Origin of the sequence: Streptomyces sp. NPDC001980 (assembly GCF_040296885.1) — a bacterium.
Lineage (GTDB): Bacteria > Actinomycetota > Actinomycetes > Streptomycetales > Streptomycetaceae > Streptomyces.
Genome location: NZ_JBEOYD010000015.1, coordinates 57,432 through 168,572 on the forward strand (window position 1 = coordinate 57,432; position 111,141 = coordinate 168,572).

Genomic DNA, 111,141 nt, shown 5'->3' on the forward strand with positions numbered 1-111,141 from the left:
ACGGCGATCGGGACGTCGAGTCCCAGGGCCTCGCAGAGGGTGCCGACGGCGAGGGTGTCGGCGAGCCCGGCGGCCCACTTGTTGACGGTGTTGAACGTGGCGGGGGCGACGACGACGGCGTCCGGCGCGGGGAAGGGGCGCGGATCGGAGGGGCGGCGCCAGGCCGACCGGATCGGGCGGCCGGTGCGCGCCTCCGCCTCGGTGGTGTCGAAGAAGCCGTTCATGGCCACGGGTGTGGCGATGACCCCGACCTCCCAGCCGCGTTCCTGGGCCGCGGTGATGAGCCTGCCGACGCCCGCGGCGATGCCGGCGGCGCAGACGACCAGGTAGAGGAAGGGCTTGCGGGGCTCGTCGGTCATCCGGGAACCCTATGCGGGGAGCTACCGGAGCGGGAAGGACAGGCCTCGCTCGGACTCCGGGCGCGGACCGTGGATCCGGCGCTCGCGCTCCTCGATCCGGACGTCGTTGATGCTGGCCTCGCGCCGGGTCATGAGTCCGTGCTCGTCGAACTCCCACAGCTCGTTGCCGTACGAGCGCCACCACCGGCCGTCCGCGTCGCGGCACTCGTACTGGAAGCGGACCGCGATGCGGTCGCCGTCGAAGGCCCACAGGTCCTTGCGGAGCGCGTAGTCGAGCTCGCGGGCCCATTTGCCGGTGAGGAACGCGACGATCGCGGCGCGGCCGGTGACGAAGGTGTCGCGGTTGCGCCAGACCGAGTCCTCGGAGTAGGCGAGCGCGACCCGCTCGGGGTCGCGGGTGTTCCAGGCGTCCTCGGCGGCCTGGACCTTCTGGACGGCGGTCTCCCGGGTGAAGGGCGGCAGGGGCGGGCGGTCGGCCATGGTCTCCTCCTCGACGAAGGGAGAACGTGCGTTCTCCGGGTCGCTGCTACCGTAGGAGAACGCACGTTCTCTCGTCAAGGAGTGGCCCATGGACAGCGCGGTCGCGCGTGAGCAGGCTCTGGACGCCGCCGAACGGCTGTTCTACGGGCGCGGGGTGCAGTCCGTCGGCATGGACGACATACGCGGCGTCTCCGGCGTCTCCCTCAAACGGCTCTACCAGCTCTTCCCCGCGAAGGAACAGCTCGTGGAGGCCTATCTGGAGCGGCGGGACGTGCGCTGGCGGCAGCGGCTCGCCGAGCACGTGCGGCGAAGCGATGACCCTCGGGAGCGGCTGCTCGCGGTCTTCGACTGGCTGGAGGGGTGGTTCGGCGAGGCGGACTTCCGGGGGTGCGCCTGGATCAACGCGTACGGCGAGCTCGGCGCCACCTCCCCCCGCGTGGTCGCCCAGGTGCGGGGCCACAAGCAGGCGTTCCGGGACTACCTCGCGGAGCTGGTGGCCGACGCCGGGCTGGACGCCGCGCTCACCGGGCCGCTGTTCCTGCTCGCCGAGGGCGCGATGGTCACCGCGGGCGTCACCGGGAGCACGGAGGCCGCGGCGGAGGCCCGCGCGGCGGCCCGGGTGCTGCTGCGCGCCGGGTGAGGTCAGGCCACGGCGGCGAGCCGGGAGAGCGTGGCGCGGGCCTCGGCGAGGGAGGCGGCGGCTGCTTCCTCCTGGCCGGCCAGGAAGGGCAGCACGTCGACGCGGGTCAGCTCGGCGGCCACCGGGTGGAGGTGCTCGGGCCGGACGCCGAGCCGGGCCGTCCAGGCTTTCAGGTACGGGGTCTGGAAGTCGAAGGCCGCCCGGCCGGTGTCCGGCGTTCGTGCTGCACGACCTGTTCGGGGTGCCGTTCGAGCGGATCGCGGCGATCACCGACCGTTCGCTGCCGGCCGCGAAGAAGCTCGCCAGCCGGGCCCGGCACAAGGTGCGCGGCACGCCCGCGCTGCCGGACGCCGAGCAGGACCGGCACCGCGGGGTCGTGGAGGCGTTCCTGGCCGCGGCCCGGGGCGGTGACCTGGGCGCGCTGCTCGGCCTGCTCGCCCCGGACGTGGTCCGGCACGCCGACCCCGCAACCCTGTCGCCGGGAGTGGCGGCGGAGCTGAGGGGCGCGCGGGCGGTCGCGGAGGGCACGGTGCTGCTGCGCGAGCGCGCCCGGTTCGCCGTACCGGCCCTGGTGGACGGCCGGGTCGGCCTCGTCGTCGCCCCGCGCGGACGGCTGCGGTACGTCCTGCGGGTCACCGTCGAGGGCGACCGGGTGGCGGCGTACGAGGTGGTCGCCGACCCGGTGCGGCTGCGCGGGCTGGAGGTGGCGGTGCTCGATGTGCCGGCGGCCGCCTAGCCCGTCGGTTCCTTGACCGTGATGGCGTGCACCGGGCAGGCCCGGGCCGCTTCCTTGACCAGCGGGTCGCCGCCGCCGTCTTCCATGCCGGGGAGCAGAGTGCTGAAGCCGTCGTCGTCCTGGGTGAAGACGTTCGGGGCGGTCAGGGCACACTGCCCCGCGCCGATGCAGACGTCCCGGTCGATCTCGATGTGCATGGCAGGAGCCTCTTACCAGGTCACGGGGAGTTCCAGCATCCCCTGGATCGTGTCGCCGGGTTTGAAGGGAATCTCCTCCGGCGGTGCGGCGAGCCGCAGGTCAGGGAGCCGCTCCCACAGGGTGCTCAGGGCGATCTCCAGCTCGGTGCGGGCCAGGTTCTGGCCCAGGCACTGGTGGATGCCGAAGCCGAACGCCACGTGGTGGCGGGCCGGGCGGTGCCAGTCGAGGGTGTCGGGGTCGTCGTACACGGACTCGTCGCGGTTGATGACGGAGGTCGCGAAGAGCACGCCGTCGCCTTTGCGGATGGTGGAGCCGTCCAGCTCGATGTCCTCCAGGGCGACGCGCAGCAGCCCGTCGGCGATGGACAGCATCCGCATCAGTTCCTCGACGGCGGCGGGCACCAGCGCGGGGTCGGCGCGCAGCTCTGCGAGCCGCTCGGGCTGCTGGAGCAGGGTGAAGGTGCCGAGCGAGATCATGTTGGCGGTGGTCTCGTGCCCGGCGACCAGCAGGATGAGGGCCAGTGCGACGACCTCGGCGCGGTCCAGGGCGCCCTCGCGCAGCCGCTCGTGGACGAGGTCGTCGAGGACCCCGTCGCCGGGCGCCTCGTCCCGGCTCTTGCGGTCGGCCAGGTCGCCCAGATAGGCCTCCAGTCGGTCGCGCGCGTCCAGGGAGTCGGCGGGCGCCGGACCGCGCAGCAGCCGCCGGGACTGCGCCTCGAAGAACTCGTGGTCGGCGTAGGGCACACCGAGCAGGTCGCAGATGACCATGGACGGCACGGGCAGTGCGAAGGAGCTCACCAGGTCGGCGGGCGGTCCCGCGGCGATCATCTTGTCGAGCAGCTCGTCGACGATCCGCTGGATGGCCGGCCGCATCCCGGTCGCCCGTTTGAGGGTGAAGTCCGGGATGAGCATCCGGCGCTGGGTCTGGTGCTCGGGATCGTCGAGGCCGAGCAGCGCGACCTGGCGGCGCTCCCGGGCCACCGCGAACCGGGCGTTCGGCATCGGAAAGTCCTCCCGCCGGCGGTCGCTGGAGAGCCGGGGGTCGGAGAGCAGCGCCCGGGCCGCGCCGTGGCCGGTGACCGCCCAGGCGGTGCGGCCGTCGTAGAGACGGATACGGGACAGCGGTGTTCCGTCCCGCAGCGGGTCGTAGCCGGTGGGCGGGTGGTAGGGGCACGTGCGGTCCTGCGGCCAGGCCACGGGGTCGGCCTGGCCGCCGGGAGAAGTGGGTTCCGTCAGGTCCGTCAGTTCTTTCATGGAAGACCTCGCAGACGAGTGTCGTACGTCGTGCCGATCTTCATTAGATGCTCGGGGCACCTATGGGGCGACCGGAAGTTCGGCCAGATCGCTGCATCGGGTGATCTGGCCGAAGCACGTTCGGTCGGGGGACGATTCCGCGCCGAAATTCGCTTGCCGGTGCGGCGACGCCGGCCCCAGGATCTGCGCATGAACTCTCCTGACGCCATCGTGCCGCTGACCACCGCGACCCTCCGTCGGGTGCGGGTCCAGCAGCAGCCGGGGCGTCCCCGGAGGCCCGAGCCCGCACGCGCGTGACGGCCGCGCTCGTCGCCGGCCTGCTCGCCGGGTACGGGATCGCCGTCCCGGTCGGTGCGGTCGGCACATATCTAGTGTCCCTCACGGCTCGCACGTCACTGCGGACCGGCGCCTGCGCCGCGCTCGGCGTGGCGAGCGCCGACGGCCTGTACGCCCTGCTGGCGACCGTCGGCGGTGCCGCGCTGGCGGCTGCGCTGGTACCGGTGCTCGGACCGCTGCGGCTGGTGTCGGCCCTGGTGCTGGTGGGGCTTGCCGTGCGCGGTGCGGCGGTCGCGCTGCGCCAGTACCGCGAGCGGCGGCTCGCGACGCGGGAGGGGCGGCCGGTACCCGGCCCCGGACGGGCGTATCTCGGCCTCCTCGGGATCACGCTGCTCAACCCCACGACGGTGATCTACTTCGCCGCCCTGGTGGTCGGCACGCGTACGGCCGAGGCGGTACGGCCGCTGGAGCAGGGTGTCTTCGTCCTCGCCGCCTTCGCCGCGTCCGCGAGCTGGCAACTCCTGCTGGCGGGCGGCGGGGCGCTCCTCGGCCGCGGCCTGACCGGCCACCGGGGCCGCCTCCTCACGGCGCTGCTGTCGAGCTGCGTGATGCTGGGACTGGCGGCCCGGATGGTGCTGTCGCCGGGCTGACGTCCGTGCACCGGAGGCGTGGGCGAGATCCCGTCACGGGAGCGGTGTCGTACGGATGATCCGGGGCACTTCGCGTGTTGAATCGTGCTGTCAGTCTTGGAACCGACGAGGGGACGGACCTCATGCCTCTTGAGGGCGAGTACGAGCCCAGCCCGACCGCCTGGGTGCGCGAGCAGGTCGAGTTGTACGAGAGCTCGGGCGGGAAGGAGGGCACGACCCTGATGGACACCGGGATGCCCGTCATCCTGCTCACCACCCTGGGGGTGAAGAGCGGGAAGATCCGCAAGACGCCGCTGATGCGGGTGGAGCACGACGGGGCCTACGCCGTGGTCGCCTCGCAGGGCGGCGCGCCCAAGCACCCGGTCTGGTACTTCAACGTCACGTCCCACCCGGCCGTCGAGCTCCAGGACGGGCCGGTCAAGCAGGACATGACCGCCCGCGAGGTCACCGGCGCGGAGAAGGCCGAGTGGTGGGAGCGGGCCGTCGCGGCGTACCCGCCGTACGCCGACTACCAGAAGAAGACCAGCCGGGAGATCCCGGTGTTCGTGCTGGAACCGAAGTAGCTGGAACCGAAGTAGCTGGAACCGAAGTAGCCGGAACCGAAGCCGGGGAATTGACGGTTCCGGGAATTCATTCCGGCCGGGGACCGTCGGAATTTAGAAAAATCTGTTTCGGGGAGGCATGAACCGGCTTCGTGCCGGGCAGCCGAATATCAGGCCCCGCCGCGTTCCCCCGTCGCGGCGGGGCTTTCGTCTGCCTCCTGCGCGGATCGGTCGGTCACGTCCAGGAAGATCTGGTCGGTCTCGTGGAACGTCTCGGTGAGCGCCCCCTTGATGCGCACCAGGACCTCCTCCACCTCCTCGCTGTCGAGGCCGGGCACCAGGTCGACCCGGGCCGCGACCAGGGTCGATTCGAGGCCCATCTGCATCGTGAAGAGCGCCTCCACACTGTCGATCCCGGTCTCCGCCTCCAACTGCTCCCGGATCCTGCCGCTGAGCGCCGGATCCGCGGCCTCGCCGATCAGCCGACCACGGGCGTCGGCGCCCAGCCGGTAGGCGACGAACATCAGCAGGGCGCCGATCGCCAGTGAGGCCGACGCCTCCCAGGCGACCTGGCCGGTCACCATGTGCAGGACCATGCCGACGATCGCGAGGCAGACGCCGAGCACCGCGGTGCCGTCCTCGGCGATCACCGTGCGCAGCGCCGGATCCCGCAGCCCCTGCTCCTCCCGGCGGGCCTGGTGCAGCGCCCGGAGCAGGGACGCGCCCTCGGCGAGCAGGGCGACGCCCAGCACGATCAGGCCCGCCACATAGCCGCTGAGCTTCTCGTCCGCGCCGTTGCGCAACGCCTCGATCCCCTGGAAGAGGGAGAAGCAGCCGCCCCGACGAAGATCCCGACAGCCGCGAGCAAGGCCCAGAAGAAACGCTCCTTGCCGTAGCCGAAGGGGTGCCGGGCGTCGGGCGGGCGGCGGCTGCGGCGCAGGGCGGCCAGCAGGAACACCTCGTTCAGGCTGTCGGCGACGGAGTGCGCGGCCTCCGACAGCAGCGCGGGCGAGCCGGCGACGACACCGCCGACGGCCTTCGCGGCCGCGATCACCAGATTGGCGGCGAGCGCCACGAACACGGTCACGCGGGTCCGGCGGTCGGCCTCCGGCTGCTCCGACTGCTTCTGCTCCGACTGCTTCTGTTTCAGATGCATCTGCTGCACCTGCTGCATCTGCGACGGTGTCCTGCTCACGACCGCCGACTGCCCCGACGCGGGGTGATCACTCCGTGCGAGAGGCGGAAACAGGGAACTCATTCCCTCAGGGCTCCCGGTCGACCGTAGGGCGGCCCCCTGACAAGGAGGACGCATGAGCGGCGGCGACGGCAACAGCGCGCTGGGACACAAGGCATTCGACCGGTCCCCCAGCCACTTCACGGACCGGATCACCGCGGACGGACGGGACGGCTGGCCGGTGGCGGCAGGTCGCTACCGGCTGGTGGTCAGCCGAGCCTGTCCGTGGGCGAGCCGGGCGGTGATCTCCCGGCGGCTGCTCGGCCTGGAGGACGCCCTGTCACTCGCCGTCACCGACCCGATCCAGGACGACCGCAGCTGGCGCTTCACCCTCGACCCCGGCGGCCGGGACCCGGTGCTCGGCATCCGGTACCTCAGCGAGGCGTACGACCGCCGGGAGACCTACTACCCGGGCGGGGTGAGCGTGCCCGCGGTCGTGGACGTGCCGAGCGGGCGGCTGGTCACCAACGACTACCAGCGGCTGACCCTGGACCTGGCCACCGAGTGGACGGCACTGCACCGGGACGGGGCGCCGGACCTCTATCCGGCAAGGCACCGGGACGAGATCGACGCGGTGATGGCGGGGGTGTACGAGGACGTCAACAACGGGGTCTACCGGGCCGGGTTCGCGCACGAGCAGAAGGAGTACGAGGAGGCGTGCGCCGGCGTGTTCCGGCGGCTGGAGCTGCTCGCCGAGCGGCTCGCCGGGCAGCGCTACCTGGTCGGGGACACGATCACGGAGGCCGACATCCGGCTGTTCACCACGCTGGTGCGGTTCGACGCCGTCTACCACGGTCACTTCAAGTGCAACCGCTTCAAGCTCGCGGAGAGCCCGGTGCTGTGGGCGTACGCCAGGGACCTCTACCAGACGCCGGGATTCGGTGACACCGTCGACTTCGACCACATCAAGCGGCACTACTACCAGGTCCACACCGGGATCAACCCGACCCGTATCGTGCCCCTCGGCCCGGATCTCGCCGGGTGGCTGACGCCCCATCACCGGGAGGAGCTCGGCGGCCGGGCCTTCGGGGACGGGACGCCACCCGGCCCGGTGCGGGCGGCCGAGGAGGTCGCGGTCGCGGGGCGGCCCTGACAACGCGGAGGCAGGCATGGCCAAGAGCAGGAAGAAGCTGAAGCTCCCCCTCGTCTACGCGCCCCTCGGTTTCGCGCTGAGCTGGGCCGGCGGGGCGTTGGGCGCGCTGGCCTTCCGCCGCACCTGGAAGGCGCTGCGCGGCGAGGACGACGCGCCGGACGCCCTGGACCGGGACCGCGGCTGGGGCGAGGTGCTGCTGGCCGCGGCGGTCCAGGGCGCGGTCTTCGCGGTGGTGCGCAGCGCGGTGGACCGTACCGGCGCGACGGCCATAGAGCGCTCCACCGGGGTGTGGCCGACGGCCGGCAAGGGTGGCCGGGACTGAGCGGTGCCGGGTCGGCGTAGCTCCGCTCCTCGTACGGCCCGGCGGGGTCCTGTGTCTCGACGAGCAGACACGAAGCGTCAACGATCCGCTACAGTGGGTACGTCTCGGGCGAGAACCAAGTCCGATGCAGTGCCGCACCTTTGCCTTTCGGGCCCCGGGCAGGTTCCGTCCCGGCTGGCGTTGATCGCGTCAGACTCTCCCGCCCGCCAAGCGAGAGAGCAGCGTGAGTCAGGAATCTCCCCTCGCCTGCGGCGGGAGAGGGTTCAACAGTGCCGTGCTTCCTCCGTACGTAAGCCGTTGGAGCGACAGGGGAGGACCGACCCAGGTCCTCCCCGCGGTCTGTCCCCGATCACCGGAATCAGCCGACCGCCGGCCACTTCCCCTCGCGGCCGTCAGGCACCTTGGGCCGCCCGGATCTCCGCCAGCCGGGCCTCGGCCGCCGTCAGCAGCAGGTCGAGGGCGGCCGGATAGGAGCTGCCCCGCATCGAGGCCACGAGATGGCCGGCGGTGGCCGCGATGTTCGGGTGGCTGGTGGCGGGCAGCCGGGCGTAGGTCGCCCGCCACACGTCCGCCTCGGCATCCCGGGCGGGCCTGGGCAGGGCGGTGTTGGCGGAGTCGAGGGCGCCGTACGCGAGGGCCTGGTCGACGAAGGCGTGGTAGACGCGGACCGCCTCGGCGTCCGGGAAACCGGCGGCCCGGAGTATCCCGAGGATGGTCTCGACGGCCTGGATCTCGTACGTCCGCCCGGTCACCCGGTGGGCGCTGAGCACCGCCGCCCGGGGGTGGGCGAGGGCGCCGGCGTGCATCCGCAGGCCGAGGTCGCGCAGGTCGGCGCGCCAGTCGCCGGTGGGCCGCCAGACCCGCAGGGTACGGCCGATCAGTTCGTCCGCGACGGCGAGCATCAGGTCGTCGGTGTGCCGGAAGTAGCGGTAGAGGGAGCTGGGATCGGCGCCCAGGGCACGGCCGAGGCGGCGCACCGACAGGGCGTCCGCGCCGTGCTCCTCGATCAGCCGCATCGCGGTCTCGACGATCAGCTCCTCGGAGAGGACCACGCCCTGTTTGGTGGGGCGCCGGCGCTGCCGGGCGGCGGCCGGGACGACACGTTCGCTCAACGGACCTCCTCATGACGTGCGGGCACCTTATGACAACACCGTTGACCTGTGAAGGGCACCGGCAGTTTCATGTCCCGTCACCGGGGCCGACCAGTCCGGCCCCCAGGTGCGAGCGGAGTGTGCCGGCCATGACCGACCAGCCCTACACAGCGGACCCCCCTGAGTTGCGCAGATCCCTCGGCGTCCTCGACGGCGTCGCGGTCGCCGCGTCCAGTACGGCAGCCACGACCAGCATCGGCATCGGTCTGGGGGTGACGGCCGGGGTGGTCGGGCTGCATCTCCCGGCCGTCATGCTGCTGGCGTTCCTGCCGGTCCTCGGCATCGCGGGCGCCTACTCCCGGCTGAACCGGGTGGAGCCGAACGCGGGCAACGGCTACGTGTGGGTGGGCCGTTCACTCAATCCGTGGCTCGGCTTCATGGTCGGCTGGGTGAACATCGTGGCGACGGTGGCCTTCCTCGCGTACACCACGGCGGTCACGGGATCCGCGGTGCTGCAACTGGCGGGAGAGGCCGGGGTACACCGCATCGGCTCGCTCGCCCTCGACCCCGGTTCGACGGCGCAGACCACGGCCCTCGGCATCGTCGCCCTCGTCGCCGTCACCCTCACCGCCGTGACCGGCATCCGCACCGCCGCCCGCCTGCAGACCGGGCTGCTGGTCTTCGAGTACGTGGTCCTGCTCGGGTTCTGCGGCTACGGCATCGTCAAAGGACCGCACCCCTTCAGCCTGAGCTGGTTCGACCCGTTCGCGATCCCGTCGGCCACCGCACTCGCCCAGGGCCTGCTCCTTTCGGTGTTCTGCTACTGGGGTTTCGAGGCCGCGTTCAGCGTCAACGAGGAGGTCCGCGACCCCCGGGACGCCTCCCGGGCCGGGTTGATCACCCTGGTGACCATGCTGGGACTGTTCCTGCTCGGCTCGGTGGCCTTCCAGCGGGTGCTGTCGGAGCAGGAGCTGGCCGGGCACGGGGCCGAGGGGCTGGCGTTCTTCGGCGACCGGCTGGCCGCGCAGCCGTGGGCCGCGCTGCCGCTGGTGGCGCTGATGTTCTCGGCGGTGGCCTCCCTCCAGGCCGGGGTGATCCCGACGGCCCGGGGCATGTTCGCGATGAGCCGGGACCGTACCCTCGGGCCGGTGTGGTCCAGGGTCAGCGCCCGGTACGGGACCCCGGCGGCCGGCACGCTGCTGATCGGCGCGCTGGCCACGGCGGTCGCCGGGCTGGCCCTGGTGATCCCGCGGCTCGCCGACATGATCATGGCGACGGTGAACGCGGTCGGCATCGTCGTCGCCCTGTCGTACGCGCTCACCGCGCTCGCCGCCGCCGCGCGCTTCCGCTCCCTGCTGCGCGAGGATTGGTGGCAGGGGGTACGGGCCGTGCTGCTGCCGGCGCTGAGCGCCCTCGCCCTGCTCGGTCTCGGCGGCTACCTCGGCTGGTCCTTCTACACCTCCACCGACCACTTCGAGGTCAGCGCGGACAACGGGTGGTTCCTGCTGGCCACCCCGCTGGCGATGATCGCGTCCGGGTTCGTCGCGGCCGGCTGGGCGAAGTACGTGCGCCGCTCGCCGTACTTCCGCACCGGCCGGGGCACCGACGCCGACGCACCCCAGCTGCTCACGACCCCCAACTGAGGAACAGGAAACATGCACGCAGATCTGCTCTTCACCGGCGGCCCCGTCCTCACCCCCGAGGGCGCCACGGCGACCGCCGTCGCCGTCACCGGTGAGCGCATCACCGCCGTCGGCTCCGCCGGGGAGCTGCGGGAGCTCGCCGGGCCGCGCACCGAGGTGGTCGACCTCGCCGGGCGGCTGCTGCTGCCCGGATTCCAGGACGCGCACGTCCATCCGGTCCCGGCGGGCCTCGAACTGACCCAGTGCGACCTGACCGGGCTGCGGACCGCCGAGGAGACCGTGGCCGCCGTACGCGCCTACGCCGCGGCGCATCCCGAGCGGGCATGGATCCTGGGCGGCGGCTGGTCCATGGAGGCGTTCGAGGGCGGCACTCCGACGAAGGAGTTGCTGGACGCCGTCGTACCGGACCGGCCGGTGTACCTGCCCAACCGGGACCATCACGGGGCGTGGGTCAACAGCCGGGCGCTGGAGCTGGCCGGGGTCGGCCGCGACACGCCCGACCCGGCCGACGGGCGGATCGAGCGGGATGCCTCCGGCGCGCCGAGCGGCACGCTTCAGGAAGGTGCGATGCAGCTGGTCGGCCGGCTCGCCCCGCCGGCCGGCCCGGCGGACCGGCTGGCGGCACTGCTGCACGCCCAGCGCCATCTGCACGCACTGGGCATCACGGCCTGGCAGGACGCGCTGATCGGGGACTTCCTCGGCATGGACGACCCGTCGTCGGCGTATCTGACGGCGGCCCGGGACGGTTCGCTGACCGCGCGGGTGGTCGGGGCGCTGTGGTGGGACCGGGAGCGCGGGGCCGAGCAGATCCCCGAACTCGTCGAGAAGCGGACCGCGTTGAGCCATGGCAGGTTCCGGGCGGGCACGGTGAAACTGATGCTGGACGGGGTCGCCGAGAACGGCACGGCCGCGCTGCTCGACCCCTACCTGGACAAGTGCGGCTGCGCGACGCGCAATCGCGGGAAGAGTTTCATCGACCCGGGGCAACTACCGGAGTATGTGACCGAGTTGGATGCCCTCGGCTTCCAGTGTCACTTCCACGCGCTGGGCGACCGGGCGGTGCGGGACGCGCTGGACGCCGTCGCGGCGGCGCGGGCCGCCAACGGGATGAGCGACACGCGGCCCCACCTGGCACATCTCCAGGTCGTGCACCCCACCGACGTACCGCGCTTCGCGCGGCTCGGCGCCACCGCGAACATCCAGGCGCTGTGGGCCGCGCACGAGCCGCAGATGGACGAGCTGACGATCCCCTTCCTGGGCCCGGAACGGGCCGGATGGCAGTACCCGTTCGGATCGCTGCTGCACTCCGGGGCCCGGCTCGCGGGCGGCAGCGACTGGCCGGTGAGCAGCCCGGACCCCCTCCAGGGCATCCATGTCGCGGTGAACCGTGTCGAGCCGGGCGGCGACGCGCCGGTGTTCCTGCCGGAGGAGCGACTGGGACTCGCGGCGGCGATCAGCGCGTACACGGCCGGCTCGGCCTACGTGAACCACCTCGACGACACCGGGCGGGTGGCGGTCGGCGCGCTCGCGGATCTGGTGGTCCTGGACCGCGACCCGTTCGCCGGGCCCCCGGAGCGCATCGCGGACACACGCGTCGCGCACACATACGTGGGGGGCGCGCGAGTGTACTCATCTCACGAGGCGTGAGCAGTAACACACATCACGGCCAGGTCACGCGTAGATCATTTACGCTCTGGGCAGCCTCGTAGCGCTTCACGGCTCAACTTTCGAGCCACGAAGGCCAGTTCGAGTGCACGGGTGGCCGACAGGCCACCCGTTCGCAGGGACGGGGGGACTCTGCGCACTGTCGCCCGAAAGGAAACACATGCCTCAGGACGTCACCTTCGACCTGCCCTTCGACTCCCCCGTCAGTGAGCATCCGGAGTTCGCGCGCCCGTCATTCGCGCCGAATCCGGGACATGGACCTGGTGCGCGGCCTCATCGACACGGCTGAGGCAGCGCCCCAGGTCCTCGTCGTGCGGCAAGAACGCTTCGGCGAGGGCGGGCCGTGCACGGAAGGCCGGCGGTGCCGAGGACGCGTCCGCCGTGGACCAGCGCCCCGCTGAGCCCCCCACTTCCCCGGCCGTCGACGCAGCAGTCGCACCCCTCTCCGTCGTTCGCGGCAGGAGCCGGAGCCGGTCGCGTGCGTCCGGCTGTCCGGCGAGGCCGTCGCGGAAGGGGTCGACCTCTCTCGGACACGACCGCCGACGGCCGCGGTCGACCGATTCCATTGTCATGGCCACAACTTGAAGGAGACCGGTGTGAATTCCCGAGGCGTAGATGCTGTTCCGAAGGCGTCCGCCGACAGCCTGCTTCCGGCGCGGCCAAGCGCCCAGTCCCGGCCCACGGAGGCGGGGAACACCCTGGCCGGCCTCTTCGTGAAACGCATGAACGGGAGCACGGAACAGTACCTGAGCTTCCAGAACGCCGCTCAGCAGCGACTGGACGCGCTCGGCTCCCCCCACTCCGGCACCACGCTGCATCTGGCGGGAGCCCTCCATCAGGCGCCGCGCGAGTTCCTCCCGCCCGACGAGGAGGGCTACGCCAGGTTGAGGCACCTCGACACCAGCCTGCGCATGATCGAGTCGGCCTTCCCCGAAGTCAGCACCGATATCGAGCTCTGCCGGCTGACCTGCACGATGCTGGAAGGGGCCTGGCGGAGCCGGGCACTCACCCCGCCGCGCGCGGAGGAACTGACGACCGCCTGCGCCTGCCCGCTGTGCCGTCACCTGCCCACGCCCCCCGCCCGCACGCTGGACGACTACCGCTGGCGGCAGAGCGCCGGTCGCCCCCTCACCGTCAAGACCTGGCCGTACCGCCGGGAACTCGACAGCGTCCTGACCGGCGGATGGTCCTGGACCCGCCAGATGAACGACCTCGAACGAGACCTCGGCCACCGCCACCGCTTCGAGGACGACATCCTCGTCTTCCACGAGTACAAGCGCGTGATCGACACCATCGACACCACGCGCCTCACCCAACACGTCGAAGGCCGCCTGGCCGAGAGCTTCAGCACCAACAGCGCACGAGCCCTGGTCTCCGGACTCTTCGCAGCCCACAAGCGATCCGTCGACGAGTACTGGCTCCAGCAGCACGCCGCGGGAAGCGTCACGCTCCCCCAGACCAACCCACTCGGCCACAACTCGTACTCGGTCCTGCAGATGCTGGACTGCCTGTTCTGGCACGTCGCGCCCGACACCGAACTCTGGCAGGAGGAAAACCTCGCCTCGCTGCTGCTGTGCCGCGTCATCGACGACATGGCCGACGTCCGGGCCGACGCCCTCACCGGCGAGATCAGCAACTTCTGGCTCGCCGAGATGCCCACCCACACCAAGGCCTTCTACGCCGCCTGCGCGATAGCCCTCGTCAAGTACGGCTGCATGCCCGAGGCGCATCGCCCGATGTGGAACACCTGGCTGCTGACCACCACCATCGTCTGGATGGGGCTCACGGGACGGCACGCCCTGTGGTTCGACGGCATCACCGAGGGCCTCCCTCCGGCCGAGGGGTGCCCGTTGTGCGACCTGCGGCCCAACGCATGCACCGGCATCCTCACCCACGGCACGACCCTCACCATCGCCCCGCGGCCCACCGTTCCGGCGCTGAGCGCCCGGACCGCCGAGCTGTCCGCACGCTGCCGGGCCCAGCACCCCGGGGCATGGCCCCTGTTCGACGCCGAACTCCATGCCTTCGAGGCGGTGCACGGCCCTTGGCACGGCGACACCGACAGCACCTGGGAGATCCTGCGCCGCACCTACATCGCCGCCGTGGAGGCGTCCGGCGCCGATCCGTCCCGGGACCGCGCTCGTCAGGTCCAGCAGGACGCCGGTGTGGTCGGATCCGAACGGTTTCACGCCCTGCACGACCCGCTGACCGGGCGGGAGGACACCACACTGCTCGCCTACATGTTCGGCTGCGCCCACCCGCATTTCCTCTGGAACGCCACGGGCTACCGTCCCACGGGCGTCGCGGGCGACTGGCTCGACGGCTGACGCCGCAACTCCCGTTGCCCGGTCGGGTGACCCGACCGGGCAACGGCGTGTCCGGGCCTATACCGCGAACTCGACCGGCAGGCTGTCCAGCAGGGACATCCATGTGGACGCGGTCGAGGTGAGCTCCTCGGGCGGCACGGCCAGGCGCAGGCCCGGCAGCCGGTGCAGCAGGACGTCCACCGCGATCTGGATGATGGACATCCCGATGCTCTGCCCGGGGCACTCGTGCGGGCCGGCGCTGAAGGCCAGGTGCGACTCGTTGCCCTGCACCGAGACGTCCGGGTCGGGCCGGACCTCGGGGTCGAGGTTGCCCGGTGCGAGACCGAGGACCAGCAGGTCGCCCTCCTCGATGCGGTGCCCGCCCAGCTCGACGTCGCTGACGGCGAAGCGCCCCGGCAGGACGGACAGCGGCGGGGAGTTCCACATGACCTCCTCCACCAGCGCCGTGATCGTCAGCTGACCACTGGTCAGGCCGGCGAGCCGCGAGGCGTCCGTGAGGACGAGCTGCAGCACCCGGGCCAGCAGATTGCTGGTCGTGCTGTGCCCGGCCATCAGCACCAGGCGCAGATGACTCACGACCTCGTCGTGGTCGAGGGCCGCGTGATGCTCCAGCAGGCCGGTGGTGAAGTCGGAGCCGGGCTCGGCCCGCTTGCGCTCGGCGAGTTCACCGAGGATCTCGTGGATGATGCCGTTGTGCAGGATCGCGTCCTCGCCGCCCTGGAACACCATGGCGTTGGACTCGACGAGCCGGCGGCCCTCCGCCTCGGTGAGGCCCAGCATGCGGGCGAGGATCAGCATCGGCAGGTAGCCGGCGTAGTCCGCCACCAGGTCGGCGCGGCCCTTGTCCGCGAACGCGTCGATCTGCTTGTTGGCGAAGTACGTGGCATGGCGCCGGACACCGCGGCCCACGGCGGCCTGGAGCCCGTCGTTGACGGCACCGCGCAGCCGACGGTGCGCCTCGCCGTCCTGGGACACGCAGTCGGGGCGCCAGGCGACCATCGGAACCAGCGGATGGTTCTCCGCGACCCGGCCCTCCCGCCAGTCCCGCCAGATGCGCGCGTCCCGGGCGAACTGGCGGGGATTGTCGAGCACCCGCCGACCGTCCCGGTAGCCCAGCACCAGCCAGGCGTGGATGTCGCCCTCCAGCAGCACCGGCGCGACGGAGCCGTGCTCCTTGCGCAGCCGCTCGTAGATGCCCAGCGGGTCGGTCGCCGCCTCGGGTCCGTACAACCGGGTCAGTTCGGCCGAACCGTGCGCGACCGGGCAGCCGCGCGGGGTGTCGGGGGTGTCGGCGTTCTGATCGTTCATCGGGGCTCCAGTGCGACGGCGGAGCGTTCCTTCAAATGACGTATCAGGGCGATCAGCACGTCTCGGCTGGAGGCCCGGTCGCGGGCGTCACAGGCCACGATCGGGGTGTGCGGGGAGATGTCGAGGGCGTCCCGGATCTCCTCGATGGGGTGTTCCTTGCAGTCCGGGAAGACGTTCAGGGCGATGACGAAGGGCACGTTCTGCCGCTCCATCTCCTCGATCGCCCGGAAGCTGGAGGCCAGCCGGCGCGTGTCCACCAGGACGATCGCACCGAGCGCGCCCTTGAACAGGCCGTTCCACAGGAACCAGAACCGTTCCTGTCCGGGGGTGCCGAACAGGTACAGCATCAGGCCCTCGTTGAGGCTGATCTTGCCGAAGTCGAGGCTGACCGTGGTCTCGGCCTTGTCCGCGACGCCGATCAGGTTGTCGACGCCGACGGTCGCCTGGGTGAGGGTCTCCTCGGTGGTGAGCGGCTTGATGTCGCTGACGGAGCGGACCATGGTGGTCTTCCCGGTGCCGAACCCCCCGGCGATCATCACCTTGACCGAGCGGGTCCCCCCGGCACCGGGGTCGCCGGGATGGTCAAAGCCTTTCAAGTCCACTGAGTACCTCCTGGAGGAGCGCGAGGTCAGGCCCGCGTCCGGCGTGGTGCGCCGGAATGGGATCACGGGCTTCAATACGGCCTGCGTCCAGCAGATCCGCCAACAGCACCGCGAGAATGTTGAAGGGCAATCCGAGATGGGCGGTGAGTTCGGCCACCGAAAGCGGATCACGGCAGCGCCGGACTATCTCCTCGTACTCGTGCTGCATCCCCGGGACGGGGGCGGTGCGGGAGACGACGAGGGTGGCCACGTCGAGGCTCGACGCCGACCCGCCCGGTCCGCTGCGCCCCCCGGTGAGGACGTAATAACGCTCGAGACCGGACGGATCCGTGGGCCGGCGGGGAGCACTCATCCAGAGTGCTCCTCCAGGCGCGGAGAGGTGCCGAGCAGCTCGCCCATCCGCCGTGACAGGTCCCTCATCTGGTGACCGAGCAGCCCCTGGTCGAGTCCTTCGCGGGCGAGGACCCCGAGATACGTCTCCACACCGGCCCGTACGACGAAGAGGTGACCGCCGTCGACCTCGATCATCGCCAGCCGCAGCTGCCCCGCGTACTTGGGGAACTGCTCGGCGACCGGCTGGGCCAGGGCCTGCAGCCCCGCCACCACGGCCGCGAAGCGGTCCACGTCGTCGGGGTCCTCGGCGCCAAAGGAGGTGATGGCCTTGCCGTCGCTGGAGGCCACGAGGGCGAAACGGATCTCCGGGATGCTCTCCACCAGATCACGGAGCGCCCAGCTCACGTCGGTTCCCTGTTGCGTCATGTGGACTAGTCGCTCTCTTCAGTGCGGTGCTCGGCGGACTCGCGTCCGGCGGCGGCGTCATCGGCGCCGGCCGGGGTCGCGGGTGCCGCGTCGTCTTCGTCTCCGGTCAACTCGGCCTCGCTGTCCGCCGCTTCGCCTGCGGCGGGCATGCGGCCCGCGGTGGCGAAGGCGGCCAGGCCGGCGAAGGACTCCTCGGGCGGGACCGCGGGGAACGCGGCGCCCTCCGAGCGTTCCGTGCGAACGGTGCGCTCCTCGGGCTGCTCCTCCTCGCGGCGCCGGCTGCGCCGCCGGGGCAGTCCGCCCGGGGTGGTGTCCAGGGCCTCGCCGGACTCCGGCTGAGTGACGGTTTCGACGGCGACCGGGCCGTGCGCCTGCACCGGGGACGCGGCGGCGGGGGCGGCCGCCACGGGGGCCGGAGCGGCGGGGGCCGCGGGCAGCGGGCTGAAGTACTTGTGCGGGACCACGACGACCACCGAGGTGCCGAGCCAGGGCGAGTCCGCGAAGGTGACCCGGATGCCGTAGCGGCGGGCGAGGATGCCGACGACCCGCAGGCCGATGCTGGCGTCCTCGGAGATGCCCCCGATACCGGGTCCGGCGTCGGTGCCCGCCAGGGAGTGCTCGGCCTCGCGCTTCTTCTCCTCGCTCAGGCCCTTGCCGGAGTCCTGGATCTCGATGCCGACGCCGTTGGGCACCTCCTTGCCGGAGACGACGACCGGCTCGGTGGGCGGCGAGTAGCGGGCCGCGTTGTCCAGCAGGTGGGCGAAGATCAGCGTGAGGTGGTCCACCAGACCGCCGTCGACGCCGAGTTCGGGCAGGTGCCGGAGCTCGACGCGGTGGAAGTCCTTGATCCTGCCGATGCCGCCGCGCACCACGCTGAGCAGGCGCTGGGGCTCCTGCCACTGGCGGCCGGGGCGGTCCGAGCCGCCCAGCACGCCGATGCTGCCGGCGAGCGAGTCGGCGGGGCCGAGTTCCTGGTCGAGCTCCATGAGACCGCGGGCCACGGCGGGCAGCCGGCCGTGCTCACCCTGCATCTCGTGCAGCCGGCCGCGCAGCTTGCTGGTCAGGACGTGGATGCGGTTGCCGATGCTGATCACGGCCTGCTCGGCGGAGGTGGAGCGGTTGAACTCCTCCTCCACACCGATCAGCGACGTGCGCAGGATGCGGCGCAGGTCGGCCCGGACGTCCTTGTCGACCTTGGCGCACTGCTCGGTGACGGGCAGCAGGTCGTCGATGGCGTCGCCCTCACGCAGCCGCTTCAGCGCGTCGGGCAGCTGCTCGTCGGCGAGCCGGGAGATCGCGGCCCGCTGGTGCGTGACCTGCTCCTGCCAGACCTCGGCCTGGTCGGCGAGCTGTGCATCGGAGGACTTCAGCTGGTCGGCGAGCCGCTCCTCGTACGCCCGTGCCTGCTCGGCCAGTTGGGCGTCGTAGTGGGCGGTCCGGTCGGCCAGCCGGCTCTCGAAGGCGGACGCCTGCTCAGTGAGCTGGGCGTCGAACGCGGCCGACTGCTCGTCGAGCCGGCCCTCCAGCGTGGCGCGCTCGGCGGAGAACTTGCGCTCCAGACCCGAGACATGCTGCTGCCACTGCTGGGAGTGCTCGGCCTGCGAGCTGCGGAACGACCCTTCGGCGCTGCGCAGTTGGCGCTGCGTGCGGATCAGCAGGCGCACGCACACCGAGCTCGCGACGGTGGCCGCGGCACCGGCGACGGCCGCGGTTATTCGCTCCGAGCTCATGAACGTGGCGGCGACCGTCCCTCCCCCTAAGGCCAGCGGCATCAGCCACCAGCTGTACCAGGCGACAGGGGCCCGCGCCGCCGGCGGCGGAGTGGCGAGTTCCATCTGCATCCCTCGAAGCAACACAATCGAACAACAGCGAACAGGGGCGGTGTGCGAAGGCCGCACTCATGAGTGCGCACGACGGGACGGACCCACCCTGGGGTACGTCAACTCGCCGTGACGGAAGGGAGCTTATCGGGTTTGAACCCGAAAGGATCAACCTCGGCGAGCAGAGGAAGTGAGGGTTCCGTCACGCTCCGCCAGGTAGCGGCAAATCAACAAATAACCATTCCCGTCGGTGACTTCCGGACATGCACCCCCACGCTCCGACCGGAAGGCACCGAGACTTCATGGACACCCGTCCAGCTATAGTGGACACCTGTTCAAGAGATGGGGAGGATCCACCGATCATGGAAACCCTGGCGAACGTGCTGGTCGGGCTGGTGGCCGCGCTGCACGCATACATCCTGGTGATGGAGATGTTCCTGTGGCAGAAGGGCCCCGGGATGCGCTTCCACGGCTTCGACGCGGAACTGGCCCGGCGAACCGCGCCGCTCGCCGCCAACCAGGGCCTCTACAACGGTTTCCTGGCGGCCGGCCTGGTGTGGGGACTCGTGGCCGCCGACCCGACCGGCTTCCGGGCCCAGGTGTTCTTCCTGTCGTGCGTGGTGGTGGCGGGGGTGTACGGCGCGGTCACGGCCAACCGGCGGATCCTGTTCGCGCAGGCGCTGCCCGGCGCGCTCGCCCTGGCCGCCGTCCTCGCCGCCCGATGACCGGCCGCCCGGCCGTGGAGGACCCGCGGGCCGCCCGCACCCGGGCGCGGCTGCGGGCGGCCCTCCTGGAGGAGTGCGCCGAACGACCGCTCGCCGAGGCCGGGGTGGCCGCGGTCGCACGCCGGGCCGGGGTGGGCCGTGCCACGTTCTACGTCCACTACGACGGCCTGGAGGCGCTGGCGGTCGACGCCTGCGCGGACGTCGTACGGGAGGCCGTCGACGCGCTGCACGCCTGGCGCGGCCGGCCGGACCCGGTGCACGCGCCGCCGGCGCTGCGGGAGTTCTTCGCCGGGCTGGTCCCGCACGCGGCCCTGTACCGGGAGTTGCTCGCACCCGGCGGCGGGGGTCCGCTGGGCCGGGTGCTGCACCGGGACCTGCGGGCACGCAGCCTGGCCGAGCGGGAGCTGGTGGGCGCGGCGGACGCCCCGCTGGTGGCCTCGGCGGTGGCCGCCACCTTCGCCGGGGTGCTGGCCGACTGGCTGCACGGCCTGCTGGACGCGGGCCCCGACGAAGTCGCGGACCAGGTCTGGCAGTTGCTGGTCGCCCTGCACATGAGCCGCTGAGCGGTCAGGCGCAGGCGAAACCGCGCCGCTCCTTCGGCCAGGCCTCCACGCCGTGCGAGGTGCGGACGTACGCCGTGTCGCCGTCCTTCGTCAGCCACAGCCGCCAGGCACGGAAGCGGTATCCGGTGTCGTGCGCCTCGGCGGGCATCGTGGTGTCACCGTCGTAGCGTCCGGCGAGTACGGAGTCGTGGGCGAACACGCCGTAGGGATCGCGGACGTAGGTCTTGCCGCCGACCGTCAGGAAGTGCGCGGACTGCCAGCCGCAGTGCTCGGCGCCGGCGGAGCTGGTGATCTTCGAGACCGGCACCCGGCGGCCGCGGGCGTCGGTCCAGATCTCGTGCCATCCCGGGCCCGACGTCACGCTCGCCGGGAGTTCGGAGGGATCGCAGGAGGCGTTGGTCTCCGGCCCCCAACCGGGCCTGTCCCGCTGGTCCTTGGCGACCACGACGGCCACCTTCGTGCGCCCGCCGACGTCGTAGGAGTAGAGCACCCGGCCCGCTTCCCGGCGCTCCACACGGTAGCCGTCGCGCGGCACCTCCGGGTCGAACATGTCGAAGAAGAGCCGCAGACCGTCCTCGGGCGAGTCGCCGCCGTCACTGTCGCTCCAGCCGTCGGGCCCGCTGCCCCAGTAGATCTCCCCGTCGCACTCCAGCGCGCGGCCGGCCGCGCCCGAGGCGGTGCGCAGTGCCTGCGCCGTGTTCGCGTCGACCTCCTTCGTGAGGATGTCCAGCGGCCCGCGGTACGGCGTCGCCGGCGGCGTCCCCTCGACCACGACGTCCGGCCCGCCGGCGCCGTCACAGCCCACCGCCGCGGCCGCCACCAGTACCGTCGCCGCCAGACCTCTGCGCATGCCCACCCCTGCCGCTCGTCACCGTTGCCGTCCTTGGACGGCGGAGCGAGCCGGAACGTTCATGCTCGTCGGGAGCGAGGGCTGGCACGATTCCATCGAAGGTTGGCCATCGTGCCATTTTCTCGCCGGGCGTGTCCCGGCAGGCTGGATGACCATGAACGATGTGAACACGATGCGCGCGATCAGCCAGGACGTCCTCGGCGGCCCCGAGGTGCTGAAGGTGATCGAGACGGCGCGGCCGACGCCGCGCCCCAACGAGGTACTGGTCCGGGTGCGGGCCGCCGGCCTCAACCCGACCGACTGGAAGCACCGGGAACACGGCGGCTTCCTGGGCAAGCCGCCCTTCGTCCTCGGCTGGGACGTCTCCGGCACCGTCGAGGAGACCGGGATCGGCGTCGCCGCCTTCAAGGCCGGTGACGAGGTCTTCGGAATGGTGTCCTACCCGTTCGGGCACGGCACGCACGCCGAGTACGTGACCGTCCCGGCCCGTGCCCTGGTGCCGAAGCCGTCAGGGATCGACCACGTCCAGGCGGGTGCGCTGCCGCTGGTGTCGCTGACCGCCTGGCAGGCGCTGGTGGAGTACGCCGACGTCCAGCCGGGGCAGCGGGTGCTGGTCCACGCGGCGGCCGGCGGGGTCGGGCATGTGGCGGTGCAGATCGCCAAGGCGCGCGGCGCGTACGTGATCGGCACGGCAAGCGCCGGCAAGCACGACTTCCTGCGCGAGATCGGCGTGGACGAGTCGGTGGACTACCGGTCCGTGGACGTCACGGAGGCGGTTCGGGACGTCGACGTCGTGCTCGACACGATCGGCGGGGACACCTCGGTCGGTTCGCTGCGGGTGCTGCGGCCGGGCGGGATCATGGTGTCCATCCTGCCGGTGGGCTCGCCGGCGCTGTACGAGGAGGCCGAGCGGCTGGGTGTGCGGGCGGTGCGGATGCTGGTGGACGCCGACCGGGCGGGGATGCGCGCGATCGCGGAGCTGGTGGAGGCGGGGAAGCTGCGGGTGACGGTCGCGGGGACCTTCCCGCTGGCCGATGCCGCCAAGGCGCACGAGCTGGGCGGCACCGGCCGGACCACCGGGAAGCTGGTCCTGGTCGTGGACTGACCCGCGCGGTCAGTAGGTGAGCACGGGCTTGATCGCCTTGCCCGTGCTCATGTCCTGCACGGCCCGGTCGATCTCGGCGAACGGGTAGGTGCTGATCAGCCGGTGCAGCGGCAGCCGTCCCTCGCGGACCAGCCGGACCAGGGCCGGGATGAAGGCCTGGGTCTCGCTGTCGCCGAGGGTCAGGCCGACGATCCGCTTGCCGGCCAGCAACCCGTTGACGTCCAGGGGGACTTCGGTGCCGAAGGGCGGGGCGCCGACGACGACCAGGGTGCCGCGGGCGGCCAGCGCGTCGACGCCCTGGCGGAGGACGCCGACGTTTCCGGTGGTCTCCACGATGCCGTCGGCACCGGCTCCTTCCGAGAGGCGCCGGAGGGCCTCGGGCACGTCCTCCCGGGTCGCGTCGACGGTGTGGGTGGCGCCCACCTCCCGTGCCAGCTCCAGGCGTTCGGCCACCCGGTCGACGGCGACGATCGTGGTGGCGGGGGTGAGCGCGGCGGCCATGACGGCCGACAGGCCGACCGCTCCGGCGCCGAGGACGACGACCGTGCTGCCGGAGGCCGGTGCCAGGACGTTCCACACGGCGCCGACCCCGGTCTGCACCCCGCAGCCGAGCGGGGCGATCGACTCCAGCGGCACGTCCGGGTCCACCTTGACCAGGCTGCGCTCGTCCACCAACGCCCGTTCGGCGAAGGAGGACTGGCCGAAGAAGTGCCCGCCGAGCGGCTCGCCGTCCCGGCTGACGGTGGCGGTGCCGTCGGCGCGTCGGCCGCCGATCAGGTTGAGCGGCAGCCAGGTGGTGCAGTAGGCGGGGTGACCGCCGTGGCAGTTGCGGCAGCCGCCGCACGAGGTGAAGGACAGCACGACGTGGTCGCCGGGGGCCACGCCGGTGACGGCGGAGCCGACGGCCTCGACGACGCCGGCGCCCTCGTGGCCCAGAACTCCGGGCAGCGGAAAGGGAAGTCCGCCGCTCGCCACGCTGAGGTCGGTGTGACACAGGCCGGTGGCGACCATGCGGACGAGCGCCTCGTACGGCCCCGGCGCGTCGAGTTGGACGTCGCCGAGGGTGAAGGGGGCGCCGCCGGACTCGACCACGGCGGCACGGGTGGTGAGGGACATCGTGGGAACTCCTGCTCTGCGGGGCTCAGTCGAGCGAGACGACGACGGACTTGACCTTGGTGTAGGCGGCGAGCGCCTCGGGGCCGTACTCGCGGCCGAAACCGGAGTCCTTGACGCCGCCGAAGGGGACGGCGGGGTCGAGCATCGCCCAGTCGTTGACCCAGACGATCCCGGCCTGGAGGCGGGCGGCGACCCGGTGGGCGCGGGCCAGGTTGCCGGTCTGGATGCCCGAGGCGAGGCCGTACGGCGTGGAGTTGGCGAGGGCGACGGCCTCGTCCTCGGAGTCGAAGGGCTGCACGGTGAGGACCGGGCCGAAGATCTCGTCCTGGATCACCCGGGAGTCGTTCGGCAGGTCGGCGACGACGGTCGGCCGGTAGTAGAAGCCGCCGTTCAGTTCCAGGCGTTCGCCGCCGCAGACGATACGGCCGCCCTCCTTGCGGGCGAGGTCGACGTACTCCTCGACCTTGCGCAGGTGCTTCTCCCCCGCCATCGGGCCGACCACGGTGGCCGGGTCGCGCGGGTCGCCGACCGGGACGCCGGGGACGGCCTCGGCGAGGATGCCGAGCAGGGTGGCGTAGACCGGGCGGGCGACCAGGAGGCGGGGGCCGCCCATGCAGAACTGGCCGGTGTTGAAGACGAAGGCCTTGATGACCGCGCCGACGGCCTTCTCCAGGTCGGCGTCCTCGAAGACGAGGTGGGCCGCGTTGCCGCCGAGTTCCATGGTGACCTGCTTGAGCGCCTCCCCGGCCGTGCTCGCGACGTGCCGCCCGACGGCGGTGGAGCCGGTGAAGGCGACCTTGTCGACGCCCGGGTGGCGCAGCAGTGCCTCGCCCGCGACCGGTCCGGCGCCGGTGACGACGTTCACCACCCCGTCAGGGACGCCCGCCTCCTTGAACAGGCGGGCCATGTAGAGGGCGCTGAGCGGGGTCTCGTCGGCGGGCTTGTGGACGACCGTGTTGCCCGCGGCGAGGGCCGGGCCGATCTTCGAACCGGCCAGGATGAGCGGGAAGTTGAAGGGGGTGATGGCGGCGACGACGCCGATCGCCTCGCGCCGGGTGTAGGCGAGAGCGTTCATCGGTACGTCGCGGACGGCGCCGTCCAGCGAGTGGGCGAGGGCCGCGAAGTGCTCGTAGTCGTTGGCCGCGTTGGTGACGTCGACGGCTCCGGCGAGTGTGATCGGCTTGCCGACGTCCAGGCTCTCCAGGGCGGCTATCTCCTCGGCGTTCTCGCGGATCAGCTGGGCGACGCGGTGCAGCACGCGGCCCCGCTCCCGGCCGCTGAGCCCCGGCCACTCCCCCGCGTCGAAGGTCTCGCGGGCGGTGCGCACGGCGGCGTCGACGTCGGCGGCTCCGGCCTCCGCGACGGTGGTGATCACCTGGCCGGTGGCCGGGTCGGTCACCTCCGTCCGGGCCCCGTCGGCGGCCTCCCGCCACTGTCCGCCGATGAACAGCTGCCCCGGTCCGGTCTCGAAGGTGGTCGTCATTGCCCACTCCCAGCGTCGATCGCTTAGCCTTCAACAAACAGGATTCCTGTTGGTCTCATCCCTGGACCGCAGTCTGATTACAGACAGGATTCCTGTCAATGGTCTAGGGTGATCGCATGGTCGGTACAAGAACACGCCCCTCGCTGCTGTACATGGTCAAGCAGGTGGAGCTGGTGGTGCGCTCACACCTCGACGAGCTGGTGAAGCCCGCCGGGATCACCGCGCTGCAGTACACGGCCCTGACCGTCCTGGAGCGCCATGACGGCCTGTCGGCGGCCCAGCTGGCCCGGGACTCGTTCGTCACCGCCCAGTCGATGGCCGACCTCGTACGGTCGCTGGAGACGCGTGGGCTGATCCGGCGGGAGCGCAATCCACGCAACCGGCGCGAGCTGTTGATCCTGCTGACCGACGCCGCGCGCGAGCTGCTGGCCGGGGTCGCCGGGCCGGTGCGGGAGCTGGAGGAGCGGATGGTCCGCGAGCTCACCGCGCACCAGGAGGAGCAGTTCCGCCAGGCGCTGAGCAAGGCGTGGCACGCGCTCTCCTAGCCCGCCCCCCGGCCCCCTCTCCCGACTCGCCCGCCCGGCTCCTTCTCCCCACCGAGTGGCACCGCTCCCACGTGCCCGTTCGCCGACTGTCGCGCACGCCACAGAAAATGGCGAGCCGAAGCAGCAGACATATGTCAATCGAACATGCTCAAATTCCCTCCATCGAGGGTAACTTGCAAGGCGGGGAACGGAATTGAACCGGCAGGGGTGGGAGGTGATGTCGTCGTGCGCCAGGAACCCCGGCAGGATCCCGCGCCGCTCTCCCGGCACCTGCGCATCCACGAGGACCGCGGCCACACGGTGCTGGAGCTGCGGGGCGAGATCGACATCGCGGCGGCGACGGAGATCGCGCCCCACCTGGACCGGGTGACCGCCCAGGAGAACGCCCGGGTGGTGATCGACCTGCTGCCCGTCGAGTTCTTCGACTGCTCGGGACTGCGGCTGCTGTACCGGGCGCGCAGCCGGGTGCTGGAGCGCGGCGGACAGCTCCAGCTGGTCTGCACGCACCCGCTGACCCTGCGGGTGCTGAAGGTGACCGGGCTGGCGCGGCTGCTGCCGCCGAGGGCGACGCTGGACGCGGCCCTGGGCCAGCCCGAGGCCACGTCCGGCACCTTATGACACCGTTGCCACCGCCGCCACGGTGGTCACTTGAGGATCCTGATCACCTGACCGGCGCCGACGGTCCGCCCGCCCTCGCGGATCGCGAACTTCAGGCCCTCCTCCATCGCGATCGGCTGGATCAGCTGGACGTGCACGGTGGTGTTGTCGCCCGGCATCACCATCTCGGTGCCCGGGGGCAGGGTGACGACTCCGGTCACGTCGGTGGTGCGGAAGTAGAACTGGGGGCGGTAGTTCTCGAAGAACGGGGTGTGCCGGCCGCCCTCGTCCTTGGAGAGGATGTACGCGCGCGCCTCGAACTCCACGTGCGGGGTGACCGATCCGGGCCTGATGACGACCTGGCCGCGCTCCACGTCGTCCCGCTTGACCCCGCGCAGCAGCAGCCCGACGTTCTCCCCGGCCCGGCCCTCGTCGAGCAGTTTCCTGAACATCTCGACGCCGGTGACCGTGGTCCGCGTCTTCTGCGGGTGGATGCCGATGATCTCGACCTCGCTGTTGACCCGCAGCACCCCGCGCTCGATCCGGCCGGTGACGACGGTCCCGCGGCCGGTGATGGTGAAGACGTCCTCGATCGGCATCAGGAACGGCCGGTCCACGTCCCGCACCGGCTCGGGCACGAACTCGTCGACGGCGTCGAGGAGTTCGAGCAGGGCCGCGGTCCACTGGGGGTCGCCCTCCAGGGCCCTGAGCGCGGAGACCTTGACCACTGGGACGTCGTCGCCGTGGAACTCGTACTCGGTGAGCAGTTCGCGCACCTCCAGCTCCACCAGTTCCAGGATCTCCTCGTCGTCGACCATGTCGGTCTTGTTGAGCGCGACGACGATGTACGGCACCCCCACCTGGCGGGCCAGCAGCACGTGTTCCTTGGTCTGCGGCATCGGCCCGTCGGTGGCGGCGACCACCAGGATCGCCCCGTCCATCTGAGCGGCCCCGGTGATCATGTTCTTGATGTAGTCGGCGTGGCCGGGGCAGTCGACGTGCGCGTAGTGCCGGCGTTCGGTCTGGTACTCGACGTGCGCGATGGAGATGGTGATGCCGCGCTGCCGTTCCTCGGGCGCCTTGTCGATCTGGTCGAACGGCGTGAAGGGGTTGAGCTGGGGGAACTTGTCGTGCAGCACCTTGGTGATGGCCGCGGTGAGTGTCGTCTTGCCGTGGTCGATGTGCCCGATGGTGCCGATGTTCACATGCGGTTTCGTCCGCTCGAACCTGGCCTTCGCCACTGGGGCCTCCTGATCGCGTCGGTGCCGCCGAGCGCGGTCCAGCGCTGCGACTCCTCCTTCCTGTCTAGAGGTTGCGCGGCTCGTCGAACAGGGCGCTCACGGACTCACCGTTGTGAATACGGCGTACGGCCTCCGCCAGCGCCGGGGCGATGGACAGGATCCGCAGTTTGTCGGTGTGCTCCTCGACGGGCACCGGCACGGTGTTGGTGCAGACGATCTCCAGCACGTCGGGCTGCTCGCTCAGCCGCTTGAGCGCCCCGGCCGCGAACAGCCCGTGGGTACAGGCGATCCGGATCGACCGCGGCGGACCCAACTCCCTGATCCTTTCGAGGAGTTCGACGACCGTGCTGCCCTTGGCGATCTCGTCGTCGAGGACGATGACGTCCCGGTCGGCCACCTCGCCGATCACCGAACTGATGGTGACCCGGTCGTCCGGGTACCGCTGCTTGGCGCCGGCCGCCACCTGGGCACCGATCAGCCGGGCGAAGGCGGCGGCCTCCTTGGCGTTGCCGAGGTCGGGCGAGACGACGGTGGTGCGCGACAGGTCGTACCGTCGGAAGTGCGCCGCCAGCTCGCGCAGCGCGTGCAGGTGGTCGACCGGCACCGAGAAGAAACCGTGCACCTGCGGGGCGTGCAGGGTCATCGCGAGGACCCGGCTCGCGCCGGCGGCCACCAGCAGGTCGGCGACCAGGCGGCCGCCGAGCGAGATGCGCGGGGCGTCCTTCTTGTCGGAGCGGGCGTAGGAGTAGTGCGGCATCACGACGGTGATCCGGCCCGCGGAGGCGCCGCGGGCCGCGTCGCACATCAGCAGCAGTTCCACCAGGTGCTCCTGCACCGGCCGGACCAGCGGCTGGATCAGGAAGACGTCCCGCTCCCGGCAGTTGGCCTGGAGCTGCACCTCCAGACAGTCGTTGGCGAACCGGCTGACCCGCGTCGGGCTGAGCGGCACCCCGAGGTGCGCGCAGACCTCCTCGGCCAGCTCGGGGTGGGCGCTGCCGCTGAAGACGGCGATGTCTCGCACGATCCGCTCCTCGCATGATCAATACGGGCTACGGGCTCATGCTACGGACCGTGCCGCTCTCACCACGGCACGGGTGTGCCGTCCCAGGAGAAGAACCCGCCGGTAGGGCCGTCGTCGGGCAGCAGCGCCAGCCGTACGGCACCCCGCGCGCCCTCGGCCGGATCACCGCCCCCGACGGCCGCACCGGGCACCAGGTCGGTGGCCCGCCGCCCCGGGGCCAGGGCGTTCACCTTGATCCCGGCCTCGGCCAGCTCCTGGGCGTACAGGACCGTCAGCGCGTTCAGCGCGGTCTTGGAGGAGCGGTAGGCGGCGGCGCGGGGGCTGCCGGGGGCGAACTGCGGATTGGGCCGGGTACTCCAGGTGAGGGACGCGGTGCCGCTGGTGACGTTCACGACGCGCGGGTGGACGGAGCGGCGCAGGGCGGGCAGGAAGGCGTTGGTGACGGCCACGACGCCGAAGACGTTGGTCTCGTACGTCTGCCGGAAGCCGTCGACGCCCGTCTCCGCGGGGGTGCCGGTCACCGGCTGGACACCCGCGTTGTTGACCAGGACGTCGAGTCGGTCGACGCCGACGGCGGCCCGCTCGACGCTGCCGGGGTCCGTGACGTCGAGCACCAGGAGCCGCGCGTTCGTCCCGATCTCCGCCACGGCCTGCTCGCCGCGCTCGGCGCTCCGGGACCCGACGTGGACCTGGAAACCCTCCTCGGCCAGCAGCCGGGCGATGTGGAAACCGATGCCTTTGTTGGCACCGGTGACGAGTGCTGTGCGATCGTTCATGTCAGCCACGGTCCCCCGGCCGCGTCCGCCCTGCCAGGGACCGTCTGTACCAGGCGGACCGGGGGGGCGAAGACGGCATGGCGAGGCAGGAACTGGCCCGCTTCCTGCGCGAGCGCCGGGCGGGGCTGCACCCGCAGACGCTGGGGCTGCCGCCGGGCACCGACCGCCGCACCCCCGGGCTGCGCCGCGAGGAGGTCGCCGAGCTTGCTCATATGAGCGTCGACTACTACATCCGTCTGGAGCAGGCCCGCGGCCCCCGCCCCTCCCCGCGCGTCCTGGACGCCCTGGCCGGGGCGCTGCGGCTGGCCCCCGCCGAGCGCAGCCATCTCTTCCGGCTGGCCGGCTCGGCCGCGCCGCCGCCCGGCACCGCGGCGGTACGGCGGGTACGGCCGCACGTGGCCCGCCTGCTGGAGCGGCTTCCCGACACCGCCGCGATCGTCACCGACGCGGCCTACGGCCTGGTGGCCTGGAACCCCCTCGCCCAGCTGCTGCTCGGCGGCGATCTCGGACACGGCACGACCAACCTGGCGCGGCGGCGTTTCCTCGGCGAGGGGCGGATGTACGAGAGCTCCCGTGCCGAGGAGGCCGGGCACATCGTGGTGGCCCGGCTGCGGCGGGCCGCCGAGCGCTATCCGGAGGACACGCAACTCGCCGCGCTGCTGGGCGAGTTGCGTGCGGGAAGCGCGGACTTCCGGCGGATCTGGGCGACCCATCCGGTGCACGCCCCGGGACACCGCACCAAGGTGCTCGACCATCCGGAGCTGGGGCGGCTGCGGCTGAACTGCGACGTCCTGCTGGTGCCCGAGGACGACCAGGAGGTCGTCCTCGTCACCGCGGACCCGGGTTCGGCGTCGGCCCGCCGGATCGCGGAGCTGGCCGGGAGCCGGGCGCTTGGGACCGGTGCCGGCTAGAGACTGCCGCCGAACTCCTCCGCGCCGATGTCGCACCCGTCGGGACGGGAGGCGTGGCACTGCTCCGTCGTCGAGCACTTGGGCACGGCCGCGTTGATGAGCGGGCTGCCTGCCACGGGCAGTGCGTACCAGGTGGTGTTCGGGCCGTCGTTCGTCAGGGTGCCGAGCCGTGCGTTCGTGAGGTTGTACGTGCCGCCGGAGCCATGGATCGCCGCACCGCTCCCGGCGTTGACGGTCCCGGCCGCGCCGGCTGGGGCGCCGTTCAGCGTGATGTCGCTCAGCGTCAGAGTCGGACTGCCGTTGACGACGAAGATGCGCGAGGTGCCGCCTCCGTCGATGGCGGTGTTCTGCGCGACGGTCTTGAAGCCGGTGATCGGCGGTGCCCTGTCGCGCCCTGTTCCGCTCAGCGGGGCGGGACGGTGACGGGTGGCCGTCGGCCACGTTTCGGCACCGCGTGTATCAGTCCTGCCTCAGCTGTCTCAATCGGCCGACAACGCGGTCTGACAAGGCTGTTGGCGGGCATTCGTGTCGTTGGAAAGGAGGACCGTCACATGGCGAGTTCCACCAAGGAGAGCAAGGCGAGCTCCGCTCAGGAGGCTCCCGTCACGGCCCGGCCCCGGCGCATGCCCGGCTGGGCGAAACTGGTCACCGCGCTGGTGCTGGTGCTCGTGGTGCTGTTCGCCGGGATCAAACTGGCGGTGCTGCCCGGGATCAAGGACCTGTTCGGCACGGAGACCCGCGACAACACCGGCCCGGCGCTGCTCAAGTCCATCCAGGACATGAGCCGTTACGACGCGGCCTCCGGCAACTTCCAGGTCGTCGTGGACCTGGAGAAGGACGCCAAGTACCTGCCCAGCGCGATCCGCGGCACCCGCACCCTGTACGTCGGCGCGGGCACCGTCGATTCCTATGTCGACCTCGGCAAGATCGCCCAGAAGGACGTGACGGTCAACGACGACCGGACCGAGGCCACCATCCGGCTGCCGCACGCGCAGCTGGGCAAGGCCACCCTGGACGCCGACCACTCGTACGCCGTCTCCAAGCAGCGCGGTCTGCTGGACCGGATAGGCGACCTGTTCTCGGACAACCCGAACAGCGAACAGGCGGTGCAGAAGCTCGCGGTGAAGCACATCTCGGACGCGGCCAAGGACAGTGGGCTGACCACCCGCGCCGAGACCAACACCACCGGCATGCTGGAGGGCCTGCTGCACTCCCTCGGCTTCACGGAGGTGCACGTGTCCTACGGGACGGTCTGATCGGCGCCGGGTGATCAGCCCGGTCGGCGCCGGGTGATCAGCCGCCCAGCACCCCCGGCGGCGCCGACCAGCAGCCAGGCCACGTAGTCCCCGACGTGCCCGGACTGCAGGCGGCGCACCGGCAGCGCCCGGCCCTTCGCCGCGAGCAGGCCGGGCCGGGTGACCGCGAGGGCGGCCAGGCCGAGGGCCGGCAGGGTGGAGAGACAGCCCAGCAGGACCCCGGGCGCCGCCGTCCAGTGCACGGTGGCGGCCGGGGTACCACCGGAACCGGCCCGGGCGACGGCGTGGGCCACCACCCCGGCGAAGCCCGGGGCGAGGCCGACGGCGAGCGCCCCGGCCGGCAGCACCGCGGGGACGGTGGTCATCGTGTCCGGGATCCGGCCGAGCCTGCCCTCGGTCTCGGGCTCCTCCCCGCACCCGGTGGTCTCGTAGGCGTCACCCCGCGGCGGCCTGGCCCCGAGGCCGAGGAAGACCCGGGCCGCGACACGCAGCACCGCCCCTGCCGTCACCGCCGACACGACGGCGGAGAGCACGGTCAGCTGGCCGCCCACCGCCTCCTCGGCGACGGCCTTGCCGAGGCCGGTGCCGAACGGCGGCAGCCCCGCGAGCGCCGGCTCAGCGGGCCGGTGGCCACGTCCCACAGGGCCGCGCACCCGTCCCCGGCCGGCAGCACGGTCGCCGCGAGGATCCGGCCGTTCACCGCCGGGTCACCGCCCGCCGCCCGGAGCGGCGGCACGCGGGAACACAGCCGGAGTGCCCAGGGAGCGCGGACGGAAACCGGCGGTGCGCTGCGGGGGCGACGGCATCTTGGGGCGCTTCGCGGGTAACAGCGTTACCACGCTGCCAAGTTCACGAGTGGAGGACCGGATGGCCAGTGCCGCCTCGCGTCTGCGCACCGCCAAGGGCGACCCGAAGGAGGAGACGGAGAAGGGCAAGGGCCCCGGCAGGAGCGCCGGGCTGTTCAGCAGGGCCGCACGCCTGGTCGGGGTCCGCCGCACCGCGGCGGGGGCCACCACGGAGAAGGGCGGCACCGCCAAGCCCACGGGCACCGGCAAGAAGGGTGCTGGTGGGAAGCAGGGCACCACCGGGCCGAAGGGTGCCGCCGCCAAGACACGCGGCTTCGGCAGGAAGCCCGCCCCGGGAAAGTCGCCCGGCAAAGCGTCCGCCAAAGCCTCCTCCGCCAAGGCCAATGCCGCCGAGCGGCGTCCGCTCCCCGTCCCCCTGCGGCTGCTTGCCATGACGTGCGCGTTCGCCGCGATGGTGGCGTTCGCGGTGGTGCTGGCCAGGCTGACGCTCGATCCGTCCCCCGCGTCGGTGTCGATCGCGCACACCAACCTGCACCCCGGCGCCACGCTCAGGATCTATCTGGACCAGCCCGCGTTCCGTGACGCCGTGAAGCAGATCGGCGGGAACGTCCTGCTCGGCGTCCCGTTCGGGATCCTCGTGCCGGTCCTCGCGCCCGGCGCCCGGGGCGTCCTGCGGGTACTGCTGCTCACCGCGATCGTGATGCTGCTGGTGGAGATGGCGCAGGGCGCGCTGGTCACCGGCCGGGCCTTCGACGTGGACGACGTCATCCTCAACACCACGGGGGCGCTGGTCGGTTGGCTGCTGCTCGGCCGCCGGCTCGGTCGCGCGGTGCACGCCCGCAAGCGCAAGGCCTGACGGCCGGCCGGACGTTCCGAACCAGCCACCAGATCGTCCTGGACTGGTCCGTACCAAAGTATTGACGCGCCACTTATCTCACTCCTTAAATCAAGAGGCGTCACCCTTACCCCCCACCCCGGCCGGCTGCCTCCCCGCGACCGGCCGCCGTACGGAAGGGAGAGCCATGGCCTCCCCACGACTCCTCCGCAGATGTCTGTTCGCCGCCCTGTCCGCCGCCGCCCTGGTCGGGTCCGTCGCCGTCGGTCCCGCGCACCGGGCCGAGGCCGCCGACGCGAGCGCGGCCGCCGTGACCTTCTCCGACAACTTCGACGGGGCCGCCGGTTCGCCGGTCGACTCCTCGAAGTGGACGCTGGAGACCGGCGACAACGTCAACAACCACGAGCGCGAGTACTACACCTCGGGCACGAACAACGCGGCACTCGACGGCCAGGGACACCTGGTCATCACCGCCAAGAAGGAGAACCCCGCCAACTACCAGTGCTGGTACGGCACCTGCCAGTACACCTCGGCCCGGATGAACACCTCCGGGAAGTTCAGCGCCCAGTACGGGCACGTCGAGGCCCGGATGAAGATCCCGCGCGGCCAGGGCATGTGGCCGGCCTTCTGGATGCTCGGCACCGACATCGGGTCGGTCGGCTGGCCGAACTCCGGTGAGATCGACGTCATGGAGAACGTCGGCTACGAGCCCTCGACCGTGCACGGCACCATCCACGGCCCCGGCTACTCCGGCTCCAACGGCATAGGCGCGGCCTACTCGCTGTCGAACGGGCAGGCGTTCGCGGACGCCTTCCACACGTTCGCCGTCGACTGGGCGCCCAACTCGATCAAGTGGTCGGTCGACGGTGTCGTCTACGAGACCCGCACGCCCGCCGACGTGGGCGGCAACACCTGGGCGTTCAACAAGCCGTTCTTCCTGATCCTGAACCTGGCCGTGGGCGGCTACTGGCCGGGCGACCCGGACAGCTCCACCGCCTTCCCGGCACAGCTGGTCGTGGACTCGGTGTCGGTGACGACCAGTGACAGTGCCACCGGGGTCGCGATCAAGGGCCTGGCCGGCAAGTGCGTGGACGTGGCCGGGGCGAACACCGCCAACGGCACCCCCGTCGACCTCTACGACTGCAACGGCACCGCGGCCCAGCAGTGGACCGTCGGCAGCGACGGCACCATCCGCGCGCTGGGCAAGTGCCTGGACGTCACCAGCGGCGGCACGGCGGACGGCACGACGGTCCAGCTCTACGACTGCAACGGCACCGCCGCCCAGAAGTGGGCGGTCTCCTCGGCGAACGACATCGTGAACCCGCAGGCGAACAAGTGCCTGGACGTCACCGGCAACAACTCGGCCAACGGCACCCGGCTGCAGATCTGGACCTGCTCCGGCGGCGCCAACCAGAAGTGGACGGTCGGCTGAGAGCAGTGCGCGCCCGCTAGCGGCGTGACGGGCGGGGCATCCAGGTGAACTTGTCCCCGCCCACCCAGCAGACCACGTCCGGATCATCCAGGTCGTGGACCTTGATGCCGTAGGACGCGGCGACCTCCAGCACATCCGTGACGGTGCGCGCCTGGCAGACCACCTCACCGTCGATCTCCACGATGCGGAAGGGCGGGGTGCCGGGCTTGCCGGTCATGACCCCGAGCACCAGGATCCGCGGCTGGGAGATGAACGGGCTCGCTATCTCGGTCATGCAATCGAGGGTAGATCTCCCCGGGCGGAAGTGACCGGCCCGAGTCACCCTGACGGCGTAGGCGACCATGGACCCCGTCGACGCGCCGGAACGCACCGCCTTCCTGCCGGAACGGTCAGGTGGGCCCGGCGCGGGCCCACGTGGTCCGCGAGGCGGTGGCCGGAGATTTGCCCGGATATTTGCGCAGGCTTGAGGAAGAAACAGGCAATCCGGCACCCGGCTGCGCCCGGGCCGAGGAGCGCGCGGCGCCGGCCCACCGCGCGGTGACGCGCATCACGTACCGGGGTGGAACACCCGGAGGTGGTTGTCCGTTGAACGAGCCGTGGGTGCGGATGGGACAGTGTCCCCGGGCCTCACCTCTAGCCCACAGGGACGATCGTTCGGCTGAAGCCCTGTGGAGCCTTTCGCCGAGAGGCGACCGCCATCCGTGCCCACCACCTGACCGCCCCGGCCGCGCATCCCCCGTCGCGACCGGGGCTTTTCCCTGTGCGGGACCGTTCGGGACGGACATGACGAGGGCCGGCGGCGCCTGCTTGACTTCGAGAGCACTCGAATTCGTAGCGTTCGAGTCATGAGCACTACGACACCTCAGCACAAGATCGGTTCCGGATTCGGCGCGGACAGCACGGCCGACGAGGTCCTGGCGGGCCTCGACCTCGGCGGCCGGCTCGCGATCGTCACCGGCGGCTACTCCGGGATCGGGCTGGAGACCACCAGGGCCCTCACCAAGGCCGGCGCCCACGTCGTCGTCCCCGCTCGCCGCGCCGAGACCGCCCGCGAGGCGCTGACGGGCCTCGACAGGGTCGAGGTGGACGAGCTGGACCTCGGTGACCTGGACAGCGTGCGCGGCTTCGCGGAGCGGTTCCTGGCCTCCGGACGGACCGTCGACTTCATGATCGACAGCGCGGGGATCATGGCCTGCCCGGAGACCCGGGTCGGGCCCGGCTGGGAGGCCCAGTTCGCCACCAACCACCTCGGGCACTTCGCCCTCGTCAACCGGCTCTGGCCGGCCGTCGAGCCCGGCGGCGCCCGGGTCGTGTCGGTCTCCTCGCGCGCCCACCACTTCTCCGGGATCCGCTGGGACGACGTCCAGTGGCGGCACGGCTACGACAAGTGGGAGGCGTACGGGCAGGCCAAGACCGCGAACGTACTCTTCGCCGTACACCTGGACCGGCTCGGCCGGGACTCCGGCGTGCGGGCCTTCGCCCTGCACCCCGGCGGCATCATGACCCCGCTCCAGCGGCACATCCCCCTTGCGGAGAAGATCGAGCGCGGCTGGACGGACGAGCAGGGCAACCTGCTGGAGGTCGCCGGTATGAAGACACCCGAGCAGGGTGCGGCCACCCAGACCTGGGCGGCCACCTCCGCGCAGCTGGCGGACATGGGCGGGGTGTACCTGGAGGACTGCGACATCGCCGAGCCCGCCGTGGAGGGCGAACCGACCGGTGTGAAGGCCTGGGCGGTCGACCAGGAACAGGCCGCCCGGCTGTGGGACCTGTCGGCGGAGCTGACGGGCGTGAACGCGTTCGCCTGAGGCGCCCGGTATCTCCCGGGTCGCCCTCGATCCCGGTTCCTCCGGCGCTCAGGCCGACGGCTCGTCCGGCACCGGGTTCTCGGGGTGCGCGGACCCCGAGCGGGGCATGTCGCCGGGGCCCGCGCCCGCCTCGTCGGGGTCGGGGAGGCCGGCGGCGCCGCGCTCCTCGGGCCGTCCGCTCTCCGCCGCCTCCCAGGGGTCCCGTCCGGACCCGGCCTGCTGGTCCGGCAGGTCCCGGGGTACCGGCTTGCCGTCCTGCTTCCTGCCCACGGCGTACTCCCCTCGCGTCGTTCCGAGGCCGCGTTCCGAGGCCGCGTACCGAGCGTCAGGCGAGTACCTCGGCGGAGCGGGGCGAAACGCGGGTCGGCGCGGAGACCGGCGGGGCAGCACATGCGCGTGAGTCAGCGCGGGCTGCGTTCCTCCAGGGCCGCGCGCCAGGCGGGGAGCCGGTCCTCGGTCGCCGGTTCCGCGCGGCGTCCGCCGCGGCTGAAGAAGTCGGCGAGGGGCAGGATCGCGGCGCCGACGGTGACCGCGTCCGGGCCGAGCCGGCCGAGGTCGATGGTGACCTGCTCGGCGGGGTGGCGCAGCGCGTACGTGGTCGCGTACCGGCGTACGGCGGGCAGGAAGCGGGCGCCCAGCTCCAGGCCGGCCCAGCCACCGATCAGGATCCGCTCCGGCTGGAAGAGGTTGATCAGGTCGGAGAGGCCGGCGCCCAGGTACTCGGCGGTCTCCTCGAGGACGGCGAGCGCGACCGGGTCGGGCTCGGTGCCCTCGGGCGGGTAGGCGGCGGCGAGCATCGCGGTGAGCGCGGTCTCCTCGTCGACGCCCTCGTCCGGCCGGCCGCCCTCCTCGTGCCAGCGGGCGAGCAGGGACTCGGCACCGGCGTACGCCTCCAGGCAGCCGAGCGCCCCGCAACGGCAGCGGCGGCCCCGCACCCGTACGGTCAGATGTCCCCATTCGACGGCCCGGCCGTTCTCCACGTCGGCGGTGACCAGGCAGGCGCCGACACCGGAGCCGAAGAGCACCACGACCGCGTTGTCCGCGCCACGGCCGGCGCCGAACCACATCTCGGCCTGGCCCAGGGTCTTGGCGCCGTTGTCGATGAAGTACTGCACCGAGTCCGGGAGCCGGCAGCCGGAACGGAGCAGCTCCTCCAGCGGGACGGCGTCCCAGCCGATGGTCTGGCCGTGCACGACGGCGCCCCGGTCCTCGGTGTGCTCGATGATGCCGGGGACGCCGACGCCGACGCCGAGGAGCAGTTCGGGCGAGGCGCCCTCGGTGGCGAGGACCTCGTCGATGCCGTCCCGGATGTGGCCGACGATCACCTCGACGTCGTAGCCCTGCTGCGCCAAGGGACGCTCGACGCGGGCCAGTTCGGTGAGGTTGAGGTCGAACAGCTCGACCCGGACCCGGGTCTCGCCGACGTCCACGCCGATCATGTGACCGCTGTGCGGGGCGACGCGCAGCAGGGTGCGGGGGCGGCCGCCGTCGGAGTCGACGCTGCCGGCCTCCTCGACCAGGCCGTCGGCGACCAGGTCGGCGACCACGTTGCTCACCGAGCCGGAGCTCAGGCCGGTGGCCGGGCCCAGCTCGAAACGGCTGAGGGGGCCGTCGAAGTAGAGCCGCTGCAGTACGGCCGTGCGGTTGGCCCTCCTGAGGTCGCGTACCGTGCGCCCGTTCCGCCCCGCCATGTGGCTCCGCTCCCTTCACGAACCCTGCCCGACCTGCAACATACTCCTTCGGGGGGCCGGAAGCGATATTTTCCCAACCCTTAGTTCACGCTGTGAGCTAAGGAGGGGTTAATGCCGGGGCGCGCCATGGGGGTGGAGATCGCACGCGAGCGGCGGGTTCGTCGTGGTTGCACGCGGCGGAGCCGCACATTAGTACAGCCCCGCGCCCCTTACGGGGCGCTCCAGGCGGGCGCCGATCAGGACGCCGCGTATACATCCTCCACAAAACGGCCTTCCGCCACCAGGGAGTTCAGCCATTCGTCGGGATTTCCCTCGGGCATGCGGTCACGGAACATCGTGCGGAACGCCTCCCGCACCCCCGGTGCCATCCTGCTGCCGTCGCCGCAGACGTACACCCGGGCGCCCGCCTCCAGCAGCCGCCACACCTCGTCGGCCTCGGCCGCGATGCGGTGCTGGACGAAGGTGCCCGCGGTGCTGAAGGCCGGGCGCAGGGAGACGGCGCCGGCGGTCTGCGCGGCGTGGAGTTCCTCGGCGTGCAGGTAGTCGGCGTCGGCGGCGTCGCAGCCGAAGTAGCAGAGGGCGGGCGGGAGTTCGGCGCCTGCCGCGAGGGCTGCGGTGCGGTCGGCGACGGCGCCGCGGAAGGGGGCCAGGCCGGTGCCCGCGGCGATCATGACGACCGGTGTGCTGTCGTCGACGCGGAAGGCCTCCCGGCAGGGCTGGACGCGGGCGTACAGCGTGTCGCCGGGGCGCAGGGCGGTCAGGTGGCCGGAGCCGGTGCCGCGGTAGGTGCCGTTGCCGGACCTGGCGGGGGCTTCGAGGAGGGAGATCATCAGGTCGGCGTGGCGGGGGTCGGTGGCCGGGGACGAGGAGATCGAGTAGTGCCGGGGCTTCAGCGGGGTGAGGAGTTCCAGGAGGCGGGGCCAGTCGAGGGCGCCGCGCAGGGCGGGATGGTCCTCGATGATCTCGACGAGGGTGCGCGGGTCGTCGCCGAGGGAGCCCAGGGCGGCGAGGGCGGCCCGCTCCGGCGGGCAGGGGTTGGCGTCGGCCAGGAGGGACAGCTGGTGGGCGTCGGGCCGCTCCTGCAACTCGACGTGGTGGGTGAGGAGTTGGCGCACCGTCAGCGGGCGGTCGACGGCGAGGCCGTCGCGGCGGGGACGGCCGGCGCGGATGTCGAGCACGGCGTCGGGGTCGACGCCGAGGGCGGTGATCGCGCGGCCGACCAGCGCGGGGGCGTTGGCGGGGAGCACGGTGAGGTGGTCTGCGGTGCGGTAGGTGACGTCCTCGGGCAGGGCGATCCGCAGGAAGCGCTTGGTACGGCTGTAGCCCGGAGCGGTGAGGTCGTACGCCTCGGTGACCGTCATCGGCACGAGTCCGTGGCGCTCGGCGAGGGCGTCGAGGGGGCCGCCGGTCAGGGTGCGGACCTCGTACCCGGCGCTGGGCTCCGGCGTGGAAACGGCATCGGGGTCGCCGTAGTGCTCCAGCAGGGCGGTGCGCAGCCGGGCGGTGAACTCGCGGACCGTGCCGCCGAGGTCGCCGGAGGCGTCGGCGGCGGCCCGGTCAATGAGACGGGTGGCGCCGAGTTCGGCGAGGCGGGCGTCGACCCGGGTCGGGAAGTGCTGGTAGGTGGCGGCCCAGTTGCGGTCGCCGACGCCGAGGACGGCGTAGGTCACGCCGGTGAGGTCGGGGGCGCCGTCGAGCCAGGCCGCGAAGGCGGTGGCGTCGTCGGTGGGGCGGCCGTTGTAGGAGGCGGCGGTGATGACGACGGGCCGGTCGGTGGGCAGGCCGCCGGCGTAGGCGTCCAGGGCCGCGACCTCGGTGGCGCAGCCGATGTCACCCGCCTCGTCGGCGAGTTGGGCGGCGAAGCCGCGGCAGGTGCCGTAGTTGCTGCCGTGCAGGAGCAGGGCACCGGTGCCGGTGCGGACCCGGGCCGGGAGCGCGGCCGTCGCGTGCGGGCCGTGGGCGGCCGTCGGCCGGGCTCCCGGCAGGGGCTGGTGGACGCGGTCGGCAGGGGTGCGCGGGGTGAGGGTCAGGGTGAAGCCCTCGGGCTTGAGGGTGAGGGTCTCCTTGACGGTGAGCGCGTAGTCCGCGTGGTCGTGCGGCCGGTAGCGGTGCACCAGCATGGCCAGCAGCATGGTCGCCTCGTGGAGGGCGAACTGCCTTCCGATGCAGGCGCGTTCGCCGGTGCCGAAGGGCTTGAAGGCGTGCACCGGGCGGGCCGCCTCGGCCTCCGGGGTGAACCGGGAGGGGTCGAACAGCTCGGGGTTGTCGCCCCAGACCGGCTGGCGGTGCAGCATCGGCGCGAGCACGGTGACGGCCTGCCCGGCCTTGAGGGGGATCCGGCCGCCGAGCAGGGTGTCGTCCAGGGCGTGCCGGCCGAACGCGGCCGCGGTCGGCCACAGCCGCAGCGCCTCGTTGAGCACCTGCCGGGTGTAGGCCAGGCGGCCGACCTCGTCGTAGGTCGGCTCCGGGTCGGGCGTGTCGCCCCACAGGGCGTCGGCCTCGCGCTGCACCAGCTGGAGCGCGGTCGGGTGCTTGGCCAGGTAGTAGAGGGCGAAGGACATCGCGCCGGAGGTGGTCTCGTGGCCCGCGATGAGGAAGGTGATGACCTGGTTGCGGATGTTGGCGCGGTCCAGGGTGGTGCCGTCCTGGGGGTGCCGGGCGGAGAGCATCAGGCCGAGAAGGTCCTCGGCCGCGCTCTGGTCGGTGCCGGTGCGGGCGGCGATCACGTCGTCGACGACCTGGGCGAGGTAGTCGGCGTCGTCGCGGAAGGCCGCGTCGGCCGCGGAGTGGTCGGTGCCGGGCCGGCGGGCCAGGCGGGTCATGCTCCACTCCAGGCAGCGGACCATGGACTCGACGAAGGGGTGGGGTTCGGCGCGCTCGAAGGAGCCGAAGTCATAGCCGAAGCCGGCCAGGCCGATGGTGTCGAGGGTCATCCGGGTCATGTCGTCCGGGACGTCGACCGGGCGGCCGTCGCGGGCGGCCCGGTCCCAGGACTCGATGAGCCGGCGGGCGACCTTCACCATCACCGGGTGGTAGGTGCGCATCGAGCCGAGGGCGAAGGCGGGCATGAGGATGTCGTGCGCCTTGGCCCAGTTGGGCTCGTCGTTGTACGCGGTGAACAGCCCGTCGGCGGCGAAGGCGCGGACGTTCTCCAGGGCGGGTCCGACGTGCTTGGCGAACCGTTCCTCGTCGGCGAGGTCGGCGACCAGGTCGGCGTCGGCGACGAACAGGGTGTCCCGCCCGTGCAACCGCCTCACGAGGACCGGCCCGTGCTCCCGCATCAGGTCCATGACCTGCTGGATCGGGGTGCGGCCGGGGCCGGTGGCGGTGATGTCGACGAGGGGGACGCCGGGCAGGGCGGGTGCGGGGTCGGGGTGCGGCGCGGTGGGGGGCATGGCGCGACAACTGCCTTTCGCGGTACGGAAAGTCCTGCGATCCAGCGTGGTCCCGCGCGGGTGGGACACGGTGCCGTCGCACTACATGATCGTGCAGTCGAAAGTGCCCGTCGGCTCTTGCGCCGGGCCGGTGGAGTTGCCTCTGACCTGGGTGCTCGCCTTGGATGAGGGTGAAGGGAGCTGAGGTGGGCATGGAGGCGGGCGGGCTCGACGGCGTGGTGTGGCGCAACCGCGCCCTGACGCTGTTCGACCGGGTGGCGGTGCCGGTCGCGGTGTGCGACGTGTACGGGCTGGTGGTGCTGGCGAACCCGGCGATGGCCGCCGAGTGCGGTACGACACCGGGCCGGCTGCGCGGCCGGGATGTCCTGGAGCTGTTCCGCCCGCAGGAGGAGGCCCAGGTGGAGCGGATCGCCGAGGCGCTGCGGCTGCGGCACCGCTCGCGCTACCAGGTGTCGGTACGGTGGCGGGCGCCCGACGGGGCGGATCGGTACGGGGAGCTGACGGCGGACCCGGTGAGCGAGGCGGTGGGCGAGACGCCGTCGCTGCTGGTGATGTTACGGGTGGACGGCGAGCGCGAGGCACCGCGGGCGGAGCCGGCGCGGGTCACGCCGGTCGAGGGGCGGGTGCTGGCGCTGCTGGCCGGGGGCGCCAGTACCGAGCGGGCCGCCCGGGAGCTGGGCCTGACCAGGGACGGTGTCACCTACCATCTGCGCCGGCTGTCGGCCCGCTGGGACGCGGCCAACCGCACCGAACTGGTCGCCCGCGCCTACGCCTTGGGCGTGCTCAGGCCGGGCGTCTGGCCGCCCGTCCCGGCCGAGTAGGCGGTGCCCGCGCCTTCCGGGGCGCCGAAGCGGGCCAGGGTGTGCCAGACCATTTTCAGGTCCTGGATCTGGTACCGGCCGGTGCGGGCCGCGGCGCCGATGATCCGGGGGTCGACCACGCCCTTCTCCGCGATCGCGGCGCCGAGTTCGGCGTACTCCGGGCCCCGGTAGTCGGCGTGCCGACGCAGGTCGGGCACGGTGAGCCGGTAGCCGGGGTGCCATGCGACCGGGAAGGGCAGCCGGCGGGCGGCCTCCGCGACGGGCGTGTTCCGGTAGCAGGCGTCCAGCACCAGGGCCTCGACGTCCCGGTCGAGCCGTACCCCGCCGTGCACCTGTGCCTCGATGTAGTCGTTGAGGGCGTCCCGTTCGTCGGCCGTGGCCAGGGCGAGCAGGTGGGTGCCGGCGGCCACGCCGAAGTCGGTCGGCTCGGCCGCGCTGTCCGGGTAGCAGAAGGTGGCGCGGTGGAGTGCGGGTCCGGTCAGGCGAAGGTGTGAGGAACCGAACCGGGGGGCCGCGCCGACGGCTTGGCGGCGGAAGTCCAGCGCGCCGTACACCGGCCGCTCGGCCGGGTGGGCGTCGTCGTAGGCCCCGCCGAAGATCCGGCTCTCCCAGCGCCACCGGTCGCCGCCGGGGTGCGCGGTGAGCCCGCCGTTGCTGGTGCCGGTGACGAACTGGGAGTGGTAGGCGCCGTCCCGGGCGAGCGCCTCCAGGATCGGCAGGCCGGCCGAGAGCCGGTCGGGGTGGAAGTTCAGGGTGATGCGCAGGCCGGGGGCGAGGGGCGGTCCCGAGGACAGCGCGGCCACATGGCGCAGCGCCGCCGCGCCCCGTGCCGTCCCGGCGTCCGTGAGTTCCATCGGGTTCCCCCTGTGGCCGGTCCGATGCCGGCCGACCTGTGCCCGGTCCGATGCCGGCCGACCCTAGCCGATCACGGTCGGCCCGGTCGCGGCCTTTTCGCCGTGGGTGTCAGCTCGTCACGGCGATGAGCACCCCGAAACCCAGGAAGACCAGCGCGCCGAACGTCAGGAACACCACCGGCCCCACGACGTGCCGCCACATGCGCACCCGGGCGATCTGCGGGTTCTGCGCCAGATAGACGACCTCCACCTGCCGTCCCGTCGCCAGCCCCATGCCGGTCCCCTGCGCCCGCGGCGAGAACTCCACCCGGTAGCCCAGGCGGTCCGTGAAGGCGATGACCGGCACCCACTTCGGCCCGTCCCTGTCCGTGGTGCGCACGTTGTCCACGACGAGTCCCCAGGTGTGCACCCCGTGCCGCCGCAACCGGTGTACCACCCTGCCCTCGTGCACCGCGGCCACGAGCAGCCCCAGGCCGGCCACCGCGCACAGCACCGCGCCGAAATTCAATGCCTCAACCTTTCCGCCCCACCCGACCGTTCAGCACCTCGGGTGAAGAAGACGCGTCGGCCTGGCGTTCGGTTTCCGAGGCGGGGGTGCCGCACCGGAAACCTTCCGTAATCGGCTCTGGTCAACCGGCCACCAGCACCCGAGGATCTGTCGAGAATACGTTCGCCGTGACACACGAGTGGGAACAGGCCAAGGGATGCACAACGTACGGAAGTGGGCCGAGGGGCTGCCGCGACTCCTGCGGCGGCACCGGGACCCGGTGGTCGTCCAGACGCTGCGGTCGGCCACCGCGGCCACGATCGCCTACGTCGTCGCGCTCCACCTGAGCCCGGAGCCGGCTCCGCTCACCGCCCCGCTGACCGCCCTGCTGGTCGTCCAGGTGACCCTGTACGCCACCCTGACCAACGGCTTTCGCCGGGTCAACGCGGTGGTGGCGGGGGTGCTGGTCGCCATCGCCTTCAGCCAGCTGGTGGGGCTGACCTGGTGGAGCCTGGCCCTGCTGATCGTGGCCTCACTGGCGGTCGGGCATCTGGTGCGCGTCGACGAGTACATCCCCGAGGTGGCGATCAGCGCCATGCTGGTGCTCGGGGTCACCACCATCAGCAGTACCGCGTGGGCGCGGATCGTGGAGACCCTGATCGGTGCGGTCGTCGGCATGGGCTGCAACCTCCTGCTCCCGCCCCCGGTGTGGGTGGACGAGGCCGGGGAGTCGATCGAGGGCCTGGCCCGCCGGCTGCGGCAGCTGATGCTGCGCATGGGCGAGGAGGCGGCGGAGATCATGCCCTGGCAGCAGGCGGCCGCACGGCTGCACGAGGCCCGCCGCCTGGACCACGCCATCGTCGAGGTGGACGCGGCGCTGCGGCAGGCGGAGGACAGCCTGCGGCTCAATCCGCGGGTCAGGGAGGGCCTGCTGCACCGGGTGGTGCTGCGCACCGGCCTGGACACGCTGGAGATCTGCACGGTCGTGCTGCGCGTGCTGGCCCGCACCTTCACCGACCTGGCCAAGGCCCGCGAGCCCGAGCCGCTGTTCGCATCGGACGCGGGTACGGCCGTGGAGCAGCTGCTGTCCCAGATCGCCGACGCCGTGGTCAGCTTCGCGGTGCTGGTGACCACCAGCATCAGCGAGAACGCCGAGTCGGCCGAGGCCCGGCTCTCCGCCGAACTGCACGCGGCGTCCGGCACCCGCGACAAGCTCGCCGACCTGCTCCAGGAGGAGATCCGCCACGACGACCGGAACTGGCAGCTGCTCGGCGCCGTCCTGACCGAGGTCAACCGGCTCCTCGACGAGCTCGACACCGAGCACCGCACCCGCCGCCTGCTGGAGGAGCTGGACCGGGTCTCCGGCGAACAGCGCGCCAAGCGGCCGTGGCTGACCTGGCTGCGGGAGCGGGTGGGCGTACCGGACCGGCTGCGGCGGAACCAGGGCGGTGGTCCGGGGCGTTCTCCGTCACGGACGGGGAAGGGGGCACGCCGATGACGGACACGGCGGTACGGATCGACGGGAACACACTGCGGCTGCCGGGCGGGGTGGCGGTGCGGTTCGTGCGCACGCTGCGGCTGCCGGAGACGGGCACGCATCCGCTGCCGCCGGGGCTGGGTGAGTTCCCGGTCCGGCGAGTGGGCGACTACCCGGACACGGTTCCGGACGAGTGGCGGGCGCGGGGCGGGGTGATGCTGCCGGTGTACCTGCGCGAGGCGATGTGGCTGAGCTTCGCGGGCACGACGGAACCGGCCGCGCTCCAGGTCGGCGTCGGCAAGGTGTGCGCGGTCTCCGGCGAGCCGTGGAGCGACCGGCTGTCCCGGGATCCGCAGAACTACCTGGTACTGCCCCGGCAGCCCTGGCTGGACGGCATCAACTCCGGGAAGGGCACGGTCCGCCAGTTCGTGGCGGTGCCGCTCGGGCTGGGCGCGACGGTGGAGGGGCAGGTCACCGGCGAGGAGGTGTGGGGCGGGGTGCAGCTCCAGTCCTTCACGCTCCGGGACGGGCCGCTCGCCGCGTGGCGGCGCGAGGAGCGACTGCGCCAGGAGCGGCTGCGGCGGGAGCGCATGCGCGGGCCCGGCCCGGCCGGCGGCATCGGCGCGGCCCTGCCGATGATGTCCGCTCTCCCCGCCCCCGCCCCGGGCGCGGCCCCGGCGGCCAGGTCGGCCGGGATGGGCCTCGGCGTCGGCGGCTCGATGCGCCAGGAGGTGTACGAGGACGACCGGCCGCTGGGCGACTGGGCCGGGGCCCCGGCCGGACGCGTCTTCGTGCATCTGGTCACGCCCCCGCAGTGGCACCGCATCACGGGCGAGGCACCCCCGCCCTCGCCGGTGGACCGGGCGGCGTACACCCGCGCGGGGCTGCCCTGGTACGACTACTACGACCAGGACGCCCGGGATCTCGCCGCCACGGACACCCTGGAGTCGGTCAAGCCGGTCGGCGACTGGCTCGGTGACGACCTGGAGCCCTGGCAGCAGCCGTCCCCGGGGCAGGTGGTCCCTCTGAAGGACGCGCAGGGCAAGCCGGTGGAGGACGGCGACTGGTGACGCCATTGCACTTTATGCAACGGCTGTTGCTTTTCTTGCGCTGCCCCCGTGGTCCACGTCAAGGTGTGTCAGGTCCGGGGTGACTCACGACCTGAGGTGCGTGGCATGGGCAGTGGTACGGAAGGGACGCGCGGCGGCTGGAGCAGGCGCCGGTTCGTCGGCGCGCTGGCGGGCGCGGCCGCGGTGGTCGCGGTCCCGGCGCCCGCGGCACCGCCCGCGGAGCGGCCACGCCGGGCGGCGCGCCCGGCGGCCGCCACCCCGGCGAAGACGCCCTCGGCTCCCCGCCCGCTCTACCTCGGCACCTACACCTCCGTGGACGGCGGCGGCACCGGCATCGGCCTCGCCACCTACGATCCGGCGACCGGCGGGATCACCGGCGCCGGCACGCTCACCGGGGTCGCCGACCCGTCGTACCTCGCCGTCCACCCGGACGGTCGCACGCTGTACGCGGTGAACGAGCGCACGGACGGAAGCGTGACCGCCGTACGCCTGGCGGACCGGAGAATCCTGGGCAGCCGGAGCACGGGCGGGGCGGGCCCGTGTCACGTCTCGGTCCATCCGACCGGCCGCTGGCTGCTGAGCGCCAACTACACCTCGGGCAGCGTGGCCGTGCACCCGATCGACGCCTCGGGCGCCCTCGGCGAGCGCACGGCCCTGGTCACGCACTCCAGTCCGGCGCCCGGACCCGGCCAACAGGGGCCGCACGCCCACCAGTTCGTCACCAGCCCGGACGGCGGCCACGTCCTCGCCGTGGACCTCGGCACCGACACGGTCTACAGCTACCGCCTGGATCCCGCACAGGGCACACTCACCGAGGTCGCCCAGGCGCACACGAAGCCGGGGGCGGGCCCGCGCCATCTGACCTTTCACCCGGGCGGGCGGTACGCGTATCTGGCCGACGAGGTGGGCAACACGGTCGCGGTCTGCGGCTACGACCCGGCCACCGGCAGGCTGACGATCGGCGCGCCGCAGTCCACCGGCAGCGCCGCCGGCACCACCAACTACCCGGCCCAGTTCCTGGTCACGGCGGACGGTGCCTACGCCTATCTGGCCAACCGGGGTGACAACACGCTCGCGCGGTACGCGGTCGAGGCCGCCGGGGCCCGGCTGCGGCTGCTGGACACGGTGCCGGTGCACGGGGACTTCCCACGGCAGATCGCCTTCTCCCCCGACGGCCGACTGCTGTTCGCGGCCAACCAGCGGTCCGGCACCGTGAGTGTCTTCACCGTCGACGCGGCCAGCGGTGAACTCCGGCTCGCGGGCGAGCCGTTCGCCTCACCGGTCGCCGTCTGCGCGCTGCCGTTGTAGCGTCCGCGGGCAGGAGGCGGCCGCGCTCGCCTGGGCCAGCAGGACGTGCATGCGCTCGGTGAGCTGGGCGACGTCGTCGGCGGGCGCGTGGAAGGCGAGCCGTACGTCGCCGTGGGCGCGGGTGCGTTCGATGCGCAGGGTCAGTCCGTGCCGGTCCACGGCGAGGGGCTGGACGCGGGTCGCGGCGTGCAGGCTCTCGGGCTCGACGAGCCGGGTGAGCCGCTCGACGGCGTCCGGGTGGGAGTCGGCGAGGTGGGTGAGCAGTCCGGCCTCGGCGCCGGCCAGCGGGTCCGGCCGGGCGGCGGCGAACTCGTCGAGGTCGAGGACCACGGCGCCGGAGGGCCGGCGCAGCACCACGCGGGTGGGGTGGAAGACGAGGTGCTCGTCGACGGGGGCGAACCAGCCGGCCATCCAGAGCCGGGCCCGGATCCGGCTGCGCACCGGGACGGGTGCCACGTCGGCGAACTCCAGCACCGCGGACGGCTCGCCGCGCGGGGCGCAGATCGCCGCCGTGAGCAGGGCGCTGTCCTCGGGCACGTGCAGCAGCACCCGGCCGTCGTCGGCGACGGCGTGCGCACCGACGTACTCCTCGCGTCCGCCGTCCGCGGTCACCATGCACGACCACGCGACGGCCAGCAGGGACCGGGCCTGCTCCGCCGCACCGGGTCCGGCCGCCCAGGCTGCCTGTTCGTCACCCATCTCGAAACCTCCTTAGGTAAGCCTCACCTAACTTATCGAAGATCGGGGAGTACGCCAAGCACGGAGCGCGTCACGCACGTGAAGAACCGGGTGAGGAAAGGAACCGGGACGGTCAGGAGATGACGCCCAGCAGAGCCCGCGCACACAGGTCCCGCACCTGTTCCCGTGTCAGCTCCTCGGTGCGCAGCCACTCCAGGCAGACGTGCGTGGTGAAGGCGAGCCAGCCGCGCACCGCAAGGCGGGTGTCGGGGCGCTGTTCGAGGGCGGGGCCGAACTCGGGGTCGGCGGCGAGGGCGGCGAGGATCTGGCGCTCCTGGGCGGCCTGGGCCTGCCGGTAGACGCGGCGCACGGCCTGGTCGCCGGAGGCCTCCGCGCGGTGGAAGGCGCGGAAGCCGTGCGCGTGGGTGTGGACGTAGTCGAGGTAGACGTCGAGGCCCGCGGTGAGCTGTTCACGGGCGGGTACCCCGGGCTCGGCCGCCGTCATCCGCAGCATCCGCTCGCTCTCGCGCGCCACGACCGCCGCGAAGAAATCACGTTTCGTCGGAAAATAGTGGTACAGCAGACCTCGGGAGACACCTGCTATCTCGGCGACCTGTTCGATCCACACGTCGTCGTACGGGCTCTCCGAGAAGAGCCTGGCCCCGACCGAGAGGAGCTGCTCACGGCGGGCCGCGGTGCTGAGTCTGCGGCGGCTGCGCTCACCCTGGTTCGGGACCATGGCCGCACTTTACTTGACGTGGGTTCAACAACGGGACGAGACTGAAACCGCTTATTGAACCCACGTACAACGAGATCGACGTGCCGCAGCATCGAGGGAGATCGCGTCATGGCGGAGACGGCCACACAGCCGGGTACCGGGACGGACGGCCGGCTGCCGAAGGGGTTCCGGGGCGCCGAGCAGGGCTGGCCCGAGCTGCACCGCATCCCGCACCCGCCACGCCGGCTGCCGCTCCTCGGCGACGTCCTGGGCGTCGACCGGCGCACACCCCTGCAGGACTCGATGCGCCTGGGCGCCCAGCTCGGCCCGATCTTCCGCCGCAAGGCGTTCGGCAACGAGTTCGTGTTCGTGTGGGGTGCCGAACCGGCCGCCGACATGGCCGACGAGTCGCGGTTCGCCAAGCACGTGGGGCTCGGGGTGGCCAATCTCCGTCCGGTCGCCGGGGACGGCCTGTTCACGGCGTACAACCACGAGCCGAACTGGCAGCTGGCACACGACGTGCTGGCCCCGGGGTTCAGCCGGGAGGCCATGGAGGGCTACCACGCGATGATGGTGGCGGTGGCCGGGCGGCTGACCGACCACTGGGACCGGGAGCTGGCGGCCGGCCGCTGGGTGGACGTGCCCGGCGACATGACCAAGCTGACCCTGGAGACGATCGCCCGCACCGGGTTCGGGCACGACTTCGGTTCGTTCGAGCGGCACCGGCCGCACCCCTTCGTGACCGCGATGATCGGCACGCTCACCTACGCGCAGCGCCTGAACAGCGTGCCCGGCCCGCTGGCCCCGCTGATGCTGCGCCAGGCCGCCCGGCGCAACGCCGCCGACATCGACCACCTCAACCGCACCGTCGACGACCTCGTCGCCGAGCGGCGCCGGACCGGCCGCGGGGAGGGCGACCTGCTCGACCGGATGCTGGAGACGGCCCACCCGGAGACCGGTGAGCGGCTGTCCGCCGAGAACGTACGGCGGCAGGTGATCACCTTCCTGGTGGCCGGCCACGAGACCACCTCGGGCGCGCTCTCCTTCGCCCTGCACTACCTCGCCCTGCACCCGGAGATCGCCGCCCGGGCGGCCGCCGAGGTGGACCGCGTCTGGGGCGACGCGCCCGCACCCGGCTACGACCAGGTGGCCAAACTCCGTTACGTGCGACGGGTGTTGGACGAGTCGCTGCGGCTGTGGCCGACGGCCCCCGCCTTCGCCCGCGAGGCCCGCCAGGACACCGTGCTGGCCGGCGGGCACCCGATGCGCCGGGGCGCCTGGGCGCTGGTCCTGACGCCGATGCTGCACCGGGACCCCGAGGTGTGGGGCCCGGACGCCGAGAGCTTCGACCCGGACCGGTTCGACGCGAAGGCGGCACGCGGCCGGGCCCCGCACACCTTCAAGCCCTTCGGCACGGGGGCGCGCGCCTGCATCGGCCGCCAGTTCGCCCTGCACGAGGCCACCCTGGTCCTCGGCCTGCTGCTGCGCCGCTACGGCCTCGGGGCCGACCCGGACTACCGGCTGCGGGTGACCGAGCGGCTGACGCTGATGCCGGACGGCTTGCGGCTGCGGCTGGAGCGGCGCACCCCCGCCCCGGCGCCGGTGACGGTGCCGGAGGCGCCCGCGTCAGAGAGCGGCGGCGGCTGTCCAGTGCACGGGGCGGGTGACTGACGCCGGCAGGCGCGTCCCCGCGTTGCCCCGGGCCGCGTCGAGCTGGGGCTGGGTCAGGAAGAAGGCACCCGTGAGGTCCGCGTCGCGGAGGTCGGCGTCCCGCAGGTCGGCGCCGATCAGGTCCGCGTCCCGCAGATCGGCCCCGGTGAGGTCGGCGGCGATGAGGTAGGCGCCGCGCAGGCTCGCCCCGCGCAGGTCGGCGCCCCTGAGCCGGGCGCCCATCAGGTCGGCGCCCCGCCGGTCCTTCTTCCTGCCGCGCACCCCCGCCCGGGCCAGCTCGCTGGTCCGCAGCAGCAGCACATTGGCCTCCTGCCGATGGGCGGCCACGTCCAGGGCGGCCAGCTCTTCGGGCGTGCCGAGACTCAGTTCCTCGGTCTTCCGCAGCGCGGCACGCAGACCGGCGTGCACGGGGCGGGCGGCGGCCAGCCCCAGGGCCTCCGTCAGATACCAGAGCAGCTCGTGCAGCTGCCGGACGACCGGGAACGCCTCGAACATCCGGCGGGCGTCCTCCTCGGATCCGCCACGCCAGTCCCGGCCGCCGAAGGTGACCTGCGAGACCTGCTGCCCGGCGCCGAAGCAGTCGTAGACCGTGCAGCCGTTGAACCCCTTCTGCCGCAGCTCGGCGTGGATGCCGCAGCGATGGTCGCCGCCGAGGTTGCGGCAGGGCTTTCCCGCGGGCTTGCCGACCGCGAAATCCGCCGACGCGGCGAACGGCAGGGCGACACAGCACAGCCCGAAACAGCGTGCGCAGTCCCCGCTCAGCCGAGCCCGTTCGGATATGTGTTCTGGCATCCGGCCAGCCTACTGACCGGTGAGGACCTCCTCGTCCGCATTTCTCAGCCGGGCCGCGTCCGCCCCCGGCGGCCGGCCGAACTGCCGCCGGTACTCGCGGCTGAACTGGGAGGCGCTGTCGTAGCCGACCGCGTACCCCACCTCGGCCACGTCGTCGGTGCTGCTCATCAGGCGCAGCCGGGCCTCCTGAAGCCGGATGTGCTTCTGGTACTGGATCGGGGTCAGCGCGGTGACCGCGCGGAAGTACCGGTGGAACGGGGAGGCGCTCATCCCGGAGAGCCGGGCCAGGTCCTCGACGCGCAGGGTGTCGGTGTAGTGCTCGCGGATGTGGCGGACGGCGCGCCCGATCTGGGTGAGTCTGCTGTCGGCGAGCCCGACCTGCCGGACCAGCGTGCCCTGCTCGCCGGTGATCAGCCGCCACAGGATCTCCCGCTCGATCATCGGGGCCAGTACCGGGATGTCGGCGGGCCGGTCGAGCAGCCGGACCAACCGGAGGGCGGCGTCGACCAGGTCGGCGGGCGCCTCGCCGACCGCGAGCGCGGGCAGCCCGGTGCGGCGGCGCACCCCGCCCGCGTGCGGGTCGGTGCCGGTCTCCAGGAGCAGTGCGGCGATGCGCGCGGGCCGCAGCCGGAAGCCGAACCCCAGGAACGGCGTCTCGTGGCTGGCCCGGGTGCACTGCCCGCTGACCGGCAGGTCGACCGAGACGACCAGGTACTGGCCCACCTCGTAGTCGTAGATCCGGCCGCCCAGCGTCAGCCGTTTGGCGCCCTGGGCGACCAGGGCGAGGACGGGGTCCGCGATGCCCGAGCGCGGCCCGGTGGGCCGTTCGGCGCGGGTCAGCATGAGGCCGTCGATCGCGGGGACGGCGTCGGCGTCGCGCGGGGCGTGCCGGTCGATCAGGGCACGGAGTTCGTCGAGGGACACGCTCCCGATTCAAACGCCGGCCGGGGACGGCCGCAACGCCCTCCCCCGGAAACCCGGCAGGATCGTGCAAGCCACCGGTGCGATCGCCCTAACGTTCCCGCAGCTCAGCCTGGTTTGCTCGAAGAGTCGGCACCCCCGGCGACTTCCACCGCGAACTCCACGGAGCATTTCATGGCACTCGACTCGTACGTCGGTCTCGGCCGGTCCGGGCTCAAGGTGAGCCCCTTCTGCCTCGGCGCGATGAACTTCGGCGAGGACGGCGGCTTCGGCTGCTCGGTCGAGGAGTCGGAGAAGATCCTCCAGACCTATCTCGACCTCGGCGGCAACTTCGTCGACACCGCCAACTTCTACACCAACGGCCACTCCGAGGCGATCCTCGGCGACTTCCTCGCCGCCCGCCCCGGCCGCCGCGACCGCCTGGTGCTGGCCACCAAGTTCTTCGGCAACCTGCACCTCGGCGACCCCAACGGCGGCGGCGCCGGCCGCAAGGCGATCGTCGGCCAGCTGGAGGACTCGCTGCGCCGGCTGCGCACCGACTACGTCGACCTGTACTGGCTGCACAACCACGACCGGTCCACGCCCGTCGAGGAGACCCTGCGCACCCTGGACGACCTGGTGACGGCCGGCAAGATCCGGTACGTCGGCTTCTCCGACACCCCGGCCTGGTTCACCGCCAAGGCCCACACCACGGCCCTGCTGCGCGGCTGGACGCCGGTGACGGCGCTGCAGATGGAGTACTCGCTGCTGGAGCGCACCATCGAGGGCGAGCTGATCCCGCTCGCGCAGGACGCCGGGATGGGGATGCTGCCCTGGTCCCCGCTCAAGAGCGGTTTTCTGTCCGGGAAGTACCGCCGGGACCGGTCGGCACCGGCCGACGCGAGGCGCGCGGCCGTTCTCGGGCAGCCGGCCGAGGAGCAGTTCACCGTGATCGAGGCGCTCGGCGCGGTCGCCGAGGAGACCGGCGCGAGCCCGGCCGCCGTCGCCCTCTCCTGGGTGCAGAACCGCCCCGGCGTGACCGCCACCCTGATCGGCCCGCGCACCCACGCCCACCTGGAGGCGAACGTCGCGGCCCTCGACGTGCGCCTGACAGCGGAGCAGACGGCCCGGCTCGACGAGGTGTCCGCCCCGGCCCTCAACTTCCCCCACGACCTCAACGACCGCGTCGGCACCATGCTCAAGTACGCGGGCGCCACGGTCGACGGGATGCCGAGCGCGGTGTACCCGCCGCTGCTGGCGAGCACCGCCCGCTACTGATCAGGGGCCTGGCCGGGGTCCGCGCCGTCCGGTCGTAGGTGGGTGAGCTTGGCCGGGTTGGTGACGACGTAGACGCCCGAGACCTGATCGCCGTCCGGGGTGAGGTCCATGACCATCACGGCGTACGGGGAGTCGCCCGAGAACAGCACCGCGGCGTCGTCACCGTTCACGCTGCGGTAGTGGACGTCCAGATCCCCGGCGCGCCGCGAGGCGTAGCCGGCCAGCATGCGGGCGGCCTTCTCCCGGCCCTGGACCGGCCGCAGCCCCGCCCCCTGCCGGGCGCCGCCGCCGTCGATCCAGACCGTCACGTCAGGGGCGAGGATCTCCAGGAGCGCCTGCAGGTCGCCGCCGAGTGCGGCCGCGACGAACCGTTCGGTCGCCTCCCGCCGGACCCGGGGACGGGCGCGGTAGCGGGGGCGGCGGGCGTGCACATGGGCGCGGGCCCGGTGGGCGACCTGACGGACGGCGGCGGGGCTGCGGTCGAGCATGCCGGCGATCTCGGTGTGGGCATAGCCGAACACCTCGTGGAGGACGAACACCGCCCGTTCCAGCGGGGTGAGGGTCTCCAGGACCACCAGCATCGCCAGGGAGACCGAGTCGCTGCGGACCGTGTGGTCGGCGGTGTCCGGGGCGAGGCCGGTGGTGGCCTCGGTGACGAGCGGTTCGGGCAGCCAGGGACCGACGTACGTCTCACGGCGCGAGGCGATGGCGGTCTGCCGGGCAAGGGCGTGGTTCACCGCGATACGGACGAGATACGCGCGCGGGTTGCCGATCTCCGCCAGCGGCGCCCGGCTGTTCTTGCCGGACCAGGAGAGCCAGGTCTCCTGGAGCACGTCCTCGGTGTCGGCGACGCTGCCGAGCATGTTGTAGACGACGGAGAACAGCAGCTCGCGGTGGTCGACGAAGACCCGTGTCGCCGAGTGTGCCGGACCGTCCTGCGGGCTGCCGGTGTCCGGTCGCCGCGGCGCGGACATGTTCATCCCTGATCCTGGTAGGTGATGTGGTGCTTGGCCGCGACGGGATTGATCTTGGCGGGGTCCAGTCGCCCCTCGGTGAGCACAGCGGGGCCCGCCTCGAACAGGTCCTCGACGTACCGCTCCCAGCCGCCGGGCGAGGAGATCTGCAGGACTCGGGGCGGTGGCTCGGAGGCGCTGCGGAGGGCGTGCGGGACGCCGTGCGGGAGCAGCACGAACGTTCCCCTGGGTGCTCGGTGCCTGCGGCCGTCGTACTCGATCTCCAGGACTCCGTCCAGCACGTAGACGCATTCGTCCGCGTGGTGGTGGACATGGCGCGGGATGTCCTGGGCCACGGTCACCTCCAGCAGCGAGAAGCGCCCCTCGGCGTCGTCGGTGGTCGCCTTGACCGCGAACGCGGGCGGCAACGGTATCCGCCCGGGCCTGGCGGCACCCGGCTCCAGCAGGATGAAACGGTCTTCAGCCACGAGCCTGCCCTTTCGTGAGCGGCGCGGTCGGTTCCGGACTCACTTCTTGCCTCCGAAGGCCTCTTTCCGGATGACGTCGAGCATGCTCGGAACGCCTGCCGCGGTGCGGACATCGACGAAGGCACGTACATGAAGATCGCCGACCGCCTCGTTCAGCAGCGCGTTTCCCAGATCCGCGCGCGAGGTGAAGCGGCCGGGCAGGCGCGAGGTGGCGACCTGGTAGTCGCTGACGGTATCCGCGTCGAAGAGACCGGCGGGGCGGACGACGGTCCACCGGTGATCGCCGTCGCGCACGATCTCCTCCATGCGCCGCATGTCCTCGTACACGGTGCGTCCCATGGTGCGGGCGATGAGGGGCTCGAGCACCTTGCGGAAGAAGTAGGTCTCGCCGGGGGCCGGCACGCCGAAGAGCACGGTCGAACTCACACAGACCAGGCGCCGGACGCCGTGCTTCGTCATGGCCTGGGTGATGTGGGTGATGCCCTCGGAGTACACCGTGACGGGATTTCGGCCGTACGGCACTCCGAGCGTCGAGATCACCGCCTCCTGCCCGGCCACGGCGCGTGCCACGGCGCCGGGGTCGAGCACGTCCGCGCCGACCACCCGCAGTCGCGGGTCGCTCAGCGGGAACTCCGCGGGGCGGCGGGTGACGGCGGTGACCGTGTGCCCTTCGGCGATCGCCTGCGCAGTGGCCTGCCGACCGGTCGGCCCGTTCGCCCCGAATACGACGAGTTTCACGCGTTTCCCCTCTCAAGCTGGTCCTGTCATGTGGGAGGGGCCCGACGGCGAGGAATGTGACATCTCGCCGCCGGCTGAGACGCGGACCACATCTTCCGGACGGTCTCGACGCGCCACCAGATGTTGGTCAACCGTCCAAGACGCTGCGATACGATGGGGAGCACACGCATTCCGTTCTCGAAGCAGAAGGCGAGCCTGATGTCTCGTATGGCAGCGAAGGACCGGCGCGAAGAGCTGATCGCGGCGGGGTTTCGGGTGATGATCCGCGACGGCGTCGCGAAGGCGACCACACGCGCGATCGTCAATGAGGCAAAAATGCCGCTGGGTGTCTTCCACTACTGCTTCAACTCGCGCGAGGAACTGCTCCAGGAAGTCCTCACCCGTTTTACCGACAGCACGATGGCCACCGCGCGGAGGACCTTCGAAGGGGAGGGCGACCTCGGAACGCGTATCACCAGAAGCCTGAGCGCCTTCTGGGGCACTGTCGAACTCAGCCCGGGCGAGCACCAGGTCAGCTATGAACTCACCCACTACGCGCTGCGCCAGGCCGGGCTCGAGGACCTGGCCCGACGGCAGTACCAGCACTACCGGGAAGTCCACGAGGAGCTCCTGGAGGAGGTCGCCGAGGACGCGGACATCGAGTGGGCGGTTCCCGTTCCGGTGCTGGCCCGCTATCTCAACGCGGTCCTCGACGGCGTCACCTTGAGCTGGCTGGTCGACCACGACGGTGAGAACAGTCGCGCGGTCCTGCGCCTGACAGGCGAGCATCTGCTGACGCTGGCCCGCGAGCGGACCCGGCCGGCGGCACAGCAGGCCCCGGTGTCGTAGCCGCCGCCGGTCGGGAACCGCGGCCGGCGCCTACTCGAACAGGTCGGGCTCTTCGGTCGTGATCTGGTCCCACAGCGGACGGAACTGGAACCAGCCCGGCAGCGCGCCGGAGATCTGGTCACGGACCGTCCGTGCCGTCTCGGGGTCGATGAGCCGGGGCTCTCCGGCGGCCATCGCCAGCAGCTGGGCCTGGCAGGACCGCTCCATGGTGATGAAGTACCAGGCCGCCTCGGCCACGGACGCCCCGACCGTGAGCAGCCCGTGGTTCTGCAGGACGACGGCCTTGCCGTCTCCCAGGGCCACGCCGATGCGCCGGCCCTCCTCGGTGTCGTTCACCACGCCCCGGTAGTCCGAGTAGATGCCGTGGTCCTCGTAGAAGGCGCAGGCGTCCTGGGTGATCGGCAGGAGCGGGCTGCCGAGGGCGGCGAAGGCCTTGCCGTGCAGGGAGTGGGTGTGCACCGCCGCGACCACGTCCGGCCGGGCCCGGTGCACCTCGGAGTGGATGCAGAACGCGGCGTTGTTGACCGGCCGCCGGCCTTCCAGAAGCGTGCCGTCGTGGTCGACGAGGATCAGGTCGGAGACGCGGATCCGGCCGAACGACATGCCGAAGGGGTTGACCCAGAAGGCCGACGGGTTCTCGGGGTCACGGGCGGTGATGTGGCCGGCCACTCCCTCGGAGAAACCGAAGCGGGCGAACAGCCGGAAGGCGGCGGCGAGTTCCTGCTTGCGCACCTCGCGCTCCTGCTCGACGCCCAGGTTCTGCTGGGGCAACGGCAGGAAGACGCCTTCGGGCAGGGTGCCGACGGAGGCATGCATGGGCGCCTCGGGTGTGGTGGTCATGGTCTGGCCTCTCGCGAACTGCGGTGTCGTGAACAGCGGGTGCGTGAACTGCGGGTGCGCGAAGTGCTACTTGGCGCGGCCGCGCGGGCCGGTGCCGTACATGACGTCCACCAGGCGCAGGATCAACCGGTAGGCGGAGGGCTCGTACGGGATCATGTGCATGTCCCGGCGCATCGGGAACCGGTTCACGCTGACGGCCTGGAGCCTGGTGTATTTGCGGAATCCCTCGGCCCCGTGGCGGACGCCGAGGCCCGACTCCTTCCAGCCGCCCATCGGCAGACCGAGGGCCATGTAGTTGGTCTGGGCGTCGTTGATGGTGACGCAGCCCGCCTCGAACCGTTCGGCGAGGCGACGGGCGCGCTTCGTGTCCGATCCGATGATCGAGGCCTGCAGCCCGTACGTGCTGTCGTTGACCAGCCGGAGGGCTTCCTCGGCGTCGGCGACCTTCATCACGGGCAGGGTGGGGCCGAAGGTCTCCTCGCGCATGCACTTCATGCCGTGGTCGACGTCGACGAGCAACGTGGGCTCGAAGAACCGGCCGGGCCCCTCGGAGGCGTGCCCTCCGACGAGTACGCGGGCGCCCTTGCGCACGGCGTCGTCGACATGGTCCCTGATGAGCGCCAGTTGGGGAGGGAAGGTGACGGCACCCACGTCGACGCTGCCGAGCCCGGCCGGCCTTCCCGAGGTGACCCGCTGGAGCCGTTCACGCAGCAGGGCGACGTACGCGTCGTACACCGGTTCCTCGACATAGACCCGCTCCACCGAGGTGCACATCTGGCCTCCGTTGGACAGGGCCCCCTGGATCGTGACGTTGACGGCCCGCTCCAGGGAGGCGTCGGCGAGGACGACCAGGGCGTCCTTGCCGCCGAGCTCCAGTGAGCAGGGGACGAGGCGCTCGCCCGCCCGGGCCGCGACCAGGCGGCCGGTCCTGGTGGATCCGGTGAACATCACGAAGTCCACGGTGTCCACGACCGCGCCGCCGGTGGCCCCCGCACCGGTGACGACCTGGAAGACGTCCTCGGGCCAGCCGCACTCGCGGGTCATCCGCTCCATGAGCAGCGCGGTCAGCGGCGTCTGTTCGGAAGGCTTCAGCACGACCGCGTTGCCCGCGGCGAGGGCGGGGATGGCGTCGCCGAAGGAATTGAGCAGCGGGTTGTTCCACGGGCCGATGACGCCGACGACACCGCGCGGCACCCTGCGCGTGTACATGCTGCGGCCGAGGACGAACGGCGAGAGGGAGCGGATCCTCGTCGTGGCGAGCAGGCCGCGGGCCCGCTTCGCCCAGTAGGCGAAGGCACTGGCGCAGTAGACGATCTCGACGATCGCGTCCTCCTCCGCCTTGCCGTTCTCCTCGACGATGCGGTCGGCGATCTCCTGCCGGTGGGCCAGGAGCCAGCGCCGGCCACGCGCGAAGAACTCGGCGCGAGCACGGGTGTCCAGCCCGACCCAGCCCCGCTGCGCCCGCCGGGCGCGCTCCACCGCCTGCGCCACCTCTTCCGCGGACATGTCGGACACCTCGTCGACCACCGCTCCGGTGGCCGGATTGTCCACCGCGATCCGCGCACCCGCCGGGGGGCCGTCTGCCCTGAGGGATTGATTCTGCGTCACGAAAACTCCCCACCGGAACGTTGACTTCTCTTCACTCAGAATGAGACGGTCACCCGTACAAGTCAAGCGTCTTGTACAAGCGTCCAAGTTACGGGAGTGGTCGGATGAGAAGGACGGCATCGGTCGCACTGAGCGGCCTGGGCGTTCCCGAGTCCCTGCGCTGGCATCAAGGCGCCCTGTGGTTCTCGGATCTCGCGCACGGCACGGTGCACCGATGGGACGGCACCGCCGAGGCGGAGACGGTGGTCAGGGTCCCCGGCCGGGCCGGCGGGCTCGGCTGGCTTCCCGACGGCCGCCTGCTCGTCGTGTCCATGGACGGGGGGCGCATCTACCGCCTGGAGGCCGAGGGCGAACTGGTCGAACACGCCGATCTGCGCCACGTCGTCGGCGGTCCGGTCAACGACATGCTCGTCGACCCCGAGGGGCGCGCCTATGTCGGCAACTTCGGCTTCGACTACCACGCCTTCTCCCGCGAGCACCCGAACTCGATGCTCTACGCACCGCCCGGTCCGCCGCGTGCCCCGGTCGCCTGCCTGGCACCGGACGGCAGCCTGCTCGGGCTGACGGAGCCCCTGCTCTTCCCGAACGGGACCCTGCTCACGGCCGACGGCAAGACCGTGATCGTGGCCGAGACGCTGGCCATGCGGCTCACCGCCTTCGCCAGGAACCCCGACGGCTCCCTGACCCGGCCCGAACCGTGGGCGCCCCTGATCTCACCGCTCCTGTGGCGCCTCGTGAACCATCCGGGGACGGCCGGCCGCGTCACCCGCAGGATCTCGGCGTTCCTGGATCACCCGGCCATCTCCAAGCGCTCGTCGTCCCCGATCGCACCGGACGGCATCGCATGGGACGCCGACGGTACGTCCATCTGGGTCGCGAACGCCCTGCGAGGTGAATGCGTGCGGATCGCCCCAGGCGGCCGCGTCCTCGAACGGGTCGCCACCAGCCAGCACACCCTGGGCTGCCTGATGGCCGGACCCGACGGACGCACCCTCTTCGCCGCCACCGTCCCGACGGACGACCCCGCCCGCGCCGCCGAACTCAACGGCGGCCGCATCGAGATGGTGCGGCCGTGAGCCGCGGAGCAACGATCCGGGCCGATCCGGACTGGGCAATTGACTTGGACATTCGACCAAGGAGGATCTGTGACCATGCGCCACACATCTGAGAAGGGCCGGGTCATTCTCGTGACCGGCGCGGCCGCTGGCATCGGAGCCGCCATCGCGGAACTGGCGATCGCGCGCGGCCATCGCGTCATGCTGACCGACGTGGACGAGGAGGCCGCCCTGGCCCGGGCCCGCGCCCTGGGTCAGCGGGCCGCCGGACACGCCCTGGACATTCGCAGTCCCGCGGACTGGAGCAAGGCGTTCGACGCGGCCGAGGCGCGCTTCGGGGCCGTGGACGTGCTGATCAACAACGCCGGCATCACCCACACCGGACACGCCCGTGCTCTCCGCCCCGAGCAGCACCGCGACATCGTCGAGATCAACCTGCTCGGCACCGTCACGGGGGTCTGCGCAGCGCTGGAGCGCATGACCGCGCAGGGGCACGGTCACATCATCAACGTCTGCAGCATGACGTCGTTCCTGCCACTGCCCGGATACGCCACCTACTGCGGCACGAAGCACGCACTCCGGGCCTTCCACCACAGCGTCGCGATCGAGGAGCGGGACGGACCGCTGGACTTCACGATCGTCCATCCGCCGTCCACCAGGACCGGCATGCTCGCCCAGGAGATGGCCGATCCTTCCTGCGCCATCTCGTTCGCGGAGAAGTCCTACGCCCCGGAGCAGATCGCCGAGGCCGTCGTCGACGCGGTCGTGACCAAGCCGGTCGAAGTGGTGTTCCCGCCGTTCGCCGGCCGCCTACAGCGGATCGCCGGAGTCTTCCCCGGGCTGATGCGCCGCGTCCTCCCCGTCGCCGAGGCCAGAGGGCGGCGGCAGCGGGACAGGCTGCTCTCCGCTCAGGGGTTCCCGGCATCCGGGAACTGACGAACCTCCAGAAAGGGTGCGGATGTGAGTGCGCACATGACGTCCCGACCGGACTCGAAAAGGACGGACATGAAAGCAGACATGAGGGCGGACGTGAAAAGGCCCGTATCCGCCCTCACCGGGCTGGACGAGGCGCGGATGATCCTGCTGAGCAGGGCGACCGAGCACCTGGACCCGCCGTTCGCAGTGGTGGACCTGGACGCTTTCGACGCCAACACCGCGGATCTGGCCCAGCGGGCCGCGGGCCGGGCGACCATCCGGCTGGCCAGCAAGTCGGTCCGCAGCCGCGATCTGATCAGGCGCGCCGTTCAGCATGAGGGGTATCGGGGAATCCTCGCCTTCACCCTGCCCGAGGCGCTGTGGCTCGCCGAAACCCACCAGGACGTGGTGATCGGGTATCCGACCACCGACCGCGCCGCGCTGCAGCGGCTCGCCTCGGACGAGCGCGCGGCCTCGCGCATCACCCTCATGATCGACTCGATCGGCCAGTTGGACTTCGTGGACGAGGTGGTGGGCGCCGCCCGCCCCGACATCCGTGTCTGCATCGACCTGGACGCCTCGCTGGAGCTGGCCGGAGGCCGCATCCACCTGGGCCCGTACCGCTCGCCGGTGCACTCCCCCCGGCAGGCCGCCGCACTGGCCCGCGCCATCCAGGACCGGTCCGGATTCCGGCTGGCCGGGGTCATGTCCTACGAGGGCCAGATCGCCGGACTGGGCGACAACCAGCCCGGGTCGCTGCTCAGGCGGGCCGCGATCCGTGCCATGCAGCGCGTCTCCGCCGGTGAACTGGCCGAGCGGCGTGCGGCGGCCATCGCCGCCGTCGAGGCGGTGGCGCCGCTGGAGTTCGTCAACGGCGGTGGCACGGGCTCCGTCGAGCAGACCGCGGCCGAACACGTCGTCACCGAGATCGGTGCCGGATCGGGGCTCTACGGGCCCGGACTCTTCGACTTCTACCGGCACTTCCGCCCCCGGCCCGCCGCCTTCTTCGTCATGTCCGTCGTACGCCGCCCGAGCGCCAGGATCGCCACCGTGCTCGGCGGCGGCTGGATCGCCTCCGGCCCGCCCGGCCTCGACCGCCAGCCGACTCTCACCTGGCCGCAGGGGCTGCGCACGAACCCCAGGGAAGGGGCCGGCGAAGTCCAGACCCCCGTCCTGGGCGCCGCCGCACACGTACTGCGGCTCGGCGATCACGTGTGGTTCCGGCACGCCAAGGCCGGCGAACTGTGCGAACGCGTCAACACCCTCCACCTGGTGTCCGGCGCGGAGATCGTCGACGAGGTCGCGACCTACCGGGGCGAGGGACACGCCTTCCTGTGACCCGTTCCTGAACAGGCCCGTTTCCGCTCTCCGGAGGCCGTATTGTCCACCGAGTTCCACCCTCCGGCCCCGATACCGGCGGCCGCTGTCGCGACCGCTGCCGGCCATCCGCCGGCCGAGCCCGTCTCCCGTGGCTGGATCGCCCTGTTCAGCCTGGTCTGGTTCGGGTACTGGACGGCGAATCTCGTCCCCCTCCAACTCCTGCTCCCCCAGCAGCTGGAGATCATCGAGCCGGCGTCCAAGGTCCACGGTCTCGCCGTCGTCAACGCCCTCTCCGGACTGGTCTCCCTGCTCGCCCTTCCGGTGTGCGGGGCACTCTGCGACCGTTCTCGCAGCCGCTTCGGACGCAGAAGGCTCTGGCTCACGGGCGGTGCGCTGTCCTTCGCGGCGGGGCTGGCGATCACCGGGGAGCAGACCACGGTGGCGGGCGTGACCCTCGCGTGGTCGGCGAGCATGCTCGGTCTCAGCGCGGCCACCGCCGGGCTGACCGCCATGATCGCCGACCGGGTCCCCGTCGGCCAGCGCGGCGTGGTGTCCAGCGCGGTCTACGGCCCCCAGGCCCTCGGCGTGGTGGCCGGCATCGCCCTCGTCTCCGCGTTCGCGCTGTCCCCGTCGAGCGGCTACCTCGTCATCGCGGCCCTGCTGATCGTCTGCACCGTGCCGTTCCTCGTCCGGTTCCGCGACACCTCGTACGGCTCCGAGCCCGCGCTGAGCCTGCGCACTCTGCTCACCTCCATGGGCCGCTCGCTCAGGAACCACGAATTCGCCTGGGCGTTCGGTGGCCGGCTCCTGGTCAACCTGGCGAACTCCCTGGGTGTCTGTTACACCCTCTACTTCCTGACCGACGACCTGAAGGTCCCCGACCCGGCCGGCAGCCTGCTCGCCTGTACCGCCCTCTACCTCGTGGCCGGTGTCCTGGCCAGCGCCGTCGCCGGGGTGCTGTCCGACCGCCTCGGCAGACGGCGGATCTTCGTCGCGCTGGCAGCGCTGCTCCAGGCGGCAGCGGGGTTCCTGCTGGCGGGCTTTCCCGACCTCGGCGTCACGCTGGTGGCGTCAGCGGTCATGGGCGGCGGTTTCGGTGCCTACATGGCCGTCGACCAGGCTCTCATCACCCAGGTCCTGCCCGATGCCGACAGCCGGGCCCAGGACCTCGGGATCATGAACATCGGGACGGTCGTCCCGCCCGCGCTGGCCCCTCTGCTCGCCAGCTTCGTCATCACCTCCGACCGCGGCTACCCACTCCTGTTCTCCTGCGTCGGCGTGGCCGCAACCGTGGGGGTGCTGCTCGTGTACCGCGTCCGGTCCGTCCGATAGGGACGCCGAGCCACCCCTCACCCGACACCCCGAGAAGGAAGGAAGGCCGTGGCCACACTCCACTCCGACGCTCTCCGGCAGAGAGTGAACGGTGGGCAGCGGCCACTCCTTCACCGCTGCCGCCGCGACCGAGGGGGTACTGATCCGTCCCGACCGGCTCGGCGGCATCCGTGCGATCGACCCGAAGGCCGGCACCGTCACCGTCGAGGCGGGTACCCGGCTCAGGACGCTGAACATGGCTCTGGCCCAACAGGGTCTGTCGCTCACGAACATGGGCGACATCATGGAACAGACCGCGGCCGGGGCCACCAGCACCGGCACCCACGGCACCGGGCGCGCATCGGGTGCGATCGCGGCGCAGCTCCGTGGCCTGGAGCTGGTGACGGCGGACGGTTCGCTGCTGAGGTGCTCCGCGACGCAGAACCCGGAGGTGTTCGCCGCGGCGCGCGTCGGACTCGGCGCTCTGGGCGTCGTCAGCGCTCTCACGTTCGCGGTCGAGCCGATGTTCCTCCTCGCCGCACACGAGGCACCGATGACGTTCGACAGGGTGACCGCGACCTTCGACGAACTCCACGCGCACAACGAGCACTTCGAGTTCTACTGGTTCCCGCACACGGACCACTGCAACACCCTGCGCAACAACCGGACCGTCGGCCCCCACGCCCCGCTGGGCCGGTTCAGGACGTGGTTCGAGGACGAGTTCCTCTCCAACAACGTCTTCCAGGCACTCAGTTCCGTGTGCCGGGCAGTGCCCGCCGCCGTCCCGGCGATCGCGCGGATCACCAGCCAGGGTCTCTCGGCCAGGACGTACACGGACATCCCCTACAAGGTCTTCACCAGCCCGCGCCGCGTCCGGATGATCGAGATGGAGTACGCCGTCCCGCGTGAGGCCGTCCTCGACACCCTCCGCGAACTCAAGGCCATGATCGAGCACTCCGACCTGCGCATCAGCTTCCCGGTCGAGGTCCGCACCACGCCCGCCGACGACATCGCTCTCTCCACGGCATCCGGACGCGACAGCGCGTATGTCGCCGTCCACGTGTACCGGGGCATGCCCCATCAGCGGTACTTCGCAGAAGCGGAGCGCATCTTCGTCGCGCACGAGGGGCGCCCGCACTGGGGAAAGCTCCACACCCAGGATGCCGCCTACTTCGCAGACGCCTACCCCCGCTTCGGCGAGTTCACGGCGCTGCGCGACCGGCTGGACCCCGACCGCCGCTTCACCAACGCCTATCTGCGCACAGTACTGGGCGACTGACCGGCCGGAGGCGAGGACCGCCGCCGACCGGAAACTCACCGCGGAGCTTCCGGCCCTGTGGGGGTCCTCTTCATCCGGCGGAAAACAAACTCGGCTACCACAGAGACAGGAACCACCCGCAGGACAGGAGACCGACCATGCGCAGGCATCAGCCCCCGTGCCCCGGCGCCGCCGACCACCCCGACGACCACCCGGCCGTCATCGTCTCGGCCCATCCCGAACAGGGCTGGAGCCTGCTGTGCGACGGCACGATCGTCTTCGACGACACCGGTGAACTCCTGCCCGACGGACAGACCGTGAGCCCCCATCGGCCCCCGGCCGCCACCGTCTGAACGGCTGTCAGTCGTCCCCGGCGGTGAAGTCCAGGCGGTCCAGCCGCTCGGGGTCGGCCAGGATGTACATCTCGGTGATCCGGCCGTCGGCGACGGTGACCGCCATGACGGAGACCGGGCGCCCCCCGGGCGCGGTGACCATGCCGACGGTCCCGTTGACCAGCGCGAGTTGCGCCGCGTCCGCGAACTGCCGGAAGGTGAGGGCCTGTTCGGCCACCGTCCGCGCCCCGCGCACCACCTTGGACGCGGCGGCGCCACGCACCAGCGCGCCCGAGTCGACGCGCAGCACCACGTCCGGGTGGAGCAGCGCGACGAGCGCCTCGAAGTCGCCGCCCCGGGAGGCGGCCAGGAAGGCGTCGAGGACCTGGCGCTGCCTGCCCAGGTCCGGGTCGGCCGACGGGGCGGCCCCCTGGACCCGGCGGCGGGCCCGGCTGGCCAGCTGGCGGGTGGCCGCCGCACTGCGTTCCACGATCGGCGCGATGTCGTCGAAGGGGACCGCGAACAGGTCGTGCAGGACGAACGCCAGCCGCTCGGCGGGCTCCAGCGTCTCCAGGACGATGAGGAGTGCGAGCCCGACGGAGTCCGCCTCCAGCACCTCCTGTTCGGGGTCGATGCCCGACAGCGGCCTGATCAGCGGGTCCGGGACGAAGGTCTCGTCGATCGGCTGCTCGCGGCGGGCCGTACGGGAGCGCAGCATGTCGAGGCAGACCCGGCCGACCACCGTGGTCAGCCAGCCGCCCAGGTTCCTGATCTCGTTCACGTCGGTGCGCCCGAGCCTGAGCCAGGCCTCCTGGACGGCGTCGTCGGCCTCGGCCAGCGAGCCGAGCATCCGGTAGGCCACCGCGCGCAGCTGGCCGCGGTGTTCCTGGAAGCGGCCGGCCAGCAGTTCCGTGTCCATGTTCATGACGTTCGTGTCCCCCGTTCGTCCACGGCCGCAGACTATGCGGACCCGCGGCACCCGCAACCTCTTTTACCGGCGGAGGTCACACCTCGTCTTACCGGCGGAGGTCACACCTCGTCTTACCGGCGGAGGTCACACCTCGTCGCGGGCGAGCGCGAGGAGCCGGTCCAGGACCCGGGGGGCACCGGCGCGCAGTCCGTCGTGCTCGAACTCGTCGGTGACCCAGGTGCGCAGGCCCCGGACGGCCCGGGCGGTCGCCAGCGAGTGCCCGGCGTCGACGTACATGTCGTCGTGGTACACGGCGGCGGCGACCGGGACCTCGTTGGCGGCCAGGCGGGCCGGGTCGTAGAGCGGCTGCCAGTCGGTGCGGGCGGCGAGCAGGTCGGCCGCCGCCTTCAGGGGCCGCAGGGCCGGGTCGGTCTCGAACATCCACGGGTGCACGGTCTCCCCGGTGAACAGCACCGGCGCGTCGCCCGCGAGCGCCTTGGCCGCGTCGAACTGCGGGAACTCGGCGCGGACCCGCTCGGCCGCCCAGGCGGTGGGGCGGGCGTCCTGGCCGTAGACGGGCTCGTGGACCAGGGCGTACAGCGGATTGCTCGCGTACGACAGCAGGCCCTGGACCTGTTCCTGGAAGGCGTCGGAGAGCTCCAGGCCGGACGGGGTACGGACGAAGGCGTCCTCCAGGAGGTAGTGCAGACGGTGGCTGCCGTCGCTGGTGCCCAGCATCAGGCCGAGGGACTGGAAGGCCTCGACGGTGAGCCGGTAGCCGTTCGGCAGCAGGGTCTCGCGCTCCAGGAGGTGCTCGGCGATCCGGCGGACCCGCTCGACGTCCTGCGGGTAGCGGTCGTAGTGCCCGGTGACCTTGCGCTCGACGCGCGGGTAGGCGGCGCGGTAGACGTCGTCGGCGTGCGCGTCCAGGGAGGGCAGGCCGCCGGTGATCACGGAGGTCTTGAGGCCCTCGGGGAAGAACGACAGGTACGTGACCGTGCAGAAGCCGCCGAAGCTCTGGCCCAGGGTCGTCCACGGGGCGCCGCCGGTGACCTGCGGGCGGATCGCCTCGCAGTCCCGGACGATCGAGTCGGCACGGAAGCGGGCCAGGTGGTCGGCCTGGGCGGCCGGACCGCCGCGCAGCGGGAGGGTCTGCCGGTTGACCGGGGTGGAACGGCCGGTGCCGCGCTGGTCGAGGAGCAGGACCCGGTAGTCCGCCAGCGCCCGGTCGAGCCAGGACTGCCGCCCGACGAAACGATTCGCTCCGAAGCCCGGGCCACCCTGGAGGTACAGCAGCCAGGGCAGCTCCTGGTCCGCCTTGTCGCTCGCGACCGCCTCCCGGGCGTAGACCTCGATCGTCTCACCGCCCGGGTCCGCGTGGTCGAGGGGGACGGTGAAGCGGCGGTCGGTGAGGACGACGCCGGGCTGGCGGTAGCTGAGGCTCAACGTTTCTCCCGGGACGGACGGATGGTCGCGTCCCAGTTCAGCACACCTCCCGGGCGGATCCGCCCCCGGGATCATGAAATCGTTACTGAATAACCGATCAGCGGGCGGCGAGGCTGGAGCGCCGCACCACCAGTTCCGGCTGGAGCACCACCCGGCGGTGCTCGTGCGCCGCCTGCCCCTCCCCCTCCTCGGTCTCCTCCAGGAGGAGGTCCGCGGCCAACGCCCCCATGGTGACGGCGGGCTGGCGGACGGAGGTCAGCGGTACGGCGGCCGCGGCGGCGAACTCGATGTCGTCGTAGCCGACGATCGCGAGGTCGTCCGGGACGACCACCCCGGCCGCGTACATGGCCTGCAGGACGCCGAGGGCCAGGAGGTCGTTGGCGCAGAACACGGCGGTGGGCCGGTCGGCGAGGCCGAGCAGGCGGGCGCCCGCGTCCCGCCCGGCGGCCACGTCGAGCCGCTCGGTCGGCAGCTCGCGCAGCGCGTCGGGGCCGAGCCCGGCCTCGGCGAGGGCGTTCAGGGCGCCGGTGCGCCGGTCACGGACCTGGTTGAGCCCGGGCGGCCCGCTGACGTACGCGATCGAGCGATGCCCGGCGTCGACGAGATGGCGCACGGCCAGCGCCCCGCCCGCCACGTCGTCGACGCTCACCGAGCACTCGGTGGTGCCCTCGGCGACCCGGTCGACGAGCACGAAGGGGATGCCGTGCCGGCGGAAGGTCTCGATGTTGCGGCCGGTGGCGTCCGCCGGGGTGAGCAGGACGCCCCGCACCCGCTGCTCGGCGAAGAGCGACAGGTACTCGGCCTCCTCGCCGGCGTTCTGCGCGCTGTTGCAGACCATCACGCCGAGCCCGGCCTCCCGGGCCGCCCGCTCGGCGCCGCGGGCCACGTCCACGAAGAAGGGGTTGCCCATGTCGAGGACGAGCAGGCCCATGATCCGGCTGCGGCCCGCGCGCAGCTGGCGTGCGGACTCGCTGCGGACGTAGCCGAGCCGGTCGATCGCCGACTGCACCCGCGCCCGGGTCTCGCCGGCGACGGTGTCCGGGCGGTTGATGACGTTCGAGACCGTGCCCACCGAGACTCCGGCGGCGCGGGCGACGTCTTTGATACCCACCGACTGGGCCATCGGTCGAGACCTCCAGGAAACATGGACGGCGCCTTCACGGCACGGAAGGGCACATCCGGAAGGGCTTCACATTACGACATGACTCGCACACCGGTCCGGGTCAGCCGGGCAGGGCGAAGTCGACGACGTGGAGCGCGGAGGGTGTCGTACCGCTCGACGTCTCCTGGTACATGAACGACAGCACGTTGTCCGCCTTGACCCGCAGCTCGTCGATGACGACCTCGCCGAAGGCGTTCAGGTCACCGCCGTCGTAGAGCAGCGCCCAGTCGGAGTAGTCCGCGGCCTTGGACGCGCCGGCGATCCGTCCGTAGGGGAACACCGCGTAGGCGTTGTCGTACTTGTCCAGCACCAGCTTGGTGCGCTGGCTGGAGTTCAGGGCGACCGGGATCTCGGTCTTCTGCCAGGTGCCGGCGGAGTTCCTGCGGAGGTGGAAGGCGCGGCCGTTCGCGGTGCGGTCGGCGACGTAGTCGGTGGTGCACTGGCCGAAGCGGCCGGGGACATAGCTGATGATCGTGTGCGGGAGGCCGGCGGAGTCGGTCCACTGGCTCTCCTGGTTCATCAGGGAGTGGTCCGGGTTGAGGGAGTCGACGACCAGCCCGGAGTCGGTGACGGCGACGGTGTCCGAACTGCCGGTGGTGGCGACCAGGGCGCCCGCGTCGTTGCGCCAGGTGCGACCGCGGTCGGTGGAGTAGACGTAGCCGGTGTCGTGGTTCGTGATGCCACCGCTGTTGCACATCACGGACGCCGACTGCTCGCGCCAGGTGAAGAAGGCGTGCAGCCGCCCGTCCGCGTCGTAGTCGATGCCGTGCAGATACATGTTGCGGGCGGTCGACGACCCGTGCGTGCTCGTGTACGTCCCGCTGGAGCTGCTCCACTCCCCCAGGGCGGTCCAGCCCGAACCGTCGTACTCCGCAAGGGCGTTACGGCCGTTCCCGGAGATCCCCACCCGGTAGCTGAGCTGGAGCCTGCCCTCGGGCGTGGAGATGAACTGCGGGTAGGTGAACTGGGAGGTGGGCGACACCCCGTCGAGGGACGTCTGTACGGCGCCGAAGACGGCCGAGGTCCAGGCGGTGGAGCCGGGGTTGTCGAGCAGCCCGGCCACCGACTTCACGTAGTAGAAGCCGTCGCTGTGCGAGTCCATGTTGACGTGGAGCCGGCCGTCGGTCTTCGACACGCCCATGGAGATGACGTTGTGCGAGTCGCTGGACTTGAGCTGGTGGGCGAGGGTGACGGTGGACCAGGACGACCCGCCGAGCACCCGGCGCCCGATCACCGCGGAGCCGGTCGAGGTGTACCAGCCGGCGTACTGGTGGCCCTGGTAGGTGAACAGGCCGTTCTTCTGGAAGGAGTTGTTGTTGACCAGGCCGTCGTAGGAGACGAAGAAGACGGCCTGGGCGTCGAGTTGCGTGCTCTGCTGCTTGTTCACCGACGGTCCGGGGCCGGCCGCGCGGGCGGTGCCGGCGGCGAGGGCGGGGGTGGTGACGGCGCCGACGAGGGCGGCACCGAGCACGGTACGTCTCTTCACGAGCGGCTCCTGTCGTGGTTCAGGCGAGGTGGAACACTTCGGTGAGCGGTGTCATCGCCTCGTCGGGACGGGCACCGTCGAGGGCATCGAAGAAGGGACCCATCTCGGCCTGCCAGCGGGCGTTGACCTCGGTGGCCTCCATGCCGGCGCGGGCGGCGTCGAAGTCCTCGGTCTCCAGATAGCCGACCAGCAGGCCGTCGTCGCGCAGGAAGAGCGAGTAGTTGTGCCAGCCGGTGGCGGAGAGCGCCGCGCGCATCTCCGGCCACACGGCGGCGTGGCGTTCGCGGTACTCGGCGAGGCGGTCCTGCCGGACCTTGAGGAGGAAACAGACGCGCTGCATGAAGTACCGCTCCCGCTCTAGAAGTTGAACTGGCCGATGTTCTTCGCGTCGAACACGGTCGGCTTGCCGAGGTTGATCACGCCGTCCTTGCCGATGGTGTAGGTGGTGTCGCCGGCCTTGAAGGTCTCGCCCTCCTTGCCGGTGATCTGCCCGGAGGCCAGCGCGACGGCGGTGCGGGCGGCGAGGTCGCCGAGCTTGGCCGGGTCCCACAGCTCGAAGGCGTCGACGGTACCGTTCTTGACGTACTGCCGCATGTCGTTGGGTGTGCCGAGGCCGGTCAGCTTGACCTTGCCCTTGTACTTGGAGCCGGACAGGTACTGGGCGGCCGCCTTGATGCCGACGGTGGTCGGGGAGATGATCCCCTTGAGGTCCGGGTACTGCTGGAGCAGGCCCTGGGTCTGCTGGAAGGACTGCTGGGCGTCGTCGTTGCCGTAGGCGATCTTGACCAGCTTGACGTTCTTGTACTTCGGGTCCTTCAGCTCCTCCTTCATGTACCCGATCCAGGTGTTCTGGTTGGTCGCGGTCTGCGCGGCGCTCAGGATCGCGATCTCGCCCTTGTACCCGATCTGCTCGGCGAGCAGCTGCACCTCGGTACGGCCGAGGTCCTCGGCGCTGGCCTGCGAGACGAAGGCGTTGCGGCAGCCGGCGTTGGTGTCGGAGTCGTAGGTGACGACCTTGATGCCGCTGCTCATGGCCTGCTTGAGCGCGGTGCACAGGGCGCCGGGGTCCTGTGCGGACACGGCCATGGCATTGACCTGCTGCTGGGTGAGCGTGTTGACGTAGGAGACCTGCCCGGAGGTGTCGGTCGCACTGGAGGGTCCGACCTCCTTGTACTTGGAGCCCAGCTCGGTGAGCGCCTTCTCGCCGCCCTTGTCGGCGGAGGTGAAGTAGGGGTTGTTGACCTGCTTGGGCAGGAACCCGACGGTGAGGCCCTTCTTGAGCGCGGCGTTCGGGTCGGCCTTGGCGGTGGAGGTGGCGGCCGACGTCTCGTCGCTGCCGGAGTTGTTCTTGGTCGTACCGCCGCAGGCGGTGGCGGCAAGGGCGAGGGAGGAGACGGCGGCGAGGGTCACACAGGCACGCCGGAGGGATGACTTACGCATGACGGGTTCCTTTTTCAGTAACGGCTGTGGAAGCGCCCTTTCTTGGGGGCGCTGGGGATCCCCCCGGCCGAAGGCTGGGGGAGGAACTGCGCGACCAGCCACATACGGCCTGCAGCAATCAGACGGCCTTCGCACCCCTGTGCCGAGCCAACGAGATCTGCCGGGCAACCCGCGGCCCAAGCACCGAGACGACGAGCAACACACCGGTCACGACGATCTGGGACTGCGCGGACACGTTCAGCAGGCTCATCACGTTCTGCAGCGCCCCGAGCAGGAACACCCCCGCGACCGCCCCACCGAGCGTTCCCTTGCCACCGTCGAAGTCGATGCCACCGAGCAACACGGCGGCCACCACGCTCAGTTCGAGCCCGGTCGCGTTGTCGTACCGCGCACTCGCGTAGTGCAGCGCCCAGAAGACCCCCGTCAGAGAGGCCATGAACCCGGTGGCGACGAACAGCACCAGCTTGTTCCGCTTCACCCGGATCCCCGCGAACCGCGCCGCCTCCTCACTCGCCCCCACCGCGAACAGCGACCGCCCGAACGGCGTGGCATGCAGCACCACCACGGCGATCACCAGCAGCACCAGGAACGGCAGGAAGGCCCGCGGCAGGAACGTGTCGCCGAGCCGCCCCGCCGCGAAGTCCTGGTACTGCGTGGGGAAGTCGGTGACCGCGTCGGAGCCGAGCACGATCTGTGCGATGCCCCGGTAGGCCGCGAGCGTGCCGATGGTGACGGCCAGCGACGGCAGGCCCAGCCGGGTCACCAGCAGCCCGTTGACCAGCCCGCACACCACACCGAGCAGCAGGCACAGCGGGATGATCGTCTCGATCGCCATGCCCTCGTTCCAGAGCCTGCCCATGACGGCGCCCGAGAGCCCGGCGGTCGACGCGACCGACAGGTCGATCTCGCCGGCGACGACCAGCAGCGTCATCGGCAGGGCGATCAGCGCGATGGGAAGTGTGTTGCCGATCAGGAACGACAGGTTGAGCGAGTTCCCGAAGCCGTCGACGAAGCCGAACGACAACAGCAGGAGAACGATCAGCAGCGCACCGACGACCGTGTCCCAGCGGACCGCGCGTGTCAGGGAGTCAGGCATGGCGGGTGCTCCTCTTCTTCAGGGCGGAGGCCACCCGCAGCGCGACGATCCGGTCGACGGCGATGGCGAGCAGCAGCAGGAAGCCGTTGATGGCGAGCACCCACACGGAGCTGACCCCGAGGGCCGGCAGCACGCTGTTGACGGAGGTGAGCAGCAGCGCGCCGAGCGCGGCGCCGTACACGCTTCCGGAGCCGCCGGTGAAGACGACGCCGCCGACCACCACGGCGCTCACGACGGTGAGTTCGTAGCCGGTGCCGGTGCCGGAGTCGACGTTCCCGAACCGCGCCAGGTACATCGCCCCGGCGAGCCCCGCGAGGGCGCCGCAGAAGGTGTACGCGGTGAGGATCCGCTTGCGGACCGGGATGCCGGCCAGCCGGGCGGCCTCGGGGTTGGAGCCGAGGGCGTACAACTCCCGTCCGCTGCCGAAGTGTTTGAGGTAGTAGGCGGTGGCGACCAGCACCGCGAGGGCGATGAGGGCCAGCCAGGGGATCGCCGCCAGGCCGCCGGAGCCGAAGTCGACGAAGGAGCCTGGGAGGTCGGCGGCCGTGATCTGCCGGGAGCCGACCCAGATGGAGTCGACGCCCCGGATGATGTAGAGCGTGCCGAGGGTGACGACGAGTGCCGGCACCTGGCCGAGGCTCACCAGGAGACCGTTGAGCAGTCCGCAGCCGATGCCGAGCAGCACGGCGAGCAGGATCGCGACGGCCGGGTTGCCGCCGCCGTGCAGGTAGTCGCCGGCGGCGAAGGCGGTGATGCCGAGGGTGGAGCCGACGGACAGGTCGACGTTCCTCGTGATCACCACCAGGGACTGACCGGTGGCGACCAGGACCAGGATGGTCGCGTTGAGCAGCAGGTCCTTGATGCCCTGTTCGGAGAGGAACTGGCTGTTGCCGGCCTGGGTGACGGCGATCATCACCAGGAAGACGACGAGGATGGCGAGTTCGCGCATCTTGAAGACGCGGTCGACGAGCCGGGTCCCGGCGGACTCGGGCGTCTCGGCGGCGGGGGTCTGTTCCGAGGTGGTCACCGTCATGCGGCGGCCCTCCCCGTGGCTGCGGCCATCACGGTTTCCTCGCTGGCTTCGGAGCGCGGGATCTCGGCGGTGATCCGGCCCTCGTGCATCACCAGCACGCGGTCGGCCATGCCGAGGATCTCGGGCAGGTCGGAGGAGATCATCAGGACGGCGACGCCGTCGGCGGCCAACTCGCCGAGCAGGCGGTGGACTTCGGCTTTCGTGCCAACGTCGATGCCACGGGTCGGCTCGTCGACGATCAGCACCCTCGGCCCGGTCGCGAGCCATTTGGCGAGGACGACCTTCTGCTGGTTGCCGCCGGAGAGGGTGGACACGGCGTCGGCGATCCGGGCGTACTTCACCTGGAGCCGGACCGCCCAGTCGAGGGACCGGCTGCGTTCGGCGCCCCGGTCGACGAGGCCCGCTTTCACGGTCGTACGCAGACCGGTGAGGCCGATGTTCCGCTCGATGGACATGTCCATCACGAGGCCCTGGGCGCGCCGGTCCTCGGGCACGAGGGCGAGGCCGGCGGACATCGCGACGGAGGGTGCGCCGTTGGTCAGTTTCCGTCCCCTGACCTCGACTTCGCCGGCGTCCCAGCGGTCGACGCCGAAGACGGCGCGGGCGACCTCGGTGCGGCCGGCGCCGACCAGTCCGGCGAGGCCGACGATCTCGCCGGAGCGCACCTCGAAGGAGATGTCCGTGAAGACACCCTCGCGGGTCAACCGCCTTACGGCAAGGGCGACTTCACCGGCCCGTACCTCCTGCTTGGGATACAGCTCGTCCAGGTCCCGGCCGACCATCCGGCGGACCAGGTCGTCCTCGGTCATGCCGTCGACGAGCTCGCTGGCGATCCAGGCACCGTCCCGGAGGGTGGTGACCCGCCGGCAGATCTGGAAGATCTCCTCCAGGCGGTGCGAGATGAAGAGCACCGCCGCGCCCTGGTCGCGCAGAGTGCGGACGACGCCGAAGAGGCGGGCGACCTCGCTGCCGGTGAGGGCCGCCGTCGGCTCGTCCATGATCAGGACCCGGGCGTCGAAGGAGAGTGCCTTGGCGATCTCGACGATCTGCTGGTCGGCGATGGACAGGCCGCGGGCGGGGCGGTCGGGGTCGAGGGCGACGCCGAGCCGCTTCATCAGGGCGGCGGTGGCCGCACGGGTGGCCTTGTGGTCGATCCGGCCGAGCGCGCGCCGGGGCTGGCGGCCCATGAAGATGTTCTCGGCGATCGACAGGTCGGGGAAGAGCGTGGGCTCCTGGTAGATCACGGCGATTCCGGCGTCGCGGGCGTCGCCGGGGCCGTGGAAGACGACGGGCCCGCCGTCGAGTAGCACCTGCCCGGCGTCCGGTCGGTGCACTCCGGCGAGGGTCTTGATCAGCGTCGACTTGCCCGCGCCGTTCTCCCCGGCGAGGGCGTGCACCTCGCCGGGGAACAGCTCCAGGGAGACGTCCCGCAGGGCGCGCACGGCACCGAAGGACTTGGAGACGTCCTTCAGCGCCAGCACCGGGGCCGGTCCCGTGTCGGACGGGTGGGTCATGGGGGCTCCTCGACGACACCGGCGAGACGGTGGGCACCGGACCTCACGGCGTCGTGAAAGGTTTCAACTGGATTGCCGGGACCGTAGACACCACGGGCATGTCACGTCAATGGGTCCGTATCGAAAAAATTTCGATAGCCTAAGGTCACGGCGGAGTCACGGGAAACGGGGTTGGTCAGAATGCTTGACACCCCTGCGAGGGGCTCATACTTTGCGGTTCTGAATCGTTTCATGACTCAGTCATTCAGAGCCCCGTTCCGATCCCCGTTCGGATCCCGTTCCTATCCCCCAGGAGCCCCGAAGTGACCGACCTCGCCGCGGTGAAGGCCGTGCTGAAGACCCAGGCCGTCGAAACGCCGTCGTGGGCGTACGGAAACTCGGGGACCCGTTTCAAGGTGTTCGCCCAGCAGGGTGTGCCGCGCTCGCCGAAGGAGAAGCTGGACGACGCCGCGCAGGTGCACGCCGTGACCGGGGTCGCGCCGACGGTCGCGCTGCACATCCCCTGGGACAAGGTGGACGGCTCCGACGGATACACAGACCTGGCCAAGCACGCCGAGGAGCGGGGGCTGCGGCTGGGGGCGATCAACTCCAACACCTTCCAGGACGACGACTACCGTCTTGGCAGCATCTGCCACCCGGAAGCGGCGGTGCGACGGAAGGCCGTCGACCATCTGCTGGAGTGCGTCGACATCATGGACGCGACGGGGTCGAAGGACCTCAAGCTGTGGTTCGCCGACGGCACCAACTACCCCGGTCAGGACGACATCCGGGCGCGGCAGGACCGGCTCGCCGAGGGGCTGGCCGAGGTGTACGCACGGCTGGGCGAGGGGCAGCGGATGCTGCTGGAGTACAAGCTCTTCGAGCCGTCCTTCTACACGACCGACGTTCCGGACTGGGGGACGGCCTACGCCCACTGTCTGAAGCTGGGGCCGAAGGCACAGGTCGTGGTCGACACCGGCCACCATGCGCCGGGCACCAACATCGAGTTCATCGTCGCCACGCTGCTGCGGGAGGGGAAGCTCGGCGGGTTCGACTTCAACTCGCGGTTCTACGCGGACGACGACCTCATGGTGGGGGCCGCGGACCCGTTCCAGCTGTTCCGGATCATGTACGAGGTGGTGCGTGGGGGCGGGCTCACCGCCGAGGTGGCCTTCATGCTCGACCAGTGTCACAACATCGAGGCGAAGATCCCGGCGATCATCCGGTCGGTGATGAACGTGCAGGAGGCCACGGCGAAGGCCTTGCTGGTGGACCGGGGGGCGTTGGCGCAGGCACAGGTCGCCGGGGATGTGCTGGGCGCCAACGCGGTGCTCATGGACGCCTACAACACGGACGTACGGCCACTGCTGCGCGAAGTGCGGGAGGAGACGGGGCTGGACCCCGACCCCGTCGCCGCCTACGCCCGGTCCGGCTGGGCCGAGAAGATCGTCGCCGAGCGCGTCGGCGGACAGCAGGCCGGGTGGGGGGCGTAGGCAACTGCCGCTGCTCGCCTCGTCGCGGACACCCGGCGCCGGTCGGCGACGGTGACCGAGGCGTGGTGATCGAAGGAGGCCGTCCCCGCCCGGCTCGATGCCCCCGTCGGGCAGCCGGTCACGCGTCCGGCGCGGTGGCCGCTCCGGTGCCGAGGGGACGGAGCAGCCGGAGCACCATCTCGACGGTGCGCTCCACGGGACGCTGTCGCGTGGTGACGTTGAGCAGGAGCGTGCGGGCCAGAACGGCGCCGAGAAGCATGTCGAAGACGTCGTCCGGGTCCACGGCGGGGTCGACGCTTCCGGGCGGTGCGGCGCGCAGGATGTCCTCGAACTGCGGCCGGGCCGACACCCGCAGGTCCAGCTCCGGCGGCCGGGGGCGCCGCGACGCCTGGTGGTACGCGAGGAGGCCGGCCGCGGCCGCACGGGCCGCCGGCGCGTTGAAGGCGGCCAGATAGGCGCGGATGAACCGGCGGACGTCGGCGCGGAGGTCTCCCGTCGGCCGGACGCCCAGTGGACCGAGCCCGGGGAACGTGGCTTCCTCGATCAGCTCGATCCGGGACGGCCAGCGGCGGTAGATGGCTGACGCGTGCACGCCCGAGTGCTCCGCGACGGCCTGGATCGTCGTCGCCTCGAAGCCCCGCCCGACGAGCAGTTCGCGCGTCGCCGCGAGTGCCCGTTCGTCGATGCTGGTGTCCCGTGGACGGCCCGGGCGACGGCGAGACTCGGTCATGCGGGCCATCGTAGTGACCCGGCGCGCCCTCGGCCCTCTCCCGTAATTTCAGGAGACGGTCTTCTATAACTCCCCTCTCCTCGCTAGAGTCCCCTGGCAGACGGGCCCCGGACGGTGACGTGCCCCGGGTTCGGTTCGCGAAGTGGAGAAGCCGATGCGGGCTGCTGTACTGCGAGGCGGGACGGTCGAGGCGCGGATCGTCGACGACCCGGTTCCCGGACCGGGACAGCTCCTGGTCCGGTCGCTCGCCTGCGGGATCTGTGCGTCGGACCTGCACTTCATGGATCATCCGGAGGCGGGCGCCGACGACGACAGCGGGATGTCGACGTACGACCAGGACGTCGACATCGTGATGGGCCACGAGTACTGCGCCGAGGTGGTCGACTATGGCCCCGGCACCGAGCGCCGTATCCCCGTCGGCACCCGGGTGAGTTCGCTGCCGGTGCTGTCCACCGCGGCGGGGCGCAGGATCATCGGGCAGAACCCGGACTCCCCCGGCGGGTTCGGCGAGTACCTGCTGCTGACCGAGGCCGTCACCCGGGTCGTGGTGTCCGACCTGCCCAGCGAGGTGGTGTGCGTCGCCGACGCGATCTCGGTGGGCTGGTCGACCGCGTCACGTGCCCGGGTCATGTCCGGGGAGGTACCGCTGGTCGTCGGCTGCGGCGCGATCGGCCTGTCGGTGATCGCACGGCTGCGGCACCTGGGGGTGGGGCCGGTCGTGGCGGTCGACTTCGTGGCCGCGCGCCGTGAGACCGCCCGGGCCATGGGGGCCGACGTGGTCGTCGACCCCGCCGGGGTCTCGCCGTTCCGGGCCTGGCGTGACGTGGCCGAGGGGTCGGCCGGGCCGGCGCGGGACCTGATGGCGGCGGTGACCGGGTTGCCGGGCTGCGTCGTCTTCGAGTGCGTCGGTGTCCCCGGCGTCCTCGACTCGATCATCAAGGGGTGCGAGCGGGGCACCCGGATCTTCTCCGTGGGCGGGCCGCCGGAGGGCGAGCGCCTGCACACCCTGACCGCCAAACGGAAGGGCCTCAACGTCCAGTTCGGCGGCGGCCCGTCGATGACCGACTGGGACGAGGCGTTCGAGGCGGTCTGCTCGGGCGGCCTCGACGTCGGTCCGCTGCTCGGCGGAACCGTCGGGCTCGACGAGGTGCCCGCCGCACTCGACGCCGCCCGCGACGCGAACGGCCCGGCCCGCATCGTCGTCGTGCCCTGACCCGACTTCAGAGAGGGCCCACATGAGTGAGATCGACGCATTACGCGCCACCGTCGAGCGGCTGACGGCACAGGTGCGCGACCTTCAGGACCAGGTCGACATCATGCAGCTCGTCGCCCAGTACGGGCCCGACGTCGACAGCGGCTCGGGGGAGGCCGCCGCCGGGCTCTGGACCGACGACGGTGTCTTCCACGCCATTCCGCACCTGCGGATGGAAGGCCGGGACGAGATCGCCGGCATGGTCCACGGCGCCGGGCACCAGAGCGTGATCGGCAACGGCTGCGGTCATGTCCTGACCGTGCCGCACATCGTCGTCGACGGCGACGAGGCCACCGGCCGCAGCCACGCGCTGCATCTGCGCTGGGACGCCGACGCCGGCCGCTTCTGGGTCTTCCAGGTCTCCGCGAACACCTGGCGCTGGGTGCGCACCGCGCGGGGCTGGCGCATCGCCGAGCGGATCAACGCCAACCTCGACGGCTCCCCCGGACCCCGCGAGATGCTGGCACCGCCGCCCGAGTCCGGCCGCACGCGGTGAGGATCGGATTCGTCGGCGCGGGCCGCATGGGCCGGCCGATGGCCGGCCGGCTGCTGGCCGCGGGGCACGACGTCACCGTCCTGGCACGACGCCCGCAGGCCCGGGAGGCCGCCGCTGCCGACGGGCAGGCCTGGGCCGGGACGGTGGCGGAGACCGTCCGGGACGCGGACGTGGTGTTCGTCGTCGTGCTCACGGACGAGCAGGTGCGGTCGGTGTGCCTCGGACCGGAGGGTGCCCTCGCGGCCATGAGGCCGGGGGCGACGCTCGTCCAGCACACCACCTCCGATCCGGCGACCGCCCGACTGCTCGTCGAGGCGGGAGCGGAGCATGGGATCAGGGTGCTCGACGCCGCGCTCTCGGGCGGCCCGCACGACATCGCCGCGGGCCGGCTCACCCTGTGGATCGGCGGGGACGAGAGGGTCCTGGACGACGTACGTCCGCTGCTGGCGACGTACGCCTCGCCGGTCCTGTGGGTCGGGCCGCCCGGCAACGGCCAGCGGGTCAAGCTGGTGAACAACGCACTGTTCGTCGCGCAGGTGGGCCTCGTGATCGACGCGGTGCGCCTGGCCGGCTCGCTGGGGATCGAGGAGCGGACGGTCCTCGACGCGGTGCGGCACGGCAGCGGGGCGAGCCGCGCCCTGGACGTCGTCGCCCGGGGTGGTTCGGTGGCGGCGGTGGCGGAGCGGCTGGCGGGCCTGATGTCGAAGGACGTCGCCGTGGTGCGGGAGGTCGCGCGGGGCGCGGGGGCGGATCTCGGGATCATCGGGGCGGTCCTGGCGTCGGACGCGGTCGAGAAGCAGGTACTGGAGCCGGCCGCCGTGCCGGAGAAACCTTGAGGGAGAAGACGTTGACCGATGTGACCGACGCAGCCGGCGCATACGGCCCCTGGGGCATCGTCGCGGGCGGCTCCGACGGGGTCGGTGTCGCGTTCGCGCACGGAATGGCCGCCCGGGGCATCAACGTCGTACTGGTGGCCCGGCGGGTCCCCGTACTGGAGGAGGCGGCACACGCTCTTCGGGCCCGGCACGGTGTCGAGGTCCGCACGGTCGCGCTCGACCTCAGTGCCGCGGGCGCCCTGGCGGAACTCGAACGCGCCACCGCGGACCTGGAGGTCGGGCTCCTCGTCTACAACGCCGGTGCCGACACCCGCAGCTCCGCCTTCCTCGACAAGGACCTCGACGCCCACCTGCGACTGGTCCACCGCAACTGCACCGCCGTACTGGAGGCGGCCTACCGCTTCGGCACCCCGATGGCGGCGCGGGGCCGGGGAGGCATGGTGCTGGTGACCTCGGGTGCGGCCTGGGCGGGCGGCGCCAGGCTCGCCGCCTACGGTGCCTCCAAGGCGTTCGACCTCGTCCTCGCGGAGAGCCTGTGGGCTGAGTGGCGGGGCAGCGGTGTGGACGTCCTGGGGCTCGTGCTCGGCAGGACCGACACCCCGTCCCACCGCCGGATGCGTGAAGCGGGCGGCGAGTCGTACGGCGGTGAGCTCGCCGACCCCTACGACGTCGCGGAGGAGGCGCTCGCCCACCTCGCCGACGGCCCCACCTGGATCCACGGCAGCCCGAACCCGACCGGCGGTTCGCCGTTCGGCGCGCTGAGCCGCCGCGACGCCGTGCTCGCCATGAGCCGGGGCGCGGCGGCGGACGGGGAGGGAAGCGGCGTCAGGCGGTGAGCGGATCCGGGCCTGAGTCTCGAAAACGGTGATGAAACGTTTCATGACACCGCAAGGCCGACAGCACCTCACGTCAAGGTTTCCGATGCGGGAGATCCGCCTTTCACGAACCGGCCCGAAGGCGGGCACGCAGACATCTTGACGCCGCCGGAGCGCTGTGGATAGCTTCCCTGAAACGATTCAAGCTGTGTTCAGAGGTGGTCATGCCGGACCTGGCCGAAGGGCGTCGACATCATGGACGCGACGGGCCGAGCCGCATGTCGATACTGCTCCGCGCCCGTTTCGCGGCGCGTTGTCATACCGTTCATCGAAACCGCTAGGAAGTCCCATGACCGTCCACTCCGAAGCCGCCGCCCTCCTCGACCGCTCCCATCGACTCGGCGCCGACCCCCGCAACACCAACTACGCCGGCGGCAACGCCTCCGCCAAAGGCACCGCCCCCGATCCCGTCACCGGTGGTGATGTCGAGCTGATGTGGGTGAAGGGGTCCGGCGGGGATCTCGGGACGCTCACCGAGGGCGGGCTCGCCGTGTTGCGGCTCGACCGGCTGCGGGCGCTGGCCGGTGTCTATCCGGGGGTCGACCGCGAGGACGAGATGGTCGGCGCCTTCGACTACTGCCTGCACGGCAAGGGCGGGGCCGCTCCCTCCATCGACACCGCCATGCACGGGCTCGTCGACGCCCCGCACGTGGACCATCTGCACCCGGACTCCGGGATCGCGCTCGCCTGCGCCGCCGACGGGGAGAAGCTCACGGCCGAGTGTTTCGGGGACACCGTGGTGTGGGTGCCGTGGCGCCGGCCGGGGTTCCAGCTCGGCCTGGACATCGCGGCCGTCAAGGCGGCCAACCCGCGGGCGATCGGGTGCATTCTCGGCGGGCACGGGATCACCGCCTGGGGCGACAGCTCCGAGGAGTGCGAGCGGAACTCCCTGCACATCATCCGCACCGCCGAGAAGTTCCTGGAGGAGCGCGGCAAGGCGGAGCCGTTCGGGCCGGTCGTCGAGGGGTACGGCGTGCTGCCGGAGGCCGAGCGGCGGGAGCGGGCCGCGGCCCTCGCACCGTACGTCCGTGCGCTCGCCTCCCAGGACCGGGCGCAGGTCGGGCACTTCACCGACTCCGGCGTCGTCCTTGACTTCCTGGCGCGGGCCGAGCATCCGCGGCTCGCCGCGCTGGGCACCTCCTGCCCCGACCACTTCCTGCGGACGAAGGTACGACCGCTCGTGCTCGACCTGCCGCCGACCGTGCCGGTGGCGGAGGCGGTCGCGCGCCTGCGTGAGCTGCACGCCGCGTACCGGGAGGAGTACGCCGCCTACTACCGGCGGCACGCCCTGCCCGACTCCCCCGCGATGCGCGGCGCCGACCCGGCGATCGTGCTCGTGCCCGGCGTCGGCATGTTCAGCTTCGGGAAGGACAAGCAGACCGCCCGGGTCGCGGGTGAGTTCTATGTCAATGCCATCAACGTGATGCGCGGCGCCGAGGCCGTGTCGGCGTATGCGCCGATCGAGGAGTCGGAGAAGTTCCGGATCGAGTACTGGGCGCTGGAGGAGGCCAAGCTCCAGCGGATGCCGAGGCCGAAGGCGCTGGCGACCCGGGTGGCGCTGGTGACGGGGGCCGGAAGCGGGATCGGGAAGGCGATCGCGCACCGGCTGGTGGCCGAGGGGGCCTGTGTCGTCGTCGCCGACCTCAACGCCGAGGGCGCGGCCGCGGTGGCGGAGGAGCTCGGCGGGGCCGACAGGGCCGTCGCGGTCACCGTCGACGTGACGGACGAGGAGCAGATCGTCGCCGCCTTCCGGACCGCCGTACTGGCCTTCGGCGGGGTCGACCTCGTCGTCAACAACGCCGGGATCTCCATCTCCAAGCCGCTGCTGGAGACTTCGGCGAAGGACTGGGACCTCCAGCACGACATCATGGCCCGCGGATCCTTCCTGGTCTCCCGGGAGGCGGCCCGGGTGATGACCGCGCAGGGGATCGGCGGCGACATCGTCTACATCGCGTCGAAGAACGCCGTGTTCGCCGGTCCGAACAACATCGCCTACTCGGCGACCAAGGCGGACCAGGCCCATCAGGTGCGGCTGCTGGCCGCCGAGTTGGGCGAGCACGGCATTCGCGTCAACGGGGTGAACCCCGACGGTGTGGTGCGGGGGTCGGGGATCTTCGCCGGGGGGTGGGGGGCGCAGCGGGCCGCCGTGTACGGCGTGGAGGAGTCCGAGCTGGGCGAGTTCTACGCGCAGCGGACCATCCTCAAGCGGGAGGTGCTGCCCGAGCATGTGGCGAACGCGGTGTTCGCGCTGACGGGTGGCGAACTCACCCACACCACCGGACTGCACGTCCCCGTCGACGCGGGTGTGGCGGCCGCGTTCCTGCGATGAGCTCGCCGAGGTCGTACGCGGCGGTCGACCTGGGTGCGTCCAACGGGCGGGTCATGGTCGGCCGGGTGGGCCCGGACTCGCTGGAGCTGGCCGAGGCGCACCGGTTCGCGAACCGGCCGGTGCGGGTGCCGGAGGGGCTGCGGTGGGACGTACTCGCCCTGTACGCAGGGGTGTTGGACGGGCTGCGGGCGGCAGGTGCCCAGAGCGATGGAGAACTCGACTCCGTCGGCATCGACAGCTGGGCCGTCGACTACGGGCTGCTGGACGCCGACGGGGCGCTGCTCGGCAACCCGGTGCACTACCGGGACGCGCGGACCGAGGGGATCGCCGAGAAGGTGTGGGCGAATGTGCCGGCGGTGGAGCTGTACGCCCGCACCGGGCTCCAGTACGCGCCCTTCAACACCCTCTACCAACTGGTGGCCGCGCGGTCGAGCGCCCAGTTCGCGCACGCCGAGCGGCTGTTGCTCGTCCCCGACCTGCTGTCGTACTGGCTGACCGGCGAGCAGGGCACCGAGCTGACCAACGCCTCCACCACCCAGCTGATCGATCCCCGGACGCGCGACTGGTCGTACGAGGTCGCGGACCGGCTGGGGATCGACCTCGGGCTGTTCGCGCCGCTGCGGCGGCCCGGAGATCCCGCCGGGTCGCTGCGGCCCGAGGTGCTGGAGGAGACGGGGCTGACCGGGCCGGTGCCGGTGACCGCCGTCGGCTCGCACGACACGGCGTCGGCGGTCGCCGCCGTACCGGCGCTCGGCGAGCGGTTCGCCTACATCTGCACCGGCACCTGGTCACTGGCCGGGCTGGAGCTGACGGCACCCGTGCTCACCGAGGCGAGCCGGGCCGCCAACTTCACCAACGAACTGGGGCTCGACGGCACGGTCCGCTATCTGCGCAACATCATGGGACTGTGGCTGCTCCAGGAGTGCGTACGGGCCTGGGGCGACCCGGACCTGGGCGAGTTGCTGCGGGAGGCGGCCGACGTGCCGGCGCTGCGGTCGGTGGTGGACGCGGGCGACAGCGGTTTCCTGGCACCCGGGCGGATGCCGGAGCGGATCGCCGGGGCGTGCCGGGCCTCCGGGCAGCCGGTGCCGCGGACGCCCGGTGAGATCACCCGGTGCATTCTGGACTCCCTGGCGCTCGCCCATCGGCGGGCGGTCGCGGCGGCGCAGCAACTCGCCGACCATCCGGTGGACACGGTGTACGTGGTGGGCGGTGGCACCCGCAACGCGCTGCTCTGCCAGCTCACCGCGGACGCCTGCGGGCTGCCGGTGGTAGCGGGACCGGCGGAGGCGGCGGCCCTCGGGAACGTGCTGGTCCAGGCCCGCGCGCACGGTGTCGTCGGCGATCTGGCCGACATGCGTCGGCTGCTCACCCGAACCCAGCCGCTGACCCGGTACGTGCCGCGCGGCGACACCGCCCGCTGGGAGGCGGCCGAGGCGCGGCTGGCCACCCGGTGAGGAGGTGTCACCGATCGACCGGTGACGGCTCCCGACTCGCCACACCGTGACCGGGTCTCCCGTTGATCGCACCGGCCTACTACGCTGCACTCATCCGATGATCGACCTCTAGGAGCCGCGATGCGTGTCGCCCTCTTCCTGACCTGCGTCAACGACACGCTCTATCCGGACACCGGCCGCGCCGTGGTGAAACTCCTGACCAGGCTGGGCGTCGAGGTCGATTTCCCGATGGCGCAGACCTGCTGCGGGCAGGCCCACTACAACACCGGTTACCGTCATGAGGCGGAGCCGCTGGCCCGGCATTTCTCCGATGTCTTCGGTGAGTACGAGGCGATCGTGACCCCGTCCGGGTCGTGCGGGGCGATGGTGCGGGAGCTGTATCCGAGGATGGGCGAGCGGGCGCGGGCGGAGGGGCGCGGGAGCGGGCTGGCCGCGGCGCTGGCGCCAGTGGTGCCGAAGACGTACGAGCTGACGGAGTTCCTGGTGGACGTCCTGGGGGTGACGGACGTCGGGGCATATTATCCGCACTATGTCACATACCACCCGACCTGCCACGGGCTGCGGAGTCTGGGGCTCGCCGACCGCCCCCGTCGCCTCCTCCAGGCCGTCAAGGGCCTGGAGTTGGTGGAGCTGCCGGGCGCCGAGGAGTGCTGCGGGTTCGGCGGCACGTTCGCGGTGAAGAACGCCGACGTCTCCGCGGCGATGGGCACCGACAAGGTGCGCAACGCCGAGTCGACCGGCGCGGAGGTGCTGTGCGCGGCCGACAACTCCTGCCTGATGCACATCGGCGGCACCATGACCCGGCTCGGCAGCGGGCTGAGGCCGGTGCACATCGCGGAGATCCTGGCGAGCACGGAGGAGGAACCGGCCGTATGAGCGGGACCTATCTGGGGATGCCGGCCTTCCCGAAGGCCGCGCACGAGGCCGTCAACAACCCCACCCTGCGCGCGAATCTGCGCCACGCCACACACACCATCCGCGCCAAGCGGGCCAAGGCGGTCGCCGAGGTGTCCGACTGGGCCGCGCTGCGCGAGGCGGGCAAGCAGATCAAGGACCACACGCTCCGCCATCTCGACCGCTACCTGGTCCAGTTGGAGGAGGCGGTGACGGCGGCGGGCGGTACGGTCCACTGGGCCGCCGACGCCGACGAGGCGAACCGGATCGTCACCGAACTGGTCAAGGAGACCGGTGAGTCGGAGGTCGTGAAGGTCAAGTCGATGGCCACCCAGGAGATCGGGCTGAACGAGGCGCTGGAGGCCGAGGGCATCCGGGCCTACGAGACCGATCTCGCCGAGCTGATCGTGCAGTTGGGCCACGACCGGCCCTCGCACATCCTGGTCCCCGCCATCCACCGCAACCGGGGGGAGATCAGGGACATCTTCCGCAGGGAGATGGGCGAGTGGGGGCGCCCCGCACCCGAGGGCCTCACCGACACCCCGGCCGAACTCGCCGAGGCGGCCCGGCTCCACCTCCGGGAGAAGTTCCTGCGCGCGAAGGTCGGCGTCTCCGGCGCCAACTTCATGGTCGCCGAGACCGGCACCCTGGTCGTCGTCGAGTCCGAGGGCAACGGGCGGATGTGCCTCACCCTCCCCGAGACGCTGATCTCGGTCGTCGGCATCGAGAAGATCGTGCCGACCTGGCAGGACCTGGAGGTCTTCCTGCAGACCCTCCCCCGCTCCTCCACCGCCGAGCGGATGAACCCGTACACCTCGACGTGGACCGGCACCACCGACGGCGACGGACCGCAGACCTTCCACCTGGTGCTCCTGGACAACGGCCGCACCGACACCCTCGCCGACGAGGTGGGCCGGCAGGCCCTGCGCTGCATCCGCTGCTCCGCCTGCCTCAACGTCTGCCCGGTCTACGAACGGGCGGGCGGCCACGCCTACGGCTCGGTCTACCCGGGCCCGATCGGCGCCATCCTCAGCCCCCAGCTGCGGGGCACCGCGAGCGAGATCGACGCCTCGCTGCCGTACGCCTCGTCGCTGTGCGGGGCCTGCTACGAGGTCTGTCCGGTCGCCATCGACATCCCCGAGGTGCTGGTGCATCTGCGCGAGCGGGTGGTGGAGGGCGGCGAGGCGGTCCGGAACGGCAACAAGGTGCTGCTCAAGCCGGCCAAGGGGCACGCGGCCGAGCGGGTGGCGATGCGTGCGGCCCGCTGGGCGTTCTCCCACCCGGCCGCCCTGCGCACCGGCCAGCGGCTCGCCTCCCGCAGCCGCCGCCTGCATCCCCGTACGCTGCCGGGACCCGGCCGGGCGTGGACCGAGACCCGGGACCTGCCCGCCGTACCGGCGGAGCCGTTCCGGGACTGGTGGCAGCGGAGCGGCGGCGGAAAGGGCGGTGCGAAGTGAGCAGCAGGGAGCGGATCCTGGGCCGGGTGCGGCGGGCGCTGGCCGAGGTACGGGACGAGGACACGCCCGTCGAGCGGGCGTACTTGCGGGAGCACGGGCAGCGGAGCGTCGCGGAGACGGTGGACCTCCTCGCCGAGAACCTGGCGGACTACCGGGCGCTCGTGCACCGGTGCGCGGAGGACGAACTGGCCGCCACGATCGGGCGGTTGGTCGCCGAGCACGGTTCGAGGTCGGTGGCCGTGCCCACCGGACTCCCCCCGGAGTGGCTCACGGCGACCGGGGCCGAGCAGATTGCGGACCGGGCCGAGAGCACCCCGCACGAACTCGACCGGGTCGGCAGCGTGGTCACCGGCTGCGCGGTGGCGATCGCCGAGACCGGCACGATCGTCCTGGACGGCGGCCCCGATCAGGGCCGCCGCCGGATCACCCTCGTCCCCGATCACCACATCTGTGTCGTACGGGTCCCGGACCAGGTCGTGTCGTCCGTGCCCCAGGCCCTCGAACGGCTCGATCCGACCCGCCCGTTGACCTGGATCTCCGGCCCCTCCGCGACCAGCGACATCGAGCTGGACCGGGTCGAGGGGGTACACGGTCCGCGCACCCTGGAGGTGGTGCTCGTCGGCGGCGACCGTCCGGGCGCCGAGGTCAACGCGGGCGATTCGTAACGGGCGCGGTTAACGTGAGGGAATGATCCGGTTCGAGCAGGTCACCAAGCGGTACGCGGACGGGACGACCGCGGTGGACGGCCTCTCCTTCGAGGTGGCCGAGGGTGAACTCGTCACGCTGGTCGGCCCCTCCGGCTGCGGCAAGACCACGACGATGATGATGGTCAACCGGCTCATCGAACCGACCTCGGGCCGGATCCTCGTCGACGGCGAGGACGTCGCGGGGGTCGACCCGGTGCGGCTGCGGCGCCGGATCGGCTATGTCATCCAGCAGGTGGGCCTGTTCCCGCACCGCACCATCCTCGACAACACCGCGACCGTCCCGGCTCTGCTCGGCTGGAAACGGGCCAGGGCCCGGGCCCGCGCCGCCGAACTGCTCGACCTCGTCGGCCTGGACCCGAAGACGTACGGGCCGCGCTACCCGGACCAGCTCTCCGGCGGCCAGCGGCAGCGCGTCGGCGTGGCCCGGGCGCTCGCCGCAGATCCCCCGGTGCTGCTGATGGACGAACCGTTCGGCGCGGTCGATCCGGTGGTGCGGGAGCAGTTGCAGGACGAGTTCCTCCGGATGCAGGCCGCCGTGCGCAAGACCGTGCTGCTGGTCACGCACGACATCGAGGAGGCGGTGCGGCTCGGCGACCGGATCGCGGTGTACGGGCAGGGGCGGATCGAGCAGTTCGACACTCCGGGTGCGGTGCTGGGCAGGCCGGCCACGCCGTACGTGGCCGGGTTCGTGGGCGCGGACCGCGGGCTGAAGCGGCTGTCGGTGACCGACATCGAGCCGGACGACCTGGAACAGCCGCCGGTCGCCCACCTGGGCGAGTCCGCCGAGAGCGCCGCCGCGCGGTTGCGGGCGGAGGGCGCCCGGTGGGCGGTGGTCCTGGACACGCGCGGCGACCTGCACGGCTGGGTCGGCCGGGACGAGCTGGCGGCGGGCGGCACGATCGACGGACTCGCCCACCGGATGACCGCGTGGGTACCGGTGGGCGCCCCGCTGAAGCAGGCGTTCGGCGTGATGCTCCAGTACGACGCCGGGTGGGTCGCGGTGCTGGACGGCTCGCGCTTCCTCGGCGTCCTCACCCCGGCCAAGCTGCATGAGGCGCTGCGCCGCTCGGTGGACGCGGAGGCACGCGGCGTCTCCCGGGGGCAGGTGCCGTTCGACTCGGTCTCCGACGCCTGACGGCAGAGGCGGTCGTCAGCAGTACGTCATCGGGCAGCCGCGGCGCAGCGAGTGCTGGGCGGCCCGCAGGTACAGCGCGACGTAGAAGGCGGTGTCCAGGTCCTCGCCCCACGGGCCGGGGCGGGACTCGGCCGTTTCCTTCGCCTGACCCTCCAGGAACCACATGGTCAGATCGAGGTTGTCGCAGGCCTCCGGTATCGCCTCGACAGGAAGCCCGATCACCGCCGCCAGCCGCTGTGCGAGGGCGAGCACCTCGGGCGCACCGGCGACCACCGTCTCGTCGGTGTAGGCGGACTCGACGGGCAGCCGGATCTCCTCGTCGAGCGAGAAGGGCACCAGCACCGACCAGCCCAGCAGCAGCTCCCCCTCCCTCGGGGACAGGTGCTCCCGGCACAGTGCGCCGAACCCGTCCATGGCCGGTACCAGCTTCTCCTCGAACGACAGCCCCGAGCCGCGCACGAAGGCGGCCGCCTCGGGCACCGACTCGTACGGCGCCAGCCCGCGCCGCCGCAACTCCTCGTCGAGAGCCGCGGCGAGGGCGCCCCTGCCGCCCTCGTCCTCGTCGCCCCCGTCGCCGTCGAGCCACTCCTGCGCACCGACACTCACCAGATAGATCCCCATGCCCCGAACGTACCGCCCGACACTGACAACGGGCCCGGGCATCACGCCGCCGGCCGTCACTTCAGCAGGCCCTTGTCCCGCAGATAGGTCCGGGCCACGTCCTGGGCCAGCCGCCGCCAGCTGTCGACCTGCTGGTTCATCGAGGCCAGGTCGGCCGTCGTCAGGACGTCGTTGAGCTTGCCGAGCGCCTTGGTGACCCGCTCGCTGCCGGCCCGGGCGCGGTTGACGACCGGGACGACGTAGTCGGCGTTCTGCAGATGCCTGTCGTCAGCGAGGAGGACCAGTCCGAACTGGTCGAGCGTCGCGTCGGTCGTCGTGGTCAGCACCATCTGGTCCTGCCCGCTCTGCACGGCCCGCTTCGCCTGGGTGGTGCCGACGCCCTTGGGGTCGATGCCGGTGATGTCGATGCCGTAGACCTTCTTCAGCCCCGGCTCGCAGTACGGCCGTTGCACGCATTCGTCGCCCGCCGCGAGCCGTACCTTCAGCCCGGAGGCACCGAGGTCGCTGAGCGTTCTGAGGTGGTGCTGCCGGGCGTAGGCGGCGGTGACCGCGAAGGCGTTCTGGTCCACCGCCCGGCCCGGGTCGAGGACGGTGAGGCCACGGGGGGTGGCGAGGCGGCGGAGTGCCTTCATCGTGGTGGTGAGGTCCGGGGAGCCCACCGGTGGTGCGTCGGGGCCGTTGGTCTTGGCGTTGAGCCAGTCGGCGAAGGTGGCCGCGTATTCGGGGACCACGTCGATCTGCCCGGACTCCAGGGCGGGTTCGTAGAGTTCGCGGTTGGCGACGGTGATCAGGGAGGTCCGGTATCCGGCCTGGTTCAGGAGCTGGGCGTACATCTGGGCGAGCAGGTCGCTCTCGGTGAATCCGGCGGAGCCGATGGTCAGGTGCTTGCTGTCGCCCGGGGGCGCGGTGACCTCGCCGCGGTTCTCCAGGGAGGGGCCGGTGGTGCAGGCGGTGAGGGTGAGGAGCACCGCGCCGACCGCCGTACGGAGTCTCATCGCGAGCCCCGCAGCCAGACCGGGGCGAGCCGCTCGGCGAGCGCGAAGACGCCCTCGACGATCAGGGCGAACACGGCGACCAGGATCGCTCCGGCCACCACCATGGGCGTGCTGGCCAGATTGAATCCGGCGGTGATGATCCGGCCGAGTCCGCCGCCGCCTGCGAGCGCGGCGATGGTGGCGGTGGCGACGAGCTGGACGGCGGCGATCCGCACCCCGGTGAGGACCATGGGGAGCGAAAGGGGCAGTTCCACGTGAAGCAACATCTGTCGCCCGGTCATCCCCATCCCCCGGGCGGCCTGCACGATGCTCCGGTCGACCTCGCGCATGCCGACGTAGGCGTTGGTGAGCAGGGGCGGTACGGCGAACAGCACCAGGGCGACCACGGTGGGACCCTCGCCCCACCTGCCGATCGGGGTGAGCAGGAGCAGCACCAGGACGGCGAAGGTGGGGACGGCCCGGCCGACGTTGGAGATGTTCACGGCGAGCGCGCCGCCCCTGCCGAGGTGGCCGAGGACCAGCGCGACCGGGAGCGCGATCAGGCAGCTGATGACGAGGCAGACGACGGTGAGGACGAGGTGCTGAAGGAGCCGGTGCCCGATGCCGTCGTCGCCGGCCCAGTGCGCGGAGTCGGTGAGCCAGGCCCAGGCGTCGGTGAGCGTCTTCACGCGCGGGCCGCCCGCGTCCACGGGGTGAGCAGCCGCTGCACCCCGAGCAGCAGCAGGTCGGCGGCGACGGCGATCAGCACGCAGAGCACGGAGGCGGTGAGCACCTGGGCCTTGAAGTAGGTGTTCATGCCGGCGTAGATCAGGTTGCCGAGTCCGCCGAAGCCGACGATCGCGCCGACGGTGACGAGGGAGACCGCGGAGACGGTGGCGATGCGCAGGCCGGCCATCGCGGCGGGCAGCGCGAGGGGCAGTTCGACGGTGAGCAGGAGACGGATCGGACCGTAGCCCAGGCCGCGGGCGGCCTGCCGGGTCTCCTCGGGGACGGCGCGCAGTCCGGCGAGGATGTTGCGGACGAGCAGGGTGAGCGAGTAGAGCACCAGGCCGGCGACGACGAGGGTGGCCGAGAGGCCGTACAGGGGCAGGAGCAGGGAGAACATCGCCAGGGAGGGGATGGTGTAGAGGATGGTCGTGATGCCGAGGACGGGGCCGGCCGACCAGCGCCGGCGGCGGGCCAGTACGGCCAGGGGAACGGCGATGACGAGTCCGACGATCACCGAGACCGCGGTGAGCCGGAGGTGCTGGCCGACCGCGTCGAGGAGGATCTGGCGGCGGCTGGTCAGATAGGCGCCGCAGATCCACTCGTTGCGCGCGAGGCAGTCGTTCGGGGGCGCGGTCACGCCTCCATTGCATCGGGTGGGCGACCGGCCCGGCGCGTTGTGGTGATCCGTCCGGGCGGCTACTTCAGGCCGGCCGCGTCCAGCAGTGTGGTCACCGTCCGGGTGACCAGCCCGTCGTCGAGGTGCTCGATGTGAGCGCCGGCCCGGGCGCTGGCCCCGTCGAAGATCAGCATGAGCTGCCGGGCGAGCAGCGCCGGATCCGCCGCACCGCCCTGTTCGGCCTGCTCCTCGAAGTAGCCCTGCAGCAGTTCCTTGGCGGCTCGGGCCACCACGCTCGCGGGATGCTCGCCGTCCTTCAGTTCGACCAGGACGGCGAGGTACGGGCAGCCGCAGTAGCCGGGGGCCGCCGCGTTCTCCTCCACCCGCCGGAACACGTAGCCGATCCGTTCGCGAGGGGTGGCCGTCTCGCTGTCCGGGGACCTGAGCTGGGCCTCGTACCAGGGCCTGCGCCGCTCCAGGCTGGCGGCCAGCACCTCGTCCTTGCTGTCGAAGAGCTGGTACATCGACCGTTTCGAGACCCCTGCGGACCTGCACAGCGCCTCGACGCCGATGGAGACGCCGTCGCGGTAGAAGAGCTCGGCGGCGGCGGCGAGCAGGCGGTCGCGGGGGGACGCCTTGTCTGTGGTGGCCATACGGCCGAGGTTACCGCGCGGGGCACTGTGAGGAAACCGATCGGTATACAGGGTGGCCCAGGTGGTGAACAAGCGCTTAGATAGGAACCCGGACCTGTTCCCCGCGCACGATTCGCCTGCGTACGCGCCACGACCCCGATCAGCCGGAGGCCCCCGTTGTTCACTTCCGTCGACGACGTCTCCGCCCGCCTCGCGGAGACCGGCTACCTCGCCTCCCCCGCCGTCGCCACCACCGTCTTCCTGGCCGACCGGCTGGGCAAACCGCTCCTCGTCGAGGGCCCCGCCGGGGTCGGCAAGACCGAGCTGGCGAAGGCCGTGGCCCAGGTCGCCGGGGCCCGGCTGGTACGGCTGCAGTGCTACGAGGGCGTGGACGAGTCCCGGGCGCTGTACGAGTGGAACCACGCCAAGCAGCTGCTGCGGATCAGCGCGGGCCGGGACGAGACCTGGGACGAGGCCCGTACCGACATCTTCAGCGAGGAGTTCCTGCTCCCCCGCCCGCTGCTCACCGCGATCCGGGGCGACGACCCGAAGGTGCTGCTGATCGACGAGACCGACAAGGCCGACGTCGAGGTGGAGGGCCTGCTCCTGGAGGTGCTCAGCGACTTCCAGGTGACCGTCCCCGAGCTGGGCACGGTCACCGCGACCCGCCGCCCCTTCGTGGTGCTCACCTCGAACGCGAGCCGCGAGCTGTCCGAGGCGCTGCGCCGCCGCTGCCTGTTCCTGCACATCGGCTTCCCGGACGAGGAGCTGGAGCGCCGGATCGTACGGCTGAAGGTGCCGGAGCTCACCGAGGCGCTCACCGAGTCCGTGGTCCGGGTGGTCGGGGCGCTGCGGGCGATGGACCTGCGCAAGGTCCCCTCGGTGGCGGAGACGATCGACTGGGCGCGCACCCTGCTGGCCCTGGGCGCCGACACCCTGGACGAACAGGTCGTACGGGACTCCCTGGGCGTGATTCTCAAGCACCAGGACGACATCCAGAAGGCGGCCGCCAAGCTGGACCTGGACGCGCTGTGAGCACATCGGCCGGCGCACCGGCTGACGCACCGGGCGACGCTCCGGCCGACCTTGCCGACCGGCTGACGGGGCTGGTCGGGGCGCTGCGGGCGCACGGGGTGCGGGTCGGCACCGGGGAGACCGTGGACGCGGGCCGGGCGGTGGCGGCGCTGGGCCTGGCGGACCGGGAGCTGCTGCGCGAGGGGCTGGCCGCGACCCTGCTGCACGGCACCGGCCAACGGGCCGTGTTCGACCAGGTCTTCGACCTCTACTTCCCGCGCGCGGTGGGCGCGCCCGGCGGTGGCTCCGGCGACCCGTCCGGCGACCGGGAGGAGCTGCGGGAGCGGCTTGCGGCCGCGCTGGCGGACGACGACACCGCGCTGCTGCGGCAGTTGGCGGCCGAGGCCGTGGACGGCCTGGGCGGATACGGGAGTTCGCCGGGCTCGGACGGCTGGTCGTCGTATCAGACCCTGGACCGGCTGCGGCCCCAGACGCTGCTCGCGCGGGTGCGGGCGGACGTCCGGGCACGGGGCGGCGGCGAGGGGTTCGCGGACCGGCTGCTCGACGACGAGATCCGGCGGCGGATCGAGACCTTCCGGGGCATGGTCGCGGCGGAGGCCCGGCGGCGGGTGGCCGAGCGGCGCGGCCGGGACCGGATCGCCCGGCGGGCGGTGGCGCCGAGCGCCGACCGGGTGGACTTCCTGTCGGCCGGGCGCGAGCAGCTCACCGAGCTGCGCAGGACCGTGCAGCCGCTGGCGCGGAAGCTGGCCACCCGGCTGGCCGCGCGCCGCCGCCGGGCCGCGCGGGGCACCATCGACCTGCGGCGCACCCTGCGCGGCTCGCTGTCGACGGGCGGGGTGCCGATGCGGCCGGTACTGCGCCGGCGCCGCCCGGTCCGCCCCGAGCTGGTACTGCTGTGTGACGTCTCCGGCTCGGTGTCGGGGTTCTCCGATTTCACGATGCTGCTGGTGCAGGCGCTGCACGACCAGTTCAGCAAGGTCCGGGTGTTCGCGTTCGTCAACCGGATCGACGAGGTGACCGGCCTCCTGGAGCACGGCCGGGCCGATCCGGAGGGGCTGGGAGCCCGGATCCGCGCCGAGGCGACCCTCACCGGCTGGCACGGCAGCAGCGACTACGGCCACGCGCTCGGCGAGTTCGCGGAGCGGTACGGCGCCGCGGTGGGCCCGCGGACCACGGTGTTCGTGCTCGGCGACGCCCGTACCAACAACCTCGACCCGAACCTCGCCGCCGTCCGCCGGATCGCCGGACAGGCACGGCGCGTCTACTGGCTGAACCCCGAGCCGCACTCCCTGTGGGGCACCGGCGACTCGGCCGCGCCGGACTACGCGGAACTGGTGGAGATGCACGAGTGCCGTACCGCCCGCCAGCTCGGCGGGCTGATCGCGCGGCTGCTGCCGGTCTGACACACCGGGTGCCGTCACCCACGGAAGGTGACGGCACCCTCGGCCGTTCTCAGCCCTCCTTGGCCTTCGCGTAGTCCGCTGCCATGCCGCCGGCGAAGTCGTAGGGGATGACCTGCTCGTCGCCCACGACCCAGGCGTCGGCGGTGCCGTCCTGGACGGGGATGTCGACGGCGTACCCGTGCACGGTCGTCATGGTCCTTGCCTCTCCGGCGGATGCGGAGCGGTCATCGGCGGTCGGCTCACCTGGCCGGTTCGGCCTCCTCCAGGACGCCCACCGTCGGTGCGGTGTCCTGCCGACCGCGGAGAGTCAGACCAGGCAGGGCCACCACGAAGGCGACGGCCGCCAGGCCGGCCGCGCCGAGCAGACCGACGCGGGCGGCGGCCGGGAAGTCCCCATGGGTGGCGAGGAGTTGGCTGAAGTAGAGGGAGCTCGCCAGGGCCGTGCCCAGGGAGGTGCCGATCTTCATGCCGGTCTGGTAGACCCCGGCCGCCGTGCTGCCCTCCCGGCGCGGTACCAGATGGAGGGCGAGTGTCTGGTTCGCCGCGATGACGAACCCGGCGCCGCAGCCGGCCACCAGGAGCGGCAGGGCCATCAGCAGGAACATGTTGTCGCCGGGTCCGGACCCGCCGACCGTCAGCGCGGTGGCCGCGAGCCCGAGTGCGGTGAGGGCGGTGCCCACGACGACCAGGAGGCGGCCGACGCGGTGTACGAGACGGCCGCTGATGATGCCGCAGACCGCGGACCCGGCGGTGAACAGCACGGTGCACAGCGAGGCCTTGAACGGGGAGTAGTGCATGCCCTGTTGGAGGAACTGCGCCAGCACGATGAAGATGCCCGTGAAGCCGCCGTACAGGGCAGCGGCCACCAGGCTGCCGACCCAGTAGGTGCGTTCCCGGAAGAGGTCGATGTCGACCAGGGGCTGGCGGGCCCGGCCGGCGACCGAGCGTTCCCACAGCACGAAGAGAGCCAGCAGGGCGAGACCGGCCCCGGCGAGCCACCAGCGGCGGTCCGCCCACGCCCCGCTCTGCAGCAGCGGGAGCATCACGGCCATGACGGCGAGGCCGAGGACCAGGACACCCACCAGGTCGAAGGAGTTGCGGCGTTCGGCGCGCCGTCCCTCGGGCAGCAGGCGCACGGCCAGCGGCAGCACGGCAAGGTCGAGCGGGACGAAGAGGTAGAAGATCCAGCGCCAGCCGTCGGCCGTACCGAAGGCCTGCAGAACGGCGCCGCCGAGCAGCGGGCCGATCGCGGTGGAGAGGCTGACGGTGGCGCCGTAGTAGCCGAAGGCCCGGCCGCGTTCGCGGGGCGGATACATCTGGTGGAGGAGGCCGACGACCTGGGGCGCGACCAGTCCGGCGGCGATGCCGCGGGCCAGGCGGCCGGCCACCAGCCAGGTGGCGTCGGGCGCGACCGCGCACAGCACTCCGGTGACGGCGAACAGCACCATCCCCACGAGGAAGACCTTCTTGCGGCCGAACTCGTCGCCGAGCCGGCCGCTCGGGATCAGGGCGAGACCGAAGGTCAGGGTGTATCCGGCGATCGACCAGGTCGCCTGCCCGGAGGACAGGTGCAGTTGGCGTTCCATGGAGGGCAGCGCCACGGTCAGGATGCTCACGTCGAGCAGGGTCAGGAAGGCGGCGGAGATGCACACGGCCAGGGCCTGGGTGCGGCGGCGGGGGGTGAGTCGGGTGGTTTCGGCGGTTGCGGGCTGTCCCTTGTGCCCGGGGCTGTCGGGTGTTGCGTTGAGGTCTTCCGGCGTCTTTGCCATGGCGTACCTCTGTTTCCCATCGGCTCTTCGTACGGGGCGTTCGATGCCGTGGGGGCGCGGCTGCGGCCCCCTGGGGAATGCGGCTCGTGGTGGGCGGCGAGCTGCATCCGTTTCCGGAACGGGCCGGGACCGTCCCTGACACGGTCCCGGCCCTGCTGGTGGAGGCGGGTCAGCCGGCGTCGGCGACCAGGCCGGCCTTCGCCACGCCGAAGACCGCGACGGCCTCGTCGTTGTCGGGCCGGTCGCCGCTCACGCCGACCGCGCCGAGCAGTTCGCCGCTCTCGTCCCGGATCAGTGCACCGCCCTTGGAGGACGCGATGCGCCCCTCGGAGATGGTCGCGAGGGCGGCGAAGAACGCGGGGTCGCGGGTGGCGTGCCGGGCACCGGCGGCGCCGCCCTGGCCGGTGCCGAGGCAGCCCCAGGCCTTGGCGTGGGCGATCTGCGGGCGCAGGATGCCGGCGGCCTCCTCCCTTTTGACGACCAGGGGGTGGCCACCGGGGTCGAGGACGGTGACGGTCAGCGGACGCAGGCCCAGTTCGCGGGCGTGGCTCAGGGCCGCGTCGACGATCTCGGACGCCTGGCTCAGCGTCAGTGCGGTCATGGCTGTGGCTCCTCTTCTTTCTCGGGTCGGCCGGGATCCCGGGGTTGTCCGGGTTTCCCGGCGGTGGGTTGCTCGGGACGGGGGATGGTGTGCGCGGCCGCGCTGTCGCTGACGCGGGTGGCGGCGTACAGGCCGAGCAGATTGACGGCGGCGAGGGTGAGGAAGGCGGCGCGGTAGCCGGTACCGGCGGCCGTACGGTCGCCGGCCGTACCGGCGGTGACCAGGACGGTGGTGGCCACCGCCACCCCGGCCGCGCCGCCGAGCCTGCGGCCGACGTTGAACAGGGTCGAGGCGCGGCCGGAGGACGCGTCGGACACGGTGGCGAAGGAGGCGGACTGGGTGCCCACGAAGACCTGGCCGACGGCGAGCCCCATGCAGAAGAGCAGTGGGACGACGAGCCACAGGCCGGGGTCCAGGGGCAGCACCAGCGCCATCACGGCGATGACGGCGCTGGTCCCGCCCGCGCCGAGCATCAGATGGCGCCGGGGCCGCAGTGCCCGGTAGAGGACCCGGCTGGCGAGCTGGGAGCCGGTGACCACCCCGACGGCCTCGGGGAAGGTGGTGAGGCCGGCGGCGAGTGCGGTCATGCCCCGCTCGTCCTGGAGGTAGAGCGTGAGGGTGAACAGGGTGCCGAGGAAGGTCACCGACTCGACGGTCATCACCGTGGTGCCGGAGGCGAACAGCCGGTCCCGGAGCAGCCGTACGTCGATCATCGGGGCGCGGCTGCGGAGTTCGGCCACCGTCATCGCGGTGAGCAGCACCGCCCCGCAGGCGAGGGCGGCGACCACCGGCACGGTCCACCAGCCCTGCTCCGGCCCCACCGAGACGCCGTACATCAACAGACCGAACCCGCAGGCGGCGAGCAGAAAGCCGATGAGGTCGAATCTCTCGGCGGGCCGGGCCGGTCGGTTGCGCAGGAAGAGCGCGCCGAAGGCGGTGGCGAGGACGCCGACGGGGACGTTGACGTAGAAGATCGCCCGCCAGGAGACCTGGGTGACCAGGATGCCGCCGAGCACCGGGCCCATGGTGGGGGCGAGGCCGTTGGCGATGCTGAGGACCGCCGAGGCCCGTACCCGTTCGTGCGGGGCGAAGGTGCGCAGCAGCATCGCCATGCCGACGGAGGCGAGCATCCCGCCGCCCGCGCCCTGCACCACCCGGAAGACGACCAGCTGACCGAGGCTCGTGGCCGTACCGCACAGCGCCGAGCCGGCCGTGAAGACGGCGACGGCGGTGAGCAGGGTCCGTTTGCCGCCGAAGCGGTCGCCGAGCCAGCCGGAGGCCGGGACGGAGACGGCCAGGCTCACCAGGTACGCGATGGACACGGTGTCGACGGCCGTGGCGGGGACGTCGAAGGCGCGGCCGATGGTGGGCAGGGCGACGTTGACGATCGTCATGTCGAGGGTGCTCAGGAACAGCCCGGCCACGTAGACGACGCAGACGGCCACCTTCTGGCTGACGCCACGCCCGCCTCTCCGCGTCGCCTCGGCGGGTTCCGTGGCCGGGGGCGCGCTCATCCGACCGGTGCGGTGGGCCGGGCCGCGGTCAGCCGGAGCAGGTCGTCGAGGACACCGTTCGCACTGTCGTCGAGACCGGGGGCGGGCTCGAACCTGCCGTCGGCGGTGAACGACAGCCGGACGAACGGGATGTGCACGGATCCGGCCACCGGCAGCATGCCCAGGGAGGTCACGACGGGCAGCAGGGCCTGTACCGCCCGCGAGCCGGCGGCGACTCCGCCGTAGCCGACGAAGGCGACCGGCTTGCCCCGCCACTCCCTGGCCAGGTAGTCGAGGGCGTTCTTGGTGGCCGCGTTGTAGCTGTGGTTGTACTCCGGCACCACGAAGACGTAGGCGTCCGCGGCGCTCACGAGTTCGCTCCAGCGGCGGGTGTGCTCGTGCTCGTAGCGGCCGCGCTGCGGGGGATGCGGCTCGTCCAGCAGGGGCAGGGCGACCTCGGCGAGGTCGACGAGGCCGGCGTCGAAGCCGGGGTGGTCCAGTGCCAGGGCATGGAACCAGGTGGCGACGGCAGCGCCGCGGCGGCCGGGGCGGGTGCTGCCGATGACGGTCTGCAGACGGGGTCGGGGCATGGGTGGCCTTTCGTCGCTCAGTCGTCGAGGACGACTTTGTTCTCGATGACGCCGAGCCCCTCGACCTCGCCGCGGACGACGTCGCCCGGCCGTACGGCGCCGTGGCCGGCCGGTGTCCCGGTGGACAGCAGATCGCCGGGCGCGAGGGTCATGGCCGCGGTGAGCCAGACCAGTTGCTCGGGAATGGTGTGGAACATCTCGGTGGTGCTGCCGTTCTGGCGCACCTCCCCGTTGACCCACTGGCGGATCCGCAGGCCGTGCGGGTCGGGGATCTCGTCGGCGGTGACGAACCAGGGGCCGCAGATGCCGTAGGTGTCGAATCCCTTGGCCCGGTCCATGCGGTTGTTGTCCAGCTCCGAGACATCCCGGGAGCCGACGTCACTGAAGCCGACGTAACCGGCCACCGCGCGCAGGGCGTTGTCGAGGGTGAGATGCCGGGAGCGGGTGCCGATGACGGCCGCAAGCTCCATCTCCGGGTCGACCCGCTCGGAGATCGCGGGGTGCCGCAGGTCGTCGTACGGGCCCGCGAGGGCACCGGGGGCCTTGAGGCAGCCCTGGAGCCCGCGGGGGATCGGTGGCCGTCCCCCGGGGGTGGGGCTGCGGCGCGGGTAGTTGGCCAGCATGCACCAGACGGTGTGCGGCCTGCCGATGGGCGGTCCGAGCCGGCCCGGTTCGGCGGACCACAGGCCGTCCTGGTCCAGGACACCGCTGTCGGCGTGGGTGACGACCCAGTCGAACAGGCGCTGTACGGCGTCGAGTCCGGGGTCCGTGCGGAGCAGTTCGGGCAGGTCTGCCGGGACGACGCGCCGGGAGCGGGCGAGGGCGTCGTCCCGGTGGACGCCCTCCGTCTCCAGCCGTCGCACGAAGGCGGCCCGGAGGTCGACGAGTTGGTCGGGCAGCACTTCGGCGAAGCAGAGCCGGTCGCCGAAGGGGGTCCGCCGTGAGGCGATCTTCACGGTTGGGGGCTTTCTGGTGAGGGACGGCGGGCGGGCCGCGAGGGGGACGGGACGGCCGTGCGGCCCGACGGCCGGCTGGTGGCCGGCCGTCGTAGGGCTCTGTCCGGCTCAGCCGTTGTCGGCGTCCTTGGGGTTCTCGAAGCGGATGCCGCCGTCCGTGACGACGGTGACGAACTTGTCGTCGTCGGGCTCGACCGGGAGCTGGATCGGCGGCAGGCCGACGGTGAACAGCACCACTTCCTCGGCGGCGGCGTAGCGGGCCTTCTCCCCCGGATCGGCCTCGACCGCGCCGAGCCGGCCGATCGCGGTGCCCTCGACCGTGCCGGTGCCGGAGAGCACCACGGTCAGCCGCTTGGCGACGTCGCTCTCCGAGATCCACTCGGCGCCGGCGTCGAGCTTGACGAACTCCACGTAGAACTCACGCTCGGTGTAGGTGCCGACGTGCTTGCGCTTCACGCCCGGCCAGCCGGCCACGGGCAGCCAGTTGAGGTGCTCGGGGTCGGTGATGACGACTCCGTTGTAGCGCGGCTTGGGGAACTTCTGCTCCCGCTGCCGACGGTGCTCGGCCTGCGCCTCCTTGTTGTCCGGGCCCCGGCCGCGGCCCGCGCCCATGCCCAGCGCGGAGGCGCCGCCGAACTGCAGGACGAGCTGCAGCTGCTTGGGGTCGGTGAGCCGGTCGTCCTGCGGGCCGTAGGTCTGGCCCTCGGGGAAGTAGCCGACCTCGCCCTCGCGCAGGATGCCCTGCTCACCGAGGTTCATGTCGCCGACCAGCGGCAGCCGGATCTGCTCGAAGGTGTGGCAGTGCCGAGGCATGGAGAAGTCGCCCTCCTGGCGGCCCAGGATGTAGCGGTAGTTCTCCAGCGGCTTGCTCCGATCCCCCATCAGCAGGTAGTTGAAGGCGACCGTGCCGCGGGGGTGGTCCATCTTGTACGCGTTCGGGTCGAACGGCGCGATCTTCATCGCTGTCCTCCGTTGTCGTCGAGCACCCGTGCGGGAACCGTGCGGCCTGGGGCTCGCCCGGTCGGGCGGGTGGGGGTGAGAAGGCGATCGGCCGTCGGGCGCGCGGCCGGCTGGGCCGCGGCAGGTCTCGTCCCGTCCGGGAGGGACCTCCGGTCGTCGCTGCCCCTCCAAGAAACCTTCCTAGTAGGTTTGTGTCAAGGTAGGAGATGGGCTTTCATCGAAATTGAAGAAAGAGCCTGGTGGCATGCACGCGACCCCGTCACCTTGCCGCGACCTACCAGGTAGGTTACCTTTACTCGTAGACCACAGAAGATCCGGGCGCCGCACGTCCGGAAACACGCCCGGGAGTGACATGTCCGTGCCCCAGAACCCCGCGAAGATCTTCCGCGGCCGGGTGGCCGACCAGATCGTCGAGGACCTGCGCTCACAGATCCTCAGCGGCGCCCTGCCCGACGGCTCACGGCTGCCGTCCGAGCGGGAGTTGGCCGCGTACTACGACGTGAGCGGCCCCACCGTCCGCGAGGCGGTCCGGGTACTGACCGCGATGGGCCTGGTCAACACCCGCAACGGCAGCCGGGCGACGGTCACCGCGCAGGGCGACACCCTGCTCGCGGTGTCCATCGCCTCCGTGGTACAGGTCGAGAAGGTGAGCGGCCGGGAGGTCCTCGGCCTGCTCGGCGCCCTGAACGCCTACGCCGCCGAACTCGCCGCCGAACACGCCACCGACGAGGAGGTCGACCGGCTGCGGGCGGCGGCGCAGGCCGTCCCCGCCGCCGAGGGCGTGGAGCGGACCGCCGCGGCGTTGCGCGACTTCTTCGCCGTGCTCGGCGAGATCTCGCACAACCCGCTGCTCGCCGCGCTGTGCCGGTTCATCAGCGAGATGCAGATCGGACTCGGCGTGAAGCTCTCCGGCGGCGAGGGCGGAACCTTCGGCCGGGTCGCCGGCCCCCTGCACACGGAGCGGATGCGGATCGTGGCCGCGGTCGCCGCCCGGGACCCCCGGCACGCGGCGGCGGTGGTCCGCGACTACCACCGCGAGGCCCTCGAACGGATCACGGCGGCCCGTGCATCCGAGGGGGACACCAACGTCTCGGACAACGGTCTCACCGAGGCACTCACCGCCTGGCTGCGGACGAACGTCACCCTCGGCGGCCAGGTCACCAACCCCCGGAGCACCCTCTCGTAACCGCACCGTCCCCTACGATCCGCACCGTCCGCGACGCCGCCCCCTACGGGCCGCCCCTGGGCATCCTCACGGCCGACGTGATGCACGGCCTCGACCTCGCCGAGCGCATCCCGACCGGTCTGGTCCACATCAACGACCAGACCGTCAAGTGGGGTACGCGGGTGGGCGCGGTCCTCGCTCGATGTCGGCGGTCTTCCCTCCCGTCTGTGCCATGTGACATATTACTGCCGTGAGCATGCGACTGACCTGCGACGTCGTAGTGATCGGGGCGGGCATGGCAGGCGCCGCCTGCGCCCTGTACGCGTCCCGGGCGGGTCTGGACGTGATCGTGGTGGATCGCGGCCCGGTGGCCGGCGGCACGACCGGGGCCGGTGAGGGCAATCTGCTCGTCTCCGACAAGGAGCCGGGGCCCGAGCTCGAACTCGCCCTGTTGTCGGGCCGGTTGTGGACCGGCCTGGCCGGGGAGCTGGGTGACCGGATCGAGTACGAGGCCAAGGGCGGAGTGGTCGTCGCCGCCGAATCCGAGGGGCTGGCCGCCCTGGAGAGGTTCGCTGCCGGGCAACGGGCCGCCGGGGTGACGGCGGAGAACGTCGGCGCGGATCGACTCCGCGACCTGGAGCCGCACTTGGCACCGGGTCTGGCGGGCGGCGTGCGCTACCCGCAGGACGCCCAGGTCATGCCGACCCTGGCCGCCGCGCACCTCCTGCGGGCCTCCGGTGCCCGCCTGGCGACCGGCCGCACGGTGACACAGGTGCTGCGCGGCGCCGGCGGTGCGGTACGCGGTGTCCGTACCGTCCGCGGCGACATCCACGCCCCGGCCGTGGTGAACGCGGCCGGGACCTGGGGCGGTGAGGTGGCCGCGCTCGCGGGTGTGCACCTGCCCGTCCTGCCCCGGCGTGGCTTCGTCCTGGTCACCGAGCCGTTGCCGCGCCGGGTGCGGCACAAGGTGTACGCCGCCGACTACGTGGCCGACGTGGCCAGCGACTCGGCCGCCCTGCAGACCTCGCCGGTCGTCGAGGGCACGGCGGCCGGGCCGGTCCTGATCGGCGCGAGCCGGGAACGCGTCGGCTTCGACCGGTCGTTCTCGCTGCCTGCCGTCCGGGCGCTGGCGGCGGGCGCGATCCGACTGTTCCCGTTCCTGTCCGGGGTCCGGGCGATGCGCACCTACCTGGGTTTCCGCCCGTACCTGCCCGACCACCTCCCCGCGATCGGACCCGACCCCCGGGCGCCCGGCCTCTTCCACGCCTGCGGGCACGAGGGCGCGGGCATCGGACTCGCCACCGGTACCGGGCAGTTGATCGCCCAGGTGCTGAGCGGCAGGGCACCCGAGCTGGACCTGACCCCGTTCCGTCCCGAGCGTTTCGGCGAGGAGAGCGTGTGAATCCCCTGGAGTTGGTGCGGGCCCGGCCGGGGCCCGCCTTCACCGTCACCTTCGACGGGCGTGAGATCGTCGCGCTGCCGGGCCAGACGGTAGCGGCCGCGCTCTGGGCGTCCGGTGTCACGTCCTGGCGGACCACCCGCGGCGAGGGGCGTCCGCGCGGGGTCTTCTGCGGGATCGGCGTCTGCTTCGACTGCCTGGTCACCGTCAACGGCCGCCCCAATCAACGGGCTTGCCTGGTGCCCGCGCGCCCGGGCGATGCGATCCGTACCCAGGAGGGGACGGGTCACGATGGCTGACGCGCGTCGGCAGGAGTCGGCCCCCCGGCTCGCCGTGATCGGCGCGGGCCCGGCCGGTCTCGCCGCCACCCTGGCCGCCGCCCGGCGCGGTCTGCACGTCACCCTGGTCGACGCGGCGACGGAGGCGGGCGGCCAGTTCTACCGGCAGCCCGCCGCCGGGCTCGGCGCCCGCCGCCCGGAGGCGCTGCACCACCAGTGGCGCAGCTGGGAGCGGCTGCGCGCCGGCCTCGACAGGCTCGTCACGGCCGGGCTGGTGGCGCATCTGCGGGACCATCACGTGTGGTGCGTGACGCGGCGACGGACCGGTTTCACCGTGCACGCCCTGCTCGGCCCCGAGCAGGAGCGGCCCGTCGAGGTGCCCGCGGACGCCGTGCTGCTCGCGACCGGCGGCTACGAGAAGGTGCTGCCCTTCCCCGGCTGGACGCTCCCCGGTGTCGTCACGGCGGGCGGGGCCCAGGCCATGCTGAAGGGCGGACTGGTGCTGCCGGGCCGTACGGCGGTCGTCGCCGGCACCGGCCCGCTGCTGCTGCCGGTCGCGACCGGGCTCGCGACGGCGGGCGCCCGGGTGGCCGCGCTGGTGGACTCCGCCGACCCGCGGGCCTTCGTCCGACGCTCACCGGCGCTGGCCGCCCGGCCGGGCAAGCTCGCCGAAGGCGCCCACTACGCGGCCCGGTTGCTGCGGCACGGGGTACGCACCCTGGTCCACCACACCGTCGTCGAGGCACACGGCGACCAGCGCCTCGAAGGCGTCACCGTCGCCGCGCTCGACACCGAGGGCCGGGTACGGCCGGGCACCCGGCGGCGCATCGACTGCGACACCCTGGCCGTCGGGCACGGCATGCTCCCGCACACCGACCTCGCCGAGGGCCTGGGCTGCCGGATCGACACGGTCGCGGTGCACGTGGACGACGAGCAGCGCACCGACGTACCGGGGGTGTGGGCGGCGGGCGAGGCCACCGGCGTCGGCGGCGCGGTACTCGCCCTCGCCGAGGGGCACATCGCGGGCCGATCGGCCGCCGAACGGCTGTCGGGCCGGGAGCCGGACCCGCGTGGCTGGGCGGGGGCCGCCCGGGCCCGTGCGGGGCAGCGCCGGTTCGCCGCGGCGATGGACGACGCCTACGCGCCGCCCGCGCACTGGACCGAGCAGGTCACGGACGACACGGTCGTCTGCCGCTGCGAGGAGGTCACCGGCGGGGCGGTCCGGCGGGCCGTGACCGAGCTGGGTGCCGGAGACGTACGGACCGTCAAACTGCTCACGCGAGCCGGAATGGGCTGGTGCCAGGGGCGGATGTGCGGGCCGGCGGTCGCCGGGCTCGCCGGATGCCCGGAGACGGCGGCACGCAGGCCGTTCGCCCGGCCGGTGCCGCTCGGGGTGCTCGCGCGGGCCGGCAGCGCCGACGACGAACAGTGCTATGTCACATGCCACCCGGACCACCCCGACCACTCGGACCACCCCGACCACCCCGACCACCCCGACCACCCGGAGGAACCCTGATGTCCGCCCCTCACCCCCACCCCTGGCGAGGCGTCCTCGTAGCCACCGCCCTCCCGCTCCGCGACGACCTCTCCGTCGACCACGACCGGTACGCCGAGCACTGCGCCTGGCTGGTGGCGAACGGATGCGACGGCGTCGTACCGAACGGCTCTCTCGGTGAGTACCAGGTGCTCACACCCGAGGAGCGCGCGAAGGTCGTCGCGACCGCCGTGGCCGCGATCGGCGGGGCGCGGGTCATGCCCGGGGTCGCCGCCTACGGCTCGGCCGAGGCCCGCCGCTGGGCCGAGCAGGCCCGGGACGCCGGCTGCGCGGCGGTGATGCTGCTGCCGCCCAACGCCTACCGCGCGGACGAGCGGTCGGTGCTGGCGCACTACGCGGAGGTCGCGAAGGCCGGGGTGCCGGTCGTGGCGTACAACAACCCCGTCGACACCAAGGTCGACCTGGTCCCGGAATTCCTCGCCAAACTGCACGGCGAGGGGTTCATCCACGCCGTCAAGGAGTTCTCGGGCGACGTCCGGCGCGCCTACCAGCTGGCCGAACTCGCCCCCGAACTGGACCTGTTGATCGGCGCCGACGACGTGCTGCTGGAGTTGGCGATCGCGGGCGCCAAGGGCTGGGTGGCCGGCTACCCCAACGCGCTGCCGGCCGCGACGGTCGAGCTGTACCGCGCGGCCGTGCGCGGGGACCTGGACACCGCCAGGCAGTTGTACGCACAGCTGCATCCGCTGCTGCGCTGGGACTCCAGGGTCGAGTTCGTGCAGGCCATCAAGTTGTCCATGGACATCGTCGGCCGGCACGGCGGCGCCTGCCGCCCGCCGCGGGTGCCGCTGCTGCCCGAGCAGGAGGCCGTGATCCGCGCGGCCACCGAGAAGGCCGTCGCGGCCGGACTGGCGTAACGGAACCCGCCCACCCTCCAGGAGCGTCATGCGCAGCAAACTCGTCCTGCACGCCGTCGACTCGCACACCGAGGGCATGCCCACCCGTGTGATCACCGGCGGGATCGGCACCATCCCCGGCGCGACCATGAACGAGCGGCGGCTGTACTTCCGTGAACACCGCGACGACATCAAGCAGTTGCTGATGAACGAACCGCGCGGGCACTCCGCGATGAGCGGGGCGATCCTGCAGCCGCCGACCCGGCCCGACTGCGACTGGGGCGTGGTGTACATCGAGGTCTCCGGCTATCTGCCGATGTGCGGGCACGGCACGATCGGTGTGGCGACGGTGCTCGTGGAGACCGGGATGGTGGAGGTCGTGGAGCCGGTCACCACCATCCGGCTCGACACCCCGGCCGGCCCGGTCGTCGCCGAGGTGGCGGTGGAGGACGGCGCGGCGAAGAACGTCACGCTGCGGAACGTACCGTCGTTCTCGGTCGCGCTGGACCGGAAGATCGTGCTCGCTGACGGTCGGTCAGTGACATATGACATGGCATACGGCGGCAACTTCTACGCCATCCTCCCCCTCGACGAGTTCGGCCTCCCCTTCGACCGCACCCGAAAGGACGACATCCTCCGGGCGGGCCTGTCCCTCATGGCGGCGATCAACGCCGAGGCGGAGCCGGTCCATCCCGAGGACCCGTCCATCCGCGGCTGCCACCACGTCCACCTGATCGCCCCCGGTGCCACGGCCCGCCACTCGCGGCACGCGATGGCCATCCACCCCGGCTGGTTCGACCGCTCCCCCTGCGGCACCGGCACCAGCGCACGGATGGCCCAGCTGCACGCCCGCGGCGAACTCCCGCTGGACACCGAGTTCGTGAACGAGTCGTTCATCGGCACCCGGTTCACCGGCAGGCTGCTCGGCACCACCGAGGTGGCGGGTCTCCCCGCGGTCCTGCCCAGCTTCACCGGCCGTGCCTGGATCACCGGCACCGCCCAGTATCTGCTGGACCCGGCCGACCCGTTCCCGGCCGGCTTCGTACTCTGATTCCCCCCGACAATCCTCCGCTCGACGACCCTCCACCCGACGCCCCTCCAGGAGTTCCCCCATGGCCGACCGGCCCAGCAGCACGCCCACCGCCGCCAAGCCCGCCATTCCGTCGCTCGGCGGCCGGAAGCCGAACTTCCGGGAACGGGTCGTGGACGTCCTGCGTGCCGCGCTGATCGCCGGTGAGCTGCGCCCCGGCGAGGTGTACTCGGCGCCGGGGCTCGCTCCCCGCCTGGGCGTCTCCGCGACGCCGGTGCGCGAGGCCATGCTGGAACTGGTGAAGGAGGGCATGGTCGAGATCGTCCCGAACAAGGGGTTCCGGGTCACCGCCCTCTCCGAGCAGCAGCTCGACGAGTACACGCACGTCCGGTCCCTGATCGAGATCCCGACGACCGTCGCGCTCGCGGCCACCGCCGACCCCGCGGACCTGGAGGCGCTGCGCCCGGTCGCCCTGGAGATCGTCACCTCGGCCGTGAAGGGCGACCTGATCGCCTACGTCGAGGCCGACCTGGCCTTCCATCTGGGCTTGCTGGCGCTGGCGGGCAACGACCATCTCGTCGAGGTGGTACGGGACCTGCGGCGCCGTTCGCGGCTGTACGGGCTGACGGCGCTGGTGGCGGCGGGACGCCTGAAGGCCTCCGCCGAGGAGCACCTGGAGCTCCTCGACGCCCTGCTGGCCCGCGACGAGCAGGCCGTGCGCGAGGTCATGACCCGCCACCTGGGCCATGTCCGCGGCCTGTGGGCGGCCCGGCAGCCCGAGCACGGCTGAGCGCTCCTGCCGACTAAGCCCCGGGATGCGCGAGTTCGATGTCGTGGTCGTGGATGTCGGCGCCGGAGACGGCCACCCCGGCGGCGTGCGGCGGGTAGCCGGTCGCGACGACCGTGTACTGGCCACTGTCCAGGTCGGAGAAGGCGTACGCGCCGTCGTCGCCGGTGGTGGTCGTACCGACGACGTTGCCGGCGGCGTCCACCAGCGTGACCCGGGCGTCGCCCAGCGGGCCCCCCGCTCCCCGGATTGTGCCCCGGACATGGGCGCCGGGCCGCAGCTCGACGTCGACCCTGGTGGTCCCGGTCCCGGCTATCTCGACGGGCAGGGCGAGCGGCCGGTGCTTGGGCGAACTGACCGCGAGGGTCACCGTGCCCGGCACCAGGTCGCCGACCGCGAACTCGCCGAGCCCGTCGGTCTGCTGGGTGGCGAGCACGTCCCCGCGCACGTCGGTGACGACCACGGTCGCCCCGGCGACCGGCGCCCCGCTGTCCGCGGCCCGCACCTCTCCGGCCAGGCCGCTGCTGCCGGTGAGCAGCAGGTCGTAGGCGACCGGTGTGGAGCTCACGACGAGGGTGGTGGCCTGCGGCAGGCAGCCGTCGGCGGAGGCGATGAGGACGTACGTCCCCTCGCCGGGTGCCGCCACCGCGTAGCCGCCCTCGGCGTCCGCCACCGCGCGGCCGAGCTGGCGGCCGCCGGGCGAGATCAGGGTGACGGCGGCCCGGCCGACGCCGGTTCCGTCGGCGCCGCGCACCCGGCCGTGCACCCGGATGCCGTCGCCGACGACGGGGACGTTCCGCGGTGCCTCTTCCCCGCCCGGCGGCTGCTCGACCGTAGGTTCGGCGACTGGCTGCACCGCCGCGGCCCGCACCACGGCCGGCTTCCGGCGCGGGATGAACGCGGCCACGAGCAGCGCGAGGACCGCCGCGCCCGAGCCCGCCGCCATGACCACCTTGAAGCCGTTCTCGGAGGGCACGGCCGTCGAGCCGAAGACGGTGGTCATCTGGGCCAGGATCACCCCGGCGACGGCGCTCGCGGTCGACGTGCCGATGGACCGCATGAGGGTGTTGAGACTGTTCGCGGCGGCCGTCTCGTGCGGGTCGACGGCGCCCATGATGAGCGCGGGCATCGCACCGTAGGCGAAGCCGATGCCGGCGCCGACGATGCAGGAGACCAGCACGAGCTGCCAGACGGCGTCCATCAGCACGATGTTGAGCCCGTACCCGGCGGCCACGATCACCGCGCCGCACATCAGGGTGACCTTCGGGCCGAAGTTCTTGGAGATGAGGGCGGACAGGGGCGCCGTCGCCATCATCACCAGGCCGGTCGGGGCCATCACCAGGCCGGCGTCGAGCAGCGACTTGCCCAGACCGTAGCCGGTCGCCTCAGGCAACTGCAGGAGCTGCGGAAGCACCAGGGACATCGCGAACATCGAGAACCCGAAGGCGATCGAGGCGAGGTTCGTGACGAGGACCTGGCGGCGGGCCGTGGTGCGCAGGTCGACCAGCGGCTCCCGGGTGCGGAGTTCGTAGAATCCCCAGGCGAGCAGGATGACCACGGCGGCGCCGAACAGGCCGAGCGTGGTGCCGCTGGACCAGCCCCAGTCGGCACCCTTGGAGATGCCGAGCAGCAGACAGACCAGGCCCGCCGCCATGCCGAGGGCGCCGGGCAGGTCGAAACGGCCGCCGGTGCGCACCTTCGACTCCGGCACGAGGACCAGCACGAGCACGGCGGCGACGACACCGAGCGCGGCCGAGGTCCAGAACAGCATGTGCCAGTCGAAGTGGTCGGCGATCAGCGCGGCGGCGGGCAGGCCGAGGGCGCCGCCGACGCCGAGGGAGGCGCTCATCAACGCCGTGGCGGAGCCGAGCCGTTCGGCGGGGAGTTCGTCGCGCATGATGCTGATGCCGAGCGGGATCACGCCGGAGGCCAGCCCCTGCAGGGCCCGCCCGACGATCATCGGTACGAGGGTGTCGCTCAGCGCGGCGGTGACCGAACCGGCGACCAGCATGACCACGCTGGTCAGCAGCATCAGCCGCTTGCCGTACATGTCGCCGAGCCGCCCCATCACGGGGGTGGCGACGGCGGCCGCGAGGAGGGTGGCGGTGACGGCCCAGGCCGCGTTGGACGCCGAGGCGTCGAGCAGCTTCGGCAGTTCGGGCACGATGGGGATCACCAGGGTCTGCATCAGCGAGACCACGATCCCGCCGAAGGCCAGCACCGCGACGACTACGTTGGTCCGCGGCGCGGCGGAGTCCCCGGCGGCGTCCGGCCGGGGCTGTGCATGGGACATGGTCGGGCCTCCACAGGGCCGCTCGGGTCTGCACGACCCTCCCGAATGTAAGTCAATTGATTGACTTAAGCAACCAGGATTCGAGTGCGGGGGGTGAAGATTCGCCGCACGTCCGGCGTCACATCAGCTCGACTCGCGCACCGCCAGCCGACACGGCACGGTGTGCACCCCGGGCTCCGGCTCCGCGTCGATGGCCTGGAGCAGCCGCAGTGCGGCGATCCGCCCGATCTCGGCCAGGTTCATGTCGACGGTGGTGAGCGGCGGGCGACAGGCGAGGGCCATGGTGTCCCAGTTGTCGTAGCCGACCACGGCGATGTCCCCCGGCACGCCCTTCCCCCGCTCACGCAGGGCGTCCGCGACCCCCCGGGCGATCTGGTCGTTCCCGCAGAAGACGGCGTCCGTGCCGGGTGCCGCCCGCAGCACCGCGTCGGCGGCGCGCCGCCCCCAGGCCTCACTCCACTCCCCGAAGTGCACGCGCCCCGCGGCGAGTTCGAGGCCCGCCTCGGCCAGGTGCTCGACGGCGTGCCGGGCCCGGTCGCGGGCGGCCTGGTGGTGCTCGGGTCCGGTGACATGGGCGATGCGGGTGCGCCCGGTGGCGAGCAGGTGCTCCACGGCGAGCCGGGCGCCGCCGCGGTCGTCGGTGACGACGGAGGTGTCGGCCGGGTCGGTCGACGGGGAGAGCGCGTAGACGACCGGGATCGCCGGGTCGATGCCGGTCAGCGGCGGGCGGGGGTCGGTACGGCGGCCGGCGACGATGATGCCGTCGACCCGGCGGTCGGTGAGGGTGCGCAGATGGTGCTGCTCGCGGATGGCGTCGCCGCGGGTGTCGCAGAGCAGC

At 72.0% G+C, this 111,141-nt stretch carries 106 protein-coding genes and 4 pseudogenes (2 of these 110 running past the window's edge); 52 read left to right on the forward strand and 58 right to left on the reverse strand.

Translation table 11 applies throughout. The features are described 5' to 3' along the window. Together ABT137_RS23435 and ABT137_RS23440 are read right to left on the reverse strand one after the other, a co-directional pair. On the reverse strand, window positions 1–359 hold the 5' portion of the coding sequence (locus ABT137_RS23435) for a flavoprotein (RefSeq protein WP_351711894.1). The gene continues 175 nt to the left of window position 1, outside the view; only the first 359 of its 534 coding nucleotides appear in the window; it begins with the start codon at window positions 357–359; its stop codon lies off the left edge, out of view. A 21-nt stretch (window positions 360–380) separates the two neighbouring features. Further along, a complete protein-coding gene (locus ABT137_RS23440; protein WP_351711896.1) occupies window positions 381–839 on the reverse strand; it encodes a nuclear transport factor 2 family protein in 459 nt (152 codons plus the stop codon). An 88-nt stretch (window positions 840–927) separates the two neighbouring features. Here ABT137_RS23440 and ABT137_RS23445 point away from each other — a divergent pair, with 88 nt between their 5' ends. After that, complete coding sequence (locus tag ABT137_RS23445) at window positions 928–1,479, forward strand: TetR/AcrR family transcriptional regulator (protein ID WP_351711898.1); 552 nt, start codon at window positions 928–930, stop codon at window positions 1,477–1,479. 208 nt (window positions 1,480–1,687) lie between these two features. Then, window positions 1,688–2,215, forward strand: a pseudogene (locus tag ABT137_RS23450) (sigma-70 family RNA polymerase sigma factor family protein); the annotation flags it as partial. On the opposite strand, the gene ABT137_RS23455 reads toward ABT137_RS23450, so the two are convergent. Together ABT137_RS23455 and ABT137_RS23460 are read right to left on the reverse strand one after the other, a co-directional pair. Further along, window positions 2,212–2,412 carry a ferredoxin gene (locus ABT137_RS23455; protein WP_351711900.1) on the reverse strand — a complete coding sequence of 67 codons (201 nt, stop codon included), beginning with the start codon at window positions 2,410–2,412 and terminating at the stop codon, window positions 2,212–2,214. The pseudogene ABT137_RS23450 and the gene ABT137_RS23455 sit on opposite strands and share 4 nt — an antisense overlap. Window positions 2,413–2,424: 12 nt before the next feature. Further along, window positions 2,425–3,666, reverse strand: coding sequence for a cytochrome P450 (locus ABT137_RS23460; RefSeq protein ID WP_351711902.1), 1,242 nt, complete (start codon window positions 3,664–3,666; stop codon window positions 2,425–2,427). Window positions 3,667–3,959: 293 nt separating this feature from the next. On the opposite strand from ABT137_RS23460, the gene ABT137_RS23465 reads away from it, so the two are divergent. Further along, window positions 3,960–4,592, forward strand: coding sequence for a LysE family transporter (locus tag ABT137_RS23465; protein ID WP_351711904.1), 633 nt, complete (start codon window positions 3,960–3,962; stop codon window positions 4,590–4,592). 122 nt (window positions 4,593–4,714) lie between these two features. Continuing rightward, window positions 4,715–5,155, forward strand: coding sequence for a nitroreductase family deazaflavin-dependent oxidoreductase (locus ABT137_RS23470; protein ID WP_351711906.1), 441 nt, complete (start codon window positions 4,715–4,717; stop codon window positions 5,153–5,155). 149 nt (window positions 5,156–5,304) lie between these two features. Here the strand turns inward: ABT137_RS23470 and ABT137_RS23475 are convergent. After that, window positions 5,305–6,215: pseudogene (locus tag ABT137_RS23475) on the reverse strand (cation diffusion facilitator family transporter). A gap of 229 nt (window positions 6,216–6,444) precedes the next feature. On the opposite strand from ABT137_RS23475, the gene ABT137_RS23480 reads away from it, so the two are divergent. Both ABT137_RS23480 and ABT137_RS23485 read left to right on the forward strand, forming a co-directional pair. Next, a complete protein-coding gene (locus ABT137_RS23480; RefSeq protein WP_351711908.1) occupies window positions 6,445–7,461 on the forward strand; it encodes a glutathione S-transferase family protein in 1,017 nt (338 codons plus the stop codon). A gap of 16 nt (window positions 7,462–7,477) precedes the next feature. Further along, window positions 7,478–7,783, forward strand: coding sequence for a DUF4235 domain-containing protein (locus ABT137_RS23485; protein ID WP_351711910.1), 306 nt, complete (start codon window positions 7,478–7,480; stop codon window positions 7,781–7,783). Between the two features lie 392 nt (window positions 7,784–8,175). On the opposite strand, the gene ABT137_RS23490 is transcribed toward ABT137_RS23485, so the two are convergent. Then, window positions 8,176–8,895 carry a TetR/AcrR family transcriptional regulator gene (locus tag ABT137_RS23490; protein WP_351711912.1) on the reverse strand — a complete coding sequence of 240 codons (720 nt, stop codon included), beginning with the start codon at window positions 8,893–8,895 and terminating at the stop codon, window positions 8,176–8,178. 128 nt (window positions 8,896–9,023) lie between these two features. Between ABT137_RS23490 and ABT137_RS23495 the strand changes: the two genes are divergently transcribed. The 3 genes from ABT137_RS23495 (at window position 9,024) to ABT137_RS23505 (ending at window position 14,509) form a co-directional block, all read left to right on the forward strand. Beyond that, the gene (locus ABT137_RS23495; RefSeq protein WP_351711914.1) at window positions 9,024–10,517 is read left to right on the forward strand and encodes an APC family permease; all 1,494 of its coding nucleotides are present in this window, start codon (window positions 9,024–9,026) and stop codon (window positions 10,515–10,517) included. Between the two features lie 12 nt (window positions 10,518–10,529). Beyond that, on the forward strand, window positions 10,530–12,164 hold the full coding sequence (locus ABT137_RS23500; RefSeq protein ID WP_351711916.1) for an amidohydrolase: 1,635 nt from the start codon (window positions 10,530–10,532) through the stop codon (window positions 12,162–12,164). Window positions 12,165–12,904: 740 nt separating this feature from the next. Beyond that, a complete protein-coding gene (locus ABT137_RS23505; RefSeq protein ID WP_351711918.1) occupies window positions 12,905–14,509 on the forward strand; it encodes a hypothetical protein in 1,605 nt (534 codons plus the stop codon). A gap of 57 nt (window positions 14,510–14,566) precedes the next feature. Here ABT137_RS23505 and ABT137_RS23510 read toward each other — a convergent pair whose 3' ends face one another. Genes ABT137_RS23510 through ABT137_RS23530 form a run of 5 tightly spaced genes read right to left on the reverse strand, consistent with a single transcriptional unit; the run spans window position 14,567 to window position 19,013 of the window. Then, the gene (locus ABT137_RS23510; protein ID WP_351711920.1) at window positions 14,567–15,817 is read right to left on the reverse strand and encodes a cytochrome P450; all 1,251 of its coding nucleotides are present in this window, start codon (window positions 15,815–15,817) and stop codon (window positions 14,567–14,569) included. After that, on the reverse strand, window positions 15,814–16,419 hold the full coding sequence (locus ABT137_RS23515; protein ID WP_351697096.1) for a GTP-binding protein: 606 nt from the start codon (window positions 16,417–16,419) through the stop codon (window positions 15,814–15,816). The genes ABT137_RS23510 and ABT137_RS23515 overlap by 4 nt, the downstream gene beginning before the upstream one ends. Next, a complete protein-coding gene (locus ABT137_RS23520) occupies window positions 16,400–16,771 on the reverse strand; it encodes a DUF742 domain-containing protein (RefSeq protein ID WP_234537899.1) in 372 nt (123 codons plus the stop codon). The genes ABT137_RS23515 and ABT137_RS23520 overlap by 20 nt, the downstream gene beginning before the upstream one ends. Further along, window positions 16,768–17,178: a roadblock/LC7 domain-containing protein gene (locus tag ABT137_RS23525; RefSeq protein WP_046733906.1), complete on the reverse strand. Its 411-nt coding sequence runs from the start codon at window positions 17,176–17,178 to the stop codon at window positions 16,768–16,770. The genes ABT137_RS23520 and ABT137_RS23525 overlap by 4 nt, the downstream gene beginning before the upstream one ends. A gap of 5 nt (window positions 17,179–17,183) precedes the next feature. Then, on the reverse strand, window positions 17,184–19,013 hold the full coding sequence (locus ABT137_RS23530; protein WP_351711922.1) for a sensor histidine kinase: 1,830 nt from the start codon (window positions 19,011–19,013) through the stop codon (window positions 17,184–17,186). A 347-nt stretch (window positions 19,014–19,360) separates the two neighbouring features. Here ABT137_RS23530 and ABT137_RS23535 point away from each other — a divergent pair, with 347 nt between their 5' ends. Together ABT137_RS23535 and ABT137_RS23540 are read left to right on the forward strand one after the other, a co-directional pair. After that, the gene (locus ABT137_RS23535) at window positions 19,361–19,723 is read left to right on the forward strand and encodes a DUF1304 domain-containing protein (protein ID WP_351711924.1); all 363 of its coding nucleotides are present in this window, start codon (window positions 19,361–19,363) and stop codon (window positions 19,721–19,723) included. Next, complete coding sequence (locus ABT137_RS23540; protein ID WP_351711926.1) at window positions 19,720–20,286, forward strand: TetR family transcriptional regulator; 567 nt, start codon at window positions 19,720–19,722, stop codon at window positions 20,284–20,286. Before ABT137_RS23535 ends, ABT137_RS23540 begins: the two co-directional genes overlap by 4 nt. 4 nt (window positions 20,287–20,290) lie before the next feature. Here ABT137_RS23540 and ABT137_RS23545 read toward each other — a convergent pair whose 3' ends face one another. Continuing rightward, the gene (locus ABT137_RS23545; protein WP_351711928.1) at window positions 20,291–21,136 is read right to left on the reverse strand and encodes a hypothetical protein; all 846 of its coding nucleotides are present in this window, start codon (window positions 21,134–21,136) and stop codon (window positions 20,291–20,293) included. 154 nt (window positions 21,137–21,290) lie between these two features. Here ABT137_RS23545 and ABT137_RS23550 point away from each other — a divergent pair, with 154 nt between their 5' ends. Continuing rightward, the gene (locus ABT137_RS23550; protein ID WP_351711930.1) at window positions 21,291–22,241 is read left to right on the forward strand and encodes an NADP-dependent oxidoreductase; all 951 of its coding nucleotides are present in this window, start codon (window positions 21,291–21,293) and stop codon (window positions 22,239–22,241) included. 9 nt (window positions 22,242–22,250) lie between these two features. On the opposite strand, the gene ABT137_RS23555 is transcribed toward ABT137_RS23550, so the two are convergent. Beyond that, window positions 22,251–23,357 (reverse strand): NAD(P)-dependent alcohol dehydrogenase, encoded by a 1,107-nt coding sequence (locus ABT137_RS23555; RefSeq protein WP_351711932.1) that lies wholly within the window; start codon window positions 23,355–23,357, stop codon window positions 22,251–22,253. A 25-nt stretch (window positions 23,358–23,382) separates the two neighbouring features. Continuing rightward, a complete protein-coding gene (locus ABT137_RS23560) occupies window positions 23,383–24,840 on the reverse strand; it encodes an aldehyde dehydrogenase family protein (RefSeq protein WP_351711934.1) in 1,458 nt (485 codons plus the stop codon). Window positions 24,841–24,956: 116 nt separating this feature from the next. Here ABT137_RS23560 and ABT137_RS23565 point away from each other — a divergent pair, with 116 nt between their 5' ends. Next, on the forward strand, window positions 24,957–25,385 hold the full coding sequence (locus ABT137_RS23565; RefSeq protein WP_351711936.1) for a MarR family winged helix-turn-helix transcriptional regulator: 429 nt from the start codon (window positions 24,957–24,959) through the stop codon (window positions 25,383–25,385). A 225-nt stretch (window positions 25,386–25,610) separates the two neighbouring features. Further along, on the forward strand, window positions 25,611–26,003 hold the full coding sequence (locus ABT137_RS23570) for an anti-sigma factor antagonist (protein ID WP_351711937.1): 393 nt from the start codon (window positions 25,611–25,613) through the stop codon (window positions 26,001–26,003). Between the two features lie 26 nt (window positions 26,004–26,029). Here ABT137_RS23570 and tuf read toward each other — a convergent pair whose 3' ends face one another. The 3 genes from tuf to ABT137_RS23585 all read right to left on the reverse strand — a co-directional run bounded on the left by tuf (window position 26,030) and on the right by ABT137_RS23585 (window position 29,020). Further along, window positions 26,030–27,223 carry an elongation factor Tu gene (tuf, locus tag ABT137_RS23575; RefSeq protein WP_351711939.1) on the reverse strand — a complete coding sequence of 398 codons (1,194 nt, stop codon included), beginning with the start codon at window positions 27,221–27,223 and terminating at the stop codon, window positions 26,030–26,032. A 64-nt stretch (window positions 27,224–27,287) separates the two neighbouring features. Further along, complete coding sequence (locus ABT137_RS23580) at window positions 27,288–28,244, reverse strand: ribose-phosphate diphosphokinase (protein WP_293991576.1); 957 nt, start codon at window positions 28,242–28,244, stop codon at window positions 27,288–27,290. Window positions 28,245–28,303: 59 nt separating this feature from the next. Then, window positions 28,304–29,020, reverse strand: a complete 717-nt coding sequence (locus ABT137_RS23585) for an SDR family oxidoreductase (RefSeq protein ID WP_351711942.1) — start codon at window positions 29,018–29,020, stop codon at window positions 28,304–28,306. A 77-nt stretch (window positions 29,021–29,097) separates the two neighbouring features. On the opposite strand from ABT137_RS23585, the gene ABT137_RS23590 reads away from it, so the two are divergent. After that, the gene (locus ABT137_RS23590) at window positions 29,098–29,931 is read left to right on the forward strand and encodes a helix-turn-helix transcriptional regulator (protein WP_351711944.1); all 834 of its coding nucleotides are present in this window, start codon (window positions 29,098–29,100) and stop codon (window positions 29,929–29,931) included. Here ABT137_RS23590 and ABT137_RS23595 read toward each other — a convergent pair. Further along, entirely contained in the window at window positions 29,928–30,338 is a 411-nt protein-coding gene (locus ABT137_RS23595; protein WP_351712195.1) for a choice-of-anchor Q domain-containing protein, read from the reverse strand. The genes ABT137_RS23590 and ABT137_RS23595 overlap by 4 nt on opposite strands. Before the next feature lie 144 nt (window positions 30,339–30,482). On the opposite strand from ABT137_RS23595, the gene ABT137_RS23600 reads away from it, so the two are divergent. Next, window positions 30,483–31,187, forward strand: a complete 705-nt coding sequence (locus ABT137_RS23600; protein ID WP_502984569.1) for a DUF4230 domain-containing protein — start codon at window positions 30,483–30,485, stop codon at window positions 31,185–31,187. A gap of 14 nt (window positions 31,188–31,201) precedes the next feature. Here the strand turns inward: ABT137_RS23600 and ABT137_RS23605 are convergent. Then, window positions 31,202–31,795: pseudogene (locus ABT137_RS23605) on the reverse strand (complex I subunit 5 family protein); the annotation flags it as partial. A gap of 259 nt (window positions 31,796–32,054) precedes the next feature. Here ABT137_RS23605 and ABT137_RS51065 point away from each other — a divergent pair. Then, window positions 32,055–32,849: a VanZ family protein gene (locus ABT137_RS51065; RefSeq protein ID WP_502984570.1), complete on the forward strand. Its 795-nt coding sequence runs from the start codon at window positions 32,055–32,057 to the stop codon at window positions 32,847–32,849. 166 nt (window positions 32,850–33,015) lie between these two features. Further along, window positions 33,016–34,260, forward strand: coding sequence for a ricin-type beta-trefoil lectin domain protein (locus ABT137_RS23615; protein ID WP_351711946.1), 1,245 nt, complete (start codon window positions 33,016–33,018; stop codon window positions 34,258–34,260). Between the two features lie 16 nt (window positions 34,261–34,276). On the opposite strand, the gene ABT137_RS23620 is transcribed toward ABT137_RS23615, so the two are convergent. Beyond that, entirely contained in the window at window positions 34,277–34,534 is a 258-nt protein-coding gene (locus ABT137_RS23620; RefSeq protein WP_351711948.1) for a hypothetical protein, read from the reverse strand. Between the two features lie 571 nt (window positions 34,535–35,105). On the opposite strand from ABT137_RS23620, the gene ABT137_RS23630 reads away from it, so the two are divergent. After that, complete coding sequence (locus ABT137_RS23630; RefSeq protein ID WP_351711950.1) at window positions 35,106–36,068, forward strand: SDR family NAD(P)-dependent oxidoreductase; 963 nt, start codon at window positions 35,106–35,108, stop codon at window positions 36,066–36,068. 48 nt (window positions 36,069–36,116) lie between these two features. On the opposite strand, the gene ABT137_RS23635 is transcribed toward ABT137_RS23630, so the two are convergent. The 3 genes from ABT137_RS23635 to ABT137_RS23645 all read right to left on the reverse strand — a co-directional run bounded on the left by ABT137_RS23635 (window position 36,117) and on the right by ABT137_RS23645 (window position 41,154). Next, window positions 36,117–36,338 carry a hypothetical protein gene (locus tag ABT137_RS23635; RefSeq protein ID WP_351711952.1) on the reverse strand — a complete coding sequence of 74 codons (222 nt, stop codon included), beginning with the start codon at window positions 36,336–36,338 and terminating at the stop codon, window positions 36,117–36,119. 131 nt (window positions 36,339–36,469) lie between these two features. Next, on the reverse strand, window positions 36,470–37,759 hold the full coding sequence (locus ABT137_RS23640) for an ROK family transcriptional regulator (RefSeq protein ID WP_351711954.1): 1,290 nt from the start codon (window positions 37,757–37,759) through the stop codon (window positions 36,470–36,472). A 236-nt stretch (window positions 37,760–37,995) separates the two neighbouring features. Beyond that, window positions 37,996–41,154, reverse strand: coding sequence for a bifunctional cytochrome P450/NADPH--P450 reductase (locus tag ABT137_RS23645; protein ID WP_351711956.1), 3,159 nt, complete (start codon window positions 41,152–41,154; stop codon window positions 37,996–37,998). A gap of 191 nt (window positions 41,155–41,345) precedes the next feature. On the opposite strand from ABT137_RS23645, the gene ABT137_RS23650 reads away from it, so the two are divergent. Continuing rightward, the gene (locus tag ABT137_RS23650) at window positions 41,346–41,975 is read left to right on the forward strand and encodes a PAS domain S-box protein (RefSeq protein WP_351712199.1); all 630 of its coding nucleotides are present in this window, start codon (window positions 41,346–41,348) and stop codon (window positions 41,973–41,975) included. On the opposite strand, the gene ABT137_RS23655 is transcribed toward ABT137_RS23650, so the two are convergent. Together ABT137_RS23655 and ABT137_RS23660 are read right to left on the reverse strand one after the other, a co-directional pair. After that, entirely contained in the window at window positions 41,921–42,829 is a 909-nt protein-coding gene (locus ABT137_RS23655) for a DUF3626 domain-containing protein (RefSeq protein ID WP_351711958.1), read from the reverse strand. The two genes, ABT137_RS23650 and ABT137_RS23655, sit on opposite strands and share 55 nt — an antisense overlap. Window positions 42,830–42,938: 109 nt before the next feature. Continuing rightward, window positions 42,939–43,337 carry a DUF3592 domain-containing protein gene (locus tag ABT137_RS23660; protein ID WP_351711960.1) on the reverse strand — a complete coding sequence of 133 codons (399 nt, stop codon included), beginning with the start codon at window positions 43,335–43,337 and terminating at the stop codon, window positions 42,939–42,941. Between the two features lie 196 nt (window positions 43,338–43,533). Here ABT137_RS23660 and ABT137_RS23665 point away from each other — a divergent pair, with 196 nt between their 5' ends. The 3 genes from ABT137_RS23665 (at window position 43,534) to ABT137_RS23675 (ending at window position 47,171) form a co-directional block, all read left to right on the forward strand. Beyond that, on the forward strand, window positions 43,534–44,814 hold the full coding sequence (locus ABT137_RS23665) for an FUSC family protein (protein ID WP_351711962.1): 1,281 nt from the start codon (window positions 43,534–43,536) through the stop codon (window positions 44,812–44,814). Further along, a complete protein-coding gene (locus ABT137_RS23670) occupies window positions 44,811–45,863 on the forward strand; it encodes a hypothetical protein (RefSeq protein WP_351711964.1) in 1,053 nt (350 codons plus the stop codon). The genes ABT137_RS23665 and ABT137_RS23670 overlap by 4 nt, the downstream gene beginning before the upstream one ends. A gap of 105 nt (window positions 45,864–45,968) precedes the next feature. Beyond that, window positions 45,969–47,171 (forward strand): lactonase family protein, encoded by a 1,203-nt coding sequence (locus ABT137_RS23675; RefSeq protein ID WP_351711966.1) that lies wholly within the window; start codon window positions 45,969–45,971, stop codon window positions 47,169–47,171. On the opposite strand, the gene ABT137_RS23680 is transcribed toward ABT137_RS23675, so the two are convergent. Together ABT137_RS23680 and ABT137_RS23685 are read right to left on the reverse strand one after the other, a co-directional pair. Further along, entirely contained in the window at window positions 47,139–47,870 is a 732-nt protein-coding gene (locus tag ABT137_RS23680) for a DUF2470 domain-containing protein (RefSeq protein ID WP_351711968.1), read from the reverse strand. The two genes, ABT137_RS23675 and ABT137_RS23680, sit on opposite strands and share 33 nt — an antisense overlap. Window positions 47,871–47,982: 112 nt before the next feature. Continuing rightward, window positions 47,983–48,588 carry a TetR/AcrR family transcriptional regulator gene (locus tag ABT137_RS23685; protein WP_351711970.1) on the reverse strand — a complete coding sequence of 202 codons (606 nt, stop codon included), beginning with the start codon at window positions 48,586–48,588 and terminating at the stop codon, window positions 47,983–47,985. 108 nt (window positions 48,589–48,696) lie between these two features. Between ABT137_RS23685 and ABT137_RS23690 the strand changes: the two genes are divergently transcribed. Beyond that, entirely contained in the window at window positions 48,697–50,238 is a 1,542-nt protein-coding gene (locus ABT137_RS23690) for a cytochrome P450 (RefSeq protein WP_351711972.1), read from the forward strand. Here the strand turns inward: ABT137_RS23690 and ABT137_RS23695 are convergent. Together ABT137_RS23695 and ABT137_RS23700 are read right to left on the reverse strand one after the other, a co-directional pair. After that, window positions 50,194–51,030 carry a pentapeptide repeat-containing protein gene (locus tag ABT137_RS23695; protein ID WP_351711974.1) on the reverse strand — a complete coding sequence of 279 codons (837 nt, stop codon included), beginning with the start codon at window positions 51,028–51,030 and terminating at the stop codon, window positions 50,194–50,196. The two genes, ABT137_RS23690 and ABT137_RS23695, sit on opposite strands and share 45 nt — an antisense overlap. Window positions 51,031–51,039: 9 nt before the next feature. Beyond that, window positions 51,040–51,954, reverse strand: a complete 915-nt coding sequence (locus tag ABT137_RS23700) for an AraC family transcriptional regulator (protein WP_351711976.1) — start codon at window positions 51,952–51,954, stop codon at window positions 51,040–51,042. Window positions 51,955–52,125: 171 nt separating this feature from the next. On the opposite strand from ABT137_RS23700, the gene ABT137_RS23705 reads away from it, so the two are divergent. Next, window positions 52,126–53,208, forward strand: a complete 1,083-nt coding sequence (locus ABT137_RS23705; RefSeq protein WP_351711978.1) for an aldo/keto reductase — start codon at window positions 52,126–52,128, stop codon at window positions 53,206–53,208. Here ABT137_RS23705 and sigJ (ABT137_RS23710) read toward each other — a convergent pair. The 3 genes from sigJ (ABT137_RS23710) to ABT137_RS23720 are packed head-to-tail and all read right to left on the reverse strand — an operon-like array spanning window position 53,202 to window position 55,387. After that, a complete protein-coding gene (gene sigJ / locus ABT137_RS23710) occupies window positions 53,202–54,182 on the reverse strand; it encodes an RNA polymerase sigma factor SigJ (RefSeq protein WP_351712201.1) in 981 nt (326 codons plus the stop codon). The two genes, ABT137_RS23705 and sigJ (ABT137_RS23710), sit on opposite strands and share 7 nt — an antisense overlap. Window positions 54,183–54,184: 2 nt before the next feature. Then, the gene (locus ABT137_RS23715) at window positions 54,185–54,649 is read right to left on the reverse strand and encodes a cupin domain-containing protein (RefSeq protein ID WP_351711980.1); all 465 of its coding nucleotides are present in this window, start codon (window positions 54,647–54,649) and stop codon (window positions 54,185–54,187) included. Between the two features lie 39 nt (window positions 54,650–54,688). Continuing rightward, window positions 54,689–55,387 (reverse strand): NAD(P)-dependent oxidoreductase, encoded by a 699-nt coding sequence (locus ABT137_RS23720; RefSeq protein WP_351711982.1) that lies wholly within the window; start codon window positions 55,385–55,387, stop codon window positions 54,689–54,691. A gap of 207 nt (window positions 55,388–55,594) precedes the next feature. On the opposite strand from ABT137_RS23720, the gene ABT137_RS23725 reads away from it, so the two are divergent. Then, window positions 55,595–56,215, forward strand: a complete 621-nt coding sequence (locus tag ABT137_RS23725; protein ID WP_351711984.1) for a TetR/AcrR family transcriptional regulator — start codon at window positions 55,595–55,597, stop codon at window positions 56,213–56,215. Window positions 56,216–56,245: 30 nt separating this feature from the next. Here the strand turns inward: ABT137_RS23725 and ABT137_RS23730 are convergent, their stop codons facing one another. Beyond that, complete coding sequence (locus tag ABT137_RS23730; RefSeq protein WP_351711986.1) at window positions 56,246–57,055, reverse strand: class II aldolase/adducin family protein; 810 nt, start codon at window positions 57,053–57,055, stop codon at window positions 56,246–56,248. 66 nt (window positions 57,056–57,121) lie between these two features. Next, window positions 57,122–58,663 carry an aldehyde dehydrogenase family protein gene (locus tag ABT137_RS23735; protein ID WP_351711988.1) on the reverse strand — a complete coding sequence of 514 codons (1,542 nt, stop codon included), beginning with the start codon at window positions 58,661–58,663 and terminating at the stop codon, window positions 57,122–57,124. Window positions 58,664–58,767: 104 nt separating this feature from the next. Here ABT137_RS23735 and ABT137_RS23740 point away from each other — a divergent pair, with 104 nt between their 5' ends. From ABT137_RS23740 to ABT137_RS23765, 6 genes are all read left to right on the forward strand, one after another. Beyond that, the gene (locus tag ABT137_RS23740) at window positions 58,768–59,739 is read left to right on the forward strand and encodes an SMP-30/gluconolactonase/LRE family protein (RefSeq protein ID WP_351711990.1); all 972 of its coding nucleotides are present in this window, start codon (window positions 58,768–58,770) and stop codon (window positions 59,737–59,739) included. A gap of 75 nt (window positions 59,740–59,814) precedes the next feature. Further along, on the forward strand, window positions 59,815–60,654 hold the full coding sequence (locus ABT137_RS23745; RefSeq protein ID WP_351711992.1) for an SDR family NAD(P)-dependent oxidoreductase: 840 nt from the start codon (window positions 59,815–59,817) through the stop codon (window positions 60,652–60,654). A gap of 138 nt (window positions 60,655–60,792) precedes the next feature. Continuing rightward, window positions 60,793–61,971: an amino acid deaminase/aldolase gene (locus tag ABT137_RS23750; protein ID WP_351712203.1), complete on the forward strand. Its 1,179-nt coding sequence runs from the start codon at window positions 60,793–60,795 to the stop codon at window positions 61,969–61,971. Window positions 61,972–62,013: 42 nt separating this feature from the next. Continuing rightward, on the forward strand, window positions 62,014–63,285 hold the full coding sequence (locus tag ABT137_RS23755; RefSeq protein ID WP_351711994.1) for an MFS transporter: 1,272 nt from the start codon (window positions 62,014–62,016) through the stop codon (window positions 63,283–63,285). A 91-nt stretch (window positions 63,286–63,376) separates the two neighbouring features. Next, complete coding sequence (locus ABT137_RS23760; RefSeq protein WP_351711996.1) at window positions 63,377–64,543, forward strand: D-arabinono-1,4-lactone oxidase; 1,167 nt, start codon at window positions 63,377–63,379, stop codon at window positions 64,541–64,543. A gap of 137 nt (window positions 64,544–64,680) precedes the next feature. Next, window positions 64,681–64,875, forward strand: coding sequence for a DUF5999 family protein (locus ABT137_RS23765; RefSeq protein WP_351711998.1), 195 nt, complete (start codon window positions 64,681–64,683; stop codon window positions 64,873–64,875). 7 nt (window positions 64,876–64,882) lie between these two features. On the opposite strand, the gene sigJ (ABT137_RS23770) is transcribed toward ABT137_RS23765, so the two are convergent. The 9 genes from sigJ (ABT137_RS23770) to ABT137_RS23810 all read right to left on the reverse strand — a co-directional run bounded on the left by sigJ (ABT137_RS23770) (window position 64,883) and on the right by ABT137_RS23810 (window position 74,941). After that, window positions 64,883–65,779 (reverse strand): RNA polymerase sigma factor SigJ, encoded by an 897-nt coding sequence (sigJ, locus tag ABT137_RS23770; RefSeq protein ID WP_351712000.1) that lies wholly within the window; start codon window positions 65,777–65,779, stop codon window positions 64,883–64,885. A 129-nt stretch (window positions 65,780–65,908) separates the two neighbouring features. After that, on the reverse strand, window positions 65,909–67,210 hold the full coding sequence (locus tag ABT137_RS23775; RefSeq protein ID WP_351712002.1) for an alpha/beta fold hydrolase: 1,302 nt from the start codon (window positions 67,208–67,210) through the stop codon (window positions 65,909–65,911). A 97-nt stretch (window positions 67,211–67,307) separates the two neighbouring features. Next, the gene (locus ABT137_RS23780) at window positions 67,308–68,333 is read right to left on the reverse strand and encodes a LacI family DNA-binding transcriptional regulator (RefSeq protein ID WP_351712004.1); all 1,026 of its coding nucleotides are present in this window, start codon (window positions 68,331–68,333) and stop codon (window positions 67,308–67,310) included. Window positions 68,334–68,433: 100 nt separating this feature from the next. Then, entirely contained in the window at window positions 68,434–69,858 is a 1,425-nt protein-coding gene (locus ABT137_RS23785; protein WP_351712006.1) for a BNR repeat-containing protein, read from the reverse strand. Window positions 69,859–69,877: 19 nt separating this feature from the next. Continuing rightward, window positions 69,878–70,198, reverse strand: a complete 321-nt coding sequence (locus ABT137_RS23790) for an L-rhamnose mutarotase (protein ID WP_351712008.1) — start codon at window positions 70,196–70,198, stop codon at window positions 69,878–69,880. Between the two features lie 17 nt (window positions 70,199–70,215). Then, window positions 70,216–71,298 (reverse strand): rhamnose ABC transporter substrate-binding protein, encoded by a 1,083-nt coding sequence (gene rhaS, locus ABT137_RS23795; RefSeq protein ID WP_351712010.1) that lies wholly within the window; start codon window positions 71,296–71,298, stop codon window positions 70,216–70,218. A 118-nt stretch (window positions 71,299–71,416) separates the two neighbouring features. Further along, window positions 71,417–72,394 (reverse strand): ABC transporter permease, encoded by a 978-nt coding sequence (locus ABT137_RS23800; RefSeq protein WP_351712012.1) that lies wholly within the window; start codon window positions 72,392–72,394, stop codon window positions 71,417–71,419. After that, window positions 72,387–73,427 (reverse strand): ABC transporter permease, encoded by a 1,041-nt coding sequence (locus tag ABT137_RS23805; protein WP_351712014.1) that lies wholly within the window; start codon window positions 73,425–73,427, stop codon window positions 72,387–72,389. Before ABT137_RS23805 ends, ABT137_RS23800 begins: the two co-directional genes overlap by 8 nt. After that, complete coding sequence (locus ABT137_RS23810) at window positions 73,424–74,941, reverse strand: sugar ABC transporter ATP-binding protein (protein ID WP_351712016.1); 1,518 nt, start codon at window positions 74,939–74,941, stop codon at window positions 73,424–73,426. The genes ABT137_RS23805 and ABT137_RS23810 overlap by 4 nt, the downstream gene beginning before the upstream one ends. 302 nt (window positions 74,942–75,243) lie before the next feature. On the opposite strand from ABT137_RS23810, the gene rhaI reads away from it, so the two are divergent. Next, window positions 75,244–76,413 (forward strand): L-rhamnose isomerase, encoded by a 1,170-nt coding sequence (gene rhaI, locus ABT137_RS23815; RefSeq protein WP_351712018.1) that lies wholly within the window; start codon window positions 75,244–75,246, stop codon window positions 76,411–76,413. 118 nt (window positions 76,414–76,531) lie between these two features. Here rhaI and ABT137_RS23820 read toward each other — a convergent pair whose 3' ends face one another. Next, window positions 76,532–77,143 carry a TetR/AcrR family transcriptional regulator gene (locus tag ABT137_RS23820; protein WP_351712020.1) on the reverse strand — a complete coding sequence of 204 codons (612 nt, stop codon included), beginning with the start codon at window positions 77,141–77,143 and terminating at the stop codon, window positions 76,532–76,534. Window positions 77,144–77,297: 154 nt separating this feature from the next. Between ABT137_RS23820 and ABT137_RS23825 the strand changes: the two genes are divergently transcribed. From ABT137_RS23825 to ABT137_RS23870, 10 genes are all read left to right on the forward strand, one after another. Then, complete coding sequence (locus tag ABT137_RS23825) at window positions 77,298–78,356, forward strand: zinc-binding dehydrogenase (protein WP_351712022.1); 1,059 nt, start codon at window positions 77,298–77,300, stop codon at window positions 78,354–78,356. Window positions 78,357–78,378: 22 nt separating this feature from the next. Then, a complete protein-coding gene (locus ABT137_RS23830) occupies window positions 78,379–78,891 on the forward strand; it encodes a nuclear transport factor 2 family protein (RefSeq protein ID WP_351712024.1) in 513 nt (170 codons plus the stop codon). Beyond that, a complete protein-coding gene (locus tag ABT137_RS23835) occupies window positions 78,888–79,727 on the forward strand; it encodes an NAD(P)-dependent oxidoreductase (RefSeq protein ID WP_351712026.1) in 840 nt (279 codons plus the stop codon). The genes ABT137_RS23830 and ABT137_RS23835 overlap by 4 nt, the downstream gene beginning before the upstream one ends. Window positions 79,728–79,747: 20 nt before the next feature. Next, window positions 79,748–80,563, forward strand: a complete 816-nt coding sequence (locus ABT137_RS23840; protein WP_351712205.1) for an SDR family NAD(P)-dependent oxidoreductase — start codon at window positions 79,748–79,750, stop codon at window positions 80,561–80,563. Window positions 80,564–80,891: 328 nt separating this feature from the next. Continuing rightward, entirely contained in the window at window positions 80,892–82,931 is a 2,040-nt protein-coding gene (locus ABT137_RS23845; RefSeq protein WP_351712028.1) for a bifunctional aldolase/short-chain dehydrogenase, read from the forward strand. Further along, window positions 82,928–84,388, forward strand: coding sequence for a rhamnulokinase (locus ABT137_RS23850; RefSeq protein ID WP_351712030.1), 1,461 nt, complete (start codon window positions 82,928–82,930; stop codon window positions 84,386–84,388). The genes ABT137_RS23845 and ABT137_RS23850 overlap by 4 nt, the downstream gene beginning before the upstream one ends. 120 nt (window positions 84,389–84,508) lie before the next feature. Next, complete coding sequence (locus ABT137_RS23855) at window positions 84,509–85,264, forward strand: (Fe-S)-binding protein (RefSeq protein ID WP_351712032.1); 756 nt, start codon at window positions 84,509–84,511, stop codon at window positions 85,262–85,264. After that, window positions 85,261–86,739 carry a LutB/LldF family L-lactate oxidation iron-sulfur protein gene (locus tag ABT137_RS23860; protein WP_351712034.1) on the forward strand — a complete coding sequence of 493 codons (1,479 nt, stop codon included), beginning with the start codon at window positions 85,261–85,263 and terminating at the stop codon, window positions 86,737–86,739. Before ABT137_RS23855 ends, ABT137_RS23860 begins: the two co-directional genes overlap by 4 nt. Continuing rightward, on the forward strand, window positions 86,736–87,404 hold the full coding sequence (locus tag ABT137_RS23865; RefSeq protein ID WP_351712036.1) for a LutC/YkgG family protein: 669 nt from the start codon (window positions 86,736–86,738) through the stop codon (window positions 87,402–87,404). Before ABT137_RS23860 ends, ABT137_RS23865 begins: the two co-directional genes overlap by 4 nt. A gap of 22 nt (window positions 87,405–87,426) precedes the next feature. Continuing rightward, the gene (locus ABT137_RS23870) at window positions 87,427–88,581 is read left to right on the forward strand and encodes an ABC transporter ATP-binding protein (RefSeq protein WP_351712038.1); all 1,155 of its coding nucleotides are present in this window, start codon (window positions 87,427–87,429) and stop codon (window positions 88,579–88,581) included. A 15-nt stretch (window positions 88,582–88,596) separates the two neighbouring features. Here ABT137_RS23870 and ABT137_RS23875 read toward each other — a convergent pair whose 3' ends face one another. From ABT137_RS23875 to ABT137_RS23895, 5 genes are read right to left on the reverse strand one after another with little or no spacing between them, the layout of a single operon-like run. Further along, complete coding sequence (locus ABT137_RS23875; RefSeq protein WP_351712040.1) at window positions 88,597–89,202, reverse strand: hypothetical protein; 606 nt, start codon at window positions 89,200–89,202, stop codon at window positions 88,597–88,599. 56 nt (window positions 89,203–89,258) lie between these two features. Beyond that, window positions 89,259–90,197 (reverse strand): ABC transporter substrate-binding protein, encoded by a 939-nt coding sequence (locus ABT137_RS23880; RefSeq protein WP_351712042.1) that lies wholly within the window; start codon window positions 90,195–90,197, stop codon window positions 89,259–89,261. Beyond that, window positions 90,194–90,865 (reverse strand): ABC transporter permease, encoded by a 672-nt coding sequence (locus tag ABT137_RS23885; protein ID WP_351712044.1) that lies wholly within the window; start codon window positions 90,863–90,865, stop codon window positions 90,194–90,196. Before ABT137_RS23885 ends, ABT137_RS23880 begins: the two co-directional genes overlap by 4 nt. Next, entirely contained in the window at window positions 90,862–91,542 is a 681-nt protein-coding gene (locus ABT137_RS23890; RefSeq protein WP_351712046.1) for an ABC transporter permease, read from the reverse strand. Before ABT137_RS23890 ends, ABT137_RS23885 begins: the two co-directional genes overlap by 4 nt. A gap of 59 nt (window positions 91,543–91,601) precedes the next feature. After that, the gene (locus ABT137_RS23895; protein WP_351712048.1) at window positions 91,602–92,174 is read right to left on the reverse strand and encodes a TetR/AcrR family transcriptional regulator; all 573 of its coding nucleotides are present in this window, start codon (window positions 92,172–92,174) and stop codon (window positions 91,602–91,604) included. Window positions 92,175–92,330: 156 nt separating this feature from the next. Here ABT137_RS23895 and ABT137_RS23900 point away from each other — a divergent pair, with 156 nt between their 5' ends. Further along, entirely contained in the window at window positions 92,331–93,188 is an 858-nt protein-coding gene (locus ABT137_RS23900) for an AAA family ATPase (RefSeq protein ID WP_351712050.1), read from the forward strand. Beyond that, complete coding sequence (locus tag ABT137_RS23905) at window positions 93,185–94,591, forward strand: VWA domain-containing protein (RefSeq protein WP_351712052.1); 1,407 nt, start codon at window positions 93,185–93,187, stop codon at window positions 94,589–94,591. The genes ABT137_RS23900 and ABT137_RS23905 overlap by 4 nt, the downstream gene beginning before the upstream one ends. A 49-nt stretch (window positions 94,592–94,640) precedes the next feature. On the opposite strand, the pseudogene ABT137_RS23910 reads toward ABT137_RS23905, so the two are convergent. From ABT137_RS23910 to ABT137_RS23940, 7 genes and pseudogenes are all read right to left on the reverse strand, one after another. After that, a pseudogene (locus ABT137_RS23910) lies at window positions 94,641–94,730 on the reverse strand (cupin domain-containing protein); the annotation flags it as partial. A gap of 100 nt (window positions 94,731–94,830) precedes the next feature. Continuing rightward, window positions 94,831–96,360, reverse strand: coding sequence for an MFS transporter (locus tag ABT137_RS23915; protein ID WP_351712054.1), 1,530 nt, complete (start codon window positions 96,358–96,360; stop codon window positions 94,831–94,833). Window positions 96,361–96,529: 169 nt separating this feature from the next. Further along, window positions 96,530–96,961 (reverse strand): GlcG/HbpS family heme-binding protein, encoded by a 432-nt coding sequence (locus ABT137_RS23920; RefSeq protein ID WP_351712056.1) that lies wholly within the window; start codon window positions 96,959–96,961, stop codon window positions 96,530–96,532. Next, window positions 96,958–98,475: a DHA2 family efflux MFS transporter permease subunit gene (locus tag ABT137_RS23925; RefSeq protein WP_351712058.1), complete on the reverse strand. Its 1,518-nt coding sequence runs from the start codon at window positions 98,473–98,475 to the stop codon at window positions 96,958–96,960. The genes ABT137_RS23920 and ABT137_RS23925 overlap by 4 nt, the downstream gene beginning before the upstream one ends. Continuing rightward, on the reverse strand, window positions 98,472–99,044 hold the full coding sequence (locus ABT137_RS23930; RefSeq protein WP_351712060.1) for an NADPH-dependent FMN reductase: 573 nt from the start codon (window positions 99,042–99,044) through the stop codon (window positions 98,472–98,474). The genes ABT137_RS23925 and ABT137_RS23930 overlap by 4 nt, the downstream gene beginning before the upstream one ends. A 17-nt stretch (window positions 99,045–99,061) precedes the next feature. Beyond that, window positions 99,062–100,000, reverse strand: coding sequence for a fumarylacetoacetate hydrolase family protein (locus tag ABT137_RS23935; protein WP_351712062.1), 939 nt, complete (start codon window positions 99,998–100,000; stop codon window positions 99,062–99,064). A gap of 108 nt (window positions 100,001–100,108) precedes the next feature. After that, window positions 100,109–100,960 carry a hypothetical protein gene (locus ABT137_RS23940; protein ID WP_351712064.1) on the reverse strand — a complete coding sequence of 284 codons (852 nt, stop codon included), beginning with the start codon at window positions 100,958–100,960 and terminating at the stop codon, window positions 100,109–100,111. Window positions 100,961–101,312: 352 nt separating this feature from the next. Between ABT137_RS23940 and ABT137_RS23945 the strand changes: the two genes are divergently transcribed. The 7 genes from ABT137_RS23945 to ABT137_RS23975 all read left to right on the forward strand — a co-directional run bounded on the left by ABT137_RS23945 (window position 101,313) and on the right by ABT137_RS23975 (window position 108,013). Continuing rightward, on the forward strand, window positions 101,313–102,146 hold the full coding sequence (locus tag ABT137_RS23945) for a FadR/GntR family transcriptional regulator (protein WP_351712066.1): 834 nt from the start codon (window positions 101,313–101,315) through the stop codon (window positions 102,144–102,146). A gap of 229 nt (window positions 102,147–102,375) precedes the next feature. Then, window positions 102,376–103,527 (forward strand): NAD(P)/FAD-dependent oxidoreductase, encoded by a 1,152-nt coding sequence (locus ABT137_RS23950; protein ID WP_351712068.1) that lies wholly within the window; start codon window positions 102,376–102,378, stop codon window positions 103,525–103,527. Continuing rightward, on the forward strand, window positions 103,524–103,823 hold the full coding sequence (locus tag ABT137_RS23955; protein ID WP_351712070.1) for a (2Fe-2S)-binding protein: 300 nt from the start codon (window positions 103,524–103,526) through the stop codon (window positions 103,821–103,823). Before ABT137_RS23950 ends, ABT137_RS23955 begins: the two co-directional genes overlap by 4 nt. After that, entirely contained in the window at window positions 103,816–105,318 is a 1,503-nt protein-coding gene (locus ABT137_RS23960) for an FAD-dependent oxidoreductase (protein WP_351712072.1), read from the forward strand. Before ABT137_RS23955 ends, ABT137_RS23960 begins: the two co-directional genes overlap by 8 nt. Further along, the gene (locus ABT137_RS23965; protein ID WP_351712073.1) at window positions 105,318–106,214 is read left to right on the forward strand and encodes a dihydrodipicolinate synthase family protein; all 897 of its coding nucleotides are present in this window, start codon (window positions 105,318–105,320) and stop codon (window positions 106,212–106,214) included. The genes ABT137_RS23960 and ABT137_RS23965 overlap by 1 nt, the downstream gene beginning before the upstream one ends. 28 nt (window positions 106,215–106,242) lie before the next feature. After that, window positions 106,243–107,244, forward strand: a complete 1,002-nt coding sequence (locus tag ABT137_RS23970; RefSeq protein ID WP_351712075.1) for a proline racemase family protein — start codon at window positions 106,243–106,245, stop codon at window positions 107,242–107,244. 61 nt (window positions 107,245–107,305) lie between these two features. Next, on the forward strand, window positions 107,306–108,013 hold the full coding sequence (locus ABT137_RS23975) for a GntR family transcriptional regulator (RefSeq protein ID WP_351712077.1): 708 nt from the start codon (window positions 107,306–107,308) through the stop codon (window positions 108,011–108,013). Window positions 108,014–108,026: 13 nt separating this feature from the next. Here the strand turns inward: ABT137_RS23975 and ABT137_RS23980 are convergent, their stop codons facing one another. Beyond that, complete coding sequence (locus ABT137_RS23980; protein ID WP_351712079.1) at window positions 108,027–110,303, reverse strand: MFS transporter; 2,277 nt, start codon at window positions 110,301–110,303, stop codon at window positions 108,027–108,029. Window positions 110,304–110,426: 123 nt separating this feature from the next. Then, window positions 110,427–111,141, reverse strand: the 3' portion of a protein-coding gene (locus ABT137_RS23985) for a LacI family DNA-binding transcriptional regulator (RefSeq protein ID WP_351712081.1). The gene runs 308 nt beyond the window's last position; 715 of the gene's 1,023 nt are visible here — the last part of the coding sequence; its start codon lies off the right edge, out of view — the gene reads right to left on this strand; it ends in the stop codon at window positions 110,427–110,429.

What these genes read in the sequence shown, in the direction of transcription:
- ABT137_RS23440 (WP_351711896.1), bottom strand. Translation starts at nt 839, where the DNA reads ATGGCCGACCGCCCGCCCCTGCCGCCCTTCACCCGGGAGACCGCCGTC.
- ABT137_RS23445 (WP_351711898.1), top strand. Translation starts at nt 928, where the DNA reads ATGGACAGCGCGGTCGCGCGTGAGCAGGCTCTGGACGCCGCCGAACGG.
- ABT137_RS23455 (WP_351711900.1), bottom strand. Translation starts at nt 2,412, where the DNA reads ATGCACATCGAGATCGACCGGGACGTCTGCATCGGCGCGGGGCAGTGT.
- ABT137_RS23460 (WP_351711902.1), bottom strand. Translation starts at nt 3,666, where the DNA reads ATGAAAGAACTGACGGACCTGACGGAACCCACTTCTCCCGGCGGCCAG.
- ABT137_RS23470 (WP_351711906.1), top strand. Translation starts at nt 4,715, where the DNA reads ATGCCTCTTGAGGGCGAGTACGAGCCCAGCCCGACCGCCTGGGTGCGC.
- ABT137_RS23480 (WP_351711908.1), top strand. Translation starts at nt 6,445, where the DNA reads ATGAGCGGCGGCGACGGCAACAGCGCGCTGGGACACAAGGCATTCGAC.
- ABT137_RS23485 (WP_351711910.1), top strand. Translation starts at nt 7,478, where the DNA reads ATGGCCAAGAGCAGGAAGAAGCTGAAGCTCCCCCTCGTCTACGCGCCC.
- ABT137_RS23495 (WP_351711914.1), top strand. Translation starts at nt 9,024, where the DNA reads ATGACCGACCAGCCCTACACAGCGGACCCCCCTGAGTTGCGCAGATCC.
- ABT137_RS23500 (WP_351711916.1), top strand. Translation starts at nt 10,530, where the DNA reads ATGCACGCAGATCTGCTCTTCACCGGCGGCCCCGTCCTCACCCCCGAG.
- ABT137_RS23505 (WP_351711918.1), top strand. Translation starts at nt 12,905, where the DNA reads ATGAACGGGAGCACGGAACAGTACCTGAGCTTCCAGAACGCCGCTCAG.
- ABT137_RS23510 (WP_351711920.1), bottom strand. Translation starts at nt 15,817, where the DNA reads ATGAACGATCAGAACGCCGACACCCCCGACACCCCGCGCGGCTGCCCG.
- ABT137_RS23520 (WP_234537899.1), bottom strand. Translation starts at nt 16,771, where the DNA reads ATGAGTGCTCCCCGCCGGCCCACGGATCCGTCCGGTCTCGAGCGTTAT.
- ABT137_RS23525 (WP_046733906.1), bottom strand. Translation starts at nt 17,178, where the DNA reads ATGACGCAACAGGGAACCGACGTGAGCTGGGCGCTCCGTGATCTGGTG.
- ABT137_RS23530 (WP_351711922.1), bottom strand. Translation starts at nt 19,013, where the DNA reads ATGGAACTCGCCACTCCGCCGCCGGCGGCGCGGGCCCCTGTCGCCTGG.
- ABT137_RS23535 (WP_351711924.1), top strand. Translation starts at nt 19,361, where the DNA reads ATGGAAACCCTGGCGAACGTGCTGGTCGGGCTGGTGGCCGCGCTGCAC.
- ABT137_RS23540 (WP_351711926.1), top strand. Translation starts at nt 19,720, where the DNA reads ATGACCGGCCGCCCGGCCGTGGAGGACCCGCGGGCCGCCCGCACCCGG.
- ABT137_RS23545 (WP_351711928.1), bottom strand. Translation starts at nt 21,136, where the DNA reads ATGCGCAGAGGTCTGGCGGCGACGGTACTGGTGGCGGCCGCGGCGGTG.
- ABT137_RS23550 (WP_351711930.1), top strand. Translation starts at nt 21,291, where the DNA reads ATGAACGATGTGAACACGATGCGCGCGATCAGCCAGGACGTCCTCGGC.
- ABT137_RS23555 (WP_351711932.1), bottom strand. Translation starts at nt 23,357, where the DNA reads ATGTCCCTCACCACCCGTGCCGCCGTGGTCGAGTCCGGCGGCGCCCCC.
- ABT137_RS23560 (WP_351711934.1), bottom strand. Translation starts at nt 24,840, where the DNA reads ATGACGACCACCTTCGAGACCGGACCGGGGCAGCTGTTCATCGGCGGA.
- ABT137_RS23565 (WP_351711936.1), top strand. Translation starts at nt 24,957, where the DNA reads ATGGTCGGTACAAGAACACGCCCCTCGCTGCTGTACATGGTCAAGCAG.
- ABT137_RS23585 (WP_351711942.1), bottom strand. Translation starts at nt 29,020, where the DNA reads ATGAACGATCGCACAGCACTCGTCACCGGTGCCAACAAAGGCATCGGT.
- ABT137_RS23590 (WP_351711944.1), top strand. Translation starts at nt 29,098, where the DNA reads ATGGCGAGGCAGGAACTGGCCCGCTTCCTGCGCGAGCGCCGGGCGGGG.
- ABT137_RS23600 (WP_502984569.1), top strand. Translation starts at nt 30,483, where the DNA reads ATGGCGAGTTCCACCAAGGAGAGCAAGGCGAGCTCCGCTCAGGAGGCT.
- ABT137_RS51065 (WP_502984570.1), top strand. Translation starts at nt 32,055, where the DNA reads ATGGCCAGTGCCGCCTCGCGTCTGCGCACCGCCAAGGGCGACCCGAAG.
- ABT137_RS23615 (WP_351711946.1), top strand. Translation starts at nt 33,016, where the DNA reads ATGGCCTCCCCACGACTCCTCCGCAGATGTCTGTTCGCCGCCCTGTCC.
- ABT137_RS23620 (WP_351711948.1), bottom strand. Translation starts at nt 34,534, where the DNA reads ATGACCGAGATAGCGAGCCCGTTCATCTCCCAGCCGCGGATCCTGGTG.
- ABT137_RS23630 (WP_351711950.1), top strand. Translation starts at nt 35,106, where the DNA reads ATGAGCACTACGACACCTCAGCACAAGATCGGTTCCGGATTCGGCGCG.
- ABT137_RS23640 (WP_351711954.1), bottom strand. Translation starts at nt 37,759, where the DNA reads ATGGCGGGGCGGAACGGGCGCACGGTACGCGACCTCAGGAGGGCCAAC.
- ABT137_RS23645 (WP_351711956.1), bottom strand. Translation starts at nt 41,154, where the DNA reads ATGCCCCCCACCGCGCCGCACCCCGACCCCGCACCCGCCCTGCCCGGC.
- ABT137_RS23650 (WP_351712199.1), top strand. Translation starts at nt 41,346, where the DNA reads ATGGAGGCGGGCGGGCTCGACGGCGTGGTGTGGCGCAACCGCGCCCTG.
- ABT137_RS23655 (WP_351711958.1), bottom strand. Translation starts at nt 42,829, where the DNA reads ATGGAACTCACGGACGCCGGGACGGCACGGGGCGCGGCGGCGCTGCGC.
- ABT137_RS23665 (WP_351711962.1), top strand. Translation starts at nt 43,534, where the DNA reads ATGCACAACGTACGGAAGTGGGCCGAGGGGCTGCCGCGACTCCTGCGG.
- ABT137_RS23670 (WP_351711964.1), top strand. Translation starts at nt 44,811, where the DNA reads ATGACGGACACGGCGGTACGGATCGACGGGAACACACTGCGGCTGCCG.
- ABT137_RS23675 (WP_351711966.1), top strand. Translation starts at nt 45,969, where the DNA reads ATGGGCAGTGGTACGGAAGGGACGCGCGGCGGCTGGAGCAGGCGCCGG.
- ABT137_RS23680 (WP_351711968.1), bottom strand. Translation starts at nt 47,870, where the DNA reads ATGGGTGACGAACAGGCAGCCTGGGCGGCCGGACCCGGTGCGGCGGAG.
- ABT137_RS23685 (WP_351711970.1), bottom strand. Translation starts at nt 48,588, where the DNA reads ATGGTCCCGAACCAGGGTGAGCGCAGCCGCCGCAGACTCAGCACCGCG.
- ABT137_RS23690 (WP_351711972.1), top strand. Translation starts at nt 48,697, where the DNA reads ATGGCGGAGACGGCCACACAGCCGGGTACCGGGACGGACGGCCGGCTG.
- ABT137_RS23695 (WP_351711974.1), bottom strand. Translation starts at nt 51,030, where the DNA reads ATGCCAGAACACATATCCGAACGGGCTCGGCTGAGCGGGGACTGCGCA.
- ABT137_RS23705 (WP_351711978.1), top strand. Translation starts at nt 52,126, where the DNA reads ATGGCACTCGACTCGTACGTCGGTCTCGGCCGGTCCGGGCTCAAGGTG.
- sigJ (WP_351712201.1), bottom strand. Translation starts at nt 54,182, where the DNA reads ATGTCCGCGCCGCGGCGACCGGACACCGGCAGCCCGCAGGACGGTCCG.
- ABT137_RS23725 (WP_351711984.1), top strand. Translation starts at nt 55,595, where the DNA reads ATGGCAGCGAAGGACCGGCGCGAAGAGCTGATCGCGGCGGGGTTTCGG.
- ABT137_RS23730 (WP_351711986.1), bottom strand. Translation starts at nt 57,055, where the DNA reads ATGACCACCACACCCGAGGCGCCCATGCATGCCTCCGTCGGCACCCTG.
- ABT137_RS23740 (WP_351711990.1), top strand. Translation starts at nt 58,768, where the DNA reads ATGAGAAGGACGGCATCGGTCGCACTGAGCGGCCTGGGCGTTCCCGAG.
- ABT137_RS23745 (WP_351711992.1), top strand. Translation starts at nt 59,815, where the DNA reads ATGCGCCACACATCTGAGAAGGGCCGGGTCATTCTCGTGACCGGCGCG.
- ABT137_RS23750 (WP_351712203.1), top strand. Translation starts at nt 60,793, where the DNA reads ATGATCCTGCTGAGCAGGGCGACCGAGCACCTGGACCCGCCGTTCGCA.
- ABT137_RS23765 (WP_351711998.1), top strand. Translation starts at nt 64,681, where the DNA reads ATGCGCAGGCATCAGCCCCCGTGCCCCGGCGCCGCCGACCACCCCGAC.
- sigJ (WP_351712000.1), bottom strand. Translation starts at nt 65,779, where the DNA reads ATGAACATGGACACGGAACTGCTGGCCGGCCGCTTCCAGGAACACCGC.
- ABT137_RS23780 (WP_351712004.1), bottom strand. Translation starts at nt 68,333, where the DNA reads ATGGCCCAGTCGGTGGGTATCAAAGACGTCGCCCGCGCCGCCGGAGTC.
- ABT137_RS23790 (WP_351712008.1), bottom strand. Translation starts at nt 70,198, where the DNA reads ATGCAGCGCGTCTGTTTCCTCCTCAAGGTCCGGCAGGACCGCCTCGCC.
- rhaS (WP_351712010.1), bottom strand. Translation starts at nt 71,298, where the DNA reads ATGCGTAAGTCATCCCTCCGGCGTGCCTGTGTGACCCTCGCCGCCGTC.
- ABT137_RS23800 (WP_351712012.1), bottom strand. Translation starts at nt 72,394, where the DNA reads ATGCCTGACTCCCTGACACGCGCGGTCCGCTGGGACACGGTCGTCGGT.
- ABT137_RS23805 (WP_351712014.1), bottom strand. Translation starts at nt 73,427, where the DNA reads ATGACGGTGACCACCTCGGAACAGACCCCCGCCGCCGAGACGCCCGAG.
- ABT137_RS23810 (WP_351712016.1), bottom strand. Translation starts at nt 74,941, where the DNA reads ATGACCCACCCGTCCGACACGGGACCGGCCCCGGTGCTGGCGCTGAAG.
- ABT137_RS23820 (WP_351712020.1), bottom strand. Translation starts at nt 77,143, where the DNA reads ATGACCGAGTCTCGCCGTCGCCCGGGCCGTCCACGGGACACCAGCATC.
- ABT137_RS23825 (WP_351712022.1), top strand. Translation starts at nt 77,298, where the DNA reads ATGCGGGCTGCTGTACTGCGAGGCGGGACGGTCGAGGCGCGGATCGTC.
- ABT137_RS23830 (WP_351712024.1), top strand. Translation starts at nt 78,379, where the DNA reads ATGAGTGAGATCGACGCATTACGCGCCACCGTCGAGCGGCTGACGGCA.
- ABT137_RS23845 (WP_351712028.1), top strand. Translation starts at nt 80,892, where the DNA reads ATGACCGTCCACTCCGAAGCCGCCGCCCTCCTCGACCGCTCCCATCGA.
- ABT137_RS23850 (WP_351712030.1), top strand. Translation starts at nt 82,928, where the DNA reads ATGAGCTCGCCGAGGTCGTACGCGGCGGTCGACCTGGGTGCGTCCAAC.
- ABT137_RS23855 (WP_351712032.1), top strand. Translation starts at nt 84,509, where the DNA reads ATGCGTGTCGCCCTCTTCCTGACCTGCGTCAACGACACGCTCTATCCG.
- ABT137_RS23860 (WP_351712034.1), top strand. Translation starts at nt 85,261, where the DNA reads ATGAGCGGGACCTATCTGGGGATGCCGGCCTTCCCGAAGGCCGCGCAC.
- ABT137_RS23870 (WP_351712038.1), top strand. Translation starts at nt 87,427, where the DNA reads ATGATCCGGTTCGAGCAGGTCACCAAGCGGTACGCGGACGGGACGACC.
- ABT137_RS23875 (WP_351712040.1), bottom strand. Translation starts at nt 89,202, where the DNA reads ATGGGGATCTATCTGGTGAGTGTCGGTGCGCAGGAGTGGCTCGACGGC.
- ABT137_RS23880 (WP_351712042.1), bottom strand. Translation starts at nt 90,197, where the DNA reads ATGAGACTCCGTACGGCGGTCGGCGCGGTGCTCCTCACCCTCACCGCC.
- ABT137_RS23895 (WP_351712048.1), bottom strand. Translation starts at nt 92,174, where the DNA reads ATGGCCACCACAGACAAGGCGTCCCCCCGCGACCGCCTGCTCGCCGCC.
- ABT137_RS23915 (WP_351712054.1), bottom strand. Translation starts at nt 96,360, where the DNA reads ATGGCAAAGACGCCGGAAGACCTCAACGCAACACCCGACAGCCCCGGG.
- ABT137_RS23920 (WP_351712056.1), bottom strand. Translation starts at nt 96,961, where the DNA reads ATGACCGCACTGACGCTGAGCCAGGCGTCCGAGATCGTCGACGCGGCC.
- ABT137_RS23925 (WP_351712058.1), bottom strand. Translation starts at nt 98,475, where the DNA reads ATGAGCGCGCCCCCGGCCACGGAACCCGCCGAGGCGACGCGGAGAGGC.
- ABT137_RS23930 (WP_351712060.1), bottom strand. Translation starts at nt 99,044, where the DNA reads ATGCCCCGACCCCGTCTGCAGACCGTCATCGGCAGCACCCGCCCCGGC.
- ABT137_RS23940 (WP_351712064.1), bottom strand. Translation starts at nt 100,960, where the DNA reads ATGAAGATCGCGCCGTTCGACCCGAACGCGTACAAGATGGACCACCCC.
- ABT137_RS23945 (WP_351712066.1), top strand. Translation starts at nt 101,313, where the DNA reads ATGTCCGTGCCCCAGAACCCCGCGAAGATCTTCCGCGGCCGGGTGGCC.
- ABT137_RS23960 (WP_351712072.1), top strand. Translation starts at nt 103,816, where the DNA reads ATGGCTGACGCGCGTCGGCAGGAGTCGGCCCCCCGGCTCGCCGTGATC.
- ABT137_RS23965 (WP_351712073.1), top strand. Translation starts at nt 105,318, where the DNA reads ATGTCCGCCCCTCACCCCCACCCCTGGCGAGGCGTCCTCGTAGCCACC.
- ABT137_RS23970 (WP_351712075.1), top strand. Translation starts at nt 106,243, where the DNA reads ATGCGCAGCAAACTCGTCCTGCACGCCGTCGACTCGCACACCGAGGGC.
- ABT137_RS23975 (WP_351712077.1), top strand. Translation starts at nt 107,306, where the DNA reads ATGGCCGACCGGCCCAGCAGCACGCCCACCGCCGCCAAGCCCGCCATT.
- ABT137_RS23980 (WP_351712079.1), bottom strand. Translation starts at nt 110,303, where the DNA reads ATGTCCCATGCACAGCCCCGGCCGGACGCCGCCGGGGACTCCGCCGCG.